Source organism: Palleniella intestinalis, assembly GCF_013166595.1.
In the GTDB taxonomy this organism is placed as follows: Bacteria; Bacteroidota; Bacteroidia; order Bacteroidales; family Bacteroidaceae; genus Prevotella; species Prevotella intestinalis.
Window position 1 is genome coordinate 230,687 of record NZ_JABKKG010000002.1, and the last position, 115,343, is coordinate 346,029.

The window sequence follows — 115,343 nt, forward strand, 5'->3', positions numbered from 1 at the left end:
ATGCCACTGAACCTTGTCAACGGTTTTATTCCTGACCAAATTATTGGTCTGGAAGGCTCTGCCGTGGGCCACCTTACAATCAAGGGAGAACTGGACAGACCGGACATTAACGGCACTGCCGACTTGTCACGTGCACAGCTTGTTTCCGTGCCTTACGGAGTGAAACTCAGGATGGACAGCAAACCTGTAGCCATATCCAACTCAAGCATCAAGTTCAACGACTTCAAATTCTTTGACTCCAACAACCAAGCTCTTACCGTCAACGGCACTTACAATTTTGCCGACTTGAGCCACATGCGTGCTGACATGCGTATCTCGGCAAACAACATCCTTGTCGTTGATGCCAAAGAAACACGCAAATCACTTGCCTATGGAAAAGCATACATCAATTTCCTTTGCACCGTAAAAGGCGAAGTCGATGCTCTCAAAGTGCGTGGCGGACTTGAAGTATTGCCTACAACAGACCTCTATTATATCCTGAACGACTCCCCTATCACCACGGACAACAGACTCAAGGAACTTGTGGACTTTGTGGATTTCTCAGAGAAACAGACTCCGGTGTCCTCTCCACCAACAGTTGATGGTATCTCCATCGACCTCAATGTGAACATATTGGACGGTTCACACATCACTTGCTGGCTTAACCCTAACCACAGCAACTACCTTGACATTATCGGCAACGGCAACTTGCGTTTCCTCTATCAGCAGGATGATATGTCCATGACAGGAAGATACACCATCTCTCAAGGAGAAATGAAATATTCCTTGCCGGTCATACCTCTGAAGACCTTCACCATCTCACAAGACTCCTACATCGAGTTTACCGGTGACATAATGAACCCGAAACTCTCAATCACAGCCATAGAGAATGTACGTGCCAACGTCAGCGCTGCCGAATCAAACAAGACAGTAAACTTCCAGTGTGGAGTTGTACTGTCAAAGACATTGAACGACATGGGACTGCAATTCATCATCTCCGCACCTGAAGACCAGTCGGTGACAGACCAACTCAACATGATGTCCATGGAGGAAAGAGGCAAGATTGCTGTAACAATGCTCACTACAGGAATGTTCCTGACAGGAAACAGCACCTCCAATTTCTCAATGAACTCCGCACTGAGCAACTTCCTGCAGTCACAAATCAACAGCATCGCAGGCAGTGCCATGCGCACACTGGACCTCAGTGTGGGACTTGAGAACACAATTCAAGAGGATGGAACTATGCGTACTGACTATGCTTTCAAGTTTGCGAAACGTTTCTGGAACAACCGTCTCTCAGTCTCATTAGGAGGAAAAATCGCAACAGGCCATGAAGCTGACGGAAAGACAGCCTCCATTTTTGACAATGTGGAAGTGCAGTATCGTCTGCATGAAACCTCTAACCAATATCTGCGCTTGTTCTACAAACATGATGTCTACGACCACTTGGAAGGATATGTTGACCAGTTTGGAGCCGGTTACATGTACAAACGCAAATTCAGCAACCTGTACGAACTCTTCCACCCGTCATCATCCAAAATGCCGGACAACCAAACAAATAGCGGTGTAAAAACAGACTCTATAACAACAAGAAAGGATTCTATCAATGCAAAATAAACAATCATTGACACGCACCATACAGTTTCTGCTTCTGACTCTCTCCATTACAGGATGCTCCACAACATCTTCACTTGAACCGGGTGAGCAACTGTACACAGGAATGAAGCCAACAGAATACATAAAAGACAATACCACCCCTTCATTGACATCCGTCTCACAGAAAGACCATTTCATTGACACAAAGGAAGAAGTGGAAGCAGTGCTCGCATGCGCCCCTAACGGTGCACTGTTCGGCTCTTCCTACTACCGCACACCATTCCCTTGGGGACTGTGGATTTGGAATGCTTTCTCACAAAAGAAAGGGGCTATCCCAAAATGGCTGACCTCCAGTTTCGGAAAAGCACCTGTGCTAATCAGCGATGTCAAACCGGAACTGCGCATGTCAGTGGCAAAGACCGTACTTGAAAACAACGGCTATTTCCGTGGTAACATCCAATATAAGATTCATGAGGGCAAACCTACAACCACACGCCGTGACAGTGTCCTGCGCCCACATAAAGCGAAGGTCAGCTACACTGTTGACATGGGACCGGTATTCACCATTGACAGTATTGCTTACAAAGGCTATACCGAGGAAGAAATGGCACTGTTCAATGACAGCACTACATTCCTTCACAAAGGCGACCCGTTCTCTGTCAATGCACTTGACAATGAACGCGCACGGCTCTACAACATCTTCCGCGACAATGGCTACTATTTCTACAAACCGCAATATGCAAAGTATGCTGCCGACACCATCAAGGTTCCCGGTCATGTGCAGCTTGTAATGCACAAAATAGACTCTCTGCCTATAGAAGCAAACAAGAAATGGTACATCGGAAAGACAAATTTCCATATACGCCGCAATTTTGCAGAACAACTTACAGATTCTATCACACACCGCACCCTAACAATACACTATGCCGGAAAAAAGCCAGCCGTAAGACCAAGAATTGTGCTTAAGGACATTCTGCTGAAACGGCGCCGCCTTTTCTCACAGGCAAACTATGAAGAATCTATGTCGAGATTGTCACAAAAAGGAATTTTCTCTTACGTGAACATCAATTTCACACCAAGGAACATGCCGACAACTGACAGTCTTATGACAACAACCGACTCGGCAAAGACTGATTCATGCTTTCTTGACATGACTGTCGACTGCATCCTTGACAAACCGTATGATATTTCCATGCAGGCCAACTACACCCAGAAGTCCAACGGACGCCTTGGTCCCGGAGCCGGCGTGAGCTTCTCTATGCGCAATGCTTTCCGAGGAGGAGAACTGCTGTCATTCAATGTTTCAGGAAACTATGAGTTCAATGTCGGGAAAAACAATGCCGGTAAGAAAGGAAGCTATAACATCATCACCGACATGACACTCGAACTGCCTCGCCTCCTTCTTCCCAACTGCATGCGTCCGGACATCAACCGTGCCCGGAGAATGAGAGCAGCAAACCGTACCACACCGCTGTCACTCATGCATACATCAGCAAACACAATCCTGCGCATCGCACGCGAGACAATCAACAGGACAGGTTCCTACCGGAGACATGTGCTGTCAGGTGAGCTTACTTATAACTACAAGCCAAACGAGGTGTCACGCCACTCGTTCACACCACTGAGTATCGACTACTCCTATGTAGCCGAAAGTACAGAAGAGTTCTGGGACAAAATGGAGAACTCCGTTGTCGCCCTTATTGCACTGGAAGACAACTTCCTGCCGAAAATGCGTTACTCCTATACCTACACCTCACCTTCCACAAAACGCCATCCAATCTATTTCTCCGGAACAGTGACGGAATGTGGAAATGTTGCTAACGGAATCCTGTCACTCGGGAAACACCACTCATGGAGCGAGGAAGGAAAGACAATGTTCAATGCGCCTGTGGGACAATTCATGAAACTTGACCTTGAGTGGCGCAAACTATGGCGCGTAAGCACAAATGCAAGCCTCATCGCACATGCTGCAGGAGGTTGGATGATTACTTATGGCAATACAAGCTATGCGCCATTCTCAGAACAATACTATGTCGGTGGTGCCAATGACTTGCGCGGCTTCTCAACACGCAGTGTCGGACCGGGCTCTTTCCGCTATAACGACCCAGACAATATCGGTATTGACAACAAAGAGATGAACTACCTGCTGGCAAACGGTGACATGAAACTGAAATTCTCTCTTGAATACCGCCCACGGCTCTTCGGCTCACTTTATGGTGCCGCATTCATTGACGCCGGTAATGTATGGTGTCTTGACAAAAGCCGCAGGGACACAGAAGGAATGGGGTTCAAATTCAAGAACCTCCCTAAAGACCTTGCCGTAGATGCAGGTGTAGGCATACGCTATGACCTTGACTTCTTCATCATACGCCTTGACTGGGCATTCATTGTCCATGCCCCATACGACACCGGCAAAAGCGGATATTTCAATACTCCGAGATTCAGCAAGGCGCAATGTCTTAACTTTGCCATCGGCTACCCATTCTGACCTATACTGCTGTGTAGTTGCAGGAAACACTTACATACAATGACATATACATACAGAAAGAGCAGAATCGGAGTTGTCTCGATTCTGCTCTTTCTGTATATTCTGTTTATTCTGCACAAGACAAAAAACGCGCCTCAGTACATACATATCTGCCATTCTTGTCCACAACAGTGTCAAACAGTACTTTCCCGTCATAGTCAGCAAGGACATTGCGGATATGTTCTGCTGAGCCAATGCCTATCCCGAGGAGCTTGATGAGTGCTTCCTTCTTTGTCCAAAGGACGGTGAACAGCAGGTCGGTCTCAGAAGAAGGACGTGGCACGGATGTGTCCGGAGAGGAATAATGGATATGATGAAACTCATCGTCCGACAGGGTGCGCTCCGCCAGAAAACGCTTGTAACGCCCTACCCTTTCAATGTCTACTCCGACCGGGGCATCATAGACAGCACACGCCACAGCACTATTGCAGTGGGAAAGATTGAAATGCAGTTCCGGATGTCCCTTTATCGACGGCTTCCCATGTTCTCCGATGATAAATTCCAAGTCACATATGCCTGTCATCTCCTGCAGCAGACGGAATGCCATTACCGATTCCCTGCGCCCTGTCAGATGCTTGTAGCGCAAGGCTTCCTGTCGCCACTGTGGCAACAGTGACATCTCGGCAAGAAGAGTTTCCTCGCTTATAGTCTCTATGTTGTCGTTTATTCTCAGCAATGCCTTTGTTTCGCTTTTGCAGGATTAATGTTTCGCAATGGCTTCAAGCTCTGCCTCAACAAGATTTGTCAGTTCGACAAACTGCTGTACAGTCAGTTGCTCAGGGCGTTTTGTCATTATCTCATTGGTAAAGAACTCCTGCCGTGCCTGCAATTCTCCATTGAAAATCTGCTTCAGGGAGACGCGCAGCATCTTCCGGCGCTGATTGAATACCGTCTTCACGACACGCTTAAAGAGCACTTCATCACAGCCAAGGTCGGTAACTCCGTTTCTTGTCATGCGTATGACTGCCGACTTGACCTTTGGCGGTGGGTTGAAAACCGTCTCATCGACAGTGAACAGATACTCCGTGTCATACCATGCCTGAATGAGAACGGAAAGGATGCCATAGGCTTTTGTGCCCGGTTCAGACGCTATACGTAAGGCAACCTCACGCTGTATCATGCCTGTACAGCAAGGTATAAGTTCCTTGTTGTCAAGCATCTTGAAGAATATCTGCGAGGATATGTCATAAGGATAATTGCCTGTCAGCACGAACTGTCCTCCTCCGAACACCTCTTGAAGGTCCATACGAAGGAAGTCGCCGCTGATAATCTGCGGCTGAAAATCGGGCCAACGCTCATTAAGATACGCCACGCTCTCCTTGTCTATCTCCACGACCTTGAAAGGACGCGGCTTCTCTTTCAGGTATTGGGTCATCACTCCCATACCCGGACCTATCTCAAGGACAGGTAAATCGGGACACGCATCAACGGTATCCGCTATGCGGCGCGCTATGCCGAGGTCTGTCAGGAAGTGCTGACCGAGTTGTTTTTTCGCTCTAACTTGCTTCATCAGTTTTCTCTGTAAAAGTCAAATGCCTCAAAGATTTCCTCCTTGGTGGCTGTCTGGTTGATTTCTATTCCTCCTATGTCGGAGAGGAGTGTAAAGTTGATTGTCCCAGCGGTGTTCTTCTTGTCGTGGGTCATAAGTTCAAACAAGGTGTCGTAATCATCACAGGAAATCATCATTTTGCCATAATAGTCATTGATGAACCGTACTGTGCTGCGCATGATGTCCTGTGGAAAACCGGTTTTGACACATGACAACCACAGTTCACAGACCATACCGTAAGCAACTGCATAGCCATGAGGGACAGGGCTGACACTGCCGTTTTGCTTGCCGTCAAGGCGTTTTCCGCAATCCATACCGAAACTTTCAAAAGCATGCCCCACTGTATGTCCGAAATTAAGTGCCTTACGCAGACCGTGCTCCAATGGATCAATCTCCACGATATGTTCCTTCACCTGCACCGATTCCGCTACCATGCGCTGAAGCTGCTGAAGGTCAGGAGCCGCAAGGTCAAAGTCCATAAGCTCTGCCCACATACGCTTCCGTGACTCCGAAGCGTCATCGCCGGAGGTGCATATCAGCCCATGTTTCAGCATCTCTGCATAGCCCGAACGCATCTCAACGTTGCTGAGCGTGTCAAGGAACTGCGTGTCAAGAACAACAACATCGGCAGTGTTGAACACTCCAATCTCATTCTTCAACCCTCCGAAGTTTATGCCTGTCTTGCCTCCTACCGATGCATCGACAAGCGAAAGGAGTGTTGTCGGGATGTTCACGAAATGGATTCCGCGCTTGAAAGTCGAAGCGGCAAAGCCACCAAGGTCAGTCACCATTCCGCCACCGATATTAATCATCATGGAATGGCGTGTCGCCCCACCCTTCTGCAACGCTTCCCAAACTCCGGCGATAGCATCCAGATTTTTGTTGGAATCGCCCGCCTTTATCACAATAAGACCGGCATCTTTCAGGCATTCGAAAGCCTTTACTTTCGGAAGGCACACCTCTGCCGTGGTCGCATCACACAGCAGAAACAGGCGGTCAGGACAAACTGCCTTGATGACATCGTCAAGATGCTGTTCCAAAGATGTCGAAATTATAACCTTTTGTTTCATCATTCACTTGTTTCCTAATAACGTTTATTGCTGTCATTGTTCTACACACGGCATGGACAACGCACATCTCAGAACGGATAACCGACACCGAAATGGAATGCAAAATCGCGCGACAAATCCGGATAGAGGATTGGATAATGCTCACTCCGCTTTGTATATACCGGGTTGACAGCTTTCATTCCGCAGTCAAAACGCAGGATGAAATAGCCGAAATTCAGACGCACACCGAATCCGTAAGCGACAGCGAGCTGCTTGTAGAACTCATTGAACTTGAACTGTCCTCCCGGTTGGTTCTCATACTCACGTATTGTCCAGATGTTGCCAACATCGATAAACGCCGCGCCATACAGTTTCCAGAACAAGAAGGTACGGTACTCCATGTTCAAATCAAGCTTTATGTCACCTGTCTGGTTTATGAAGTCTATGCGCCCGTCACTGCCTCCGTATTTGCCTGGACCGAGACCACGGACAGCCCATCCTCTAACGGAATTGGCTCCACCGGAGAAATATCGTTTCTCGAACGGCAGTATCTTGGAGTTGCCGTATGGGTATGCAATGCCCAATCTGCCATGGAACACAAGTTCGGAACCGGGAGAAAGCTTCATTATATGTGTCGCATCAAAGTCTCCCTTGACATATTGCGCATACGCGATATTGAACAGGGTATATTGCCCGTCATTATTTTTGCCGAAATTCAAAGCACTCGCAAAACCGTTGAGAATGTTTCCCGCCGTCTCAACATTGAGTTTTAACGCGTTTGTTCCGTTATTGTATGACAGTCCGAAGCCTATCTTCATTATGAACAGATCCTCGTAATTATAGCGCAAGATTGCATTACGGTTGTCGTCGGAGTCCAGATAATCCTCCTTGAAAGTCTCTGAAATCCATGGCATATAGACATAGTTCAGGTCTATCATGTCCAGCTTGTAACTGGTATGGTGGTTAGGTTCCGACCATTTGTAGCCCCATGATGTGGAGAACACACGGCGGTGGAACTCAGGGCGGTTCTGCAGGTTATACGCCACACTCAGTTCACTTGTGGACTGTATGTTGCGCTTGAACGAATTGGAGATGAAAGGTGCTATGAACCTTGGAAACTGCACTTTGGATTCCAGTCCGTACTCCACATAGTTCTTGTCATTATAGCCTTCCAGCTGTGTTATTGCCTCATAAGCACCACGAAGCTGCAGGGAGAAGGTCTCCGACCCATGGAAAAGATTCCTGTTAGAATATGTCAGGGACACCGCCGCGCCAAGGTCACCGGCTGTGTTCGTGCCTTCCGGCTGCACCGAGATGGAGTTTGGCTTGCGTGAAGAAAGCTGTATGTCGCAGTCAAGTCCATACTTCACTGGCGCGGACACGTCCGCATCCATCTGCACAATGTCATCTTCCGCAACCTGATTCTCGTCTTCAGCGATTGAATCAGGAAGTGTTTTCAAAGTGTCGTTTACCTCATTAAACCGGATGTTTGTGTAGCGCAGAGCCTGCAAGCGTGAGAAACGCCGGTAAGTTCCTTGCAATGCCGACGCACTGAATGGTTCGCCCTCACGCAATTCCGTACTGATGTCCAGCACACTGTTACGCAAAACGACCTTCTCATCCCCACCACCGGGAAGATAGTTTATCTTGCGTACCGTGTAGCATGGATGCGGTTCTTCCTTCGCATTGTTATTGGCACGGTAAGGAAGGAGAAGCAACGTCAGGTCAACGGTATTCTTTCCTTTGACCGTGTCTGCCTCAAAGCGTATGAATTCCTTATTGAACTTATAATATCCGCGGTCTTGCAGAAACCCGGAAATCAAGGAACGCTCAGCGTTAAGGTCTGCCACACTGAATTGTTTGCCTTGTCTGATTATCCTGTCTTTCACCGGAAGCTCATGCAGCAGTGTGTCTATGCGCGCATCACGGATATCATATTTTATGTCACCCACAATATACGGCTCATTCGGATGAAGGAAATAAATCACCTCACACTTAGGGTTCCTCTTGCCGGCAGTCTTCGGACGCACCACGACAGATGATCTGACATCGGCATGAAGATAACCCTGATTGGCAAGAGCCGTGACAAGATCCTCGCATGTCAGACGTGTCTTCACAGAGTCATAGGCATGATGCAAGCGCTTTCCGTTCTCCAATCCCGGAAGCTGGCGCACATAGTTACGCATCATCTGCGTGTCTATATTGGGATTATCAGTAACAACACGAACTTTCTTTATCTCCATCTCTCCCTCTGCAAAGCGTTCTTTCGTGGAACAACTTATAAGAAAAACGGAAATAAAGAAAGCCTGCGAAAGTTTGTATATATGTGTCTTTGTCACTTAATTATCGGCACGGGGAAAGTTCGTTCACACAGCCTGCCCCGTTCAACACATTGTTTTACCTTATTTTTTTTATCACCGCCTTTGGGCGGATCTCATACTTCACGCCCTTTACTGCCTGAGGCTTCTTGAACGTGCCGTCAAGCACCAGGACTGTCGCCTGCTTTCCTGCCGGAATGGCTTTGACTGCCTCCTCTATGGTAAAGAAGTTGCCGCGTCCTTCCTTTGACACAACATAGTCATAATGACGGACATGTTCCTTCAGCGCAGGGACAGCCTCACCAATGGCGTCAGCAAGGCGATTAGCCACGACACGAGCACCATATATATTATAATGTGTATTGTCCTTCCTGCCTTTAGGTATGCTTGCAACCTCACCGGGCTTAAGCCACATGTGCAGTTTGCGTGAACCTTCCACACCATATTCTGTCTCTATCCAGTGCGTTATGCGGTTGGCATCGACAAAAGGCACATTGAGTCGCTTGGCTACAAGATAAGGAGCAGCGGTATAATCACCATCCTCTGTATAATGTGTTGCCACAAGATACTCGGTGTTAACCTCTTCCTCACTGTACTTAACGTCACGCAACGCCTCATCATCTGCCGCACCTTTCTTCTCCGCAGCCGACAATTCCGCTGTCTTTTCAGCATCATTCTTCTTCAGACGTGCATCAAAGAAGAGTCTGCGCTCCACACAGTTGAAAAGGACAGGTATGCCGCCCTTCTCACGTGTCTCACGGACATAATGCTCAAGATTAGCGTCAAACGATGTCCCCGGTTTGGCAAAGCGTTTCGACTTGCCCGGGATGTCATGCTTCTCGTCATTATGTCCAAACTGTATGAACACATAATCGCCCGGCTTTATCTTGTCCATGACCTTCTGCCACAAGCCTTCATCCCTGAAAGAACGTGAGGAACGGCCGTTGCGTGCATGGTTGTCGACGACAATGTCCTCAGAGAAGCATCCCTGAAGCATCATGCCCCAGCCACGCTCCGGAGAACCTTTTGATATGTCTTTCTCCGCTGCCGTGGAGTCACCGATAATGAACACTGTCGTCTGACGCTTTGACGAAGAGACGAGCACAATTAGACACACTGCAAAGAGTATGCTGCAAATGAATTTTATCTTTCTCATTTTATTTATCTTTTTCAAGCTATAACGTTATCTTACAAGCCTTTACCACAACGACCCGAGAATAAGGTTCAAGACTCGCACCACGATCAGCATTTGCCTGAAATTGCAGCAATGAGTTCCTCAGTAGTTACGAGTGACTGCTCGCCTGTTGTCATATTCTTCAATGTCAGCTTGCCTTCCGCTATCTCATTCTCACCGGCAAGGGCTACGAAAGGTATATGCTTGGCGTTGGCATACGACATCTGCTTCTTCATCTTCACACTGTCAGGGAACACCTCCGTGCGGATTCCCGCCTTCCTTGCCGCAGCAGCGACAGGCAGACAGTAAGCAGTCTCCTTCTCTCCGAAGTTGATGAACAGCAACTGTGTGGCATTGACAGCCTCCTTTGGATAGAGGTCCAACTGGTTGAGGACATCATAAATGCGGTCTGCACCGAATGAGATGCCCACACCGGACAAGCCCGGCATGCCGAAGATTCCTGTCAGGTTGTCATAACGACCGCCACCGGTGATAGAGCCAATCTGCACATCAAGCGCCTTCACCTCAAAGATTGCGCCGGTGTAGTAGTTAAGTCCGCGTGCAAGAGTGAGGTCAAGCTGTATCTCGTTGTTAAGCGAACCTTTCAGGCTGTCAAGGATAAACTGCGTCTCCTCAACGCCTTTCAGTCCTGTCTCGCTTGTCGCAAGCACCTCGCGGATGACATTGAGCTTGTCGTCATTAGTGCCCTCGAGCTTGATTATCGGCTGCAGTTTCTCTATCGCCTCCTCGGAGATGCCGTCCTTGCGCAACTCCTCATTGACAGCGTCAAGACCTATTTTATCGAGTTTGTCGATAGCGACAGTGATGTCTACAATCTTCTCCGCCTCACCAATCACCTCGGCAATGCCGGTCAGAATCTTACGGTTGTTGATTTTAATCTGCACACGGACACCGAACTTTGTGAACACAGTGTCTACTATCTGCATAAGCTCCACCTCATTGAGTAATGAGTCAGAGCCCACGACATCGGCATCACACTGGTAGAACTCACGGTAGCGTCCCTTCTGAGGACGGTCGGCACGCCACACCGGCTGTATCTGATAGCGCTTGAAAGGCATCTGAAGTTCCTCACGGTGCTGCACGACATAGCGTGCAAAAGGCACTGTAAGGTCGTAGCGGAGTCCCTTCTCGCAGAACTTTGCCGCCAGTCTCAGCGTGCTTGTCCCTGCCACTTCCTCAGCGGTCATGCCATGGAGGAAATCGCCGGAATTGAGAATCTTGAAAAGGAGTTTGTCGCCTTCCTCGCCATATTTGCCCATAAGCGTGGACAGATTCTCCATGGCAGGAGTCTCTATCTGCTGAAAGCCATAGAGCGCATAGACATCCTTTATAGTATTGAATATGTAGTTGCGCTTCGCCATTTCCATTGGTCCGAAATCGCGAGTGCCCTTTGGTATACTTGGTTTCTGTGCCATAATCTTACTTTAGCTTCTTCAAGATTACTTGCGGACAATAGTCTGGGCACGGTCAGGACCGATGGAGATGACAGTGATAGGTGTCTCCAGCTCTTTCTCAAGGAATGCAATGTAGTCCTTGAACTGCTGAGGGAACTCATCCTCGGATGTGAACTGTGTCATGTCGGTCTGCCATCCCGGAAGCTCTGTGTAAACAGGCTCGATGCCCTTCTCTATGTTATAAGGGAAGTCGCGTGTCTCCTCACCGTTCACCTTGTATGCAGTACAAGCCTTGATTGTAGGGAATGTGTCAAGCACATCTGACTTCATCATGATAAGCTGTGTAACACCATTGACCATGATTGAATAACGCAGTGCCACAAGGTCTATCCAACCGCAACGGCGCTCACGTCCTGTCACAGCTCCATACTCATGGCCGATGTCACGCATCTTCTGACCTGTCTCGTCAAAAAGCTCTGTCGGGAACGGTCCTGCGCCTACTCTTGTGCAGTAAGCCTTCATGATTCCGAACACCTCGCCTATCTTGTTAGGGCCGACACCGAGACCTGTGCATGCACCGGCACAGATGGTGTTGGAAGAAGTAACAAACGGATAAGAACCGAAATCGACGTCAAGCATAGTGCCCTGCGCACCTTCCGCAAGGATTGTCTTGCCGGCTTTGAGCGCCTTGCCGACAGTGTGCTCGGAGTCAACGATATTGAACAGTTTGATGTACTCTATACCCTCCATCCACACTTTCTCAGTCTCTGCCAGCTGCGCCTCGTCATACTCGAAGCCTATGGAGTTCAGAATCTGTATGTGGCGTGCCTTGTGGGCAGCGTATTTCTCATCAAAACCGTCAAGAATATCACCCACACGCAGACCATTGCGTGATGTTTTGTCAGTGTATGTAGGACCGATGCCCTTACCGGTAGTGCCGACCTTGTCCTTGCCCTTCAGCGATTCGTAAGCCGCATCGAGAATACGGTGGGTCGGCATGATAAGGTGTGCTTTCTTTGAAATGTAGAGACGCTCCTTCAAGTCATGACCGCTCTTCTCAAGTTCTTTAGCCTCACCCATGAAAAGGTCCGGCGCAAGAACCACGCCATTGCCAATGATGTTGACCTTTCCACCCTGGAAAATGCCGGAAGGAATAGAACGGAGGACATACTTCTGTCCCTCAAACTCCAATGTATGTCCGGCGTTTGGACCACCTTGGAAACGTGCAACAACATCATACTTCGGTGTGAGAACGTCAACGACCTTACCCTTACCTTCATCGCCCCACTGCAAACCGAGCAGGACATCGATTTTTCCTGTATTCATAACTTTATAGTATTGTTTTTTTTACTCCTCTTTCATGACCTTGTACCATTGGTACATAATCCGCTACAAAAGTAACAAAAAAAAACGAGACAAAAGAAAATCAGCCTCGAATATTTATATTTTTTATAGATGTCTTGTAAAATTCATGAGGAATAAAGTGCTTTTCCATGAAAGAGAAAGTGCACATCTGCATGACAAAAACAATAAGGGTTTACAAAGAAACAATAAAGTTTTGACAGGCAATTAACAAGGTTTATAAATAATTACATAACCACCTATTTTCCAAACACTTAACACCATACAAACAAAAGATAACCTTTCGCAACACAAAAGGTAACCTTTTACCATGTAAAGTGATACCTTTCACCACATAAAGTGTTACCTTTCGCAAAACAGACGGTATCCTATGGTTATGAGCGAAAAAATACCTGACAGATGCGGTGCTGCTCGCTATGTTATAAAAAGTTATTTTTTCAGCAACGGCACAAGTATTTACGGATATTATGACTACTTTTGCCGGAAGACAGACGCAAGGGCTGTCAAATGAAAAAATCATACAAACAACGCCCGGCATCCTTGCTGCACGGACACAAAAAGAAAACATCATGACACAAGAAGGAAACCACATGGAACAGAATTTCTGCCAAAGTTGCGGCATGCCGCTTAACGACGGAGTCAAGGGTACGAATGCCGACGGAAGCATTAACGATGACTACTGCATCTATTGCTATAAGGACGGCAAGTTCACACAGGACATGACTATGGAGCAGATGATTGAGCATTGTGCGCAATTCACTGACGAGATGAACAAGCAAACAGGTTGGAATCTTACACAGGAACAGGCGAAAGAGCAGATGCGAAAGTTCTTCCCTAACCTGAAAAGGTGGAAAGAGTAGTCGCTTGTCGGGACAATATGGCAGTGGCATGACACATTGGAAATTGAGATACATACCTATATTATTCTCTCTTTTGCTGCTAATCACAGCATGTGGAAACAGAGAGAACAAGACCACGGTACGCTCTGTTTACTACTGGAACACAGCTTTTAACATCGATTCCGTAAAGGCGGACTTCATCAGGAGTCACAACATCGGGAAGATTTATGTGAGATATTTCGATGTTGTGCAGGATGTGTCCGGAGGTTTTCCTGTGCCTAATGCCACGATACGCATAGACAGCGTGCCGGAAGGGCTTGCGCAGGAGGTTGTGCCTGTTGTGTTTGTCCTGCCCGATGCGCTGGACTGCGACATCCAAAAACTGGGCAAAATGATTCTTACGCGCATCAAGCAAATGAGCGAAACGCACGACATGGGGCGGGTTCGGGAGATACAAATCGACTGCGACTGGACAGTGTCCACCCGTCAGCGGTTCTTTGATTTCATGAAATCTCTGAAGGAAAGGACTGCCGCAGAAGGAATCATCCTTTCGTCAACCATACGCCTTCACCAGCTTGCCACTGCCCCTCCCCCTGCCGACAAGGGAGTGCTTATGGTCTATAACACCGGCGATATGCGCCGCATTGACAAGGAGAAGCCTATCCTTGACATAAAGGATGTGCTGCCGTACCTTAAGCACCTGAAGGACTATCCGCTGCCGCTTGCCACCGCTTATCCCATCTACCGTTGGGAATTGCTGTTCCGCAACGGCAGGTTTGTGGACATTGTGCATGGCCGCAGCGAGCTCCCTATCCTGCAATCGGACACGATTGTGGTGCGCCAACCTTCTATGGACGACATCATGGCGTGCCGGAATGCCATAGAGACTTTGCGTCCGGAATGTGCAAACGAGATTATACTCTTTGACTTGAACAACTATAATATAAAGCGTTATGGTTACAAAGACTTTGAAAACATTTATAATAGGTCTGTTGGCTTTTAATGTCTCTCAGGCTTATCCTTGTGCATGGGCGGCACCGGAAAGGTGGTACATGTACAATTTTGGTTCACCCATGTTCAGCAATTATTTTCAGGACGAGAACCAAAAATATTGGAAAGAATACTGCAACCCTGAAGAACCGTTGTATTGGGCTTCCATGGCAGCAATGAAAGAGGCCGCCAATGCGAAGAAAGATGCTCCTATGCTCAGTTACCTAAATGCATTGGAACAATACATGAACGTGTCCGACGAGCTTTCACGTGACAGTTGGGACTACCCGACAGCGGAGCAGCTTGCCAAGCGGAAGCAGACGCTTGGCAACATACTTTCCGCATGCCGACAGCACAAATCCGGACAGCTGGCGGACAGGTGGCTGCTGCTTGAGATGCGTGCCAACATGATGCTGGGGAATTATTCCGAGAATGTTTCCTTGTGGAGGACACGAGGCGAGAAGGCTTCTGCGGGCTATGTCAAGGAGATGATGCGCAATGTCTATGCCAATGCGCTTCTTAACACAGGCAACAAAGTGGATGCTTGGAACATTTATGCCGGACAGAACGACAGTCAAAGTCTGTTGTGGAGTGCAAGGAAATACACTAACCTTGCCGGAATAAAGGAGCTGTACGATCGTTATCCCGACGCACCTGTGCATAAGTTCTTGTTGGAGAAATATGTCAACTCTGTGCAGGATGTTGTCGACATGTACTACGACAATCTGCACCGCAAAATCCGGAATGCGGAGGAAATGGCTTACGGCTCTGTCCTTGGGACGAACTGGGAGGAGGCGTACACTTACTATTGGCACGAAATCAGTGGCAAGGCTTATGCCCCGATTGACAAGGACTACATGAAGGAAATCAACGAGTTCATTGCGTTTTCCGACAGTGTGGCAAACTTGAAAGCCACTGTCAATCCGTGCATGTGGGAGACGGCATCGGCACTTTGCTCCTATTTCTTAGGCAATTACGCACAGGCAAAGGAAAGGATTGGCAACGCCATGGCGATGAAGGCTGACGGTGACACAAAGGATATGGCACGCCGCATACGCATGCTTATTGCGACATCGTCGGACGACATTGCCTCTTCGGAGTTCAAATCGTTCATCACCCAAGAGCTTGCGTGGCTTGACGGCGAGATAGACAACAAGGGTGGAAACTATCTTTCTAATGCTCGCGACCGCATTCTCAACCTCGGACTTGCAAGGAACTATGAGGGGCAGCACAACATGGATATGGCACGCCTTGTCGCATTGTGCCGCAACTATGTGGGAGCTCACAAGGATTATGTCCTAAACTCTATGATGCAGAACATCTATCCGAACAAGTCTGCTGACATTGTGAAACTGTTCCATACTCTTAAGAGTCCCGGAGAGGACCCTCTTGCCCGGTATGTTGCATCGAGAATTGTACTGCCTGACGATTTCAAGAACGACATCCTTGGCACGAAACTCCTTCAGGAGGGGAAATGGGAAGAGGCTCTCCCCTACCTTAAACGTGTCAGTATGCAGTACCTCAACAGTCAGGCAATAGCGTTCTATGCCGCACGGCGCAACTATAAAATCCCTGCATGGAACGGTTTCCAGACTGTCAACGACAACAATTATGAGGAGACCCAGAAACCTGTCTTCCTGCAACGCAACGTGAAAGTGGATTTCTGCAATGACATGATAAGGCTTGCCAACGAGGCGAAGTCTGCCTCACAAAGCCGCAAAGACAAAATAGCCCTTGAAGAGGCGGTGGCATTGTATCAGGCTTCCCGATTCGGACAATGCTGGTATATCTCGCAATATGGCTTCTCACATTATGAGGAACATCCTGTCGCTGCTGACGAACTTGCAGGCAAAGCCATAGCGAGACTGTACAAATTAGAGAAGGCTGCCGACCCGAAAGTGCGTGCAGCAGCATTGTTCGCCTTGGTTTATGCCGCGCCTGACAAATGGAAGACGGAGACATGGGACTGGGGCAGCAGCAAGACAAACGTCCTTATCCACCGCACCTCTGTACAATATGCTGCAATAAACAGACTCAACAATTTCCTGACAGCCCAACCTTCAGCCCGCCTGCCGGAGATTTCACGCTGTGACGTAATCAAGCAGTGGCGCGCATCCCGCAAATAAAAGCTTGTCCCTACAAGAAACAAATCAGGCTCAAAGATACGATGGTCACGTAATTACAAAATGTTTATGAACAATAAGATTGGATATATAAACTTCTGCATTGGCAAATTTGCAGAAAGGTTTCGTATGACACGGCTGATGGCATACCACTATCTGAGTGCGTACAAAGGACTGGAATTCCTTGACAAATGCTACGAAGCAGAGCATCTTCTCTCAGCAGAGGATGCTGTTATGGATTTGAGAAAAGTTTGCAGAAATAACGGAGGGACGATATGATTAAGTTATATCATGGCACAAACATGTGTTTCGACACTATAGACCTGCGTAGTGATGCAGATTGACCGTTATCTTGCGCGGATGATTGACTTGGGCACGTTATTAAAGGAATTGACCTACAGAAAACTGAACCGCCAGTATTTCTTTGGCACAGCAAAAGCACTTGAAAAACTTGAAAGAATATGACGAAGGCAGAATTGAACTTTATGATTGACAGTCGTGTTGAGGCATTGGTCGGCTTCCTTATGGAGGATAAGAACATGAGCCTGCTTGATGCCTTTGACCGAGTGTATAATTCCCGAACATACCGTTTGTTGAGCAATCCGCAGACAGGCTTATATTACCAGAGCGCCGGATATATTTACAGCTACCTTGAAGAAGAGTGTCAATAGAATCAACTTTTATTATAAACAACGAATATTTTTATGAATAACGAAATCCTTTACATCCTCCTGCCTGACTATGCGGCGCACGAGGTAGTGTTTCTTTCTCAGGCAATCGCATCGGATGAGTTTGCACTGAAAGAGAATCCGAAATATATAAATAAGGTGGTCGCCCCAACAATGGAACCTGTAAAGTCCATTGGCGGTTTCCGCACATTGCCTGACTACTCGTTTGAGACCATGCCGGAGGACTATGCCGCATTGGTTCTTATCGGTGGCTTCGGGTGGGCAACTCCTGTTGCAGACAGAGTAGTACCGATAGTAGCGAAGGCTATTGCCGACGGCAAAGTGGTCGGAGCTATATGCAATGCCGCATCATTCATGGCAAAGCATGGCTTCCTCAACGACCTGAAGCACACTGGAAACGGGCTTGAGCAGCTGAAATTGTGGGGTGGCGATAACTATACTAACGCTGCCGGGTACATCAACGCTCAGGCTGTTTCCGACAAAAATATTGTTACAGCCAACGGTTCTGCCACACTTGAGTTTGCAAAGGAACTGCTTCTTTTGCTTGAGAATGACACACCTGAGCGTATTGAGATGTATTATCAATTCAACAAGCAGGGCTTCTGTGAACTGTTCAAATAAAGAAAGTATGTTAAGCAATAGGGTTACACGTAACATTTGGCTGGTGTTATCAATCACATCGGCCTATCCTGTCATTGGTCGTGCTATCGGAATTGCCAATGGCAGTGGAGAATGGTTGATGCTTTGTTCTGCAATAATTATCTGTGCCGCATGCATAAGATTCTATCTCTACTACCGCCGCCAAGTAAAGAAAGGAATCCTTTTCGGCAAGGGAAACCCATGGAGGGATTCTCATTAAGTTAAGATAAAAACGGAGGCTTATATCCACATCAACACACAAAAACATGGCTTGCACAACAGATTACATACAAGAATTATGCGACATCCTTTCTCCACTCGGCGAGGTCAGAAGCCGCAAGATGATGGGTGACTATGTCATTTATGTCAATGAGAAATGTGTCATCACAGCTTGTGACAACATTGCTTTCGTAAAGAAACTCCCATGCATAGCGGAAATGATGAGCGATGCAGAGACTGGCACACCCTACCCCGGCGCAAAGGAAGCATACATCCTTGACACATCCAACCACACAAAAGCATTGGAAGTCATAGCCACACTTTGGGAGAAACTACCATTTCCAAAAAAAAGAAAATAATGCCACAATGCAGAAACTTGCAAAACAATTCCTAACACTCACGCTCTTTGCGCTACTCATCCCTTCCACACTCAGTGCGCAGATAGAATGGAGCGACAGCCTTATGTGGTACCGGTCTGCAAACAAGTCAAAGGCAACGACAGACTACGACGTGTTTTATGTCCTGCCTACATGCGTATTCGCATGGGAGGACGGACAAGGAATCAAGCATTACAATGCTGACCCTATGAACCCTGCACATCGTAAGGCATGGCAGCTTTCAGCCGAACTTGCCGACACGATTTTTGCCACAGAGGCTCGCCTCTACCTGCCATATTACAGACAGGCAACCTTCGGCACACCAAACGAAACGGCATACAGGGCGGCTGCCGACACAGCAAGGGCTGATGTGATAAACGCATTCAAACATTATATGGCACACAACAATGCCGGCCGCCCCTTTGTGCTGGCAGGATTCAGCCAAGGAGCGCGCATGGTCACGGAGCTGCTGAAGGCTATGGACGATGACACATACAGCAAAATGATTGCCGCATACGTAGTAGGCTACGGTATAACGGCAGCTGACACTATGCCTCACCCCGGCCTTTACATGCCCGGCAATCATCGGTTGCAGCACATCCGTATGGCTACTGATGCCGCATCACGTGGCGTGACGGTTTGCTTCAACAGTGTTGCAAAGATTGAGGCTGTCAACAAAGAGTTGTGTGGCATGAACATCGCCTGCATAAACCCTGTATCATGGACTACGGAAAGCCGACCTGCCACACTGCTTGCCGCAGGAGCATCACCAAAGAAGGATGACACTCGCTTTCCATACGGCACGGCTGTAGTGGCACGGTCAAAGGATGTCCCTGTGACTGTCTGTGTCAACAAAGAACTGAAAGTCTTGGTTGTGGATGGGCTTGATACACCTCGCTACACACTGCCTTCACTAAAGGACATGTTCCCGGAAGGCAACCTTCATCTGCAAGAACTGTTCTTCTATGCTGAACACCTGAGGGAGAACGTGAAACTGAGAAGCCGTAGCAAGTGAACCTCTGCCTAACAACAACATCTTCATAAATCAGAATGACTCCGCATAAGGCAAAAGAACAAATACTGATGAAAATTTGCACGGAATCGGGAAAAACTGTAACTTTGCAGTCTTGTTTTTATACAGAGATATGAAGAAACGTTTTGACATTTACAAAGAACATTATGCGGCTTTGGTACGCCTCGGGCTGCCGATAGTCATAGGACAGATTGGAATTATTGTACTTGGCTTTGCCGACACACTGATGATTGGACACCACAGCACGGCTGAACTTGGTGCAGCGTCATTCGTAAACAATGTGTTCACACTTGCCATAATCTTCAGTACCGGATTTTCTTACGGTCTGACACCTATAGTGGGTGCGATGTATGGTACAAAGCAGTACACGTTTGCCGGACAGGCACTGCGCAACAGTCTTGTGGCAAACACACTCGTGGCTTTGCTACTGACAGTGTGCATGGGAATCCTATATTGGAACATTGAGAACCTTGGGCAGCCGGAAGAACTGCTTCCGCTTATCAAACCATACTATCTTGTGCTGCTTGCATCATTGGTGTTCGTGATGCTGTTCAATGGTTTCAAACAGTTCACCGACGGCATAACGGACACAAAGACAGCGATGTGGATACTCCTGAGCGGCAATGTGTTGAACATTATCGGCAATTACATCCTAATCTATGGCAAGTTCGGCTTTCCCGAACTCGGACTTCTCGGTGCCGGCATAAGCACACTGTTTTCCCGAATTGCCATGGTTGTGGTGTTTATCATCATTTTCCTCCGCAGCATACGTTTCAGGCGGTACAAGGTCGGCTTCTTCCGCCTTGGTCTGTCACGTACAGTCTTCGGGCGCTTGAACGGTCTTGGCTGGCCTGTAGCTTTCCAGATGGGCATGGAAACGGCATCATTCAGCCTCAGCGCCATCATGATAGGCTGGCTTGGCACTATTGCTTTGGCTTCCCACCAGGTTATGCTTGCCATTTCGCAGTTCACATTCATGATGTACTACGGCATGGGAGCAGCAGTGGCTGTGCGTGTCAGCAATTTCAATGGACAAGGCGATACGCTCAACGTACGCCGCTCTGCCTTTGCAGGATTCCATTTGATGGTTGCCCTTGGCGTGGTCCTGTCATCCATTGTATTCCTTTTGCGCGACTATCTCGGCGGGTGGTTCACTGAAAGTCCGGAGGTTGCTACAACAGTGACATCACTGATTTTCCCATTCCTTGTCTACCAGTTTGGCGACGGACTGCAGATAGCTTTCGCCAACGCCCTGCGTGGCATATCTGATGTAAAACTCATGATGCTCATAGCGTTCATAGCCTATTTCATTATAAGTCTTCCTATGGGATATTTCTGCGGCTTTGTCATGAATTGGGGTGTCCTGGGCGTTTGGATGGCTTTCCCTTTCGGACTTACAAGTGCCGGGCTTATGCTGTTTGCGCGTTTCAACTATATGACTAAGACAAGATGAAAGAACATATCATAGAAAGATGCTTCGACTACGAGGCATTGACAGCTGTATGGCTTGCGTCTGTAAAGGCAACACATGACTTTTTAACAGCGGAAGACATTGACTTCTACCACGAGAAACTATCGCATGACTATATGCCATGCGTTGAGTTGTATGCCATAAAAAACGCCCGTAGTGAATGGACAGCCTTTATAGGACTAAGTGATAAAATGATTGAAATGTTGTTTGTCCATCCCGACAGCATGGGAAAAGGCTATGGCTCACAGTTACTGCGTTTTGCAGTCGAAGAGAAAGGTTTGCGAAAGGTTGATGTCAACGAGCAGAACCCACGTGCCTTGAAGTTCTATACATCTCACGGATTCACCGTAACAGGGCGTGACGCCACCGACGGCGAGGGCATGGCGTACCCTATTCTTCATCTTGAAAAACCCAATAATCCAACTGCCAAAAACTAAAAAAGCAAATCTACCGCAACCTGCAAGTAATATATGATTAGCATATTGATGTGACACATGACAATGAAAGGTAACGTTTCGCCATGCAAAGTGTTACCTTTTACTTGCCGAATCGTTACCTTTCACATTACAAAGTGTTACCTTTCGCTATGTCAACACGTATTTAACATACGTCAAGTTTTTAATTAAGTAAAACAGCGCATAAACCTTACATATTTTCACAAACACCGTATTTTTACTTACAAAATGCAACGGTGCATACATTTCATGAAGCAATGAAATGCATGCACCGTTTATCTCTACAGTTCCAATCGATATGCCTTACCGGCAATACCGTCATAGACATATTGTTCCACAAACATGAACCCGCACTTTTCTGCCACACGCTGTGACGCAACGTTACACAAATCGGTGGTAATCAGAAGGGAACGGAGACATAAAGTCTCACGGCAAAACCGTACCAATGCCATGAGAGCCTCACTTGTCAGCCCTTTTCCCCAATACTGATGCCCTATCCAATAGCCCACTTCGCGCTCCGAATCCATAACAGAGTGGTGTTCCTCCCCTGACGGCACAAGACCGATACAGCCGACTGGCTCACCGCTCTCCTTGAGAACTATGGCGAAATTGTGAGGGTTTGGCATGAAAAATCGCTCTATGACCTCACGGCTCATAGCAACAGAAGTATGGGTGGGCCATAATGCAAGCTCACTAACCCTGCTGTCGGAAGCATATTTGTACAGTGCTTCCGCATCATCCGTCTGCCATGGACGCAAAAAAATGCGGTCGGTTTGCAGAGTCATCATCATATTATTCTTTCTCAATCAATGGATATTTCAAGCCCATCATACGCAAACACGAACCCTTCCGGCAAGCGTGCATTTGCCTCATCATGCAGCCCTATGTCATGGGTGGTGTGGGTGAAATATACCTTTTGCGCACCAATCTTGCGTGCAAAAGAGATTGCTTCGTCAACAAGCATGTGGGCGGGATGGTCGTCGGTGAAGCGCAAAGCATTGACCACAAGTGTCTCAACGCCTTCCAAATACTTGTACTCCGTGTCGGCAATGGTCTTCATGTCAGTGATGTACGCCAATTTCTCCCCTATCCTGTATCCGAGAATAGGCAGCTTTTTATGCATCACCTCTATAGGGACGATTGTCGTCTTGCCCACTTTCAGTTCCTGATGAGGCTCTATGACACGGAGGTCAAGGCGCGGAACGCCGGGATAAAGATGCTCACCGAAGCAGTAAGGCATGGTCTGCGTTATCGCCTTCGCCGTATCATCATTGGCATAAACATGGATGTCTCCAAACTCATAAAAGAATGGCCGAATATCGTCAAGCCCTCCAACGTGGTCATAATGCCTATGAGTCAGGAGTATGGCATCTATCCTCTGAAAAGGCAACTTCAACGCCTGATGATAGAAATCCGGACCGCAGTCTATCAAGATACGCGCATCCTCCGTCTCCACCAATGCCGATGTACGCAGCCGCTTGTCCTTAGGATTGCCGCTCATGCAGACTTTGCAACGACAGCCTATCACAGGAACACCGCACGATGTGCCTGTCCCAAGAAATGTCAATATCATAGGAAATTAACCTCCGGATAAATGTCTATGCCAAATTTTTCCGCCACACTGCGCCTTATGGCATCACTCAGAGCCACAATGTCAGCACCTGTGGCACCGCCTTTGTTGACAAGCACAAGGGCTTGCTTTGAATGAACGGCAGCCTTGCATCCTGCACCGTCGGCAGGAGTTCCGTCACATGAGAGTCCGCGACCTTTCCACCCACACTGTTCTATGAGCCATCCGGCAGGAATCTTTTCATGGTTTTCATCAATGTGATAATGAGGCATTGAGGGATAATCCGACAAAAGACTGAGGAACTTTTCCTTAGAGACAACGGGATTCATGAAGAAAGAGCCTGCATTTCCCTCCACTTTCGGGTCAGGAAGTTTTGCGTTCCTTATGTCTATAATAACCTTTCGCACATCCTTTGCGTCAGGATTTGTTATCCCACGCTTGTCAAGTTCAGCGATGATATTGCCATATTCCAAGTGAGGAACAAAGTTTTTTGACAGCTTGTATGTAACGTGTGTGATGACATATTTCCCTTTCCACTCCCCTTTGAAGCGACTGTGGCGATAACCATAACGGCATTCCTCATTGGAGAAAACTGCAGTTTCGCCGGTACAAACATCAAGAGCTTCCACCTTATGGATGATGTCCTTTGCCTCACATCCATAAGCTCCGATGTTCTGAACAGCAGATGCACCGACATCACCGGGAATGATGGACAAGTTCTCTGCACCATAATAGCCATGCTCAACACTATATGCCACCACATCATCGAAGCATTCGCCGGAGCCGCAGCGTAAGAGCACTGAGTCGCTGTCCTCACATTCCATGACCTCAATGCCTTTGATGTTTGAGCGCAACACTGTCCCTTCAAAACGCTTTGTGAGCAGAAGGTTGCTGCCTCCTCCCATGACAAGGAGCGGAGAGTCCGCCGGGATCAGAGAAATAATTAAGGAACGCAACTCGCCAACAGTGTCAAACTGCACAAAGCGGCGGCAATCCTCACTGATACCGAAAGTATTGTTATTTAGAAGATTATAATCTTTTATATCTGTCATCTGTAATGTCTGATTGAAAGTGCAACGCCCAACATGTCCTTTTCCAAGGACCTATCCTTATGTGGGCAGGCTTATGTGGTAAGTTTGACAAGCATGTAGCTGTCTTTTGTTTTTTTGAAAGTCAGCTCTGTCTCAAATCCGTTTGCTATGCCACGAACAACAAGTATGCGCTGATCTCCGCGTTTTGGAAGGTTACCATAAATGAGGTTGTAGATCATCTCACGCGGAAGTTCCGGCGCAAACATAGACCATTGCTCCGGCATAATGGAGCCATCCATGCGCGAAAAGTCATCATCAGGGTCCGGACCTGAGAACTCCACACTCTCAGCAAGTGCATTATGGCGGAAAGTTGAGTCATTGACAAACTTGTCATAAAACAAATAGAAATCACCGTTATTGTTGTCAGCCATATCCTCTGTCTTCAGTTTCTGAAGCCGCCATAGTCCATCCACACGGTCAAAGACATACTGCTTCACGTATCTTTCCGTGAGAAAGACTTTCTCCAGCACCACATGTGCCACCTTCGTGTCCTGTGCTTTGCGGAGTTCCTTGATATTGCCGACAACCATGGTGTAGAAACCTTGGCGCATAAAGAAATGGTCCATCCTCCACTGACGCCTGTCAACGGAAGAGACAGTACCATAGACCTCGTGGCGCAAAGGGAATGAAATCCTCTCCTGCTGCAACTTCTTGTTGGCAGCAAAATTGAATATAAAGTCATCGAACAACTCATCAGCCGCCTTTGGCATTACTGTCTCTTCGATAAGGCTTTCCATGGTATCGGCACTTACAGTGTCCACATACGAAGTATCCACGATACTGTCATGAGCCTCTGTTGTCTTGTGGTTACACCCCGTAATAGTCCAAATCATTGTCACTGCAGACAACAATACGAGAACATAAACGCTTCTTCTCATCTTTTCAGAATTTACTTATATATCAACCAAATTGGGTGCAAATTTACACAAGTCTTATGAGAAAATCAAATTTTTAGATAACTTTATTCACAACACTCCCATTTTTACAAGAAAAATTATTAATTTTGTACCCAAATTAAAAAAACAACATCATAATTATGATACTCGAGAAAATAGAAGCACTGAAAGTTGAGGTGGCAAACATGACTGCCAAGAACGCATCTGAGACTGACGAGCTGTACGTGAAACATTTGAGCAAGAAAGGTGACATCACACTCCTGATGCAGGATTTCCGCAATGTCCCTGCCGACCAGAAGAAAGAAGTCGGCATGAAGATTAATGAATTGAAGCAAATGTGCATAGCGCGCATCAACGAACTGAAAGAACAGACTGCAATACAGGAAAACGGTGACGAGGCAATCGACCTGACACGCACAGCATACCCGATAGAGCTTGGCTCACGCCATCCACTGACCATTGTCAAGAACGAAATCATAGATATTTTCCAGCGCATGGGCTTCACTCTTGCTGACGGTCCTGAGGTAGAGGATGACCTGCACGTGTTCACAAAGATGAACTTTGCAGCAGACCATCCGGCGCGTGACATGCAGGACACATTCTTCGTTGAGCAGTCAAAGCTGAACGATGTTACCAAGAACATACTGCTCCGCTCACACACTTCCTCTGTGCAAGCTCGTGTAATGGATGCCTCACAGCCTCCAATCCGTGTCATCTGCCCTGGACGTGTGTTCAGAAACGAGGCAATCACAGCACGTGCACACTGCTTCTTCCACCAGGTAGAGGGTCTGTACATTGACAAGAATGTATCTTTCACAGACCTGAAACAGGTGATGCTGACATTCGCCCGCGAGATGTTCGGACCGGAGACAAGCATCCGTCTGCGCCCTTCATATTTCCCATTCACCGAGCCTTCGGCAGAGATGGACATCTCCTGCCATATCTGTGGCGGCAAGGGATGCGGATTCTGCAAGCACACAGGCTGGGTGGAGATTCTCGGATGTGGCATGGTTGACCCTAATGTGCTTGAGCTTTGTGGCATAGACTCCACACAGTACTCAGGCTACGCATTCGGCATGGGTGTGGAACGTATTACCAACCTAAAGTATCAGGTAAGCGACTTGCGCATGTTCTCTGAGAACTACACTCCGTTCCTTAAGGAATTCGAGAACGCATACTAATATAAGATATTACAAAAAGCCCGGAACCATACAACATGGTCCGGGCTACAAACAAAAAAACAAGTAACAAAAGATATTTTTTAATGATAACTGTCACAAATCTTGCTATACAATTCGGCAAACGAGTTCTTTATAAGGACGTCAACATAAAATTCACCAATGGTAACATTTATGGTATCATCGGTGCCAACGGTGCAGGAAAATCCACCCTGCTCCGTGCTATCTCAGGTGAACTTGAGCCTAACAAGGGTACTGTCGAAATGGGACCTGGAGAACGTATGTCCATACTGGAACAGGACCACTTCAAATATGACTCTTTCACCGTTATGAACACAGTCCTCATGGGACATCAGCCACTTTGGCAGAACATGCAGGAGAAAGAGGCTCTCTACATGAAGACCGATTTCACAGACGAAGACGGCGTAAAGGTTGCGGAACTTGAAGAGAAATATGCAGAACTCGGTGGCTGGACAGCGGAAAGTGACGCAGCTCAGCTTCTGCAGAACCTTGGCATTGCAGAGCCCCTGCATCAGAAGATGATGTCAGAACTCTCCAACACAGAGAAGGTGCGTGTCATGCTGGCAAAGGCTTTGTTCGGAAATCCTGACAATCTACTCCTTGACGAGCCTACCAATGACCTTGACCTTGACACAGTACAGTGGCTTGAGGAGTATCTTTCAAATGTCGAGCAGACTGTCCTTGTTGTCAGCCACGACCGTCACTTCCTTGACGCTGTGTCCACACAGACCGTGGACATTGACTTTGGCAAGGTGACTGTGTTCTCAGGTAACTACTCTTTCTGGTACGAGTCATCACAGCTGGCTCTCCGCCAGGCTCAGAACCAGAAGGCTAAGGCTGAGGAGAAGAAGAAGGAATTGGAAGAGTTCATCCGCCGATTCTCTGCCAATGTGGCAAAATCCAAGCAGACTACATCACGCAAGAAGATGCTTGAAAAGCTCAATGTTGATGAGATTCAGCCTTCCACACGTAAGTATCCGGGCATTATCTTCACTATGGAGCGTGAGCCGGGCAATCAGATTCTTGAGGTTGAAGGCCTGAAAGCTGTTGAAGAGGACGGAACAGTGCTTTTCGATAATGTCAGCTTCAACATCGAGAAAGGTCAGAAGACAGTATTCCTTTCTCACAATCCAAAGGCGATGACCGCGCTTTTCGAGATTATCAATGGTAACCGTGAAGCACAGGCGGGCACATACAAGTGGGGCGTGACCATCACAACAGCTTATCTGCCACTCGACAATACAGAGTTCTTCCAGACAGAACTGAACCTCGTTGACTGGCTTTCTCAGTTCGGACCGGGCAATGAGGTTGCCATGAAGGCCTTCCTCGGACGCATGCTGTTCAAGCAGGAAGAGGTCGAGAAGCATGTCAATGTGCTTTCCGGAGGTGAGAAGATGCGTTGTATGATAGCACGCATGCAGATGAAGAATGCCAACTGTCTCATCCTCGATACTCCGACAAACCACCTTGACCTTGAGTCTATCCAGGCTTTCAACAACAACCTTGTAACCTTCAAAGGCAATGTGCTTTTTGCGTCACATGACCACGAGTTCATCAACACTGTTGCTGACCGCATCATCGAACTGACACCGAAGGGTACTATTGATAAGCTGATGACCTACGATGACTACATCTATGATGCCGGCATAAAAGAGCAGAAAGCCAAAATGTACGAATAGTATAACGACACCTTATTATATATTTAGGTGCGCAAGAACAATGTTTGGTCTGAACTACAATGGACAAAAACAAGAGCAATATATTCAACAGCCTACGCAAAACTGTCATGAATTGGCACACTATTTGTAGGTCTACAAAGCGGACCAAATACACAACAAACATTATGGAAGAAAAAGAACAGAATATAAACGAGGAGCTTCAGCCTGAGGTTGAAGCTCCTGTGAATGAAGAAAGCACTGCTGAAGAAACAAAAGAAGAGTGCTGTGAAGCAAAGGAAGAGACACAGGAAGAAACTCCTGCCGAGCCAACTCTCGAAGAGCAGATTGAGGGATTGAAGACTCAACTTCTCTACAAACAGGCCGAGTTCGACAATTTCCGCAAACGTACACTTAAAGAGAAGGCAGACTTGATTCTTAACGGAGGAGAAAAGACTGTCAAAGCCATTCTCCCCGTATTGGACGATTTCGAGCGTGCTGTACAGCAGGCGGAGAAGGCTGAAGATGTTGCAGCTGTCAAAGAGGGTATGGAACTTATCTTCAAGAAATTCCTCGACACGCTGAAAAAAATAGGTGTCGAGAAGATGGAAACTCAGGACGCTGATTTCAACACAGACCTTCATGAGGCTGTCGCTCTTGTACCGGGCATGGGTGATGACAAAAAGGGCAAGGTCATTGACTGTGTGCAGACAGGCTACACCCTCAACGAAAAAGTCATCCGTCACGCCAAAGTTGCAGTCGGACAGTAATATTTGATTTTGACATTATGGTGGGTTCAAAACAACAAAATCAGATAATCTGACAAAAAGACACACTATTCTCCTACACGACAGTTTGGCAGACAATGAACAAAAAAACGGACGTGACCCCACCACAGAACAGGTAGAAAACAAACGTAACTCACAGAACACACCACTATGGCAAAAAGAGATTATTATGAAGTGCTTGGCGTTGGAAAACAGGCAAGTGCTGATGAAATAAAGAAAGCTTACAAGAAACTCGCCATAAAATATCACCCTGACCGTCAGGCAGGGAAAAGCGAGACTGAGAAAAAAGACGCAGAAGATAAATTCAAGGAAGCTGCCGAGGCTTACTCTATCCTTTCCGATGAACAGAAGCGCCAGCAATATGACCAGTTCGGATTCAACGGCCCTAACATGGGAGGCGGATTCGGTGGTAGCGGTGGCTTTGACGGCTTCGACATCAACGACATCCTTAACTCTGTCTTTGGCTCCGGATTCAATTTCGGAGGAGGCGGTGGAGGCTTCGAAAGCTTCTTCGGTGGAGGCGGAGGAGGCCGTCGCCAGCAGGTTCACCGTGGCTCTGACCTTCGTCTGAAAGTAAGACTCAACTTGCAGGAGGTGGCATCCGGCGTGACAAAAAAATTCAAAGTGCGCAAGGACTGCACATGCCCGCGCTGCAACGGCTCAGGTGCAGAAGGCAACTCCATGCCGGAAACATGTAACACCTGCCACGGCAGCGGATATGTTCTCCGCTCACAACAGAGCCTCTTCGGCATGATGCAGACACAAAGCCCTTGTCCTGAATGCCAAGGAGAAGGAAAGGTCATCAAGAACAAGTGTACACAATGCCATGGCACCGGTCTTGTCAAGGATGAGGAAATCATAGAAGTACAGATTCCGGCAGGCGTGCAGGACGGTATGGTTGTTACTGTTCCGGGCAAAGGAAATGCAGGCGCACACAATGGTGTAAACGGTGATATTCAGGTGTTCATCACAGAAGAGCAGAACGACACCTTCGTACGTGACGGCAATGACATACGCTACAACCTGCTGCTTGACTTCCCTACCGCCGCTCTCGGTGGAAAAGTGGAAGTGCCAACCATTGACAACAAGAAATTGGCAGTCACCATCGAACCTGGCACACAACCCGGGAAGACACTCCGCCTTCGCGGAAAAGGCCTGCCTGCAGTGCAGGGATATGGCTATGGCACGGGCGATATGGTGCTGAACATCTCTGTCTACGTTCCTAAAACATTGTCAAAGGACGAGAAGAAAGCTCTTGAAAAGATGCAGGACAGTGATAATTTCAAGGCTGACAGCACCACAAAACGCAACGTATTCGAGAAGTTCCGCAGTTTCTTCAATTAATCAACTGCATTTTTGAAACACAAAAAAACAGCGGCAGAAACTTAAGTATTCTGCCATTGGAAACATTTTGACATGAACTATTCTGAAACAATAGATTATCTATACAGTGCAGCCCCGGCCTTCACAAAGGTTGGGGCTGCTGCGTATAAGCCGGGACTTTACACAACAGAAGCACTCGACAAGCACGCAGGACATCCTCACAAAGAGTACCTCACAGTACATGTTGCAGGAACAAACGGCAAAGGTTCTTGCAGCCATACCCTCGCTGCCATACTCCAAACAGCAGGAATGAAAGTTGGCCTCTATACCTCTCCTCATCTCATATCTTTCCGTGAACGTATAAAAGTCAACGGCAAACAAATCAGCGAGGAATACATCGTCAACTGGGTTGAACGCAACAAAGATTTCTTTGAAACACTCTCACCATCATTCTTTGAACTTACAACCGCCATGGCACTGGAATATTTCCGCGACTGTGGCGTAGACATCGCTGTCATAGAGGTTGGACTTGGCGGCAGACTTGACTGCACGAACATCATCACTCCTATACTGTCGGTCATAACAAACATATCTTTCGACCACACACAATTCCTCGGTAACACTCTCGCAGCTATCGCTTCAGAAAAGGCAGGCATAATTAAACCCGGCGTTCCCGTAGTCATTGGTGAGACAACTCCTGAGACACGCCACGTGTTTCAGGAAAAAGCAACTGCCCTAAATGCTCCGATTCACTTCGCAGAGGACAGCAAATTCATGCTTGACGGTGACTTCGAGCTGAAAGGACTGTATCAGGAAAAGAACAGACAGACAATCCTTAACTGCCTGATTCCTCTTGCTCGACAACTGAAAGCGCACGGAATAAACATCAGCAATGCTACCAAGAAAGTGAGATATGCCATGGCTCACGTCTGTGAACTCACAGGACTGATGGGACGCTGGCAAACTCTAAACAGCAAGCCTTTAATAATATGCGACACAGGACATAACGTTGCCGGGTGGGAATATCTCTCAAAACAAATAACAGAGACATTCTCCTCACTTCCGGAAAACGGAAACAAGACACTACGCATCGTGTTCGGTATGGTTGACGATAAAGACATCAATCATGTAATGGAACTGTTGCCAAAAGAAGCAAGATACTATTTCACACAAGCGGAAAATCATCGCGCCGTTCCTGCCAACACTGTTGCCGACATCGCCACAAGACATTTCCTGACCGGAAACACTTACAATTCCGTGCCCAAAGCCTACGAGGCGGCACTGAACGACTGCACTCCTGACGACATGCTCTTCATTGGCGGTTCAAGCTATGTTGTCGCAGACCTTCTCACCTATCTGCATCCTTACTCAAACAACCTCTAAGCCGAGGGGAACAAATCGCACACTAATCATGAAAAACCTCTATGGCCACATAGGAGCATTGCTCGTCACAATCGTATGGGGCACAACCTTCATAAGCAGCAAAGTACTGCTGAACAACGGACTGATGCCGGATGAAATCTTCTTCATGCGCTTCCTCCTTGCATACATCTGCCTTGCGCTCATCTCCCACAAACGACTATGGGCCGACAACCTGAAAGACGAACTGACCCTATGCGGTCTCGGAGTAATGGGCGGTTCACTGTACTTCCTTTTGGAAAACATCGCACTGACAATGTCCACAGCAGCAGAAGTCTGCATCCTTGTGTGTACCTGTCCACTCATCACTGCTTTGCTAATCGCAATGTTCTACAAGGATGAGCGACTCAGCAAGAAGCAGCTGGTCGGCTCCATTGTGGCTTTTGTCGGCATGATTCTTGTCGTACTCAACGGGCAGCTTGTTCTGAAACTCAATCCGTTAGGCGACATTCTCGCCTTTGCCGCCTCCATAGCATGGGCGGTCTACTCACTCCTTATGCGAAGAATAATGAACCACTATGAGCCGGACTTCATCACACGCAAGATATTCTTCTATGGCGTGATGACAATCTTGCCATACATGTGGTACAGTGGCAGTCTCACAGGAAACACCCTCGTTAACGGTTCGCCACTAAATGGGGAGACGATAGCCGTCATCTCCAGCAACATCCTGTTCCTCGGACTTATAGCTTCCTTCCGCGCGTTCCTTCTATGGAATTGGGCAATGCGCCGTCTCAGAGCCGTCAAATGTACGAACTATGTCTATCTCCAACCCATGGTCACCATCATCATCGGTTTCCTTGTCCTTGATGAAGAGATAACCATAATGGGACTATGCGGAATGCTTGTCCTCACAGCCGGTATGATAAGGGCGTTAAGAAAATAAAGCCCGGACAACAGACTATATATATCAGACAAACTATATAAAATGTTCCGCTTCATGCCACAGCAATAAGCCATGGCACAAAGCGGAACATTTTATTTGATGCGTTTATATGTATCTGTATGTTCAAAGCCCCCTACAGCCTCCGGGATTGCACGCTGATACAATCTTAGTGTCGTGTCCGTAAGTTCCATAATTGTTTGATAATCCACGTAATTTCTTTTATTTATATACACAAGATATTTTCCACTTGTCTCCTTGCCAACATTCTTTTCCTCAAACTTTAGAGGAACGGATGTAGATATATAATATCGATCCTCCAACGTCACGGTTTTCCAAATAATCTTATAGGAACATGTACGTATGATTTTGTCTGCGGTAAATTCTATTCTTATCACTTTGTTCTCATCAGATTGGATTTGTTCCCATTTCGTACCAATAAGGTCTTTGACATTAAATGATTGAGCAGAACAAGTCAGACTTCCGAATAATATAAATAGTGTAATTAAAAATGTCCTCATAGCGTTATTCTTTGAGTAAACATGGAAACCAATATAAGCAACAGTATGCAAGTCGTATCAAGAAAGCGTCCCGTTTCATGCCACAGCTATAAGCCATGGCACAAAGCGGAACTGGCATTTTATTTTATGCGTTTATATCTATCCACATACTCTTTGCTACCGACTGCTCTGGGAAGTTTCCTGTGGTGAAAAGCCAGATATGTATCAGTAAATTCAATTATTGTATAGTAATTCCAAAAATCTCTTTTACTGACATGATAAACAAAATATTTACCAGTCATATTTTTGCCTACATTATGTTCTTCAAATTCCGAAGGAATAGTAGCTGATAAATAATAGCTATCCGTTAATACAAATGTGCCACCGCTACTTTTATAAGTGAATGTACGTATAATGTTTGTAGCTGTAAACTCAATCGTTACATCTTTCTCAGGATCTTGATTGCTGATTCGCACCCATTTCGTACCAACAAGGTCTTTGGCATTGAATGATTGAGCGAAGCAGGTCAGACTGCAGAAAATAACACATAGTGTACACAGGAATATTCTCATAACTGTTAGATTTTATGTAAGTAGTTGCACAACACTATTTTATTCGCCTATATTCATAAGTAGCAGTTGGTCCTCCTATAGTGCCTGGAATCTTTTTGTGATGCAAAATAAGAGCTTTGTCCGTAAACTTTGTGATTGTATAATAATACAACATGTTTCTTTTCTTGACATAATATACCAAATACTTGCCTATTGTGTTCTTGCCAACTTTCTGTTCCTCAAAAATAGACGGAATTGTATCTGACAAATAATATTGATTATTCAATGTCACAGTCCTGCCACCAGATTTATAACGGATTGTCAGAGTCATATTTGTTGTCGAGAACTCAAGGGTTTCAGATGCATACTCATCTTCACCTTGGATGTCCTCCCATTGCGTACCTACAAGGTCTTTGGCATTGAATGATTGAGCAGAACAGGTCAGACCCAATAAAAATGCACACATTAAGAACAATGTTTTCATAAATTTTATTTGTTTTTTTTAGGAAATTTAATTATATAATCTTTTAAAAACTCATAGTCATATCGAGTCTCATATTCTCCTGTACCAGGATTAACACATTGGTATGCATCAACCCCTGAAATATCGTCATAGTAGCCAACAACTATCACTTCATGTGTACCACCATTAACCGTTACCAGTACAATATCTCCATTATCTATGCAAGAAACAATATCAGAAATATTAATAATTGCACAATCAAATTGGCATATCCCATTTATAAAGTCAAGAAAATCACTCGGATATATACCTACTTTTTTAATATCTGCATCGAAATGGCTATAGTACCATGTATCAAGCATATACAAGTCCGTATAATATGTACTAAATGTAAAATTTCCGTCCATAAGTAGTTGGCATGTTGCAAGCGCAGATGTTACACAGTTCATATTATGTGTCTGCTTTGGGTATTTTACAGGCAAATCTTTAGCAAACAGTTTTTCATTTGGCAGTGGCTTGTGAGTATCATTTGGGAGAGTTGGTGGAGTTGTAGTTGTATGAGAATTATTATTATTGGGATGATACTCACCTACAGAAGGCTCCGTGTAATCAAAATCATCATATGCATCCAAGTCATCGTTATCATTATCGCTATAACTGTAGTCGAATCCATCTGAATCGCTATCACCGGAATGGTCGTGTCCGAAATGCTCGTATGTGAAGATGCCGTCCTCATCATCGTAGCCCATAGATGTCACATGACCGTTGTCATCAGTAACAAAGAACAAATCATTATCACCATCACCATCTGTGTCAAAGCCGTAAAAGTGCGAGTCATTGTCGTCTGTATCGTAATTATTCGACCAATCATCGTTACCATCATCAGGCCATGAATCATTGTAGTCATCATTATAACCGTCATCATCAGGCCATGAATCATTGTAGTCGTCATTATAGTCACCACTATCAGGCCACGAATAATTGTAGTCGTCATTATAACCGTCATCATCAGACCACGAATCATTGTAGTCATCATTATAGCCACCATCATCAGACCACGAATCATTGCAGCCGTCATCATAATCGTCCCACACGTAATCATCATCGTAGTAATCATCATCCCACCATGAATCATCGTAGTAGTCATCGTAGTCATCATACCAATCGTCCCAGTAATCGTCCCAGCATGCCATTGCATTGGTACTGTACAGCAAAGGTAGTAAAATTAAAAATATTCTTAATAGTTTCATGTGTTAAATTCTATAAATGAATGATGTTTTTCGTCGCATAGCTGTCCTTTGACTTGATTCTCAGTACAAAATGACCGTTTGAAAGGTTTGCATTGAGCCTCAACTCGTTGGTTCCCTTGGACAAAGAATGCACACCACACTCAGCAACTTTCAAGCCCGTAGTACTGAAAATGCTCACTTCTGCCGTGCAATCAACGTCAGAGTCAACCTTCACACTGAAGGAGCTTCCACGCAGAGGTGACGGAGAAATGTCCACAATGCGCAGCTGATTTTGCGTCATGCTTCCCTGACCTTCACGCTGCAGGACAAGAAACATAGGCTTTTTCAGTTCTTTTCTCTTCATGCTATGTCTTACAAGGCGTATGCACAATTTGCCATCCGCCGTTCCGAACTTCGCCTTTTTGGTCAGCCATTTGAAGTTCTCGTGCCCTTCATGCTTAGTAGTGTCTTTCTGAACACTTTCGTCATCGACCGTTGGAGAAAATACAGAGAGGGTCTCACCGTTGCGCATAAACCTGAATGTCGGTGCGAATCCTTCATTCTCAACAACCATAGTAATGTCCTCTTCGTCAATTACCGCAGAATGAGACCAGTCATAGGTGAACGCCTTACCGTGCCAAGTTCCGGCAAGACTGTCAATGGAGACATTGTCAAGGCGGGTTTCGGGTGTATCATGCTTCTTTTTCAGCTTGTTCTTCCATCTCTGTCCTGCAGCCAATTTGCCACGCATAGAGTTACGCTGCTTAATGGAGTCAAGCGTACCGAACTTGGTCAAGTCTACTGTCCAGCCATGCCCGGACTTTACGGCACGGGCGTAATGGTGCTTTGCCTTCTCGTAGTCCGGTGTGCCGCTGATGTCACTTGCATAGTAGGAACCAAGGAGGAAGTCACATCCCGGATGCTTCTTCTCAGAACCTTTCAGCAGATATTTCTCTGCCTTCTTGTAGTTCTGCCCTACTCCAAAACCTTTATAGAGAAGATAGCCTGCTCCATAATAGCCTTGCGGTTCCCCACGCTTGGCAGCTGCATTATAGCATGCGAAAGCCCTTTTAAAATTAACTTTTATTCCATTGCCTTCTCTGTACATTTCGCCTAACTGGCACAGTGCCTTTGCGTCACCTCCAGCCACAGCACGGTGGAACAATGCAAACGCCTTCTTACTGCTTCTTCTCACTCCCTCACCGGAAAGGTACATTTTGCCAAGCTCGCGCATTGCCACTGCGTTTCCGTGATTTGTAAGATACTTATAGATACGTGCAGCCTTTACAGTGTTGACATCCGTATTTATACCGTGCTTGTACCTGTAAGCCGCTTTCAGCATTTTCCTCTGCTTCAATGAGTCCGGTGCAGGCGTCTGTGCCATTAATGCCATGGCGGACATTACCGCCACAATGATTGTTGCTATGATTTTTCTCATGACTACCATCTGATTTTTCCGTTAACTATGCGTCCCTGCCCTTTCTGCTTTTCCCTTATGTTGCTTTCGCGGAGGGATCTCGGCTGAGTGTTCTTCAGTCGGCTGATGTTCTCTTTCTGCTTCCTGATGTTGTATTTGTCGCGGGCATATACGACCTTCTCCGCCATAAGATAGTTGAAGATTTCCGCTTTCTTCTCCGCAAGTTCATCGGCAGTATATTCTCCAGACTCTTCCAACAAGTCTGTCTTGTACTTGGCTTTCGCCTCTACTTCGGCAGCGGATGTGATGCGGATGTATCTGTTGCGCTGCGCTTCCGTGAACGTGTTCATCAGTTTTTCGTTGAACTCTTTCCCTGCCTCATATTTCAGTCTGGACGCTGCGACCGGGTCATTGACTTTGTACAACGCCGAGTCTGTGACAGCATTGTAGGCATCATAAGCCATACGAATGGTTCGCTCCTGTGCTGCCGATAGTTTGACAATCTTGGTAATCTCAATGATTTTGCGGTCAGAACGTTGTACACCGCCTTTTCCGCCGGCATAGGAATGACTGACAGCCATTCCGAATGCAAGAATGAATAATGCTTTTTTCATAGTCCTTAAAATAGTTTCTTGGTATTTTAGTCTTCAAGTTCCGTTTCCTCATCAATTATCAACTGATAGTCATCAAAATCCGATTTTGACAGTTCGCTATTCTGTTCTGATAACAAACTGATATGACTTATATCGATGACATCATCATCTGTGCACATAATGTCGGCACAATCAAGTGGAGCATCAGAGCGCATCATGATATTGTTTTCATAAATACAATGCCTGTCCCGAATCTCGTCATCGTCATTGTTGCCACAGACTGTTCCTGATGAGCCATTCATGTTTGCCATGACATTTGATGAGGCACTTAGGCACATTGCCATTCCAAAGAGTAATGTTTTGTAGTTTTCCATTTTGCTTTCAAATTAGTTTTAAGTTGTAAAAAGTTTGAATTGTGACTACAAAATTAAAGTTAATAAACAGAAAAACAAAATTTTAGCAAATGCCGTGTTGCATCGTGTTTTCTTGTTACTATGCCTATTATCAGGCGATTGCAAAAAGTGCAACGCGTTAAATTACCCTAAAATGCAACGTTGCATTTTTTGCAATCACATGAAACTCGGAAAAAATGTGTATTTTTGCATAAGATAAGCTGCACCTCAGCATACATGAATAAATTCTGTCTGCATTCAGTTTGCATTATCTTTGCATAAGATAAGCTGCACCTCAGCATACATGAATAAATTCTGTCTGCATTCGATTTGCATTATCTTTGCAATTGAAACAAGCTGTACTATGAAAAACAAAACCTACCTCTCACTATTAATCATCATGCACATCCTTTTAACCGGATGTCATCAAGGAGGCATGCAAAAGCGCCTTTCAGAAATAGACCATCTTGTTGACAGGAAACTGAAAGACACTACTGCCTACAACATGCTGAAAAAGATTAACACGGCAGACTTACGGACAAAGGAAGACTCTGCATATTATTATTTGTTAAAGACACAGATATTATATAGGATGTACATGCCAATCAAGTCTGATTCCATGATTAATGTCAGTGTCAAATACTACGAGAATCACAATGATGCAGAAAAACTTGCGCGCTCTTACTATTATAAAGGTGCGGTAATCTATGACTTGGACAACACTGGTGAGGCTGTTGTCAATATCAAAAAATCCGAAACTATTGCACAAGAATTGAATGATCATATTCTTCTACATAAAATATTCCAACGCCTGACATTCATCAACACCAATGCGCAGGAATATGAAAAAGCGATAGAATATGCGAAAAAACAATACGAAGAGGCTAAACATATTGGAAATGAAGAGTATATAGCGAGTGCACTTATTGACATGGGGGTGTCGTATACAAGGCTTAACCACCGTGACAGTGCAAACTATTGCCTTGCAGAGTACCAAAAATTATGGATAAAGTCAACCCAAAAGAACTTGCTTACTACTACACTACCTTGGGCGAGGTCCATAAGGACAGCGACCCGGAGCTGGCAAAAGCTTATTTCATCAAAGCCTTGCAGTACCGCAACCTGCCTAAGACATACAAGTTTCTTGCGGACTTGTACTTGAAGGAGGGTGACAGCAAGAAAGCAAAGGAGTTATGGAAAAAGGCTTCCGAGGCAAAGAGCTATCCGCTGAAGATTGCTGCCCTGACGGCTTTGCAGGAGTTGCAGGAAAAGGAGAACGACTACAAGGAGGCAACAAAGACAGCAAAATGGATTATCGCCTTGAAAGATAGTGCACAGCAGAAAAAGGAAGAGGAGCAAGTTCTTTTGCTGCAATCGAAATACGATTCTGAACTGACAGAATCTCAGAAAGACAGCCATAACCTGCAAATCATTATCATACTTGCAGGCATTGCCATAATGCTTTGTGGCTGTGCCGTGTATTATAGGGTTATGACTCTTAGAAAGCATAAGGAATTGGACGGCAATAATGAAGAGATGGCGAGAAACATGGAGCGCATCAGTGCATTGGAGGAAGCTGAAAAAGAGTCATCCAAAGAAATGGCTATATTAAAGAAAGAGAATGATATACTCAACAACAGACAATCGGAAATGGTTCGCAAAGGAAAATGCTTATATGACAGCGTTATGCATGGAGAGAGCATAAGTCTTTGGGAACGTGACGACTACACATGTTTCCTTGAATACTACCGCAGTTTGGACATGGGTTTTGTCAGAAATCTCGAAAACAATTATGACCGGCTAAGCCTGCGCCAAAAGGTGTTCATGATTCTATGCGACATGAAGGACAGTGACGATGAGATTGCACAGATAATGGGAATCGAAATAACATCCTTGCGGTCAATGAGGACAAGAACCAAGCAAAGGGCAATCGGAGAGAATCTTTCCTTTACGCACAGAGGCTAACCGGCACAGAAAAACTGCGTTTTAGTATAAAGTAATTGCCAATAATTAAAGTAGTCCACAAAATTAATTATTGTCTGTGAAGTCCGGATTTGTATTTTCATGATTTCCTTTTACGGAAGCCTTTCGGTTTCTTTTGCCACCTGATGTTTCATTTGGAGAGAAAAACAATCCACATGAATCTTCTTTATACGCATGAGGCTAACCCATGCGAAAAACTGCATGAGTTTTCTAATGCTTTATTTATCATAATGTGGAAAAACAGGCTTCTTTAAGCGGAAAATCAAGCTTCACACCGTAAAAGATGACCTTGCACGGTGCAAAGGGTAACCTTACAGACTGCCGAAGGTAACCTTTCGCAGTGGAAAAGGTGACACTTTGCACTGTAAAAGAATAGTAATTTCGCACTAAAAGGTAACGAAACGCAGGATTTTTTGCGCACAAAATCGCCCCAAAAGAATACAACACATTGATTATCAACATAATAACCAAACCACGAAATTCCTGCGATTTTCCGAGATTTTCCTTTTTAAAAAATCTACAGGCGATTCTCAGAGGGCAAAAATGCAATGAGTTTTCTTATTCACCCTTCATTTATGGACACAAAAGAACAAACCTTTCCCTTTGTAATAAATGTTAATTTACAAGATTTTTATATAAGATTATTTCACAATTACAAGGATTCTTTATACCTTTGCACCTGAAAAGCAAAGTGCTTTTTAAGGGGTGCCCACTTGTTGGTGGTGCTGAGAACAAACCCTCAAACCTGATCCGGGTAATGCCGGCGTAGGAATAACGATGACCGACTCCATACAGCTCGAGAGAGCGGATGGGCAGGTTTTAATCAACCACAGGTTTCTCTCCCTTTTTTCATCAACTATCATCGGATAAAAAGAAAAGATGAAGAAATTATTCTTTGCCGCCATCGCAGCGTTCGCCACAGAAGGCGTTGCGGTGGCAGAAACCCAGGACACTCTCCGTGTGCAGCAGCTTGGTGAGGTGACCGTGAAAGGCGTGCGCGCCGCAAAGGACGCACCGTTTGCAGTGGCAAACGTAAAGAAGCAGCAGCTTCAGGAATTTTCAAAGACAGGTCAGGAACTGCCGTTCCTATTCGCACGCACACCAGGCGTGCTGGCATGGAGCGAGAACGGTGTGGGAACTGGCACGACCTACATGCGTATCCGTGGAGCGGCAGGCTCGCGAATCAATGTCACGCTTGACGGTGTGGCACTCAATTCGCCCGAGGACCAGTGTGTCTTTTGGGCAAACATGAACAGTTTCGGCTCGCTCCTCGGCAGCGCGCAAATTCAGCGCGGAGTGGGCACTTCGTCCAACGGCGACGGCGCTTTCGGCGGAACCATCTCGCTCATGACTGCTCTTCCGCAGCACAATCCTTCGGCAGAGGTATCCGCTTCCTACGGCTCTTACAACACATGGAACTTTGGAGCACAGCTTTCCACCGGACTGACCGGCATCCGTCTGCCACGCCATTTTCTCGTTCTCGAAGGTGCATACCACCAAACGACCACAGACGGTTATATCCACGGAACGGGCGGAAAGTCAGGCAATTACTATGGAGGACTGACTTTCATCAACCAACGGCAGGACATAAAACTCAGTTACAAGAACATCGGCAGTTTTGAATCTACGGGACAGGCATGGAACGGTGTGACAGCGGGCAACGGTGATTACAGCCTTAACAGCTACGACGGTGTGAAAACGTACAAGGACATGTACAATCTCGGACTTGGAAAATACAACAGCCTTTACGAGAATTTCATCCCTGACTGGGACGGAGGATGGACTGTCGAGCGTTACAAGTTGGCTGACGGCACGCTATGGGACAAGACCACGGACAATTTCTGGTACAACCACAACCTGCTCTCCATGGCATGGCAGATGGACGACAAATGGAGCACTTCCGCCACTGCCCACTACACGCACGGTCACGGCTACTACGATGAATTCCGTTACGACAACAAACTGTCAAAGTTCGGACTTTCAATGACACCAGATGCGACACACAGTTTCGTGAAGCGCACGGACTTTGTGCGCAAGAAGGGCATGACGCAGGACTTCTACGGACTGATTGCCAACATCAATTACAATGACAGCCGGTGGGACATCATCGGCAACATCTCCGCACAACAGTTCACGGGCAATCATTATGGCTACCTCACATACATCGCTGACAATGATGTGCGCGACTATTACATGAACTCCAACGGCGAATACAAGTACTACGATTCGGACGCCGACAAGACAGATGTAAGCGCGTTTGCCAAAGCAACATATCACATCACGCCTGCCTTCGATGCTTTCGCCGATGTGCAGTACCGTCATGTCAAATACACCACAAACGGTGTGAACGACAAGTTCTATGAGAACAGTGACGGTTCTTTCAATAACCAACGGCTTGACATCGATGCAAAATACAATTTCATCAACCCGAAATTCGGTGTCAGCTTCCACAGGAACGGACACAATGCCTACGCCTCATTCGCACGCAGCAACCGCGAACCGGAGCGCAACAACTTCACGGACAACGGCTCCTACCCTGCCCCGGAGGCTGAGTCGCTCAACGATTTCGAGCTTGGCTACGGCTATCAGACTAAGAAATGGTCGGTCAATCTGAACCTTTACTACATGGGTTACAACAACCAGTTCGTGCAAACCGGTGCACAATCGGACATCGGCGAGAACCTTACGACAAACGTGAAGGACTCCTACCGCATGGGCATCGAACTGAGTGCGGGCGTCGCTCCTCTCTCATGGCTCTCCATAGAAGGAAACGCTGCACTGAGCAGGAACAAGATTAAGGATTTCGACGAATATGTCGACAATTGGAATGGTGACCCTGAGCTTGTCCATTACGACAATTCCACCTTGTCCTTCTCACCGTCGGCAATCCTCAACGGCTTCATCGATTTCCATTACAAAGGTTTCCAAGGCGTGTGGCACACAAACTTTATCAGCCGCCAGTACCTTGACAACTCGGAGAACACCGACCGCTCACTGCCTTGCTACTCCGCGACAAACATCAGTCTGAAGTACACTCTCGGGCTGAAGAAACTGAAGGCAGGCATAAAGGAAGCTGTGTTCGGGCTGAACTTCAACAACATCTTCAACCGCCACTATGCGGCAGGAGGCTGGGTTTATTCAGCAGTCGACGGCAACGACTATACGAACGATAACCGCTACTACCAGATTGGCTACATCCCTATGGCAGGATTCACCGTCATGGGCAATGTCACTCTGAGATTCTAATCAATAAGTTGTGGGTTGCAGTTTTTGGGTTATAGGTTAGTATTTCAAAGCATACCGGCCTTCAATCCAAAACCTGCAACCCACAATATTCAACCAAAAACCTATACAAATGACCGAATATTTGGCAAACAACTGGATGGATGTGCTTGGCACGACATTGGGACTGCTGTACCTCTATCTTGAACTAAAAGAGAACATACTGATGTGGATAACAGGCGCGATAATGCCGATTGTCTACACCGTCGTGCTTTACCGCGCAGGACTGTATGCTGACTGTGGCATGGAGTTCTACTATTTTCTTGCCGCTATCTACGGTTTTTACTCTTGGAGAAGACGGAAATCCGGCAACAAAGCCAAAGCGACAGCCATCGCCATAAGCCATACGCCGTTGTCAACTGTCTATGTCCTCATGCCGTTGACAGCAACATTGTGGGCGGCACTGTGGGCGTTTCTGCATTTCTGTACAGACAGTAATGTGCCGGTGCTTGATTCTTTGACTACAGCATTGTCCATAATCGGACTGTGGATGTTGTCCAGGAAATACATTGAGCAATGGTGGGTGTGGCTGGTGGTCGATGCCATCTCTTCCGCATTATATATATATAAAGGTATATACGCGCGTGCACTGCTCTATGCAATCTATACTGTCATCGCCATCTACGGCTACTACGCATGGCGCAGAAGAATGAGAAATGCGGCATAAACCTCGGCAAACATATCGTATATATAATATTTCTACATATTGACTTAACGATAACATTTTATCACAAAAACAATCCATAAAAGAAAGAAAGCCACACAACATCAAATAACAAAGTGCATTAAGGAGTAATATATGTGACAAAGCGTAAGTTTTGTGTACAACAATGAAAATAAAATATTTTGTATTTTTATCTGTTTTTATTTGGTCATTACAATAAAAAACTGTATTTTTGCCATCGAAAACATAATACAAAATCTAACCCTAAAACTATATTACTATGGATGTACAGAAAATCATGCATCAACTGGAGCAGAAGCATCCGGGAGAATTGGAATATTTGCAGGCAGTACGCGAAGTGCTTAATTCTGTAAAGGATGTCTATGACCAGCATCCGGAGTTTGAACACGCAAAAATCATTGAACGCATTGTCGAGCCGGAACGTGTGATAACTTTCCGTGTGCCATGGGTGGACGACAATGGCGAGGTGCATGTCAACCTTGGCTACCGTGTGCAGTTCAACAGTGCCATAGGCCCGTACAAAGGCGGACTGCGATTCCATCCGTCTGTGAATCTCTCAATACTCAAATTCCTTGGTTTCGAGCAGACATTCAAGAACTCTCTTACCACTCTTCCTATGGGTGGCGGCAAGGGCGGAAGTGATTTCTCCATCCGCGGACGCTCTGACAATGAGGTTATGCGTTTCTGCCAGTCGTTCATGACCGAGCTTGTTAAGGTTATCGGTCCTGACGAGGATGTTCCGGCAGGCGACATCGGTGTCGGAGCAAGGGAGATCGGCTATCTCTTCGGCATGTACAAGAAGCTGACCCACAAGTGGAACGGTGTGCTTACAGGCAAAGGACTTGACTGGGGCGGCAGCCGCATACGTCCTGAGGCAACAGGTTTCGGCGCACTCTACTTTGTCAATGAGATGCTGCAAACACACGGCATAGACATTAAGGGCAAGACAGTGGCTATCAGTGGCTTCGGCAATGTGGCATGGGGCGCAGCAAAGAAGGCTACCGAGCTTGGAGCAAAGGTTATTACAATCTCCGGTCCTGACGGTTACATCTACGACCCGGCAGGCATTTGCGGCGAGAAGATTGACTACATGCTTGAGCTTCGTGCCAGCGGAAATGATGTCTGCGCACCTTATGCTGAGGAGTTCCCTGAGGCAACATTCTTCCCCGGCAAGCGTCCATGGGAGCAGAAGTGTGACATCGCACTGCCTTGTGCCACACAGAACGAGGTCAGCGGAGAAGATGCTGACATGCTTTTGGCAAACAAGCCTTTGTGCATAGCAGAGGTGAGCAACATGGGATGTACCGCAGAGGCTGTGGATAAGTTTATTGCAGCAGAAATGCTCTTTGCGCCCGGCAAGGCTGTAAACGCCGGCGGCGTGGCGACATCAGGACTTGAAATGACGCAGAACTCTATGCGTCTGTCATGGACAGAGGCAGAGGTGGACGAGAAGTTGCATTACATCATGCATTCTATCCATGAGCAGTGTGTCAAGTACGGCAAGCAGGAAAACGGCTACATTGACTACGTGAAGGGAGCGAACATTGCGGGCTTCATGAAGGTTGCCAACGCAATGATGGCGCAAGGCGTAGTATAAGATAAAGGCCACAGTAGTGGCAACAACGGTTCAACCATAAAAATCGTAAGGATGAGGAGCTAAATACCGGCTTCTCATCCTCTTTTTATTTGTACAAGAATTAACAAAACCGAGGCGGAGATTCTTATACCCTCTCTATGCGGAATCTCAATGACATGACTGCAAGAAAACAGACAATAGCTGCAACTATCACGTGTCGGGCTCTGCTTCCAAGAGTCTTGTCCCCCAATCACACATTTGGAAGATTATCGGCAATATGGACTTTCCCAATTCCGTCAGACCATACTCCACCCGTGGAGGTACAACAGGAAATACTTCCCGCCTTACTATGCCGTCCTTCTCCAAATCACGCGCCGTTTGTGCAAACATCTTGTTTGACACTCCCGGCATTGCACGTTGCAAATCAGAAGAGCGCAACGTGCCGTCCTTCAGCATGTAAATCATCATGGTCTTCCATTTGCCTCCTATAAGACCCAGAGTCAAATCAAGCGAGCAGAAATATTCCTTCCCGCGAAAAATAATTTTCTCCGTATCCCTTTGGCTATCCATAAAATACTCCTTTTGGTTACTATATTACATTTTTGTGCGTACTTGCAAAAGTAATTATTTTTCCGTAACTTTGCAAGCAAATCAATCGAAAATATATGAATATAGTAATCATCAACGGAAGTCCGAGAAAGGACGGTAACACGGCTCTGATGTGCCAAGCATTCGCCGACGGAGCCATATCACAAAGGCATGATGCCACAGTTGAGACCGTGAATCTGTATGAAGCGGAGTTCAAAGGCTGCAGAAGTTGCTTCGCCTGCAAGCTGAAGGACGCGCCATCCTATGGGAAATGCGCTGTGAAGGATAATCTTTCACCGATATTGGAGAAAGCGCTGAAGGCTGACATCCTTGTGCTGGCTTCGCCAATCTATCTTATGGATGTGTCGGGAGTCTGCAAATCATTCCTCGAAAGACTGCTCTTTCCGTTGGCTTCCTATGAAGCCGGGTACAAATCACTTGCCACAAACAGGATGCTGACCGTCACTATCTACACTATGAATGTTCCGAAAGAAATGTGTCCGGAACAAGTTCTTGCAAATGCGGAACATTTCATTGGGCATGTGTTCCGCAAACCTCGCAGAGTATGCGCCTACAACACTTACCAGTTCAGGGACTATTCGAAATACAAAGTGGAAGTTTTTGATGAACGGCAGAAAAGGCGGTACCATGACGAGATGTTCCCTCTCGAACTGAAAGAAGCATTTGACTTGGGAAGGGAGCTGGCATTGGCTGCAGAAGCAGAAAAGTCTGACTGCCGGCACAGAAGTTGTGACGAGAATCCGTAAAGGTATACAACAAATTGCAAGAAACAGAACCAAAAATATCCATAGACAGTAAGCACATTACAGTCTATGGATATTTTGTTTGCCTTGGGAACATGGACAAAGCACATAAAATCATTTTGCCGTGCTTTCCTTGATTTCCTTTTTTATCTTGTCAATAAGCTGGACAAGCTGTTTGTCAGTAACAAGAGCCTTCTTGACCTTCTTGCAGGAGTGAGCCACTGTGGAATGGTCTCTGCCGCCGACAAGTCTGCCGATACGGGTTGCAGGCATGTTGGTAAGCGTCTGTGCAAGATACATCACTATCTGGCGCGCCTCTGTGATGTCCTTCTTCCTTGACTTGCTGTTGATGTCCTGCGATGTGACATTGCAGACAAGGCATACACTATCAATAATATTGTCCAATGTCACCTGGGTGTCATCCACAAAAGAGACAATGCGCTTTATTACTTTCTCTGTCAAAGGCATGTCAATCTCCGTATTGCCTGCAATACTGTACACCATCAGTGAATTGATTATTCCCTGCAAATCCCTGACACTGCCGGTGACCGTTGTGGCAATGTATTCTATCACCTCATCGGAGAAAAGACCTGCAAGTCCGTCATGGGCGATCTTGTTCTTCAATATGTCAACGCACAGTTGCTTGTTAGGACGCATCAGTTCGCAAGTAGCACCACAGACAAAACGTGTTATGAGTCGCTCATGCATGCCTCTCAATTGCGCCGGCGAACGGTCAGAAGCCAGAATTATCCTCTTGCCTCTTCGGAACAAGTAGTCAAAGATATGGAAGAACGTATCCTGAGTTTTCTCCTGCGAAGCCCACTCCTGTATGTCATCCACGATGAGCATATCCAAGGTTTGGTAGAAAGCAATGAAATCATTCACCGTATTCTCAGTAACGGCTGTGGTGTACTGCTGGCGGAACGTGCGTGCAGAAACGTACAGCACACGGAGGTTAGGATAAAGCTCCTTCGCACGCAATCCTATCGCCGTGACAAGGTGAGTCTTGCCACAACCTGACGGACCGAAGATGAAGAAGGGGTTGAATTTGGAACTCCTTGGATGCTCCGCTATGTTCAGACCGACAGAACGCGACAATTTGTTCGATTCGCCCTCTATGAAATTCTTGAAATTAAGGCTTGGCGCAAGCTGAGGATCCACCTCGGGAAGCTTTGACTGTTTCTGCGATGCATTAGCACGCGGAGCAACCATCTCTGGGTCAGAAGCCTCAACGACAGTCTCGTTAGCCTCCTTGACAACAACAATACGGTAGTTCAGCTTCACACCTTTGCCATAAGCAGCGATAAGCGCCTTGGCAAAAACGCGAAGATGATTCTTCTCGATATGGTCTATATATGCTCGTCCCGGGACACGCAAAAGCAACTGGTGGGTTTGCGTGTCAAACGATTCAAAGGTTACAGGACGGAACCATTTGTTATACTCTTCCTCCTTACCTTCTGCTGACAAGTCAGCCAGAATACGCTGCTGCGTATCTTCCCAAAGTAGTTTATAATCTGCCACTATTATACCTTAAATTAAGCACACTCCACCCTTTGTCGGATCGGGTGGCAAGAGAGAAAACACATTATTTATCCTTCTTTCCGAATACAGAGAAATGAACATAACGCTTAGGATGAGCCTTCAGGTCAATCATCAGAGAGTCAGCGTCACGTATAGTGGCATTCAAATTATCATAGAGAGAAGAGTCATTCAGCAGTTTTCCTATTGTTCCGGAATTGGAATTCAGTTTGTTTGTAAGCTCCTCACAGTTTTTCAGCGTTGCATCTACACTTGCCATTGTGGACGCTACATCCAGTTTCGCAAGGTTTCCTGTAAGCTGTTCCGTGTTTGCCATTGTCTTGTCAGCCTTCTGCAACAGTCCCGGCACCTGTCTGTTCATCTGTGCAAGCATTCTGTTGAGCTCTGCTGTTGAGGTGCTGAGATTAGCTGTCGTGGTCTCAGTATTACGGAGGATTGCCACAACAGCAGGGTCAGCGAGAAGCGTATTGACACTTGTCATGATGGAATCCAGCTTCGGCACTATGGTTTCCAGATAAGGCACAAGGTCAGCAACCTTGTTCATCACGCCGTCTGCTGCACGTCCCATGATAGTGCCTCCCGGCTCTATACTCTTTGAAGAAGAAGCAAGGACAAGGTTCATCTTCAGGTTTCCCATAAGGTCAGCATCAACTTCCGCAATGGTTCCTTCAGGAATGCGCATGCGCTTGTCCACATCTATCGTGACAGTAATGCCCTTCGCCATATTTGAAAAGTCTACAGTCACGTCACGTACAACACCGACCTGCAAACCATTGGCATACACCGGATTGGACTGTGTAAGACCATTAGCGTCAGCAATCTGCACCTTGTATGAATAATCGTCAGAGAACAACATGACACCTTTGAGGAAATTCATTCCCACAAAGAGGACTACTATTCCGGCAAGAACAGCCAGAGCGATGCGCACTTCTTTGGTAAAATATTTGTTCATATCGCAATTTCTAAGTTTATTTTCCTAATTAATTATCTGACACGCTGTCCGTTCCGGAACTTTATGACAAAGGCGTCAGGGAACTTCTCCGCTATGTCGCGTTTGAGCTTTACCGCCTCTGCCTGCGTCTCACAGCATCCTATGGTATATTTATAGACACCGCCGTCTTTATAATGTTCTGCTCCTGTCACACCTTTGAAAAGGCCTGCACCTTCCTTCAGTACAGTTGTAGCCGTCATGAACTGCACCTTGTACACCAGCTTGTCAGAACTTTGCTCCTGCTTGTCATGAGACTCCGGCATGGACTTTTCCACTGTCTCTTTCGCCTTTGCCTCTTCATCGTCCGCCTGCGTCTTGCTCTTTGCCGGAGCGGAAGTTTTCTTTGACGGCACGACGGTAGGCAGTGCTATCTGGCTTTCAGCATCGGGCTTGTATGGAGTGACGACAGAATTCTTGTCCATATACTTCACAAAACCGACATATATGCCATACCCCATCTTGTCGATCATCGCCTCGTCGTTCAGCAAGCGTTCCTCATCGGGAGTGGAGATAAAGCCAAGCTCCACAAGGCATGCCGGCATCGAAGTGCGGCGCAGCACATGGAAATTATCCTGCTTGACACCTTTGTTAGGGCGGTTTGCCGATGCGCACAGGCTTTTCTGTATAGACTTTGAAAGCTCCACGCTTTTTGCCATGTTCTCATCGTGGATGTATTCAAACATTATTGCCGACTCGTCAGACTTCGAGTCATAGCCCTCATAACGTTCCTCGTAGCCCTCCTCATAGGTTATCACCGAGTTCTCGCGCATGGCAGCCGAGAGTTTCTCTTCCGAACGGCGCAAAGTCATGGAATAAGTCTCAACCCCTCGTCCTATATGCCCCTTTGGGAGGGAGTTTGTATGTATGGAAACGAACACATCAGCATGGTTCTTGTTGGCAATGTCCGCACGCTCATAGAGTTGGAGGAAAGAGTCCTTTTTCCTCGTATATATGACTTTCACGTTTGGGCAGTTCCTTTCAACATACCTTCCGAAGCATAGAGCAACTTTCAGGTTTATGTCCTTCTCCTTGGAGAAAGAGCCAACAGCGCCGGCATCTCTGCCACCGTGACCGGGGTCAATCACCAGAACATATTTCTTCCCTGCCGCCATTGATGCAACGGCAACAAGCAGGAATAATGCTATATGGAATATTCTTTGTCTCAAGATAAGTCTAATACCACAGAATTTCTTAACAGTAAAACGCTATGACATCAGCGTCATATTTCGCGCATTCACATTTCATTTTTCACGTCCTTCATCACAATATGCACTCCAGCACCGTCACAATCACACTGCATCGGCGGGGCAACCTTGGTGATTCTCAGGTCTATAGATGTGCATTTCGGGAACATTTCCTGTATCCTTGCCGTTATTCTGCCGGCAACATGCTCCAGAAGTGCAGAAGGAATGTTCATCTGTTCCTTGACAATGCCTGCAAGGGCAGCATAGTTCAGCGTGTCCTCGACATCGTCTGTCGCAACGGCATGCAGCCACGGGTAGCCTACCTTTATATTAATAAGGTAGTCATTCCCCACCCTGCGCTCTTGTTCCAGCACGCCATGAAAAGCATGCATGCGAAGGTTGTCTATATGTATGTATGTCTCTGTACCCACAACCAGCAACAAACCTATTCATCAGTAGAGATATACTTCTTCAGCGCACGCTCCACTCCTGATGCCCAGTTGTTGATGCTGTCGGTGTTCATCTCCATGGACGAGACGAGCTTCACGACATGCTTTATCGGCATACCATAACGGAGAACGCCGGAAATCAGCTTGGCATAGTTCCAGTATTCCGGATTGAACTTCTCGGAAAGCCCCTCCACAGTGGTCTTGTAGCCACGCTTGTTCTCAAACTGGAAGTCATACCTTTTGGTGCCGTCAGCATTTGTGCACTTTATTATCTTTCCTTTCTCGACGCTTTTCGGGAGTGCTATGCCTTCCTCATCATCTTGCAGACCGGTGAAAATCTCGTAAGGATGTCCGTCAAGAAGCCCTACGAAAGCCACCCATTTCTCTTTGTTGTTTTGGAAACGGACGACATCGCACTCAAGGATTTCCGGGCGCACCTCCACGACAAATTTTCCGCCTTGCACTGTATTGTTCTCCATTGTTCGGTAGACTGTTGTAGTTGATAGATGCAAAGTTAATAATTTTAATCAAGAATCAAGAATCAGGATTATAATTATTATGATTTCTTTACATACCACCACTACCACGCTTCATTGGTCCGGCGTGGCAGTTGCCTGTGAACCAGGTCAGCTAAAGATAATCGTCTTGTTGTGGCAAGTGAGGATTTTGCGCTCTATGTGCTTCTTCACGGCACGCGAGAGGACAATCTTCTCAAGGTCTTTTCCTTTCAGGACAAGGGTCTCTGGAGTGTCCTTGTGGGTGATGCGCACGACATCCTGCTCGATGATAGGTCCTGCGTCAAGCTCCGAAGTGACATAGTGGCTTGTCGCACCGATAATCTTCACACCTCGCTGGTATGCCTGATGATAAGGCTTTGCACCGACAAATGCCGGCAGGAACGAATGGTGGATGTTGATGATTTTGTTAGGATACTGCTGTATCATCTCTTCGGAGATAATCTGCATGTAGCGTGCAAGGACAATAAACGTTATGCCCTTTTCCCTCATCAGCTCCATTTCCTCGCGCTCAACCTCCTGCTTGTTGGACCAGTCTTTTTTGATTGACCAAACGTAATACGGAATGTCAAACTGCTCGGCGACATACCTCAAATCCTCATGGTTGGAGACAATGCACGGAATCTCAACGTCAAGCTCCCCTGCCTTGTAGCGTGCGAGGAGGTCATAAAGGCAGTGTGACATCTTGCTTACGAACAAAGCCATGCGCGGTTTCTCGTAGTTGAAATATATCTGGAACTGCATGTTGTAGCGTTGTCCATAGAGGGTATCGATATATTCCGACAGTTTTTCTGCAGGGATGGCAAACTTCTCAAGTTCCCACTCCACACGCATGAAGAACCGTCCGTCTATTTTGTCGACATATTGGTCAAGATAGACGATGTTGCCATTGTTGTCGGTGATGAACTTTGTTATCTCTGTAATGATGCCCAGCTTGTCAGGGCAGTGCAGTAATAGAATAGCTGTCTGTTGCATTTGTCACTCCTTTTTACCGTTAAACTTATATCTTAATTTCATTAATCAAACTACTTTTTATTTCCAACGGACAGACCTGAAAAACACAGGCTGTCACTCCGTTCTGCAAAAGGTAACGGTTTACCTTGTAAAAGGTTACCTTTCACCTCACGAAAGGTAACACTTTGCATGGCAAAAGGTAACCTTTTGTTTACCAATGTGCCAAATATAAGATAACAAACTGTGTATCAACAATTTGTTATCTTATATTTTCCATTAATTATCCATATAACCTTTTGTCAGGAGGTCATAGCTTATCGCCTCAAGTTCGCTCAGGGAGAGTTTCTGCAAAGCATGCTCTATGTTGCGGAGCAGCTCCTCACGGCGATATTCTTCGTTCAGTCTTTCAAAGTTCATTTGCGTCGTTTGAAGTAAAGTGCCATTATTGCCAAAAGGCAGAGTACAAGGATTCCGAAGGCTGTGTATGCCACTGTCTCCGTTGTCTTGACAGTCTGCGGGTGGAAATCCAACACAATCTTGTGCTTTCCTGCCTTGACATTAACGGCGCGGAGCACATAGTTCACTCTGCCAAGCTCCACATCCCGGCCATCGACTGTGCATGTCCAGCCTGGGTAATATATCTCGGAGAAGACTATCACACCGCCCTTTGACGACTCGGCATCATACTCCAAGTGGTTCGGAGCGTACTTTGTCAGCGTTACAACGGCAGCAGAATCCTGCTTCACCGACTGAGAAAGCTGTACCTCAAACTTCTTGTCCGCAACGGCTTGCCTGCTCAAATCTATCTTTGCCATACCGTCAAGCTCCTCGTTGGCGTTATTGACGAAGAGCACGTTGTCTACATACCATGCATTGCCAAAGGCATTCGGATTCTGCACAGGCATAGTCTCCCCACCCTGAAGTGGCAGGATGAAATACTTCGTGTTCAGCATATTGAGCACCGGACAGACATCCTTGCCGAACATCGACATATCGCCCTGAGCCTCAACAATGGCTGACATCGTCTTCTGCATTTCAGGAGAGATATACTTCTCGATAAGCTCCTGATAGCGGCGCAGCTTTGCCGCATGATATCCGCCAATAGACTTATGGTAGTAGCTTGTCTCGTTCTCGTTGAACGTGTTTGACGCAAGGTTCAGCACACGGTAGTCCAAAGACTTGTCTTTCAGTATCTCCATGTCAGTCCGGGTCATAGGCTGCGGAGCTGTTCGCTGCTCATCATTGACGAACATGGCGTCATTCAGATAGCGTTTGTCCACCTGCCACATGTCGAAGAGACAAAGGAGAGCCATTGCTGTGACGGCATAGACAGGCTTCAGTTTGCGCATGCGCATAGCCACAAGCAGGGCTGCACCGGCTGCAATGACCCAGAATGAACGCCAACAGTCGGCTGCGAACACAGCCTGACGCATCTCGCGCAGGTTGGAAAGCAGCGGATTGAGCTGTTCCTGTGGAATCTGTCCAAGCATTCTCAGCTCATTCTGTGAGACGAAATCTGTAAAAAAGAGTGTCGGCATAAGGGCGAAAAGTGCGCAGATGCCTGCTGTCAGAGCGAAACTTATGCCTATCTTTTTCAGCATTTCGTCCTTGCCCTTCTCCGGTTTCGGAGCCTCGATGACCTTCGCCAGTGCCATGATGGCAAGGAGAGGCATGGTGAACTCTGCAATGACGAGTATCGATGCCACCGTGCGGAACTTTGCATACATCGGGACATAGTCAATGAAGAAATCCGTCAACGGCATGAAATTCTTGCCCCAAGAAAGCAGTATGGAGAGCACTGTGGCAGCAAGGAGCGCCCATTTCATAGGGCCTTTCACAATCATCAGTCCGAGAACGAAGAGCATAACCACGAATGCGCCGACATAAACAGGACCGGAAGTGCCGGGCTGCTCGCCCCAATACTGTCCCATCTGCTGGTAGATGCCGACAAAATCGTTATTGGCATGAGCCATGGCTGTCTCATTGGAAGCTATCGCGTCCATGGAAGAGCCGCCCTTTGTGTTAGGCACAAGCAGCGTCCATGTCTCACTTATGCCGTAGCTCCACTGCGTTATGTAGTCGCGGTCAAGACCCGAAGATGTCTGATTTGCAGAGTTTTCCTTCACAAGTTCGCTCTTTCCGCGCATGGATTCGTTCTGGTATTCCCATGTGTGGTAGAGGTTTGACGCATTCATCAGTATGCCCACAAGAGCCGCACAGACACATGTCGCCGACGCTTTCGCAAAGCGCAGCAGCTGTTTTTCCTTTATGGCCTCGACAAGATAGGCTATGACCATGAAGAAGATGATGAAGCAATAGTAATAAGTCATCTGCACATGGTTTGCCAAAACCTCCATGGCTGCGAAGACAGCGGTGACGAGGAAGCCCACCAAGTACTTGCCTTTGTAGGACAAGGCCACACCGCCAATCATCGGAGGGAGGTAGGCCAGTGCCATCACTTTCCATATATGGCCTGCTGCAATGATAATCAGGAAATAGCTTGAGAACGCCCATATCACCGAGCCAAGTGCCGCAAGATACCATTTGAAGTCAAAGGCACGGAGCATGATGTAGAACCCGAAGAGGTAGGCAAACAAGTACCAGACATTCTCCGGAAGCCAAAGGTGGAATGCGTCGGTAACCGTGTTCAGCGGTTTCTGACTGTCATAGGAAGGCGCAGACTGATAAGTAGGCATTCCGGAGAACACGGAGTTTGTCCAACGGGACACCTCCCCGGTCTTCTCACGATAGTTTGAAACCTCCATTCCTGCACCGCGTCCTGCGGAGGAGTCATGGCGATAGAGTATCCTGCCTTCTGTGTCGGCAGGGAAAAAATATGCAAACGCTATGACGACAAACGCCAGCACTACAAGGATGTCCGGCAAATGCCGCTTGAATAACTGTGTCATTTTTCTATTATATTAATACAATTTTGTTGCAAAATTACAAAATATTTCGGAATTATTTGTAACTTTGCATAAAATATTACTTAACCCCCAGAAAGAAAATGTTGCAAATACGCTGTACGAACAACAATCAGACAAAGAGTTTCACCGAAGGCAGCTCCCTTCTGGATATATTCCCGGAGTTCGGGCTTGACTTCAAACATCCTGTGGTCTCAGCCAAAGTCAACAACACATCGCAAGGACTGAAGTTCAGGTTGTGGCAGAACCGTGACGTGGAATTTGTGGATGTATGCAACCCCAGCGGCATGCGTGCCTACATCCGCTCACTGTGTTTCGTGCTCTACAAAGCCGCACAGGATGTGTTCCCGGGCTGCAAACTCTTCATCGAGCATCCTATCTCACGAGGCTATTACTGCAATTTCGTAAGGAATTTCAAGAATATCACGGCAAAAAGCCCTGAGAATAAGCGCGGACTTACTGTCGAGGAGGTTGAGAGAGTGCGCCAAAGGATGCAGGAAATCATAAGCCTTGATATGCCGTTCCGACGCAACGAAGCTCCTACGGAAGAGGCTATCCGCATATTCAAGGAGCGCGGATTCACCGACAAGGTGAGGCTTCTGGAGACTTCGGAGAAGGTGTACACCGACTATTACACTCTTGGCGACACGGTGGACTATTACTATGGGGCATTGGTTCCGTCGGCAGGCTATCTGAAAGTCTTCGGGCTTGAACAGTACGGCGAGGGCATGCTGCTGCGCGTTCCTGACAAGAATAATCCGGAACAACTGGCGGAGATGATACCGCAGCCTATGACTTTCGATGTCTATAAGGAGCAGGTGAAGTGGAATGTCATTATGCGCCTCTCCAATGCCGGTGACGTAAACAAGGCTTGCCAAAACGGAAGAGCACCGGAACTGATACAGGTTTCGGAGGCGTTGCAGGAGAAAAAGATTGTCAAGATTGCAGAGGAGATAGAACAGAGGTACAGGGAGCAGGACCTGAAGGTTGTGCTTATCACAGGCCCGTCAAGCTCGGGAAAGACAACATTCTGCAAGCGTCTGTCCATACAACTCCTTGCTTGCGGACTGCGACCAATATCTTTCTCTACGGACGACTACTTTGTCAACCGTGTGGACACTCCGCTTCTGCCTAACGGGCAGTATGACTTTGACAACTTCGAGGCTGTCGACCACAAGCTCCTTGGTGAGCATCTTGTGCAGCTTCTTGAAGGAAAGGAGGTGGAAGTGCCGGAATACAATTTCACTACCGGTATGCGTGAATGGAACGGAAAGAAGCTGCGCATAAAGGACAAGCATATCCTTATCATCGAGGGAATACACGCGCTGAACCCGCGCCTGACAGAGAACATTCCGGAAAGCAACAAATACAAAATCTACACTTCCGCACTTACCAATGTTTCTCTTGACGACCACAACTGGATTCCTACACGTGACAACCGCCTGTTGAGACGTATCATCCGCGATTACAACAAGGGGGCGTTCTCGGCACGTGAGACTATAAAGCAGTGGCCTAATGTCTGTGCAGCCGAGGAAAAGTGGATTTTCCCTTATCAGGAGAATGCCGACGTGATGTTCAACTCAGCATTGAGCATAGAGTTCGCCATACTTCGCAACCATGCCGAGCCTATTCTGCGTTCCGTTCCGAAGAACTGTCCGGAGTATGCCGAGGCGCACAGGCTGCTGAAATTCATCCATTATTTCACTCCGGTGTCAGACAAGGAGATTCCTCCGACATCAATCATGCGTGAGTTTGTCGGTGGTTCGTCATTCAAGTATTGACATTTTCAAATTTCCGCATAAACACTTGTATAACAACAGAATAACACATGAAACACAACATAGAGACATTTATCGGCTGCGATGCCGAATACGAGGATGCGAAAGTGGTGCTCTTCGGTGCGCCTTTCGACAGCACAACGAGTTACAGACCCGGCGCACGGTTCGGCTCTGCTGCAATGAGGCATGAGAGTTACGGCATAGAAACCTACTCTCCTTATCTTGACCGCGACCTTGTTGACCTTAATGACAAAGGAGAATATGACGGCATTGCTGTCTTTGACTCCGGCGATTTGGAGCTTCCGATGGGTTCGGCAGAGATGGCTCTTGACGCTATCTCCCGGCATACTGCCGAAATTCTTGAGGACGGAAAGGTACCATTGATGCTCGGTGGAGAGCATCTTGTGACCCTCGGTGCTTTCCGTGAGGTGGCAAAACGCTATCCAAATGTGCACATAATACACTTTGACGCTCATGCCGACCTTCGCAATGATTATCTCGGAGTGCAGTTGTCGCACGCTTGTGTCATACGCCGCTGCCATGACATCATTGGCGACGGCAGGATTCATCAGTTCGGAATACGCTCGGGAGAACGTGCGGAATGGCAGTTTGCACGTGCCGGACACACTGACCTTCATCCGTTCTCTCTCAAAGACATTGACACCATTGTCCATGGCAATGACGGCGAGAACGGTTGCAATGACAAAGGAACAGCATTGCCAAAAGGCACGCCTGTCTATTTCACCATTGACCTTGATGTGCTCGACTCGTCAGTATTCCCCGGCACAGGCACACCGGAAGCGAGCGGCGTGACATTCGATGAACTCCGCAAAGCTATCTACGAAATATGCTCAAACTGCAACATTGTCGGTGCAGACATCAACGAACTTGCCCCGAATCTTGACACCTCAGGCATATCGACTGCCGTAGCCTGCAAAGTGCTTAGAGAGTTCCTGCTGAGCATGAAGCAATAAAAAACAAACGAAAAAGTCTGCCACCATTTCTTATCTCACTATACATGAAACAAGAAACGGTGGCAGACTCATTTCTCATCTTTGTCTCTTCCCGAATGTTTCCTTATTGGTTTTGTTGCAAAACCTTATTGATTTCACTGCAAAACCAATAAGGAAATCATTGCTTGTCAAATCCTGTCAAGCACAAGGCGGATAAGGTCATCAATCTTGTTCTTGTACTGAGTGTTCATCTCTTTGGCATAGCGGTTGGCGATAACCATGCAGCATGTCATGGCACGATGACCGAAAAGAGAGGCCAAACCTGCAAGCGCCGATGACTCCATCTCAAAGTTGCAGACCTTCAAATCACCATAACGGAAAGACTCAACCTTCTCATTCTGATTCGGGTCCTGTATGCCCAAACGTATCTGACGGCCTTGCGGACCATAGAAACCGCCACAGGCGATGGTGATGCCACGCACCATGTCCTCGCCGGCTATCTGCTCTATGAGTTCCGGACAAGCAGTGGCAACGTATGGAGCGCCCTTCTTTGCACACCAATCCATGTGCTTCACGAACGCCTCTTCAAGTTCAAGATCGCAGACTTCGTCACGCCCAGCATAGTAATTGAGCAGTCCGTCAAAGCCGATGCTTTTAGATGAAGCGACAAAAGTGCCGATAGGTGTCTCAGGCTGCAAACCGCCACAAGTGCCGATACGCACAAGAGTCAGCTGTCGGAACTTCTCATTCTCCATGCGTGTCGTGAAATCTATGTTCGCCAAAGCGTCAAGCTCGGTCACAACAATGTCAATGTTATCACAACCGATACCTGTGGACTGTGCCGTAATCCGCTTGCCTTTGTATGTGCCTGTGATAGTGCGGAACTCACGGCTTGCCACTTCTGCCTCTATAGAATCAAAGTGTGCGGCAACCGTTGCCACACGTCCCGGGTCACCGACCAATATTACTTTGTCGGCAAGATTCTCAGGTTTCAGATGAAGATGAAAAGCACTGCCGTCAGCATTGATAGGCAGTTCTGAAGGAGGAAAGTGTTTCATAGTAATGTCTTTTTAATTGTTCTGTATTTTATTTGCCACAAGCCACATCTTCTGATATGGCATCTGACCATCGAATTATTTCCAATCATTGATGTTGCAACGCCTCTCCAGTCTTGCTTCCAGTTTGTCATCAAGGTCTGCAAAGAGGTCAAGACCTGTAAGAGCCTCTATGTTGTCGACTGCTGTGCATGCATGGCGGTAAGGCTGCTTCTTGGAATTGTTCGCATAATAGAATGCGATTGCCTTCTCATGTCCTTTCCGCAAAGAAAGCACAGCCTTGAAGAAACCGTCAGGAACTTCCACGACATGGCTCACACCAATGCGCTCATGCTTGCGGTTCTTGTACACCGGACCGCAGACAATGTAAATCTTCCCCTCCGTCTTCGCCCACTGGCGACAGGCTTTCTCCAGACTTGCCCACGAGCCGGAGTTCAACGCCGGGTCCTGTGGACACATGTTCGACATGTAGAAGCATTCCTTCATTGCCTGCGCATTCCATTTGTTGTCGGCAGCCGGACACATGTGGCCACGGTCATAACCTGACTCCTTGTAGTCATAATATTCCACACGATAGGCACGAGGAATCATTGGGTCGGCAAGAAATTTGCTTGCCCTTGGCACAGGGCCGTCGGTATGATTCGCCGTCAAAGTCCAAGCCACCCAATTCGGAGTGTTGCGCGATTTGTTGTAACTCAGCGTATATGCTTTATGCTTGACAATCATTTCAGAACCTTTTGACAAAGGCTTCGGCAAAAGAATCGCCAAGATAGCAACAAGAATGGTCAGTATATGCATAGTATGATGGTTTTCTTATACATTATTGTATATAGTGACTGTACAGACAGCAATCATGCACCGACAGTTAAATGCTAAACGCTGAATAATGCACATTATTGTCAGTTTTCTGCCATTTTCTTTGGAAGATTAGGATTATTTTAGTAATTTTGTTACAAAGTTGTACAAACCGAGCGTAATCGGAGCTTGCTCAGAATGGACAAAGTGCTGTTCAACTTATCAAAAGTTGTACAAACCGAGCGCAGTCGGAGCTTGCTCAGAATTGCCGAGGTGCAGTTCAACTTATCAAAAGTTGTACAAACCGAGCGCAATTATCACCTAAGAAACATAAGAAAAAGATACAATCGAATGGCAAAACTCAATGTCAACATCGGCAAACTGGAACTAAAGAATCCGGTCATGACTGCCAGCGGCACATTCGGCTACGGCCTCGAATTTGCCGACCTTGTGCCCCTCGAAGAGATTGGAGGCATAATCGTCAAAGGCACAACCCTCAAACCACGACAGGGCAACGACTATCCCCGTATGGCGGAGACGGCACAGGGTATGCTCAACTGTGTAGGACTTCAGAACAAAGGCGTGGACTACTTCTGCGAGCATATCTATCCGGAAATAAAGGACATCGACACACAGATGATTGTCAATGTCAGCGGTTCATCACCTGAAGACTATGCCGAGTGCGCCGCACGTGTGGGAGAACTCGAGAACATCCGTTCCATAGAGCTTAACATCTCCTGCCCTAACGTCAAGGACGGCGGCATGGCTTTCGGTGTGACCTGTGAGGGTGCGGCAAGCGTTGTGAAGGCTGTGAGGAAGGCCTACGGCAAGACTCTCATCGTAAAACTCTCGCCAAACGTCACAAGCATCGTTGACATTGCCAAGGCTGTCGAAGCGGAAGGAGCGGACAGCGTGTCACTCATCAACACACTGATGGGCACAAGCATAGACATCGAAAAGAGGAAATTCAATCTTTCCATAGGCACAGGAGGACTCTCCGGCCCATGCGTGAAGCCAGTGGCACTCAGGATGGTCTACCAAGTTAGCAAGGCTGTCAGCATCCCGGTAGTAGGACTTGGTGGCATATCCACTGCAGAGGACGCCATAGAGTTCCTTATGGCAGGTGCTACGGCAATAGAAATCGGCACGGCAAACTTCCTCGACCCTGCCGTGACAAAGAAGGTAAAGGACGGAATAAACCTGTGGCTTGACAACCACGGAATAAAGGACATTCACGAAATAATAGGAGTGCTATGAAACAGAAACACTTGTTAGACCTTACAGTGAAATGCGTTGAACGCATCAACGAGAAATATATCCTCATCAAACTTACCGACAATGCCCCACTCCCCGATATGGCTCCGGGGCAGTTTGTGGAGATACGTGTCGACGGCTCAAAGACAACTTTCCTGCGCCGTCCTATCTCTATCCATTATGTTGACTATGAGAAGAACGAGCTTTGGCTTCTCATCGCACTTGTCGGTGACGGCACACACGCGCTTGCAAAACTGAAAGAGGGCGACATGCTTAACATACTTCTCCCACTCGGCAACGGCTTTACCGTAGCTCCTGACTGTGAGGAAAACGCAAAAAAAGACTATTCCGTGCTTCTTGTCGGTGGCGGTGTAGGTGTCGCTCCGTTGCTCTATGCCGGTGAAGTGATAAGGAAGAACGGTGGCACACCTGTCTTCCTGCTTGGCGCACGCTCAAAGTCTGACCTTCTCAAACTGGACAATTTCCGCGCCATCGGTGAGGTTCTTGTCACAACAGAGGACGGTTCGGAGGGCGAAAAAGGTTTTGTGACAAACCATTCCGTATGGAACACTCACAATTTCAGCCAGATAAGTGTCTGCGGCCCGAAACCGATGATGGTTGCCGTGGCAAAACTTGCGAGGGAGAAAGGTGTCTATTGCGAGGTCTCCCTTGAGAACAAAATGGCATGCGGCGTAGGAGCTTGCCTCTGCTGTGTGGAAGACACTCAGGAGGGAAATGTCTGCGTATGCAAGGACGGCCCTGTCTTCAGCATCGACAAGCTGAAATGGTAAGCAGCGTAAAATCTATTGGCATAAAATCCAAAAGACAACAAATGACAAAATGAAGTGTTACCTTTGGCATTATAAAAGGTAACGCTTCACTTGATGAAAGGTAACCCTTGGCAATGTCAAGTGTTACCTTTTGTTTTATCAACCGTTTTTTAACATACGTTATTGTTTTAGTTTACAAAAACACCTGCATATCTGACAATTTGCAAGCATTTGGCTTGTTTTCACTTACACACAAACAAAATAGGTAAGTGTGTAAAAAAAATCGGTTGATTAGCATAAAACTACAACCAACCGATTGTGCGGCAAAAGACAACTGCCATTAGCGGTCTTCATTGTTTGAGTGAGGAAAACTTCTTCCTTTTGCTTCCCATTTCTTTCTTAACGATTTCATTTTGTTTTGCCATTGAGAGATTTCAGAGGGGGAGGCATTTCTATTTCCTGCGAAAGCAGCTGCAAGCATACTGTCGTATTTACTATATGTTGATTTATCTGAATTATATGCACGTTGTTCCGACATATTATATTTGGTATTTCCTCCAGACGATTTGGAATTCCTGCTATTCCCGCCCTCTATAGCATTATTGGAAGAATATGATAACGAACTACTTCCGGATGAATCTGAAATTTGTTGTAATTGATTGGATAAATTGGCAAAGGCTGCAGACCAATCTTCCCAAGAACCTAAAGCCTTTTTCCAAGCTGCGTTCCATTCAGATTTAGACTGTTGTACATATGAGGCATATTCTCGAGATGAAGATATAAAAGAAATTTCGTCTCTACTGACATTTTCCGTAGTCCAATTACCGTCAGTTTCTAAATAAATACAGATACCATCACAGACGCCGTCTTTAAATTTTGAAATTAACAAATCTCCATTTTGAAAGAATATGGCACCAAAGCCATTCGGCAAATCAGAAGAAAATTCACCTATATAGTAAAATTTTTCAGTTTTAGCATCCGATAAGTATTTTATTGGAGAAACTACACTGTCTCCATAGTTATCAATGGGAACATCATCTAAAAATTTACCAATATAGATGGCCTCGCCAGCTGAATTATAGCAAATACCATTTCCGTTCTTAATTCCATTTTTGAATCGACCAACGTAGACAGTTGCATTGGGGCAATTGGATATATTCTCCTCAGGGGAGGCTATAAACATTCCTGTGCCATTAAATACTTTATCTTTGAAATCTCCGATATAAATACTTTCATCTTTTCCTTGATAAAGTCCAGAACCTGAAATCTTGCCCTTAATTTTTTGCGCAACAAAAATCCCTTTACCGTTTTTTTCAGTAACATGCGTCGTAGTCGCAGAAATTGGAATTGGGTAGTTATAAATCTGTGCCTGCAGAAGTAAGCACAGATTTACAAGTATTGACAGTATAGTAATTCTCATATGTTAAATGTTAAATTTTACATCACCTAAATCTTGCCATTTCTGCATCCATTTTGAAGCTTTTTTCTTTAACCTCTTTTATTTGCATATCGTGGATGCCTTTGCTAGTAAGTTCCAAATAGTATGTTTCACCATAAATAGTATGTTTCACCATCGGCAACGTTAAATGTTACACCACCTAAATCTTGCCATTTCTGCATCCATTTAGAAGCTGTTTTTTCTTTAACCTCTTTTATTTGCATATCGTGGATGCCTTTGTTAGTAAGTTCCAAATAGTATGTTTCACCATCGGCAACGTCAAGTGAAATTTCTCCTTTGTAAGTGTTTACGTTACCGTTACTAGGCACGGTGAACAGTAATGTTCCGGTAAGAAGGATTTTGCCTTCCCCGTCTAACACTATTTTATGGTAACAACCATTACGCTTTTCCATTGTTCCACCTGGTACGTTCATCGTCTTAGTGATGGAACCGTTAAGTTTACATACCTCTGTACCATTGATAGTAATTGAGGTGTCAGTGTTATACATGCTCTTTAAGAACACGTAGACATTACTTTCGGCTAAAACACTGGCAATCGCTGTCATAAGGACTGCAACTAAGGAAATAATTCTTTTCATTTGCATTACTTTTTGGTGGTCTTGTAGCCCGGTCGACCGTTATAAATTAAAAAGGCGTGGGCTGCTATGCCACGCCTATGAATGAAGGTGGTCGGATTACCTTTGAAAGTAGATGTGGAAATAACAGCTCCACGCCATACGACGTGGAGACAGTTACGACCTCTCTTGCTTTCTTGAGTAAGTTTCCGACGCTTCTCATTCACAAGCAGAAGACATAACGCCTCGTGTATTAATATGTTATAAAATGGACGAATCCATTTCGATTGCAAAGTTAATAAAAAAATATGAATATCAAAAAAATATCCCACATATTTAATTTTATTTTTGTTCACCCTATCTTTCGCATCTTTATTGCTGCTACATAAAAACAAAAAACTTTAACTGATTTAATTTAAACCTAAAACATGAGAATGCTATTGAAAAGTTTCACTATCTTTGTGGTCTGAAACAAAAAAACAGAACTATATGAGCGCATTATTTTCAGTACTTATTATCCCTGTCATAGGAACGACAATCGGAGCCGCATTTGTCTACACGATAAAGGACACAATACCACCACTCACGAAAAAAGCATTCATGGGCTTCACAGCCGGCGTGATGATAGCCGCTGCTGTCTGGTCACTGCTCATTCCTGCCATGAACATGTCGGGAGGGGAAGGCGTGAGCCGCACCATGCCTGCCATTTTGGGCTTTACGGCAGGAGTGGCATTCCTTCTGGTGATGGACAGTATCATACCGCATCAGCACGGAAACGATTCATCATACGAAGGACTGAATTGCGACATGTCACGCACATGGAAACTTGTGCTTGCCATTATCCTCCATAACATTCCGGAGGGAATGGCTATCGGTGTGGCGTTTGCAGCCGTAGCGGAAGGCAGTGCCTGCATGCCGGTGGCAGGAGCACTTGCACTGGCTGTCGGCATTGCCATACAGAATGTGCCGGAGGGAGCTATCGTGTCACTCCCGTTGCGTGACGCAGGCAACACCAAAAACCGCGCTTTCATCATCGGAGTACTTAGCGGTGTGGTTCAGCCGGCAGCGGCACTGCTCACGATATGGCTTGCCTCCGCTGTTGTTCCGCTTATGCCTTTCCTGCTTGCGTTTGCAGCAGGAGCAATGCTCTATGTCGTGGTAGAGGAGCTTATCCCTACGGCATCGCAAGGCTCCCACTCCAATCTCGGCTCTATCGGGTTCACCGCCGGCTTCCTGCTGATGATTATCCTTGACGCAGCATTGAACTAATCCATGCGACTGTTGGAAAAAATGTGATACAAAAGTAATAATATTTTTTCAACCTGCAATAGTTTGACATATTCTGTCGTGCCATGAGTAGTCCAAATACCATTCTGCATCTATCCACATAAATAAACAGCACCTTTATAGACCGGCTATAAAGGTGCTGTTTATTTATGGAACACTCTGAGGCAAATAATAGACAGTACTCCAATCAGCTGCCATAAAAAAACAGAGCATGTCCCTTAAACATAAGAGACATGCTCATTAAAAAGAGCGGCAAACGAGGCTCGAACTCGCGACCCTCAGCTTGGGAAGCTGATGCTCTGCCAACTGAGCTACTGCCGCAAATGCGTTGCAAAGGTAATAATAAATTTCCATTCGCACAATATTTTCCGCACATTTTTTGCAGCCAAAAAGCATCGGAAGAGCTTTTTTGCTGCCACAAATCCCAACAAGACAGCAAACAGACCACAAAAAGAATGACGGGATGCCATTCCTCACGGAACAGCAACCCGTCGGGTTACTGCGTATCAGAATATTCAACTTACGTAACCCAAAGCAAAGATGTTACCCCGAATCGGCAATCAGACCATAAGCAGCTGTTTCATGGCTAAGCCGGCATAATGCCTGATTGCCGATTGGGGATTATGGTTCGTTTGGCATGATAACTATCACCGGGGAGCCGCACAATTCTCCTCAAACCAGTCTACGAACGCGCGGTTGCACAAGCGTATGCCACCCGGAGTAGGATAGTTGCCGGTGAAATACCAGTCGCCGCCATGTTCCGTACATGCCGCATGAAGTCCTTCAAGGCTTTGGAAGACAAGCTCAATCGGTGTGGAGACATCCTCCGTGCGCAGCAGCCTGACCATCTCCTCGTTAAGCTCGTCCACGGTGAATGCGGCATAAAGTTCCTTGACAGGCAGCGACTGCTCCCCTGCAGGCTTCTCAAGTTCTTTCATGCACTGCGTGTAAACATCCTCGATGAGCTGCTTCATGCCACGCCTTTCCAGCAAGGAGACGCAGGCACGGAAAGCGATGAACTCCTCCATTCGTGCCATGTCTATGCCGTAGAAGTCGGGATAGCGTATCTGTGGCGAACTGCTGACAATGACAATCTTCTTCGGATGCAGACGGTCAAGGATTTTTATGATGCTCTCTCGCAAGGTCGTCCCCCTCACAATCGAGTCATCAATGACCACGAGATTGTCCTCGTAAGGACGCACTATGCCATAAGTGACATCATAGACATGGGCAGCGAGGTCGTTGCGCAGAGTGCCTCCGGTGATGAATGTGCGCAGCTTTATGTCCTTCCACGCTATCTTCTCGAAGCGGACATCGTGCCCCTGCTTCATGAATCCGTGGAGCATGCCGTAGTAAGCCACTTCGGCTGTGTTGGGGATGAAGGAAAAGACCGTATTGTCCACGTCACCACCCAAGGCTTCTGTTATGGCAGGCACAAGTTGCTCGCCAAGACAACGGCGCTCACGGTAGATGTCCCTGTCGTTCCCACGGCTGAAATATATCCTTTCAAAACTGCATGGTGCGAGGTGTTTCGGCTGTATTATTTCCGAGACAGCAATCTCGCCGTTGCGCCTTATCGACAGTGCATTGCCCGGAAGAAGCTCCTTCAAGCTCTCCGCATCAAGGTTGAATGTCGTCTGAAGCACCGGACGTTCGGATGCCACCGCCACAAGTTCGTCGTCATGATAGTAGAACGCAGGGCGGATGCCCCACGGGTCACGCATAACAAAGAGTTCTCCGGAACCTGTCAGTCCGCAGACAACATAGCCTCCGTCGAAGTCCTTCATCGTCGTCTCCAAGACATTCCCGATTTCCATGTGCGCATCGATGTAGTCCGTTATCCCTATTCCCTCCAGTCCTTCCGCCTTCGCTGCCGAGAAATTGCGCTCCACCTCACGGTCAAGCCGGTGTCCCATAAGCTCAAGCATTATATACGAGTCACTGTATATGCGTGGGAACTGCCCTTGCGCCGTGAGTTTGCGGAAGATTTCGTCAATGTTCGTCATGTTGAAATTTCCGCACAGGCAAAGATTCTTCGCGCGCCAATTGTTGCGGCGCAGGAAAGGATGTACGAATGTCAGCCCACTCTTTCCTGTGGTCGAATAGCGCAGATGCCCCATCAGCAGTTCACCGGCAAACGATTCGTCAACACGTGAGAATATCTCCGTTATGGCGTCCTTGCCCTGTGCCTTCTCACGGAACATGTACTCCTTCCCCGGAACAGCGTCAAGGTGGACAGAGGCAATGCCTGCCCCCTCCTGACCGCGGTTGTGCTGCTTCTCCATCATCAGGTAGAGCTTTCCCAGACCATAAGCCCTTGTCCCATACTTCTTTTCGTAGTATTCCAGCGGCTTCAGAAGGCGCACCATTGCTATGCCGCACTCGTGTTTCAGTTGTTCCATTTCTTGTAATTATCCTTTATCATAGTCAAAGGTAACCTTTCACCCTGCCAAAGGTAACCTTTTACAAGGCAAAGTGTAACCTTTCACATGGCGAAAGGTTACCTTTTGTTTGGCTTGAGGAAATCCCCTGTTTTCCTATCTCCCTATTGCCGTTTTTATGAAGTCCATAAACAGCGGATGAGGATTAAGCACGGTGCTTTGGTATTCAGGGTGGAATTGTGTCCCGACAAACCAACGCAGCTCAGGAATCTCGACAATCTCGACAAGGGAAGTCTCCGGATTCTTGCCTGCACATTTCATTCCAGCCTCCTCGAAACGGCACAGATAGTCATTGTTGAACTCATAGCGGTGGCGGTGGCGCTCACGGATAAGTCGCTCTCCGTAGATGGCTTCCATGCGCGACCCTGCCTCCAGCTCGCAGTCATAAGCACCGAGGCGCATAGTGCCGCCAAGGTTTGCTATGTCCTTCTGGCCGGCCATAAGGTCAATGACAGCATGCTTCGTCTTCGCCATCTCCGTACTGTCGGCGTCCTTCAGCCCAAGGACGTCACGCGCAAACTCGATGACCATCATCTGCATTCCAAGGCATATCCCGAAGCACGGGACATCATTCTCACGGGCATATCTGACGGCAGCCACCTTGCCTTCCGTCCCTCGCTGCCCGAATCCCGGACAAATCACCAGCCCGTCCTGCCGCTCCAGCAATGCCATGTCGAGATGTTCCGAGTCGATGAATGTTATCTCCACCTTCCTGTTATTGTATGTGGCAGCATGCGAAAGACTCTCGCAGATGCTCTTGTATGCGTCCTGCAAAGCATATTTTCCCACAAGTCCGATGCGCACAGCCTCCTTTGCACGCTTGCGAAGTTCGATGAAGCGGTTCCATGGTCCAAGCTCCGGAGTCTCGCCGACAGGTATTCCCATTTTCCTGAGAATAGCAGCGTCAAGCCCCTGCCGCTGCATGCTGACAGGGACTTCGTAGATACTCGGCATGTCCTCGCTTTGTATCACGCACTCCAAAGCGACATTGCAGAAGCCCGCAACCTTCCGGCGCAGGTTGTCATCAAGATGCAGTTCTGTGCGCAGGATAAGGATGTCCGGCTGTATCCCAACGCTCTGCAGTTCTTTCACACTGTGCTGTGTCGGCTTTGTCTTCAGCTCTCCGGCGGCTTTGAGATAAGGGACATAAGTAAGATGAACCGTCACCGCATCCCTGCCAAGCTCCCATTTCAGTTGTCGGATGGACTCCAGGAACGGTGCGGACTCTATGTCGCCTATCGTTCCGCCTATCTCTGTGATGATGAAGTCATAGCCGTCCTTCTCCAAATATTTCATCCTGCGCTTTATCTCGTCCGTGATATGCGGCACCACCTGTATCGTCCTGCCAAGGTAATCGCCACGGCGCTCCGCCTCGATGACCGATTGGTAGATTCGCCCGGTTGTCTGCGAGTTATGGCGTGTAGTGGTGATTCCCGTGAAACGCTCGTAATGCCCGAGGTCAAGGTCTGTCTCCATGCCGTCGGAAGTGACATAGCATTCGCCATGCTCGTAAGGGTTCAGCGTGCCCGGGTCTATGTTTATGTACGGGTCAAACTTCTGTATCGTAATCCTGAAGCCACGCGCCTGCAGCAACTTTCCTATGGAGGCAGAGATTATTCCCTTGCCCAACGACGAGACGACACCACCCGTCACAAAAATATATTTGCTCATATTTTATGTTATTGTTTGTTCTTTTCACGTATATGCTCCTCATACTCGGCAAGCTCGCGCTCACCGATATGCGCCAGTCCGTAATGCTCATCGTGCTGCGAAAGGTCAAGGCCTACCCTTTCACTCTCAAGGGAGACGCGCATCGGAATCAGACGGTCGATAAGCCAATAGCCGAAATAGCTCATGCCGAATGTGTAGACGAAGACAATCACTATCGCCAGAAGATGGTAAAGGAATACCACAAAGCCGTCCCATGTGCCTGCCACCAGCCCTTCCCGGATAAAGATGCCTGTAAGCACCGTGCCGAAGATACCGCCTGTTCCGTGGGTAGGGAAAACATCAAGTGCATCGTCTATGCTGGACTGTGCACGCCAATATACTGCTGTGTTGCAGATAAGTGTGATGACAAATGAGATGAAAATGCTCTGCCCTACCGTTACATAGCCGGCAGAAGGTGTTATTGCCACAAGACCGACCACGCAGCCCACCGCCGCTCCCATTGCCGAAGGCTTGCGCCCACGGAGACAGTCGAAGAATATCCATGTCATCATCGCTGTGGCAGAAGCTGTGTTTGTGTTAAGGAAAGCCTTCACCGCCAGCCCGTCAGCATGCAGCGAACTGCCGGCGTTGAACCCAAACCAGCCCAGCCAAAGCATTGCCGCGCCAAGAAGGACGAAAGGGATGTTTGCCGGTTCCTCTTTCTGCGTGCTGCGCTGACGGCGACCGAGGAATATTGCTCCCGCCAAGGCTGCCACACCGCTTGAGGCATGCACGACAATGCCGCCGGCAAAGTCAACCACGCCCCATTTCAGGAACAGCCCGTCGGGATGCCATGTCATGTGAGCCAAAGGGCAGTAGATGAGGAAAAAGAAGAACACCATGAACCACATGTATCCTGAGAACCTTACGCGCTCTGCAAAAGAACCGGTGATAAGCGAAGGGGTGATAATGGCGAACTTCATCTGGAAAAGGGCGTAGAGAGCCAATGGGATTGTCGCGCCGCCCAAGACCTTGCCTGTCGGTGTGACATAGGTGTCTGCACCGACATTTTGGAACATAAGGAACGACAAGGGATTGCCTATGACTCCTCCAATGTCGTCACCGAAACAGAGCGAGAAGCCTACCGCCACCCAAAGGACCGAGATGAGTCCCATGGCAATGAAGCTCTGGAGCATGGTGGAGATGACATTTTTCGCCCCAACCATTCCTCCATAGAAGAATGACAGTCCGGGAGTCATCATCAGCACGAATATCGTGGCGGTTATGAGCCATGACACATCCGCTCCGTTTATCTTTGACCAATCAGCCTCGAATGTCGGTTCTGAAGCAAACAGTCCTGCGAAAGCGATGACGGTGATAACGGTCATCAGCACTATCCAACGTCTCTTGACAACAATCTTTTCCATACCTTAAACGTGTTTATGTGGGTTCTACAATGGATTAATCACTTTGATTTCAGGTATTCATCAACCAGCAATGCCGCTTGCTTGCCGCTCGCCATGGCACGCACAACAAGGGAAGCTCCGGAAGCGGCATCACCACAGATGAAGACATTCTCCGGATACTGATGATGCTCCGGTTTGAGGAATCCCATGGCAAGGAGCACAAGCTCAGCCTTGATAACCTCCGGCTCGCCTTTTTCGACCATAAGCGGACGCCCGCCTTCCGGATTCGGCTGCCAGTCTATCTCCTGCACCCTGACACCGGTGACGCATCCTTCCTCGCCAATGAACTCCAACGTGTTGATGTTCCAACGCCGCAGGCAACCCTCCTCATGGCTTGATGTTGTCTTGAAGGTGCGCGGAAAATCAGGCCAAGGATTCTTCGGGTCATCAGGTCCATCGACAGGGCGAGGCATAATCTCTATTTGCGTCACGCTCAGTGCCCCTTGTCGGTGGGATGTCCCTATGCAGTCGGAACCAGTGTCGCCACCACCGATGACAAGGACATTCTTCCCTGCCGCCGTGACACGCTCTTCCTTTGTGAACTCCGTTCCTGCCAGGACACGGTTCTGCTGTGCAAGCATCTCGAGGGCGAAATGCACACCTTTGAGTTCGCGTCCGGGAACATTCAGGTCACGTGCCTGCGGAGTCCCTGTTGCAAGGATGACAGCGTCAAGCTCCCCGGCAACGGCTTCCGGAGCAACCTCCTCATTGTAGCGGAACTCTATCCCCTCCTGCTCCAAGAGCTTTATGCGGCGGTCGATAATCTCCTTGTTCAGCTTGAAGTTCGGAATGCCATAACGCAACAGTCCGCCTGCCGCCTCATTCTTCTCAAAAACCGTCACTGCATACCCCATAAGGTTCAGGTCATGGGCAGCTGCAAGTCCGGCAGGACCGCCACCTATGACCGCCACACGCTTGCCGTTGCGTTCAGACCGGCGCACATCGATGAAGCCCTCCTGAAAAGCCATCTCTGTGATTGCCGCCTCGTTCTCGCGATTGGTTGCCGGCTGATGGTCGTAGAGATTGAGCACGCAGGCTTTCTCACAAAGGGCAGGACAGATGCGTCCTGTGAACTCCGGGAAAGGGTTTGTACTGCTGAGCAAACGGTAAGCAAGTTCCCAGTCGCCTTTGCTCAAGGCATCATTCCATTCTGGTGCCTTGTTTCCCAAAGGGCATGCCCAATGGCAGAAAGGCACACCGCAGTCCATGCAGCGCGATGCCTGACGACGGCGGTCTCCGGTGTTGAGTGTCTGCTCTACTTCTCCGAAATCGTGTATTCTGTCATGTATCGGACGGTAACCTGCTTCTTGGCGAGGCACATCCAAAAATGCTGTCTGTTTCCCCATATTTTCTTTTTTTTTTTAGAACTCTTACATGCACAATAAACATAGAGGGTCTTCTGTATCGTGCCGGATTCAATAGTCGCGCTGCATGTCCGCAATCTTCTTCTGCAGCTTTCGCATCTGCTCTTCCTGCAGCACCCTCTTGTACTCGATAGGGACAACCTGAATGAAGTCCTCCACGTAGTGCTGCCAATCGTCAAGCATTGTGCGAGCAAGCTTTGAGCCGGTGTAAAGATAGTGCTGGCGGATGAGTTCGTGAAGTTCCTTGCGATAGCTTGTCTCCTCAACAAGATTGATTTCCACCATGTCCATATTGCAGAAATAATCAAACGTGTGATGCTTGTCCCAGACATACGCGACGCCGCCCGACATGCCTGCTGCGAAATTTCTGCCTGTCTCGCCAAGGACTACGATGCGACCGCCTGTCATATACTCGCAGCAATGGTCGCCGGCACCTTCTATCACGGCAATCGCACCGGAGTTGCGCACTCCGAAACGCTCACCCACCTTGCCATTGACGTAAAGTTCACCGGAAGTCGCGCCGTAAAGCCCTGTGTTGCCTGCTATGATGTTATCCTCAGCGGCAAAGTCAGAACGGACAGGAGGAAGAATGGCAATGCGGCCACCGGAGAGTCCTTTGGCAAAATAGTCATTAGCCTCGCCTTCGAGCTTGAATGACACACCGTTAACAAGGAACGCGCCAAACGATTGTCCCGCCGAACCTTTGAACTTTACGTTGATTGTCGCCTTCGGCAGCCCTGCACCTCCATATCGCCTGGCAATGTTTCCGGAGAGCATTGTCCCGACAGCGCGGTCGGTGTTCTTGATTACATAGTCAAGATTGACTTCCTCCCGGCGTTCTATCGCCGGAGTGGCAGCGTCAATCATCTGTCGGTCAAGCACTGTCTGCTGCATGCCGAGAGGAATGTTCCAGCCATCAGACTTCCTGTAACTCAGCACACCCTCCTCTTTATGAAGCAGTCTGCTCAGGTCAAGCACAGAAGGCTTCGTCTCTATCAAATCGGAACGCCCGACAATCTCCTGCAGGCTGCGGAAACCCATGGCTGCAAGATGTTCGCGCACCTCCTCTGCCAAGAATGTGAAATAGTTGACCAAATGGTCGGCCTTGCCAAGGAAATGCTTACGGAGACGTGGGTCTTGCGTTGCCACACCCATTGGGCATGTGTTGAGGTTGCATTTGCGCATCATCACGCATCCAAGTACGATAAGCGCCGTTGTGCCGAAGCCAAACTCATCAGCACCAAGCAATGCCATAAGGATGATGTCGCGACCTGTCTTCAACTGACCGTCAACCTGCAGACGGGTTCCGCCGCGAAGACCGTTGCGGACAAGTGTCTGTTGTGTTTCCGCTAGACCTATCTCCGGGGAAATGCCGGCAAACCGCATTGAAGACGCCGGACTTGCTCCCGTTCCTCCCTCCGCACCGCTGATGACTATGAGGTCAGCTTTCGCCTTTGCCACGCCGGCGGCAATTGTGCCTACACCGCTCTCTGCAACAAGTTTCACGGAGACAGCGGCAGTAGGATTGACGTTCTTCAAGTCAAAAATGAGCTGTGCCAAATCTTCTATCGAATAAATGTCGTGGTGAGGCGGAGGAGAGATCAGTGAAATGCCGGGAATGGAATGGCGTGTCCCGGCAATGGTCTCGTTGACCTTGAATCCAGGCAACTGTCCGCCCTCACCCGGTTTTGCACCCTGCGACACTTTTATCTGCAATTCCTCTGCATTCACGAGGTACTCTGTCGTCACTCCGAAACGTCCGGAAGCAATCTGTTTTGTCTTGCTTGACAGGCTCACACCGTCAATGTTTGTATGGAAGCGTTCCGCATCCTCACCTCCCTCACCTGTATTGCTTCTTGCGCCCAAACGGTTCATAGCGAGACAGATGGCTTCATGGGCTTCCTTGGATAAAGCTCCAAAGGACATTGCACCTGCCACAAAATGCTTGACGATTTCTGAGGCAGGCTCCACTTCGTCAATACTTATAGGATTGCGCTTCACGTCAAGGAAATCACGGATGAATATCGGCTGCTGCTTTTCATCGACAAGGCTTGAGAACTCCTTGAACTTCTTATAGTCTCCTCGACGGCATGCCAACTGCAATGTGGCGATAGTCTCAGGATTCCATGCATGAAGTATGCCGTCTTTCCTCCAATGGAACTGTCCGTCATTCTTAAGGAACTCGGCATCGTCGTCATTCTGTCTCTCGCTGAAATAGACTGCATCATTGGCAATCTTCTCCAAACCGACACCGCCGACAGTGCTTGTCTCTGTCCCGAAATAAGAGCGCAACAGGCTCTCACTCAATCCTATGCTCTCGAATATTTTTGCGCCACGATAGCTTCGGATTGTAGAGATTCCCATCTTCGCCATTATCTTGAAGAGACCTTTTTTCACGGCTTTGATGTAGTTTGACTCGGCTGTAGAGTAGTCCTCCTGTATCTTTCCTTTCTTTACAAGGTCATCCAATATAGCGAAAACCATGTAAGGGCACAGAGCGGAAGCTCCATAGCCGAGCAACAAGGCAGCATGCATTGTCTCGCGAATCTCGCCACTCTCAACAATCAAAGCCGTCTGCACGCGCTTCCCTACAGAAATCAGATAATGGTGGACAGCAGAGACCGCCAGCAAAGACGGAATGAAAGGACCGTCCTCGCCCCTATCTGTCAGGATGATATAGTTATAGCCTTCATCTACCGCTCGTTCCGCATCTTTGCACAAGCGGTCGATTGCCTCGCGAATATCATCATCAAACCGCAATGAGAGTTTGAGTGTGTTGAATCCCTTGTAGCGTATGTTGCACAGGATGTCCAATTGTGTATTGTTCAAGATAGGATGAGGCAGGCGCACCATTTTGCTGTTGGATTCGTCAGGACTGAGTATGCCCGAGCCGACACGTCCGATATATTCCGCCAATGACATCACAAGGTTCTCACGGATAGAGTCTATCGCCGGATTTGTCACTTGTGCAAACTGCTGCCTGAAATAGTTGAAGAACACTTGCGGACGGCTTGACAGGACTGCCAACGGAGTGTCATTGCCCATGGATGCTGTCGGCTCCTGCCCATTGACAGCCATTGGTATAATCGTTGAGGAAATGTCCTCCTCACCATATCCGAAGAGCTTTTCCTTACGCAGCAAATCAGGCACGGCATTGTCCACATGGCGGCCGCTCTTCAATTTCTCCAACTGTATGCAGTTGGTGGACAGCCACTGATGATACGGATGTTCAGAAGCCAGCTGTTGCTTGATTTCCCCATCATAGTATATCTTTCCTTCCTGAGTATCGACAAGAAGTATCTTTCCCGGCTGCAAACGCCCTTTCCCCGCCACTTCCGAAGGGTCAAAATCCATCACGCCGACTTCCGAGGCGACAACCATCATACCGCTTTTTGTCAGCGTATAGCGTGCAGGGCGCAGACCGTTCCTGTCAAGCATACCGCCTGCAAAGCGTCCGTCACTGAACAGGAGTGCGGCAGGCCCGTCCCACGGTTCCATTAATATGGAATGGTACTCATAAAAGGCTTTCAAATCTTCGGAGATAGGGTTCTTGTCATTGAAGCTCTCCGGCACAAGCACACTCATGGCGTGTGGCAGTGACAGTCCTGACATGAGAAAGAATTCCAGGACATTGTCAAGAGAAGCAGAGTCACTCATGCCCTCTTGCACTATTGGCGAAATGTCACGGACATCACCTAACGCCTCGCTTGACAACACACTTTCACGCGCCTTCATCCAGCCACGGTTGCCACGTATGGTGTTAATCTCTCCATTGTGTGCCAACAGGCGGAAAGGCTGAGCCAGCGACCAAGTAGGGAAAGTGTTTGTACTGAAACGGGAATGCACCAATGCCAGTCCACTCGTAAGATACGGATTAGAGAGGTCAGGATAGTACTGGCGGACCAGCATTGATGACAGCATTCCCTTATAAATAATGTTTGTGTTGCTCAACGAACAAATGTAGAAATCCTTATTATTCACACGTCTTTCTATACGCTTCCTTATTATGTATAAGGTACGTGGGAAAATGTCCACCTTGTCATCCTGCACACCTGTGACAAACAGCTGCTTTATGTCCGGCTCGCTTGTCAATGCACGCTCGCCAAGACATTCCGTGTTAGTCGGAACAGAACGCAGATGCATAAGCTGCAATCCTTCACGCTCCACCTCTTCAATAATGATGCTCAGTATCTCTTGCTGCGCACCACTCTCTTTCGGAAGGAACACCATTCCTGTGCCATATTTCCCTTTCTCCGGCACGGGGATGCCTTGCAGAAGAACAAACTCGTGCGGAATCTGAATCATAATGCCGGCTCCGTCACCGTCCTTACCGATTTCCGCACCACGATGACGCATATTTTCCAAAATACGAAGCGCATCGTCAACCAACTGATGGCTCTTGCCACCATTGATGTTCACAACCATACCTACTCCGCAAGCGTCATGCTCATACCGGCTTTGATATAGCCCTCTGTTCTTACATTCTACCATATCACCTTTGCTTTATCTGTCATTTCGGATGCAAAGTTATTAATTTTGCAAGCATTTTGTCGACACTTTGCATATTTTTCTATTAACAGAAATGGCTGATGTTATAAATCACAACTTTTCAATAAGACTAACATTGCAAACCAAAACTTATTACAACGAATATCTTACGATTTATCACTTTCATCAAACAACCAAGTAAATCTTAAAAGTTTTTTCTTCTCATTTATTACAAAATATGCTACCTTTGCATCCGGAATAAAAACAATTGGTAAGTAAATCCAAACAAACACCGCACAGAATGACACATGAAATAGGTTTCACAAAGATGCATGGGATTGGCAATGACTATATTTATGTTGATTCTACATTATATAATATAGGGAATCCCGAGAAAGCGGCAATCGCATGGAGTGACCGCCACAAGGGTATCGGCTCTGACGGATTAGTGCTGATCGGGAAAGCCGGCACTCCTGAAGCCGACTTCACTATGCGTATATTCAATGCCGATGGTTCCGAAGCCATGATGTGTGGCAACGCTTCACGCTGCATAGGCAAATATCTCTTTGAGAAAGGCCTGACGGAAAAGACAAGCATCAGACTGCTTACCGCAGCAGGCATAAAGGTGCTTGACCTTGCAGTAAACGACGGAGTTGTCGAGAGTGTCACTGTAGATATGGGCGAACCTGTCCTTGACAATGAAATGCAATTTGCCAATACAGAGGCTCATGGCAAGGAGGCTACATTGAAAATCGGCGAAAAAAACATCTGCGGAACATTTGTGTCTATGGGCAATCCGCATTTCGTAATCTTCACGGACGACCTTACAACCGCCTGCATCGAGCATTACGGTCCACAACTCGAACATGACAAGATGTTCCCGGAAAGGGCAAACATAGAGTTTGCCAAGATACAAGACGATGGAAGCATACGCATGCGAGTATGGGAAAGAGGCAGTGGCATCACAATGGCTTGCGGTACAGGAGCCTGCGCCACAGCTGTAGCTGCATGCCTCACAGGGAGAACCGGGAGGACGGCAACAATATCCATGGACGGCGGAGAGCTCCGGATATGCTGGAACAAGGAAGACAACCATGTCTATATGACCGGCGGTGCAGAATTTGTTTTTGAAGGACACATTCATTTTTGATACAGGAAAAAGATATATGGCATTAGTAAACGAGCATTTCCTAAAACTCCCGAACAACTATTTGTTCGCAGACATTGCCAAGAAGGTTAATGTCTTCAAAGCCACGCACAAAGGGGCGGAAGTCATATCATTGGGCATTGGCGATGTCACCCAACCTCTCTGCCCGGCTGTCATCGAGGCTTTGCATAAGGCAACAGACGAGATGGCGACACGGCAAGGTTTTCGCGGATATGGCCCTGAACAGGGATATGATTTCCTGCGGGAAGCTATCCTGAAGAACGATTTTCTTCCGCGTGGCATTCACCTTGACATTGATGAGGTCTTCATTAACGACGGTGCGAAGAGCGATACCGGCAACATACAGGAGCTCATCCGCTGGGATAACACTGTCGCTGTGACAGACCCTATATATCCAGTGTACATAGACTCCAATGCAATGATAGGAAGAGCAGGCGTCAAAGGAGAGGACGGACGGTGGTCAAACATTTACTACATGCCTTGCAATGCCGAAAACAATTTCGTGCCTGCATTGCCGGAAAGGCGCGTCGATGTCATATATCTCTGCTACCCTAACAACCCTACCGGCACTGTATTGACCAAAGGAGAACTGCGCAAGTGGGTGAACTACGCTTTGAAGAATGAGGCGATAATCTTCTTTGACGCTGCTTATGAGGCATATATACAAAACCCTTCCATCCCACACAGCATCTACGAGATAAAGGGTGCGCGCAAATGTGCCATAGAGTTCCACAGCTATTCCAAAACAGCAGGATTCACAGGAGTGCGCTGCGGATATACCATCGTGCCAAAAGAACTCACAGCTGCCACTCTCGACGGAAGGCGCATCCCTCTTAATCCGCTGTGGAACAGACGGCAATGCACAAAGTTCAACGGCACAAGCTACCTTTCACAACGTGCCGCAGAGGCCATCTACACTCCGGAAGGAAAACGGCAGGTGCGCCAGACAATAGACTATTACATGGAAAACGCCCACAAAATGCTGGCAACCTTCAAAGACATGGGCTTTGATGTCCAAGGCGGAGAGAACGCTCCATACATCTGGATGCGTGTCCCGGAAAGGTCCGACTCATGGCGATTCTTTGAGGAACTGCTTTACGGAGCGCATGTGGTATGCACACCCGGAGTCGGCTTCGGACCGTCAGGCGAGGGATATGTCAGATTCACAGCCTTCGGCTCAAAAGAACAGACAGAGGAGGCTTTGGACAGAATTAGGAAATGGCTGAAATAGAACCATCCGAACAATACAAACAATAGTAGTAACATTATGGCAAATTTAAGATTCCATGCGGTAAAAGAGGCTCTTTCAAGAAAGCCTCTCGAAGTAAAGATTGCTGAGGAAAGACCTTACGAATACTTCGGCAGAAAGGTGTTCAATCGTGAACGAATGTACAAATACCTGCCAAAGCCTATCTACGAAAAGATGATCGACGTGATAGACAACGGGGCACGACTGGAGCGCGAGGTGGCTGACGAGGTGGCCAAAGGCATGGCGCAATGGGCAAAAGAGAATGGGGTGACACACTACACACACTGGTTCCAACCGCTGACAGAAGGGACTGCGGAAAAGCATGATTCCTTCGTAGAACACAATGGCAAAGGAGGCATGGTTGAGGATTTCTCCGGAAAACTTCTCGTACAGCAGGAACCTGACGCCAGCTCTTTCCCCAACGGAGGAATACGAAGCACTTTCGAGGCGCGTGGCTATTCGGCATGGGATCCGACATCTCCTGTGTTCATCATCGATGACACACTGTGCATCCCGACAGTGTTCATCAGCTACAGTGGGGAGGCTCTCGACTACAAGGCTCCACTGCTCCGCGCACTCCATGCTGTGAACGTGGCGGCAACAGAAGTGTGCAGATACTTTGACCCTGAAGTGAAGAAAGTGACATCCAATCTCGGGTGGGAACAGGAATATTTCCTTGTTGACGACAGCCTCTACTCTGCACGCCCTGACCTAATGCTGACAGGACGCACTCTCATGGGACACGACTCTGCCAAGAACCAGCAGATGGACGACCATTATTTCGGAACGATCCCTGACCGTGTGCAGGCTTTCATGAAAGACCTTGAGATACAGGCTCTGGAACTTGGCATTCCGTGCAAGACACGCCATAATGAGGTCGCTCCAAACCAATTTGAGCTTGCTCCTATCTTCGAAGAGACAAATCTTGCGGTGGACCATAATATGCTGCTTATGTCACTCATGAAGAAGGTGGCACGCAAGCATGGCTTCCGCGCACTCCTCCACGAGAAACCTTTCGCCGGCATCAACGGCTCAGGAAAGCATAACAACTGGAGTCTGTCGACCGACACAGGCACACTTCTCCACGCACCGGGGAAAACACCAGAACAGAATCTCCGCTTCGCAGTGTTCATCGTTGAGACACTCATGGGTGTCTACCGCCATAACGGACTGCTGAAAGCGTCAATAATGTCTGCAACCAACGCTCACCGCCTTGGAGCAAACGAAGCACCTCCTGCCATCGTCAGCTCATTCCTCGGCACACAGGTGTCGGAATTCCTTGACCACATAGAGCGTGCTGACTCCGACCAGTTGTCATTGGCAGGGAAACAGGGCATGAAGATGGACATCCCTGAGATTCCGGAACTGCTTATCGACCAGACTGACCGCAACCGCACATCTCCATTCGCCTTCACCGGCAACCGTTTCGAGTTCCGCGCCGTTGGCTCAGAGGCTAACTGTGCATCGGCAATGATTGCACTCAACTCTGCTGTGGCTGAAGCACTTGTGTCGTTCAAGAAACGTGTTGACGCACGCATTGATGAGATTGCCGATGACCCGAAATTCGCGGAAGGCACAGGACATACCGCCAAGTTCCACGCTATCATCGACATCCTGCGCCAAGACATCACAGCCTGCAAGCCCATCCGTTTCAACGGCAACGGCTATTCCGATGAATGGGTCGAGGAAGCCGGACGCCGCGGACTTGACACAGAGAAATCATGCCCACGAATCTTCGAGAACTATCTCAACAAGGAAAGTGTGGAAATGTTTGAAAGCCTTGGGGTCATGACACGCAAAGAGCTTGAGGCACGCAACGAAGTGAAATGGGAAACTTACACAAAGAAGATACAGATTGAGGCACGTGTGCTTGGCGACCTGACAATGAACCACATCATCCCTGTCGCCACACGCTACCAAAGCCAGCTCCTCGTGAATGTAGAGAATATGAATTCAGTGTTCCCTATCGACAAGGCTGAGCGTCTCTCCGCACGCAACGTGAAAATCATCGAGGAAATCGCTGAACGCACCTCAACCATAGAACGCCAGGTGGAAGAGCTTGTCAACGCACGCAAAGTGGCTAACAAGATTGCCGATGAGCACGCAAAAGCGATTGCTTACCACGACACGGTGGCACCGAAGATGGAGGAGATACGCTACCAGATTGACAAACTCGAATTCATCGTCGACGATGCATGCTGGCCGCTCCCGAAATACCGCGAACTGCTGTTCATAAGATAACAGTATTGCAAAACACGGAGCAAAACAATTCCAATCAACCAAACAGAGGCTATCGCTTTTTGTCGATAGCCTCTGTTTGGTGTTTCTTTCAATCATACCTCACAGTGTCCACTCGTGGCTATAATTGATAATGCACAAAATTACCTCATATACCACTTAATTTGCAAACTTCCTTGACTGCAAGCAACATCCGTCAATCTTCCAAAGTGTAGGTTACGGTTGTCACCACACGCACTTTCTTTATGTAAGGAGTGTTTTGGTCACGGTCCTCTATGGAGAACTGTCCCTGCCCTGCTGTATGGATTTTGCCTATGGAGCTGTTGCTGTTCTCCGCAAACTGCTCTGCCGTAAGGCGCGCATTCTTTATGGCTTCCTGCATCATCTTAGGCTTCATCTGCTGGAATGCCACATATTCGTACTGCACAGCATTCTGGTAGCCGCCATCGACGATTGCCACACCTTGCTTCAGGAGTTCGCCCTGACGCGCCATGATGCCACGCACAAGTTTCACATTGTTTGATGTCACAGTGATAACGGATGTGACATTGTAACGATAGCCGTTCAAGTTCGTACGGTACTGGTCGGCATTAAGGTCTATGACGACAGGGGCATTGACACTTATCTCGCTGTCCTTCACACCGTTTTGCTTCAGGAATGCCGTGACTTTGTTTGTCGTGGCATTGATACGGCTGTAGAGTTCAGGCAGGTCGTTGCCCAGCTCCTTTGTCGGGATAGGCCATGTCACCTTGTCCGCCGCCACCTCTTTCTCGGCAAGCCCCTTGACTGTAACCGTCCTGTCTTTCTCAGCATAATTGTCGATACCCGCCTTGATTGAAAGGCCTAACACGACGATACTCACTGCGAGTATTGCCGACTGAATGATTCTTTCGTTCTTGCACATAACGTTTCCTTTTTGGGTTAACTGCGGTAAAGGTAATATTATTTGCGCAATAAAATCAATCATCGGCTGATATTTTATTGTTTTTTCAGAATTTACTGTAATTATTGTAACTACTCTGCGGACATTTTTCCCTGCCACAGCACCGTGAAACAGTGCTTAAAACAAAAGTTCTAACTCCACTGAATATTTACTAATTATTTCCTTGTTCAGTAATGAATGTCACCTGTCATAACATCCTCCTCTTCATCGTCTATCTGCGTATCATAGATTTCTGAAGGAAAGGTTATCTCATCCTCCGGGTCTTCAAGATATTCGTCGAGATTGTCATTGAAGACATCGGCTTCGCTTGTACCGCCGGACAGTGCCTTATATACTCTATCCGAAGCCTCCGCATCATACTCCTTGTTCTCCGGCGCAGGAAAGGGCGATTGATCCGGCATGGAGGTATGGGGAACTGCATCCTTATCACGGTTTCCTTCACATGCTTTCAGGTTCGTCACATACAGATAAGCACAATATAAGCCCAAAATGACACACAAAGCATACACAATTTTGTCTTCCGGTCTGTTTTTCATTCCGTTGTCGCTCATAGTCTTATAGAATCAAAGATAATCAATGCCCCAAGGGGTGGCATTCTGCAAAACAAAAAGCCGGCGGCAGGAGATTTCAAAGGCATACATATAAAACAACAAACAGGATAGGCTGTAAAGTCTATCCTGTTTGTTGTGACTCCTGCAGGATTCAAACCTGCAACCTTCTGATCCGTAGTCAGATGCTCTATTCAGTTGAGCTAAGGAGCCATCGCTTTGGCTTTGATTCTCTTTGCTTTTGTGACTCCTGCAGGATTCAAACCTGCAACCTTCTGATCCGTAGTCAGATGCTCTATTCAGTTGAGCTAAGGAGCCATAACCAAGCATTGTTTCTCAAATGCGGATGCAAAGGTACTGACTTTTTCTGAATCTCGCAAGTATTAATGGGTATTTTCTGAACTTTCCCATGAATAGTTTGATTTACATCAAAACAAATACAATAAAAAACATCCCCGCCGGCATTATAAGTGCCGACGGGGACATTAAGATTCTTATCAGACCGAAGTCTGCATCTGCATGGATTTAGCCAATCCACTTGATGTATGCGAAATCGCAACGGTGTGGGAGCATGTCGTTCTTAGGGTACATACGAACTGCTGTCTTGTAAGCACCAGCCTGTGAAGGTGTGTAGTGAGCCTCGAATGTGTAGAGGTTGCCTTCTACCTTTGTCACCTCGAATGGTATGATGCGCTTGATTTCGCGGTCAGTGTCAGACATGTCGTTGTTCAGGACAACAAGCTCTACGCCCACTGCATCATTGAGTCCCTGCTCGTCGATGACGAACTTGAGATTGAATTCCTTGCCTGTAGCAACACCCTCGTTGAGGTTTGATTCGGTGGAAACAACACAGATGCTGTCCCAACGCTGTGCCACGGTCTCCTTCCATGATGCGAGTTCCTTGGCAACCTTGTTGTCGTCCTTTGAGAGCTCGGCGAAACGCTGTGCCTGCTTTGTGTAGAAGCGGTCATAGTAGTCGTCAAGCTGACGCTTCATTGTGTAGTGAGGAGCGATTGTAGCGATAGAGTTCTTGACAACCTGCATCCAGCCTGCAGAGATGCCCTTCTCGTCCTTGTTGTAGTAGAGAGGTACAATCTCGTTCTCAAGCATGTTATAGATTGTTGCAGCGTCAAGCTGATCCTGATAGCCCTGGTTCTGGTATGTGCGCTTCTCAGGAAGAGCCCATCCTGCACCCTCGCGGTAGCCTTCCACCCACCATCCGTCAAGGACGGAGAGGTTGACAACACCGTTCATCTCAGCCTTCTCGCCTGATGTTCCGGATGCCTCGAGAGGACGTGTAGGAGTGTTCATCCAGATGTCGCATCCTGAAACAAGGCGGCGTGCGAGCTGCTGGTCGTAGTCCTCGAGGAAGATAATCTTGCCGAGGAACTCAGGACGCTGTGAAATCTCGTAGATGCGCTTGATAAGTCCCTGACCGCCACCGTCAGCCGGGTGAGCCTTTCCTGCGAAGAGGAATGTCACAGGGTGCTCCGGATTGTTGACAATCTTAGAGAGACGCTCAAGGTCTGTGAACAGGAGGTGAGCACGCTTGTAGGTTGCGAAGCGGCGGCAGAAACCGATTGTCAGACCGTTAGGGTTGATTTTGTTGAGGAGTGAGACAACGCGTGCAGGGTCGCCCTGATTGCGGAGCCATACGTCCTTGAACTTAATCTTGATGTAGTCAGCGAGCTTGTTCTTCAGCTCCATACGTGTTGCCCAGAGTTCCTCGTCAGGGCAGTTGTAGATGCCGTGCCAGATAGACTCGTTGGACTGGTCACAGAGATGGTTCTTGTCGAAGTACTTAGCGTAAATCTTGCGCATCTCTGTAGCACACCATGTAGGGAAGTGCACACCGTTGGTAACGTAGCCGATGTGGTTCTCCTCAGGCCAGTAGCCTGCCCATGTAGGAGCGAACATCTTCTGTGACACCCATCCGTGGAGCTTTGACACACCGTTTGACTCCTGGCATGTGTTGAGTGCGAATGTTGACATTGAGAACTTCTCATTGTGGTCGTCAGGATTTGTGCGTCCCATGCCGATGAATTCGTCCCAAGAAATGCCAAGCTGCTGTGGGTAGCCGCTCATGTACTTGCCGAAGAGGTCCTTGTCAAAATAGTCGTGGCCTGCAGGAACCGGAGTGTGGCATGTGTAGAGACCTGAAGCGCGCACAAGCTCTATTGCCTGGTTGAATGTGAGTCCCTCGTGGATATAGTCGATAAGGCGCTGGAGGTTGCAGAGTGCTGCATGTCCCTCGTTGCAGTGGTAGATGTCCTTCTTGATGCCGAGCTTCTTCAGTGTCAGCATACCGCCGATACCGAGGAGTATCTCCTGCTTCAGACGGTTCTCCCAGTCGCCACCGTAGAGTGCGTGAGTGATAGGGCGGTCGAACTCTGAGTTCATCTCATTGTCAGTGTCAAGGAGATAGAGTTTCACACGTCCTACGTTTGCTGTCCACACAGAAGCGTGAACCATGTAGTTCATGTAAGGAACGTCGACAATGAGAGGCTCACCTGTTGCAGGGTCGAGAGTGCGCACTACAGGGAGAGAGTTGAAGTTCTGTGCATCGTAGTTTGCAATCTGGTCACCCTCCATAGAGATTGACTGCTTGAAATAGCCGTAACGATAAAGGAAACCGACAGCGCACATGTCAACGTTAGAGTCGGAAGCCTCCTTGACATAGTCACCGGCAAGCATACCGAGACCGCCGGAGTAAATCTTGAGTACCTGTGAGATGCCATACTCCATGCAGAAATAAGCAACAGAAGGGCGGCTGCTGTCAACAGGCTGTGCCATATACTCTTGGAAGAGTTTGTTGACATTCTGCACCTTCTTCATGATTTCCTTATCCTTGGCACATTCTTCCTTACGCTCATAAGGGAGTTTCTCAAGGAGGGCTACAGGGTTCTCGCCTACCTTCTCAAAGAGGTCGCGGTCAAGTGCGCGCCACAAGTCGCGAGCCTCATAGTTCCATGACCACCAGAGATTGTGTGCAATCTCGTCAAGACATTCAAGCTCCTGAGGGAGTGTTGACTTGATAGCCAGCTCCTTCCATATCGGGGCATTTACATAATTGGTTTTGATTTTCATTGTTTGGTGTATTTGTTTTATCTTTTGTTAGCTTTGGTTAACGCTATGTCGTATGCAGTGCGATAGTATTCAATGAACTTACCCCAAAGTGCCTTCTTGGAAAGTTTGTCAGCGTTTGCTCTGACTTTCCGCACCTGAGCGGTAGACATTTTGGAGAACTTCACAACAGTTTCCTTTATCGCATCCGCAGTTTCGGAGTAATTGTAATCCGTGCGGTGTATTGTCTTCACTCCATCTTCAATTTCCGAATAAGCCCCCTTTATGGTGTTTGCCCACACACCGAAGCCTGCAAGGTCTGTGGTGATACATGGAATCTTGAAAGCTATCGATTCCAATGGAGTATAACCCCATGGTTCATAATAAGAAGGATATACAGACAAGTCCTTACCTATGATGAGGTCATAATAAGGAATATTGAGTATGCCATCATTGCCGTCAAGATAGCATGGCACGAATATCATAATAACCTTATTCTCCGGACTGTTCCACATGTTCAGATACTTCAGATTATTCATGATACTGTCACGATTCATCTCATGCAGCCAATGGGTTATTATCGGGAGTTCCAGCGGAGTGTCAAATGTTTCACCCGACACATAACGCTTCTGCAAATCCTCACGCGGACTGCCGAGCCATGTAGGAACCTCGATAAGGGCTATGACATCCTTTTTGAGTCGCTTGTCACGAAGCAGACGGCTCATTGCCTCAAGGAACACATCAATACCTTTATTGCGGAACTCGTATCGCCCGCTTGTACCTATAATAAGAGTGTCATCATTGAACTTACGTCCTACAAGACAGTTTGCAAGGCGGAGCATCTTCTTGCGTGCTTCCTTGCGCTTCCTGGTGAATTCAGCCCCTTTCGGCACGAAGTCATTCTCAAAGCCATTAGGTAGCACAACATCGACAGGCTTGCCTATGAGCTCATGGCATTCCGTGGCAGTGATGTCGGACACCGTCGTGAAAGCATCGGCATTGAATGCTGTCTGCTTCTCGATGGAATGCTTTGACTGAATGTTAAGTTCCTCAGCCATCTGGTCACCATTGTAGCACCAGAGATAGTCATAAAGAGGCTTGTCATTACCGGCTATGGAGCGGCCGATGGATGTCGCATGTGTCGTCCATACTGTGCCCACCTTCGGAAGTTTGTCCTTAACATATAGCATACCGAGACCTGTCATCCATTCATTGGCATGATAGATGACTTTCTGTGGTGCAAGATTAAGGTAGTAATATAGGTTCTCTACTACAAGACCTGCTGCATACGAGAACATGGAAGCCTCGTCATAATCTCCATAAGCATGGAGCGAGTCTACCTGATATTTCTCCCAAAGTGTAGCGTATATTTCATTTTTCCGCTCAAAATACGGCTTGAAATCAACAAGAACCGCAATAGGTTTTCCGGGGATATCCCAACGTCCCACTTTTACTTTCAGTCCTTCTGCATTAGCCTTCTTCTCCCAATTCTCAAGGAGCGAGCTGTCAGGTATGAAATACGGAGACTGCTTTTCTCCCCAGCAGTCCGGTCCGATAAAGATAAGACGGTCACGTATAATGTCAGTCAGTGTTTTAGCGCGTGTGGAAAGCACTGTATATATGCCTCCAACCTTATTGCAAACTTCCCAGCTTGACTCAAATATATAATCCGGGAACAACAGTTGTTTTTCCATTATTTTGATATGAACTTGTATTCTCTACTAATATTTTTTCAATGCAAAGATAATGAAAAAATCCTTAAATGCAAACATTTCCATGTGGTTTTTGGATAATTCTTTCAGTATTCCAAGCGAAAATTGACATACATTAATGTTTGGCAACAGTTTTTTCCTACACTCAAACAATGAGTTTTATGAAAAAAACAGTATAACAAAAATCACAAAGAATTCATAAAGACATGGCAATCAATGTTTTCCCTGTTTTCGCTTGTTGTGGTCAAAATAGTATTGCCCTTTCTTTCCGGTGAATTTCCAGAAAGAGATAGCCTTCTCAGGGCAATAATGATAGCAAGCCATGCATGTCAGGCACTTCCCTGTATGAAGCCATTCGGGTCTGCCGCCGGTCATCGCCATGTTGCCTACCGGACAATGGCTCTTGCACTTGCCACAGCCTATGCACTTGCCGGCATCGACCTTGAAACGCTTGTCTGTCACAAGAAACCTGTAAAAGAATTTGCCAAGGACACGGCTATAGAAACGAGGCATAGAGCCTTTGTGGACAAGCATGCGGACAGAACGGTTCTCTGCCACTATATCCGCAAACTCAAGGACTGTGCTGCGCGCGTTCATCTTCTTCTCTGCCTCACGCACGTCCGTATCGACATCCATAAACGGCAGACCGACATAAGATTCCGGCATGATGACAGAACAAGCGGAACGCACCTGCAGACCTTTGGCTGCAAGAGCCGTCTCCAGCTGTTCCCCATACTCACCGCAGCTGTCGCCGCAGGTGATAAGGAAATAGCAATAATGTGAAAGCGTTCCATTGTGCGCCCTCCCCTCATCAGCGGCCGGCACAACAAGATTCAACTTGGCAATAAAGTCCCGCACCAATGGCTGAAGACGCCAGCCATGGACAGGCAGACAGAAGCCTATCCTTTCTCCGGCACGGAGACGATAAGAGCAGTCACCATTAATGGCATCGGGAATTGAGACAACTTTGTCATTGGTCATCTGCGCCAGCAAATCTGCCGCCCAGCGTGTGTTTCCTGTGCAAGAGAGTGTGAATATCATTTGTGTATGGTGTTTATGATATGCCGACAGTTATTTTTTCGAACCGTCAGCATAGTCCTTCTGTGTGAATGTGAGATGCAGCAGCATCTTTCCCGGCGTTTGCTGCGAACGGCAGACATACTCAAAGGAAAAGCCTGCATCCTTATATGCCTTAAGACCGGCATTGGAACGCACCATCCTCAGCATGTTATCCGAAATCTCACTGCCGTTCTCAGAAATAAGTTCCGCATTGTCCAGCTTTCCGGTAAATGTCATGTAGGTGGAATAGGTTCTTGTTCCACTGTGGTACACAATACTGTCAGTGACGACATCATTCTGAGGAGGCGTGGGACAATATTTCAATGTATATTCCCTTGCCTCTCGCTCTGCACGTTCCTCTATATTTTCCTGACAAGAGGAAAGGAACATACATGACACAACAAATATAATACCTGATATTCTCATAACCTGTCAATCCCGGCCGGCCTCACCCGTCACCGGCAAACAAACATTACAACATCTGCTTCAGTGCTTGTGCGAACTGGTCAGGACAGCTTGTGGTCTTCATTCCACAAGTGATTCCTTCAAGTCGCTTGATGACATCTTCTGCCTTCATGCCGCGTACAAGTGAAGTGATGCCCTTCGTGTTGCCATTGCAGCCACCCATAAACTCAACATTGTCAACTATTCCATCGTCAGTGAGAGTGACATTTATAAACTTGGCACAGGTTCCTTGTGTCTGAAATGATAATGTTTTCATATTCTCCTTTATATGATTGCGTTTCGTGCGGCATGTCAGAAAACTCACATCACCACACTTTATTTTTCTACAAAGTCCTGACGTTTGCATAAGTGTTTCATGCAAACGCCAAGACCTGCGGTGGAATTATGTAATCTAAACAACGTGGAGCTATGACGCTCCATTCGCCGTTTCCTACTTCATATTTGTGTACACAGTCTGCACATCGTCAAACTCTTCGAGTCGCTCAACCATCTTCTCGATAACCTCGCGCTGCTCGTCAGTGACTTCCTTAAGGTCGTTAGGAATGTAAGTGAACTCGCCACCCACTCCCTCAAAGCCCTTGTCCTCAAGGAATTTCTGAATCATGGCATAAGACTTAGGGTCACCGTAGATAGTGATTGTGTCCTCGTTGGTATCCTCATTGAACTCCTCATCAAACTCGTCATCGACGTTGAAGTCAATAAGTTCGAGGATAAGCTCGTCCATGTCAAGACCTTCTGGCTTCTTGAATGTGAACACACACTTGTGGTCGAACAGGAAGCTGAGTGAGCCTGTTGTGCCAAGGTTGCCTGAGAACTTGTTGAAGATTGAACGCACGTCAGCCACAGTACGTGTGGTGTTGTCGGTCAGTGTGTCAACAAACACAGCGATTCCGTGAGGGCCGTATCCCTCGTAAGTAACCTCCTTGTAGTCAGACTGGTCCTTGCCCATAGCGTTCTTGATAGCACGCTCGATGTTGTCCTTCGGCATGTTCTCACGCTTGCAGACAGCGATGATGGAACGGAGTGTAGGGTTTGTCTCCGGCTCCGGACCGCCGGCCTTCACTGCGATTGCAATCTGTTTGCCCAGACGTGTGAAAGTCTTTGCCATGTGGCCCCAACGCTTCATCTTGGCGGCCTTGCGATATTCAAATGCTCTTCCCATTTTTTATTTTATGTTTTTATGTTTGTTTCTTCTTTGCTTGTTTTGCTAAGCAGACAAATGCCTGCAAATAAAGCACCGCAAAGCGGTGGCTCTTTGTTAACCCCGTATGCCGCTTATCGGCATGCGGGGTATATAAGGAGTAGGCAATCTGCACCGTAAAACGGTGCCTCACACTGATTCACTCTCTACCTTCCATGAGGCACCGTCTTACGGTGCTATGGAATAGCTTTTGTTGCTATCCTCGCATGCCGCTTCACGGCATACTAGGTTAACAAAGAGCCACCGCTTTGCGGTGCTCAGTGCATGGACGCCCCAACTCTGATTGGAAAACACCAATTATCTCAGTTCTGCACCAAGCTGCTTCTTCAGGTTAGTGATGAGCTTGTTCATGATTGCATCGATAGCCTTGTCATTGAGTGTCTTCTCCGCATCCTGAAGGATGAAGTTTACGGCATAGGATTTCTTTCCCTCCGGCAACTTGTCGCCCTCATAAACATCAAAGAGCTCGACGGACTTAAGAAGTTTCTTCTCTGTGTTGCGTGCTATGCTGACAATCTGCGCAAACTCAATGTTGGAATCGATGAGAAGTGAGAGGTCACGGCTCACAGCAGGGAACTTTGAGATTTCCTGATAATGCACGGAATGCTTCTTGACAGCCTTGCAGAGCTGTGTCCAGTTTATCTGGGCGAAGTAGACTTCGTTCTGTATCTCGAACTTCTTCTGTATCTTCTTGCTTACGATACCCATCTCGCAGAGCACCTTTCCGCCACGTGTCATGACTTTCAGAGCGGCAGAGAAAAGGTCGGAATTGGAGCGTTCGATGACAGTCATCTGAGGAGTGAGTCCCACACGTGCAAAGATGTTGTCGACGGTCGCACGGAGATGATAGAACGACATCTTCTCATCCTTGTGCGCCCATGAGCCTTCAATGCTCTTGCCTGTCATCCACAGACCGAGGTAGTTCTCTTCCTTATAGGCTCTCATCGGATTCTCGTCATCCTGCTTGTCCTTGGAATGCTCGTAGAGGTTGCCCACCTCGAAGAAGCGAAGGTTAGGATATTTGCGGTTGGCATTGCGCACAATGGCTTCAAGACCTCCAAAAAGGAGTGTGCCACGCATGACATTGAGGTCGGAGGACAATGGGTTCATGATGTTGACAAGTGACTCGGCAGGCACACTTTCAAGACCGTCATAGTATGCGCTCTTTGTCAGTGAGTTGCAGAGAATCTCACGGAATCCCGCACCGACAAGCTGTTCTGCCACAAGGTTCTGCATCTTCAGCTTCTTGTCCTCCTCACCCTTGATGACAAGCGAGGACTTCAACTGTGTAGGAATCTCCACATTATTATATCCGTATATGCGCAGGATGTCCTCCACAACATCGCAAGGGCGCTGGACATCGACACGGTAGGCAGGTACGGAAAGTTCCAGTCCTTCGGCATCCTCCGCATCGATTGCCATTTCAAGTGATGTCACAATAGACTTTATTGTGTCATTGCCGATTTTCTTGCCGATAAGGTTATCGACATAATCGTACTTCAATGACACCTTTGCAGGTGCGATAGGATTAGGATATTCGTCACAGATTTCCATGGAGACCTTGCCGCCGGCAAGCTCTTTGCAAAGTATTGCAGCCTGCTTCAGTGCATAGATTGTTCCTTCCGGGTCTATACCGCGCTCGAAACGGAACGATGCATCTGTGGAAAGACCGTGACGGCGTGCAGACTTGCGAATCCATGTCGGGTGGAAATATGCTGACTCCAAGACAACATTTTTTGTCGTCTCGTAAGTTCCGGAGCCTTTTCCTCCGAACACTCCGGCGATGCACATCGGCTCTTCCTCATTGCAGATGGCGAGGTCATGCTCACCGAGAGTGTGCTCCTCACCGTCAAGAGTGACGAACTTCTTGCCTTCGTTGTTGTCCTTGACAATGATATGGTTGCCTGTCACCATGTCGGCGTCAAAGCAGTGGAGCGGCTGGCCATAGGCCATCATCACATAGTTTGTGATGTCCACAATGTTGTTTATCGGACGCAGACCGATGATTGTGAGCTTGTTTTTAAGCCATTCAGGAGATTCCTTCACCTCACATCCTGTGAGTGAGACGCACGCATAACGGCGGCAAGCCTCTGTGTTCTCTATCGTGACTTTCACAGGAAGGCTCTCATCCTCCACCTTGAAAGCGTCGCATGAAGGACGGTGGAGGGTTGACGGCTTGCCATTGTTCACAAGCCATGCGTTAAGGTCGCGGGCAACACCATAATGGGAGAGCGCATCAGCACGGTTGGCAGTGATGTCCACTTCTATGAGCCAGTCGCTCTCAAGATTGTAGTACTCTGCAGCAGGCATGCCGACAATGGTGTCCTCAGGCAGTACAATGATACCGTCGTGGCTTTTTCCCACACCGATTTCGTCCTCGGCACAAATCATGCCGTTGGACTCCACACCGCGCAGTTTTGATTTCTTGATGACAAACTCTTTGTCGCCGTCATAGAGCACGCAGCCCAAATCAGCGACAATGACCTTCTGGCCGGCAGCGACATTAGGCGCACCGCAGACAATCTGCTGTGCCACAGGATTGCCGTCGGCATCCTTCTTGCCGAGGTCGACAGTAGTAACATGGAGATGATCGGAGTTAGGATGCTCCTCGCAAGTGAGAACCTCGCCGACATAAAGTCCTTTCAATCCACCCTTGACACTCTGTACTTCCTCAAGGGCACCAACTTCAAGACCAATGGATGTAAGGGCAACGCAGACTTCCTCGGCAGTGAGGTCGAAATCCACATACTCCTTAAGCCATTTATAAGAAATATTCATATTTTCAGAAACGTTTTTGAAATTTTGTCTGCAAAATTACTATTTTTTCACGATATAAACAAATAATTTCCACATATTTGTACACGAATCCCAGGTATTTTTCTTACTTATGCAGATGATTCCACAGAGTTTTAATGCACAGACAAAATGAACAGACAAACCATCCTTACCTACATCCTTTCAGTAATCGTGTTCGGCATCTGCTTCTCCGTATTCGGCCTCATCTTTGAGGAAAGCATCGACATTGAAGAAATCGCATTCAAGGCAATATTTGTACCGGCACTGATGAAACTTCTGCAAATGGGCGAACGGTACTATCTCAGCGATAAGCGCAAAGGCCGGTGATGCTCTAACATCATGTTGACTCATGTTTCGTCATGTTTAATCATGATGCATCATGTCTCATCAAGACAATTACCCTAACCAACAACAACTTACCCCCTTACTACCATGGCTGTCGACATCAAGTTTTCCCAATCCTATTTCTGGCTCAACTCATGGGTACTCGCCAACATCATCCAACTTGGAACGCAGAGTTTCTGTGACAGGTTCGTGGACTACCGCATAGACCCGTGCCGCCGGCTGTATGACCAAATGGTGCTGGCAGCACGTTGCGGAGTGGCAAACATAGCGGAAGGTACGGCACGCCACACCACTTCCATAGAGACGGAAATGCGACTGCTTGATGTCGCACGCGCAAGTATCGATGAGGTGCAGGGCGACTTTTTCAATTTCCTTTTAAGGAGAAAGGCGGAAATATGGACCATCGGCGAGCCAAACCGTGAGGCTCTGTGGCGCATGGAGCTTGACAGACCAAACTACTCCAACAGTCTGCTTCACGATGCGGCACAGCATATCCTTGCACAAAAAGCAAAGTACGACCCGTGGATAGAGAACTCCTCGCCCGAGGTTGCCGCCAACGCCATGCTTATCCTTTGCGTCAGACTGAACAAAATGCTGCAACGCCAATTGGAAGTGCAACTGAGTCTTTTCAGGCAAGAGGGTGGCTTCACCGAGAACATGACAAAGGAACGGCTTGAGGCTCGCAAGGAACAATCGAGAACGGAAGGTGCGCCCAACTGCCCCATCTGCGGGCACACCATGGTCAGACGCATGATAAAGAAAGGGACAAAGCAGGGACAAGAGTTCTGGGGCTGCGCAAATTATCCGAAATGCGAAGGGACAAGGCAGATTGCAAAAAAGCAGTGACACTAACGGCCATCAAGCTGCATTACGCTTTTTCAGGTTGCGGCATGTTTTTTCAAGTTGCATCATGATTAGTCAAACAACATCATGATTAATCATGTTTCATCATGATGTAACCTGAAAAAATCATGTCACAACTTGGAAAAATCCACCATGCCATGCCCGACTCACAGCAGCCCACCATGCAATTCACATCCCTTCACCCTTGTTAAAAGTAGGAAATATTTTGACAACTGCAATCATTGTTTTTCGCCCCACTAACGCCGGAAAAACATAAAACAAACACAGAAAAACTCATTTTTTGCCACTTTTCCATCCCATTACTATCGAATGACACTGCCATTCGATACCTTTCATCTCACTATTCAATAGCTTTTGCATCGTCATTCAATAGCTTTTATCCACCAAAACAATACCTTTTGCCGCCTTTTTATTGCCAAAAAAGGCAACAAAAGGCGTACTCTAAAATCCAAAACACTGACACTCAAGCCATTATACACAAACCAAAAATCCCTGCAAAATTTCCAACATTATCCTGCCATTTTCCGCAGAAATGTTAAAAACGCCACACAACACAACTATCACACCGTACAATTTATTGGCACAAAATGCCAATAGCGCAAGCTCACGAGGCTACTGCAAACTATTTCACAATGCTTGAAATTAGAATCTATTTCCTTTCGCTAACTGAAACATTCTTTGTCACTTTGTAGGCAGAAAAACGACTATCTGAAATAAATTATGACAAACGAACAACTGTGAGGGGAATTCAAGAACCTCATCTGGAAGACAGCCACAGACCTTGTCCATGGCGGAAAGGTTAGTCCTGTACAGTTCATGGACTTCATGCTTGGCTCACTGTTTTACCGTTTTATCTCCGAAAACCTTACCGCACATTGCAACCGCCTGATGCGCGAAGCCGGTGTGGAGGATGCGGACTATGCGGCAATGGCTGATGAGGATGCGGAAGTGGCTCGCAACGAAATGGTAAATGCCAAAGGTTTCTTCATACAGCCAAGCCAGCTTTTCATCAACGTGGCTGACAATGCCAAAAACGACAAGGAACTGAACACTACCCTTGCCAACATTTTCAAATCCATAGAAGACAGCGCCATAGGCACAGCAAGCGAGGATGATGTCAAGGGACTGTTCGCCAACTTCAACACCAATGACCCGGGATTGGGAGGGACTGTCGCAGAGCGGTGCCGGCTGCTTACCGACCTTTTGGAGTCCGTCCGTGACCTGAATTTCTCGGAATACGAGAAGTCCGGTATTGATGTGTTCGGCACATGTTACGAGCACCTTATTAAAATGTACGCCCTGAACAGCGGAACGAAAGGCGGCGAGTTCTACACTCCTGCCGAGGTCAGTTACCTTCTGGCAAAAATCGCTGTGGCACAGCGCAAAAGCGTGAACAAGGTCTATGACCCGGCGTGTGGCTCAGGTTCACTGTTACTTAATTTCAAGATGGTGCTTGGAGCGGAGAACGTTAAGGAAGGTTTCTTCGGGCAGGAGATTATCCTGAAGACTTATAACCTTTGCCGCATGAACATGTTCCTGCATAACGTGAACTACGACCATTTCGACATACAGCAGGGCGACACACTAATGAATCCTCTGCATGGCAACGAAGAGCCTTTCGATGCCATTGTCTCCAATCCACCCTACTCCATCCCATGGGCGGGCAACTCTGACGCGACATTGATTAACGCCCCGCGCTTCTCCCCTGCCGGTGTTCTCGCTCCGAAAAGCAAGGCTGACATGGCTTTCGTGATGCACATCCTCTCATGGCTTTCCACCGAAGGCACTGCAGCCATCGTCGAGTTCCCGGGCGTGCTTTACCGTGGCGGCGCGGAACAGAAGATACGCGAATATCTCGTAAAGAACAATTACGTTGACACCATCATCCAGTTGGCACCGAACATGTTCTTCGGAGCGACAATCGCCACTTGCATCATCGTGCTGAAAAAGAACAAAAGCGACAACCGTGTGCTGTTCATCGATGCCTCTCAGGAATTTGAGCACGAGGGCAATAAGAACCGTCTTTCCGATGCCAACATCGAGAAAATCTACACCACTCACATCAATAAGGAGGAAATCCCACACTTCTCTTCCATCGTCACCATCGGCGATATAGCAGAGAAGAAATACAATCTTTCCGTCTCCACTTATGTCGAGCCGGAGGACACAACTGTGGAGATTGATATCAACGAACTTAATGACCGCATCGCAAAGATTGTGGCACACGAGAACGAACTAAGGGCAAAAATTGATGACATAATAGCAGAATTGAAAGGAGAAATGGCATGACAAAGAAACAGGCTATACAGATATTTGAAGAGCGTAAAGTACGCACCGTATGGGATGAACAAACAGAAGAATGGTATTTCTCTGTTGTAGATGTGGTTGCTGTCCTTACAGACAGCGATTACCAAACCGCACGTAAATATTGGAAAGTATTGAAAAGCCGCCTGAAGAAAGAAGGAAGTGAAGTGGTAACAAATTGTTACCAGTTGAAACTAAAAGCTCCGGACGGTAAAATGCGGCTTACTGATGTTGTTGATGCTCAACAACTTTTCCGCATTGTTCAATCCATACCATCGCCCAAGGCTGAGCCATTCAAGATGTGGATGGCTGAAGTTGCCAAGCAACGTATCGACCAAATGCAAGACCCTGAACTATCCATAGAGCAAGCCATCTACGATTACCGAAGACTTGGCTATTCCGAGAATTGGATAAACCAGCGTATCCGTTCTATTGAGGTGCGCAAATCACTCACCGATGAATGGAAGCGTGGCGGTGTAGAAGAAGGAGTACAGTTTGCTTCTCTTACAGACATTATCACAAAACAATGGAGCGGCAAAACCACAAAAGAGTACAAGTTACATAAAGGACTGAGAAAGGAGAACCTTCGCGACAATATGACAAACATTGAGTTGGCACTTAATACTCTTGCCGAAGCATCTGCCACAGAACTTTCAAAGGAAAAGTCTCCACGTGGATTTAACGAGAATGCACACATAGCACGACAAGGCGGTAATGTTGCAAAAGCCGCCCGCAACACATTGGAGGCACAACTCGGAAAATCTGTAATCTCTTCGTCTAAAGCCACAGACCACATTTTGCCTATAAATGAAATAGATGACATAAACCCAACAGAACCTGAAGAAGACAACAAATGAAAACATTACAACAACTAATAAAAGAACTCTGCCCAAATGGAGTGGAATACAAGAAATTGGGTGAGGTCATTAAAATAAAAAATGGAAGAGATTACAAACATCTTGATGAAGGTAATTTTCCTGTATATGGAAGTGGAGGAATAATGAAATATGTCAACTCATACATTCATGATAAGCCTTCTGTATTACTGCCACGTAAAGGTTCACTAAAGAATATATTTTATGTGGACAAACCATTTTGGACAGTAGATACCATTTATTGGACAGAAATCTATGATAATATGAATCCTAAATTCCTCTATTATTTCTTATCTACCAAGAATTTTGAAAAAATGGATCTATCAAAAGGAGCAGCAGTCCCAAGTATGACTCAGAAACAGTATATTGACATTGAAATCCCAGTCCCACCTCTCCCTGTGCAGGAAAAGATTGTTGAGATTCTTGACACTTTCACCGCGCTTACAGCAAAGCTGCAAGCGGAGCTACAAGCGCGACAACAGCAGTATGAATATTATCGCAACCACCTCCTATCGTTCGGTGGCTACGACAATATTCAGGATAATGATGACACGCCTGTCTCTACAGGCGTGCAGAACTGTCATAGGGGGGGGGTATAAGTACTACAGAATGAGTGAGATAGGAAGTTTTACCAGAGGCAATGGACTTCAGAAAAAAGATTTTTCAAAAGAAGGGGTTGGATGTATTCATTACGGTCAAATATACACTCGCCTTGGTACATTTGCAACAAAAACGCTAACAAAAGTTCCTGCATCATTAGCTAAGAAATTAGTAAAAGTTCAAAAAGGAGATATTGTTATAACCAATACAAGTGAAAATATCGAAGATGTCTGCAAGTCCGTTGCTTGGCTTGGAAATGAAGAAATTGTCATTGGAGGTCACGCATGTGTATTTAGACATAATCAAAATCCCAAATATATTGCATATTGGATGCAAACAGCAGATTTTGCAAAACAAAAAAGAAAAGCAGCTCAAGGTGTTAAGGTTATTGATGTGAAAATTTCTGATTTAGAAGATTTTAAAATCCCTATCCCACCTCTCGCCGAGCAGCAGCGCATCGTTGACATCCTTGACCGTTTTGAGGCTTTGACAACCGACTTGCGGAACGGCTTGCCTGCCGAATTGGAAGCAAGGCAGCAACAATACGAGTATTACCGAAACAAGTTACTCACTTTCGAGAGGGCAACAGCATAACCTAACAATCATGAGCAACATCAGCATCACATCTACTGCTGCCTATATGGCACTTGACAGTTGGATATTGTCAAACATCATCCAACTGAGTACATTTGATTTCTGCCGTAAGTTCCTTAACAGGACGAACGACCCGTGCGGACGTATGTTTGACCAAATGACACAAGCAGCACGCTCCATCCAAGCAAACATTGCCGAGGGAACATCACGCGGACAGACATCGACCGAGACGGAGATGAAGCTGCTTGATGTGGCTCGTGCAAGCACTTCGGAACTGGCTTCCGACTACATGTTCATCCTCATGTCACAGGGCGAAAGCTCATGGACTGACGACAATGCTGACGCCATTGCCGTGCGCAGCACTATGCTTGACCGTCCGGCGTATGGAAAGAACTTTGTGCACGATGCCATGGAGCACATCATCGCCCAGCGTAAGAAATTCAACAGGTGGACAATGAGCAACGATGTGTCCATTGCAGCCAATGCACTGCTGATTCTATGCTCACGGGAGATTTCTATGCTTACCCACCAGATACAGAGCCGTTTTGAGAAGTTCAAGCAGGAAGGAGGCTTTACCGAGAACCTGACCAAAGCCCGTTATGCAGCCCTTGCCTCGCAGAAAGAAGATGCTCCCAAATGCCCGAAATGCGGCGCCACAATGATTGAGCGTGTCATAAAGCGCGGAAGCAAACAGGGCGAACGGTTCTGGGGCTGCACAAAATACCCCGCTTGCGACGGGACTGTCAACATCAAGAAGAAATAATGACGCGAATCATTCGGATTATCCGAGTCATTCGAATGAATCGATTGAACCGAATAATTCGAGTGATTCGAGTAATTCGAGCAAACCGAATAAATCGACTAATCCCCCCCAAAAAAAACAAAACCCCAACATGGAAAACTACAACATACTGTCCGAGAATCCGCTATCAACCGTTGTGGCTCAATACGAGAAACCACAGATTGTCTCCGAAAGCTACCAAAGCGAGAGCGACCTTGAACGTTCCTTCATCGCCCAACTGCAGCGTCAGGGCTATGAGCACCTCCCTATCCATAACAGCAACGAGCTTGAGAGCAACCTCCGCCTTCAGTTGGAACGGCTCAACCGAATCACCTTCACCGACGGAGAGTGGCAGCGTTTCTTCAAACAAGAGATTGCAGCGGAAGGCAAAGGCATGATTGACAAGGCGCGTACCATTCAGATTGACCACCGCAAAGCATTCACCCTTGACGATGGCACACAGCGCAACATCATTCTCATTGACAAGGACGACATACACAACAACTCCACACAGGTCATCAACCAGTATGAGGCAAACGACGGAAGCCGCCCTAACCGCTATGATGTGACCGTACTTGTGAACGGTCTGCCTCTTGTCCATATTGAACTGAAACGCCGCGGCGTGTCGATAAAGGAAGCGTTCAACCAGATCAACCGCTACGGCAAGGAATCATTTTGGAGCGGCAATGCCTTATATGAATATGTGCAACTGTTTGTCATCAGCAACGGCACTTACACAAAATATTACAGCAACACCACACGTGACGGTCACCTTAAGGAGATTGCGCCGGGCAAGAGAAACGGCAAGCAGCAGACCTCCCACAGCTTTGAGTTTACAAGCTACTGGGCAGACCGGCGCAACACAGTACTGAATGATTTGGAGGATTTCACAGCAACATTCTTCTCACGCCATACACTGCTGAACATACTGACACGCTATTGCATCCTCACAGAACAGAATCTTCTGCTCGTCATGCGTCCCTACCAAATTGCTGCCACAGAGCAGTTGCTGAACCAAGTGGCAAAAGCGCATAACGCAAAACTCTATGGCACGAAAAACGCCTGTGGATACATCTGGCACACGACTGGCTCAGGAAAGACTCTGACCTCGTTCAAATCGGCACAACTCGCCACAGAACTGGAATACATCGACAAAGTCATCTTCGTTGTTGACCGCAAGGACCTTGACTATCAGACGATGAAGGAATACGACCGTTTCCAGAAAGGCGCAGCCAATGGCAACACTTCCACGAAAGTACTGGAGCAACAGCTCAGCGACTCCAAAGCTCGAATCATAATCACCACCATACAAAAGTTGGCGACATTGGTCAAGAAGCGTCCGCAGCATGAAATCTACAACAAGGAAGTGGTGATAATCTTTGATGAATGCCACCGCTCACAGTTTGGTGACATGCACAATGCTATTGTCAGGAAATTCAAAAAATATTATATGTTCGGTTTTACCGGCACACCTATCTTTGATGAGAACATGCTTGCAGGAAAGAAAGGTTTGGAGCGCACCACAGAGGATCGTTTCGGCCGCCGGCTGCACACATACACCATTGTCGATGCCATCCGCGACAAGAATGTGCTGCCGTTCCGTGTGAGCTATGTCCGGACTGTTGCTGAGAAGGATGACATCACTGACGAGAAAGTGTGGAGCATAGATCGGGAGAAAGTGTTCAGCAACCCTAAGCGCATATCGAATGTCTCCACATATATTCTTGAACATTTCGCACAGCAGACCATGCGCACAGAGGCATATTCCTTCAACCGCCTGACGAATGTGGAGGATGTTGTGAAGAATTCCAACAAGCATGAAGCCAAAGAAATGCGCCGTAAAGAGAGATTGTATGGTTTCAACTCCATTTTTGCAGTGCAGAGTATCGGAATGGCAAAACTTTATTATGACGAGTTGAAGCGACAAATCGCCGAATTGCCGGAGAACCGACGTATAAAGATTGCGACAATATTCAGCTTCGGTGTTAATGACGACGCTGATGGAAGCGAGAACAATGACAGTACGGACGGACTTGAGGAGGTTGACCGTGATTTCCTTGAGCGTGCTATCGATGACTATAACAAAATGTTCAACACAAGTTATGACACCTCTACCGAGAAGTTCCCGAACTATTACAAGGATGTCAGCCAGCGAATGAAGAACCGTGAGATAGATTTGCTCATCGTTGTCAATATGTTCCTAACCGGTTTTGATGCTACAACACTTAACACACTGTGGGTAGACAAGAACCTGCGCTACCACGGACTGCTGCAAGGATACAGCCGTACCAACCGCATCCTGAATTCTGTAAAGACATGGGGAAACATCATCTGTTTCCGTAACCTTGAAGATGCGACAAACAAGGCACTCGCACTCTTTGGCGACTCAGAAGCTCATTCCACAACCATATTGCGTCCGTTTGATGACTATTACAACGGCTATGAAGACAATGACGGCAAGTGGGTTAAAGGATATGTGGAACTTGCAGATAAATTGTTGGCGCGCTTTGAACCGGGTGTGCCACCACTTACAGAGAAGGATGAGAAAGATTTCATCCGTCTGTTCAATTCCATCCTGCGATTCCGGAATCTGCTAAGATGCTTTGATGAGTTCAGCGGCAAGGAACTTATCTCGGAACGTAACATGCAGGATTTCACAAGCACATATAACGACTTGCACGATAAATACTCAAACCGTGATAAGCATGATGCAGCAGACATCACTGACGACATCGAGTTTGAAATGGAGTTGGTCAAGAAGGTAGAGGTTAACATCGACTATATTCTGTACCTTGTGAATCTCTATAAAGAAAGTCATTGCCAAGACTCTGAAATACGTGTGAAAATCACCAAGGCGGTAGGTGCAAGTCCTGACCTGCGCGACAAGAAAGAGCTGATTGAGAATTTCATCGACAGCATCACGCCGGACAGTGATGTGGACACCATGTGGAATGAGTACATCAACCGCATGAAGCGTGAGGAGTTTGCAGTACTTATCCAAGAAGAGAAACTGAAGCCTGCTCTTGCCTTAAAGTTCATAGAAGGATGTTTCTCAAAAGGATATGTTGCTGAAGGTGGAACCGAAATCTATGAAATCCTTCCACCGACGAATCCATTCGACCGTAAGGCAAACCGTCAAGGCATATTCCAACGTGTATTGGAAAAACTCAAAGTTTTCTTCAACAAATATTTTGAGGTGGCAAATGGGGAATTTTAATGCATTCTCATCGATGATACCCCCATTCATACCCCATTAGCATTTGGAATCGCTTGTAAAATGTTGTACCTTTGCACTTGCAATCGAAAATCCTCACAATAAGGATTAGAGGTTGCAAGTGTTCTTTGACGTGTTTACCATACATATTAAGAAATATTCACAAGAATACAAGCCGGGGTTGGAGAAAGAGAATCGGTCACATATCACTGTGGATAAAGAAAGTTCACTCGCAGTGATATGTGACCGATTAAATACTGTCAGAAAGGATTATACCTTTATATTATATAGAGAGTTCCTCAAGTACTTTGATAAGCTTCTTGTCGAAAGGCTTATCAGAGCGGATTGCTTCAGACAATGGCACATAGACAACCTCATTGTTACGGACACCAACCATAATGTTGCGCTGTCCCTGCATTATGGCCTCTATGGCACCAACACCTGTACGTGAGGCAAGTATGCGGTCGCGCGCTGTCGGTGTGCCGCCACGCTGGAGATGGCCGAGGATGGAGACACGCACATCATAGTCAGGAAACTCGTTCTTCACACGGTCAGCATAGTACATCGCACCGCATTTAGGTGACTCAGAGACAATGACGATGCATGATTTCTTTGACTTGCGTATTCCTCGTTTCATGAACTCCGCCAACTGGTCAACATCGGTAGATTCCTCCGGGATGATTGCCGCCTCTGCACCACATGCAATGGCAGAGTTCTGCGCAAGGAAGCCGGCGTCACGTCCCATTACCTCAACAAAGAAGATGCGTTCATGGCTCTGCGCAGTGTCACGGATGCGGTCGACACACTCCATGATTGTGTTCATCGTTGTATCGTAGCCGATTGTGTTATCAGTGCCATAAAGGTCATTATCAATTGTGCCGGGAAGACCTATGCAGCAGATGTCAAATTTGCGCGCGAACTCCATGGCACCTGTAAGCGAACCGTTGCCTCCAATCACAACGAGGGCATCAATACCTTCCTTGACAAGTGTCTCATAAGCTCGCTGCTGCCCCTCATCTGTCGGGAAATCCTTTGAACGGGCAGTCTTCAGAATCGTACCTCCCATTCCTATGATTCCCGAGACATTCTCTGTAGTGAAAGGCTTTATTTCTCCATTAATAAGTCCTTCGTAACCGCGGTATATAGCTTTTATGTTAAAGCCATTAGAGATTCCCGCACGTGTCACGGCACGTATGGCAGCGTTCATACCCGGGGCATCGCCACCTGATGTCATGATACCAATAGTCTTAATCTTTGCCATAATTATTTGTTTTTGGGGTTATTTATTCATCATTATATCAAAAATAGAGAGCCTCAGCAATAAGGACAAGAAGTCCGAGGAGTGCACCGAGAAGCATCTTTGGTGCAAAATGCTTGAAATACCATCCGACTGTCGTTGTATTCATCGAGAAGAGCGCAAGGCCTGACAATGAGCCGATACCAAAAATCGTGCCGCCAACGGCTGTGGCATAGGCAATAAGTATCCAATATTCACCATTTGTCATAAATTCCGCCGTACCACCTATAGGATGCAGGGACAAGAATGCCGCTGCCGTGGCAAACGAATCCAAAGCAAGACTGACAACAGCTGCCATCAATGGCGCAAGGAACAGGCTCCATGTATCACCGAGAGTTTCAAGACATAGTTTTCCAAGCCACAGACTTGCTCCGGTCTCCACCAGCACACCCATCATCAGCATTACACCCATGATGAAGAGCATCATCTGGAGCATACCGTTGTGCATTGTCCGTGGGGAATTACGCTGACTCATACGACTGTTGACAATAAGTTTATGGTTGAATGTCTCATTTACTATGGAAAGCAAAGCAAGGACACATAGTGCACCAACGAAAGGAGACAACTTGGTTATGTCGCGGAAAGTGGGAATGAACCATAGTCCACCAATACCGAAGAAGAACATGGCTACACGCTGCCATACTGTCAGGCGTGTATCGTCACCTCTATATGGAAGAGAGAAACGCTCAAGCTCCACACGTTCTGGCAATTTCAACGACATAAGGAAGGTTGGGACTGCCCATGCCACAAGGCACGGCAACGCCATCCATGCAGAGAAATGGCTTGGAGTAACGGCACCCATATTCCATAACAGCAGCCCGTTAGGGTCTCCAATGACAGTCAACGCTCCGCCAATGTTGGCACTCAGCACAATGACAGGTCCGAAGATTGTCCGCTGTCGTCTGTTTGGAAGCATCTTATGCATCATGACAAGCATCATTGTCGTGACCGTAAGATTGTCCATGTTGGCACTCAGCAGGAATGTCAGCACTGCTACAGACCACAACAATCGTTTGCTGTTGCGCGTCTTTATCCAATGAGGGAGGAAATCAAAACAGCCATTAGTATCCAATATCTCAATGATGGTCATCGTAGACATCAGGAAAAGAACAATCTCGGAAGCCTTTCCCACATATTTTATGAATATATTGGATGCTATATATTCTTTCACAGCGACACTGTTGGCTGTTGCACCACGCAGGAAAGACATATAGTCCGTTGGGTGCTGCGCCATGACAAAGTCTGAACCGAAACAGATGTACAAAACCCAACCTACCGTACCGGCAAAGACTGCCAAGGCGGCTTTGTTGACAGAAGTCTTGGGAGTAGCGGCAATCAATATGAATGCCAGCAGAATAAATATGGCTATAACTATTGTCATTGTCTTGTCGGTTATATATGGTATGAACCTGTAAATATGATGTCTCTAATTGTCCTCAGTGTCCTTATACACTCACAGTAGCCTTAATATGTGGCCATGGATCATAGTCAGTGAGTTCAAAATCCTCATAACGGAATGAGAAGATGTCCTTTACATCAGGATTAATCATCATCTTGGGCAATGCGCGTGGAGTACGCGTAAGTTGCAGTTCCGCTTGTTCAAGATGATTCAGATAGAGATGAGTGTCGCCTGTAGTATGGATAAAATCTCCGCACTGCAGCCCGGTGACTTGCGCCATCATCTGAAGCAAGAGGGCATAGCTGGCAATATTGAACGGAACGCCAAGGAATGTGTCAGCAGAACGCTGATACAACTGCAGTGACAGTTTATCATCAGCAACATAGAACTGGAACAGGCAATGGCATGGCGGAAGAGCCATCTGCTCTATCTCTGCCGGATTCCAAGCACTGACAAGCATACGGCGAGAGTCCGGATAATGGAGAATCATATCCACAACCTGACGTATCTGGTCTATAGTCCCTCCACAATAGTCCGGCCAAGAACGCCACTGATGTCCATAAACGGGACCAAGCTCACCATTCTCGTCTGCCCATTCATTCCATATACGCACTCCGTTTTCTTGTAGGTATTTTATGTTCGTACTGCCACTGAGAAACCACAGCAGTTCATGGATTATGCTCTTCAAATGTAGCTTTTTAGTCGTGAGAAGAGGAAATCCCTCACTCATGTCAAAGCGCATCTGATTGCCGAAGATGGACTTTGTTCCTGTTCCGGTACGGTCTGTTTTCACCACACCTTCCTTCATAATCCTGTCAAGCAGGTCAAGATATTGTTTCATTTTTTACGTTTTGCGTTCTTTGTGCGTACAATGTCAAAGAGGTATGTTCCCTTGAACACTATACTATTATGATTGGAGCGTGAGAAATGGTCTTGCTTCGAATCGCCATAAATATTTCCAAGACCGTAGTAGTAACGGGCCTCCAAAGCTATATGTCCCACCTTTTTCATGGAAAGTTCCATACCAAGGCCTGCCGTTATGCCGAAGTCAAACTTTTTCTCAACAGGCATCGCATACTGTGCACATTCCGGACTGACCCTCTCAGGGTCTGTCTTCAAAGCATCCTCATATTCGAAATTTGTCGTGGCTTCTTCCGAAAGCATAAACCCGAACTGAGGGCCCATGTTCAGAAAAAACTTTGCACCTTTTTCCTCTCTTCCCCACCCCAAATGGGCAAGCAAGGGAATCTGGAAATAAGATATTCTACGCTGATAAGCTGCCGCTTCTCCTGTGTGAGCGCCGGTCTGCAATATACACGGAAGACCATCTATGCTCTCTATACGTTCCTTCCAACCAAGCTCTGCATAATTCAATTCAATCTGTATGGCACAGATAGTGTTGAAATATTTCTCACACGTGTAACGAGCAGTGACACCGAAATTTATGCCTCCAAGCATATCCTGCGGTATGCTGTTTTCAAAAGCGATTTTATTAAGCTGGTAACCGCCATTGAATCCAATGACAAAGTCATTACGATAGTCTCCTACCTGTGCTTTTGCATCAGGAGCAAACAACATGGAACCCAGTGCCGTGAATGCTACAACACTAAAGAGCCGTCTGTATGTTCTCACAAGAATCCTCATCACTCCACCCATGTTTTAGAAATGAATAAGCATGAATGCAGTATTCTTATAACCACCCTTACTAACACGTTCAAAAATCAAAGGTGTCTGCACCGGTGTATAGTTACGCTGGGAAGAAGTACCATGAAATTCCTTTCCATATTTTTTGTAACCTTTCACAAAAAACATCAGATGGTCATAACCTGTAATGGCAAAACGAGGAATAGCACTCTGCATCGGTGTCTTGAAATAGTCAAGATACTCCTTCTCCAGACGCTTCACTCCGGATGATGCAGTGTCAAGGTTGTATACAGAAGGAACATAGGCGTCATATTTATGGAACTTATTCTGCAATGTCTTTGTGTACATAAACCACTCATTGTAACCGAACATTGATATTAGCATACCGGGGGTTGCCTGTGAAAGAATATCGAGTTTTTCTATAGCCTTGGCAGTCTCAGCATAACGTCCGGTGTTCAATACTACCACGTTCCGCATGCTTCCGGAAAATGCCTTTGCAAACATTTCCGGAGAACTATTCAGATTGGTTATGCTGTATGCTATTTTCTTTTCCTCAAGGCGTTTGCGCAATCCGAAAGTAAATGCGCCTTTCTTGGATGTGACATCATTGCAATCGATAAACACAGGATGGGCATTGGCAAACTGCACCATAAACTGGTCTATGGACCTTGATGTTATGTCCGCCTGTGTCTGATAGACCTGATGTATCTGTGGGCAAGTCTGCACATCATCACCGGTAATGGAGAACGGAATAACCATGGCAATGTTCTTCTCCATACAGAAATCCGCCAACTGCCGAACTTGTGATGTGTAAAGAGGTCCGAACACCACATTACATTTCGCCGCATTTGTAGCAGAAAGAGTATTGCCTATGTTATCTTCTTCCGCCACATTCCAAGCATTGATTGTCAGATTGTACCCTTCCTTCCTCAAGTCTTTGGCAGCAAGGAGCATACCACGGTAATACTCCACCATACGCTTGCCATCACCATTGATGTCATGCAGCGGAAGCATCACCCCTACATTAATCATTGAGGAACTGACGGGCGTTTTGGTGGCAGACTTAGTGACAGTTGTTGCCGGCTGTGTTACAGACAACTGAGGATTATGTTCCGGAATATTCACCGACATGCCTTTCTTCAATACAAAATCCGGCTCACGCATAAAAGGATTGGCATTTCTCAGTTCGTCAATCGTAACCCCATACTCTTTAGCTATGCCAAATACAGTCTCCTTTTTCTTCACCTTATGGACAGAAAGGATTTTTTGGGCAGATAATGACATTCCGCCAAAAAGGAACATGACCAAAACAAATATTGTTGTGTAAAATGCGTGTTTCATATCTTACATCCTAAAATTAAAGATTACGGACTATACTATACTTGCGTTCTTGTATGTTTCTGCAGGGACACTCTCGTAAAGATATTGCAAAACAACTCCATTAAAATGCAAAAAGCGTCAAGACCTGATTAGCAGTGCCCTACTTATGTTAATTTGACCGCAAAATTAGTTATTTTTCTTTGATTAACAAAGTTTTTTTACTACTTTTGCACAAAATTCGCAATTAAAAATACATGTATTCCTATGAGATATTTGTTCTTGGCTGTAATGCTTGCAACGGCACACTCTCTTTTCGGGCAGTCTGTGGTGCCTTCCATAATGCCTTCTGTCGAATACACTACCCCTGACGGTCAAATTGATAGCACGCCCCAGAAAGAGAATGCCTCTGCTCCTGTCAGTGCATCATTCCGCGCCAATCCTACAGACGCAGATGATTGGGACGCGCACTATGAATGGCGGTTCACAAAAGAGGGAGAAGAAGAGCCATATCTCACACGTTACGATGAAAATACAGATGTGGTTTTCACAGACTTCGGCAAAGTGTCCATTGTATGCTACGTTCAATTTGTCCATAAAGAGGACAAAAACAACATCGTCCTGATAAGGGACAACTATTGGGGAGTGGAGCAAATGCCGTTCTCTATCAATGTTTCCTCATCCAAACTTGAGATGCCAAACGCTTTCTCACCTAACGGTGATGGAATAAATGATATATACAAGCCGAAAAGCGGCTACTTATCCATCGTTGAATTCCATGCCACAATATACAACCGTTGGGGACAAAAGATTTTCTCCTGGGATGACCCGTCCACAGGATGGGATGGCACTCATAATGGCAAACCCGTAAAAGACGGAGTCTACTACTGCATAGTCAAGGCACGCGGTGCCGACGGCAACACATTCAACTACAAACGCGATGTCAACCTGCTGCGCGGATATGACACAACCTCAACCACAACAAACCCATGATTGAAGTATTTGGAGCAAGGGTACACAACCTTAAAAACATAGACGTACAGATACCGAGAAACTCACTCACCGTAATAACAGGACTCTCCGGTTCCGGAAAGTCTTCATTGGCTTTCGACACAATCTTCGCAGAAGGGCAGCGACGGTACATCGAGACTTTCTCCGCTTATGCACGCAATTTCCTTGGCAACATGGAACGCCCTGATGTTGACAAAATTACCGGACTCTCACCGGTAATCTCCATTGAGCAAAAGACAACAAACAAGAATCCGCGTTCCACAGTCGGCACACAGACCGAGATTTACGATTTCCTGCGTCTGCTGTTTGCACGTGCAGGAGAAGCGTATTCATGGATGACCGGTGAGAAAATGGTCCGCTATACGGAGGAGAAGGTCATCAGCATGATACTCGAACGCTATGCGGGAAAAAAGATTTATGTCCTTGCCCCACTTATCAGGAACAGGAAGGGCCATTACCGCGAACTTTTCGACCAAATGCGCAGAAAAGGCTATCTCTATGTACGTGTCGACGGGAAAGTGCTTGAACTGGAGGAAGGCATGCGTGTTGACAGATACAAAAACCACGACATAGAGGTGGTCGTTGACAAACTTGCCGTAAAAAACGGTTCTGAGGAACGACTAAAAAACACTGTTGCCAATGCCATGAGACAAGGCGACGGGCTGGTGATGATTCTTGACAAAGACACCGAAGAGACAAAGTTCTTCTCAAAACGCCTCATGTGTCCGACTTCCGGTATAGCATACAAAGACCCTGCCCCTAACATATTTTCCTTCAACTCTCCTGAAGGTGCGTGTCCGCGTTGCAAAGGTCTCGGCTACATAAATGAAATAGATGTTGACAAAATAATCCCTGACAAGAAAATGTCCATTTACAGTGGAGGCATAACGGCACTGGGGAAATACAAGGCGCAACTCATCTTCTGGCAGATAGAATCCATACTTTCCGATTATGGATGCACACTGAAGACTCCTATAAAAGACATTCCGGAAGAAGCTATGAGCGAAATCTTATACGGACGGCTTGAGGATGTCCGTGTGTCAAAGGACCTTGTCAAGACTTCTTCTGACTATTTTACAGACTACCAAGGAGTTATTAAGTACATTCGTTCCATAATGGATGACAACGACAGCGCTGCCGGACAGAAATGGGCTGACCAATTCCTTGACACTTGCACGTGTCCTACTTGTCAGGGACAACGACTTGACAAGGAGGCTCTGTCTTACCGTATATGGGAAAAAAACATTGCGGAACTCGCTTCAATGGACATTGTCAGCTTAAAGGATTGGCTCACCGAAGCAGAGAAACATCTTTCCGACTGGCAAAAGAAAATAGCAACCGAAATTCTCAAAGAAATACATACACGACTGAATTTCCTCCTTGATGTAGGATTGGATTACTTGTCTCTCAACCGCCAGTCTGCAACATTGTCCGGTGGAGAATCACAACGCATCCGTCTTGCAACACAGATTGGCTCGCAACTCGTCAATGTGCTTTACATTCTTGATGAGCCGTCCATAGGATTGCACCAACGTGACAACGAGCGGCTTATACGCTCTCTGAAAGAATTACGCGACCTTGGCAACACCGTCATTGTCGTAGAACACGACCGTGACATGATGCTTGCCGCAGACTGGATTATAGACATCGGTCCGAAAGCAGGAAGGAAAGGTGGTGAAGTGGTATTCCAAGGTACTCCTGCCGACATGATGAAGACCAACACCATCACTGCACATTATCTTTCAGGAGAACGGAAGATTGAGTTACCTACCGAGATTCTTCCTGACGGTGAGAAACATATTCTTCGCCGACAGACAAACAGCGGCTGCATAAAGATAAAAGGTGCGCACGGAAATAATCTCAAAGGCGTGACAGTAGAATTCCCTCTCGGAGTACTGACTGTTGTCACGGGTGTGTCCGGTTCTGGAAAATCCACACTGATAAATGAGACTCTGCAACCGATTCTGTCACAGCATTTCTATCACTCGCACAAGCGCCCTATGCCTTATGACAAGGTGGAGGGACTGGAACTTATAGACAAGGTGGTCACCGTCGACCAAAGCCCTATCGGACGCACTCCACGTTCCAATCCGGCAACCTACACAGGTGTCTTCTCTGACATACGCAACCTGTTCATACAACTTCCTGAATCAAAAATCAGAGGTTATAAACCCGGACGTTTCTCATTCAATGTCAAAGGAGGACGCTGTGAGACTTGTAGCGGCAACGGTTACAAAAGCATCGAAATGAACTTCCTGCCTGATGTGCTCGTACCATGCGAGACATGCCACGGAAACCGTTACAACCGTGAGACATTGGAAGTGCGCTACAAAGGAAAATCCATTGCCAACGTGCTTGACATGACTGTGAACCAGGCGGTGGAGTTCTTCGAGAACGTACCAAATATCCTTCAAAAGATAAAGACAATACAGGATGTCGGTCTTGGATACATCAAGTTAGGCCAATCGTCCACTACCCTCTCAGGCGGTGAAAGCCAGCGCATCAAACTTGCAACAGAACTCGCAAAAAGAGATACAGGCAAAACTCTATACATCTTTGACGAACCGACTACGGGACTTCATTTTGAGGATATACGCATTCTCATGGGAGTTCTGCAGAAACTTGTCGACAAAGGCAACACCGTGATTGTCATTGAGCACAACCTTGATGTCATAAAGCTTGCTGACTGGATTATTGACATGGGACCGGAAGGTGGCGCAAAGGGCGGCACACTGCTATCCTGCGGCACTCCGGAAAAAGTTGCGAAGGTGCAGAAAGGATTCACCCCGCGATTCCTTAAAGAAGAACTGGAGCGGTAATACATAAGTTAGTCCGCAAACCCAAACTTATCAAAGACTATAAAACAATGAAAGAGATACTTGATTTCTTCACCGAACTGGCAAAGAACAATGAGAAAGCATGGTTCGACGCACACAAATCTGAATATAAGGCTGTCAAAGCGAAATTCGATGCCTTTGCGTTGGAATTCATGAAAGGAGTGGAGGAGTTTGACCCTCGCGTGCAGGGACTCGGAGTCAATGACATAACATATCGCATCTACCGTGACTTGCGTTTCACACAGGACAAAAGTCCATATAAGACATGGCACGGTGTCTATGTCTGTCCAAGAGGCAAGAAATCAGGAATGTCCGGCTACTATATTCATTTTGAACCTGCCACTGACACGTATTTCCTCTGTGCCGGACTCTATAATCCGGAAAAGGATGTCGTGAAAAGCATTCGTGAGGAGATTATGTGCAATGGTGACAAAGTGATGGAAGCCTTATCCTTATGCGAGGATTTCCAACTGCCATGGGACAAGGCTCTTAAAAAGATTCCGGCAGGATTCAGCCCTACGGACAAGTACAGTGACTACTACCGACTGAGAAGCTTTGAAATCTACAAGCCTGTCAGAAAGCGCGATGTACTGAAAAAGGATTTCCTGAAGAACGCTCTTGAGGATTTCAGAAGGACTTACGAATACAACGAAATCCTCAACCGATGCTACGACTACGCAAAGGACTGATGCACTGCTCAAACAGCGCAACAAGCATACCGCAGCAAAGCATACTTTGACAACACCCCATTTTTCTCACCCCTAAACCTAAATACCTATGAGACAGCATGTCCTCACCCTGTTATTTCTCCTCCTGCCCTCATTCCTTTTTGCGCAGGAGGAGAGCGATACATTCCAAGATGTCTACAATTCGCTGTCTGACATGGATGATTTCGATGAGGAAGGATGGACAGAGGCGTATGACAACCTTACCGCCATGGCACAAATGCCACAGAACATCAATGCTGCAACCTACGAAGATTTGCTGGCAGTCCCATTGCTTACAGAGGAACAGGCTGTCGCCATAATATATTATCGTGACCTTTACGGTGACCTCCGTTCTATCTCAGAACTGTCACTCATCACTGCTCTCGACCCTCCACGATGCAAAATTCTCTCATCCATATTCTATGCCGAACCAATACCCAATAATGCAAAAGGCATACTGAAATATCCGAAAAGCAGTCTGCTGATGACTCTTGCCGTCCCGACTTATGAGCGGAAGGGGTTCAAAGAGGGGAAATATCTTGGCGACAAACTGAGCCATAGCATAAGATACCAACTGAAAACGAAACGTCTGCAGATAGGCCTGACAGCATCCAAAGACGCCGGAGAACAGTTTTTCTGTGGCGAGAACCGAAAAGGCTGGGACTTTTACACTGGGTTCGCACGCCTGAAAGAGACCGGAATAATGAAAGACTTGATTGTCGGACATTATCAGGTTTCTATAGGAATGGGACTTGTCATGAACAATGGCTACCGCCTTTCAAAGACTTCATTGCTGCTTACACAGCCGTCTTCCAAAACCTCCCTGCGCGGACATACATCAAAAATGGAGAGCAATTACTTGCAAGGAGTCGCCTCAACCATAGCACTATGGCATAGGAATGCGACAAAGAACATTTCTCTTACCCCATTCCTGTCATGGAAATATCTTGATGCAACGATGTCCAACACAGAGCCTCCAACAATTTCCACAATCAGCTCCAACGGCTACCACCGCACAAAGGAAGAACTCATGCGACGGTATGCCACGACACAGATGGTAGCCGGTGCTTCGCTCGTGTACACATCATTGCCCTTTCGCATCGGCTTGAACATTGTGCACACTCATCTCAGCGACTCGCTCGCACCGTCTAAAAAACAGATGTACCGCCGCTATTATCCTGAAGGAGAGAATTTTACTGACGGCTCACTCTTCTACTCTTTCATAAGCCCGAAACTGCAAATCTCCGGTGAGACTGCATTTGGAAAGGCTGCAAAATACAATAAAAAGGAGAAGGACGGCATAGCCATTGCAACAGCAAATGCCATCAGGTGGAATTTCCACCAACAGTGGTCGGCATTCGCTTTGCAAAGGTTTTACAGTTACCGGCATACATCCTTGCTCGGAAGGAGCTTCGGCGATGTCAGCAACTGCCAGAATGAGAATGGCATCTATGCAGGCATGATGACAACAGCATTGCGCCACCTTACCCTTTCCGCATACATCGACGGCTCTTATCATCCTTGGATAAGGTACGGATATGACAACAGCTCATGCTCATGGGACACATATCTCTCAGCTGCCTATGAACATAAGAACCTTTCCGCAACAATGAAGTACCGCTACCGCGAACAGGCTGTATCCGAAACCGGTTCTATCCTTCCGCAATTCAGAAGCAAAATCAATGGCACAGCACAACATACATTGCGGTCTACCGTCAAATATACCTTCGGGCGGTTTCAATCCTCCTCGCAGCTTCAAGGGACATTCCTCCCGACATCCGACGACTGGGGCTATCTACTTTCTGAAGGCTTCGGCTACCAAGCCACAAGGTGGTCATTATGGTTGTCCGTCACATACTTCAAGACTTCTGATTATCTCTCTCGCCTTTACATGACAGACAAGAGCATAACCTATGGCGCAACCTCCAGCATGCTATACGGTCAAGGGCTTCGCACAAACCTGCTCGCAAAAACAATAATCATCAAAGGCCTGCAAGCCTCAGTACGCTGCAACATCCTGAACTATTTCGACCGTGACAAAATCTCCTCCTCTTACCAACAGATAGACTCTTCCTCGCAAACTGACCTTTATTTCCAACTAAACTGGACATTCTAATTCCGCCGCCCGTTATCATTTACCAGCAGAACAATATAATAATCTTATACAACATAACCAATAAGGTTTTGCCATGGAATCAATAAGGTTTCACTACATAATCAATAAGGTGTTAAATTATACAACGACCGGCTTCTGATTTCTTTAAAAGCAAATATGGTAAATACATCAAAGAACACTTGTAATCTATCCTCCCGTTCTCAGAATTTCGATTGCAAGTGCAAAGGTACAACATTTCACAAGCGATTCCAAATTTTATAGGGGTACAAATGGGGATACACATGGGGGGACATCCATATATTTAATACCTACTGAACTCACAAAATTACATCCAATTAGAAAAAGGCATCACAGTCCTATATTACGACTGTGATACCAATATGTTTATGCCAAACATCCGACTACCATGTTACAATCTTATCCACAATAGCTTGCTGCTCTGTTGAAGTACGACGCAAATAGATGCGTGTTGTCT

General features: G+C 47.1%; 92 protein-coding genes, 3 tRNA genes, 3 pseudogenes and 1 riboswitch (2 of these 99 running past the window's edge). Of the genes and pseudogenes, 44 read left to right on the top strand and 54 right to left on the bottom strand.

Annotated elements, in window-relative coordinates; genetic code table 11:
• Positions 1–1,596 carry the 3' end of a translocation/assembly module TamB domain-containing protein gene (locus tag HPS57_RS03455; RefSeq protein WP_172180164.1) on the top strand. It extends 2,928 nt beyond the left edge of the window, so only the last 1,596 of its 4,524 coding nucleotides appear in the window; its start codon lies beyond the left edge, outside the window; the stop codon is at positions 1,594–1,596.
• Positions 1,586–4,063 carry a translocation and assembly module lipoprotein TamL gene (gene tamL, locus HPS57_RS03460; protein ID WP_172180166.1) on the top strand — a complete coding sequence of 826 codons (2,478 nt, stop codon included), beginning with the start codon at positions 1,586–1,588 and terminating at the stop codon, positions 4,061–4,063. Before HPS57_RS03455 ends, tamL (HPS57_RS03460) begins: the two co-directional genes overlap by 11 nt.
• A gap of 106 nt (positions 4,064–4,169) precedes the next feature.
• On the opposite strand, the gene HPS57_RS03465 is transcribed toward tamL (HPS57_RS03460), so the two are convergent.
• The 7 genes from HPS57_RS03465 to HPS57_RS03495 form a co-directional block, all read right to left on the bottom strand.
• Positions 4,170–4,778, bottom strand: coding sequence for a 4'-phosphopantetheinyl transferase family protein (locus HPS57_RS03465; RefSeq protein ID WP_172180168.1), 609 nt, complete (start codon positions 4,776–4,778; stop codon positions 4,170–4,172).
• A 24-nt stretch (positions 4,779–4,802) separates the two neighbouring features.
• Positions 4,803–5,612: a 16S rRNA (adenine(1518)-N(6)/adenine(1519)-N(6))-dimethyltransferase RsmA gene (gene rsmA, locus HPS57_RS03470; protein ID WP_172180170.1), complete on the bottom strand. Its 810-nt coding sequence runs from the start codon at positions 5,610–5,612 to the stop codon at positions 4,803–4,805.
• The gene (locus tag HPS57_RS03475) at positions 5,612–6,721 is read right to left on the bottom strand and encodes a 3-dehydroquinate synthase (RefSeq protein ID WP_172180635.1); all 1,110 of its coding nucleotides are present in this window, start codon (positions 6,719–6,721) and stop codon (positions 5,612–5,614) included. Before HPS57_RS03475 ends, rsmA begins: the two co-directional genes overlap by 1 nt.
• Before the next feature lie 68 nt (positions 6,722–6,789).
• On the bottom strand, positions 6,790–8,943 hold the full coding sequence (tamL, locus tag HPS57_RS03480) for a translocation and assembly module lipoprotein TamL (protein WP_172180172.1): 2,154 nt from the start codon (positions 8,941–8,943) through the stop codon (positions 6,790–6,792).
• A 154-nt stretch (positions 8,944–9,097) separates the two neighbouring features.
• Positions 9,098–10,174 (bottom strand): rhamnogalacturonan acetylesterase, encoded by a 1,077-nt coding sequence (locus tag HPS57_RS03485; RefSeq protein WP_172180174.1) that lies wholly within the window; start codon positions 10,172–10,174, stop codon positions 9,098–9,100.
• An 86-nt stretch (positions 10,175–10,260) separates the two neighbouring features.
• The gene (gene hisS, locus HPS57_RS03490) at positions 10,261–11,628 is read right to left on the bottom strand and encodes a histidine--tRNA ligase (RefSeq protein ID WP_172180176.1); all 1,368 of its coding nucleotides are present in this window, start codon (positions 11,626–11,628) and stop codon (positions 10,261–10,263) included.
• A gap of 24 nt (positions 11,629–11,652) precedes the next feature.
• On the bottom strand, positions 11,653–12,933 hold the full coding sequence (locus tag HPS57_RS03495) for an adenylosuccinate synthase (protein WP_172180178.1): 1,281 nt from the start codon (positions 12,931–12,933) through the stop codon (positions 11,653–11,655).
• A gap of 626 nt (positions 12,934–13,559) precedes the next feature.
• On the opposite strand from HPS57_RS03495, the pseudogene HPS57_RS03500 reads away from it, so the two are divergent.
• The 11 genes and pseudogenes from HPS57_RS03500 to HPS57_RS03550 all read left to right on the top strand — a co-directional run.
• Positions 13,560–13,826, top strand: a pseudogene (locus HPS57_RS03500) (zinc ribbon domain-containing protein); the annotation flags it as partial.
• A 31-nt stretch (positions 13,827–13,857) separates the two neighbouring features.
• Positions 13,858–14,811, top strand: a complete 954-nt coding sequence (locus HPS57_RS03505; protein WP_172180180.1) for a hypothetical protein — start codon at positions 13,858–13,860, stop codon at positions 14,809–14,811.
• Positions 14,777–16,924, top strand: a complete 2,148-nt coding sequence (locus HPS57_RS03510) for a hypothetical protein (protein ID WP_172180182.1) — start codon at positions 14,777–14,779, stop codon at positions 16,922–16,924. The genes HPS57_RS03505 and HPS57_RS03510 overlap by 35 nt, the downstream gene beginning before the upstream one ends.
• A 66-nt stretch (positions 16,925–16,990) precedes the next feature.
• Positions 16,991–17,200 (top strand): DUF3791 domain-containing protein, encoded by a 210-nt coding sequence (locus HPS57_RS03515; RefSeq protein ID WP_172180185.1) that lies wholly within the window; start codon positions 16,991–16,993, stop codon positions 17,198–17,200.
• 182 nt (positions 17,201–17,382) lie between these two features.
• The gene (locus HPS57_RS03520) at positions 17,383–17,592 is read left to right on the top strand and encodes a hypothetical protein (protein WP_172180188.1); all 210 of its coding nucleotides are present in this window, start codon (positions 17,383–17,385) and stop codon (positions 17,590–17,592) included.
• A 33-nt stretch (positions 17,593–17,625) separates the two neighbouring features.
• Positions 17,626–18,231 carry a DJ-1/PfpI family protein gene (locus HPS57_RS03525; RefSeq protein ID WP_172180190.1) on the top strand — a complete coding sequence of 202 codons (606 nt, stop codon included), beginning with the start codon at positions 17,626–17,628 and terminating at the stop codon, positions 18,229–18,231.
• Between the two features lie 7 nt (positions 18,232–18,238).
• Complete coding sequence (locus HPS57_RS03530) at positions 18,239–18,469, top strand: hypothetical protein (protein WP_172180192.1); 231 nt, start codon at positions 18,239–18,241, stop codon at positions 18,467–18,469.
• 46 nt (positions 18,470–18,515) lie between these two features.
• Positions 18,516–18,827 carry a transcriptional regulator gene (locus tag HPS57_RS03535; protein WP_172180194.1) on the top strand — a complete coding sequence of 104 codons (312 nt, stop codon included), beginning with the start codon at positions 18,516–18,518 and terminating at the stop codon, positions 18,825–18,827.
• 7 nt (positions 18,828–18,834) lie between these two features.
• Positions 18,835–19,860, top strand: a complete 1,026-nt coding sequence (locus tag HPS57_RS03540) for a DUF3089 domain-containing protein (RefSeq protein ID WP_172180196.1) — start codon at positions 18,835–18,837, stop codon at positions 19,858–19,860.
• Positions 19,861–19,990: 130 nt separating this feature from the next.
• A complete protein-coding gene (locus tag HPS57_RS03545) occupies positions 19,991–21,331 on the top strand; it encodes an MATE family efflux transporter (RefSeq protein ID WP_172180199.1) in 1,341 nt (446 codons plus the stop codon).
• Positions 21,328–21,786: a GNAT family N-acetyltransferase gene (locus HPS57_RS03550; protein ID WP_172180201.1), complete on the top strand. Its 459-nt coding sequence runs from the start codon at positions 21,328–21,330 to the stop codon at positions 21,784–21,786. The genes HPS57_RS03545 and HPS57_RS03550 overlap by 4 nt, the downstream gene beginning before the upstream one ends.
• Positions 21,787–22,085: 299 nt before the next feature.
• Here HPS57_RS03550 and HPS57_RS03555 read toward each other — a convergent pair whose 3' ends face one another.
• The 4 genes from HPS57_RS03555 to HPS57_RS03570 all read right to left on the bottom strand — a co-directional run bounded on the left by HPS57_RS03555 (position 22,086) and on the right by HPS57_RS03570 (position 25,343).
• Positions 22,086–22,610, bottom strand: coding sequence for a GNAT family N-acetyltransferase (locus HPS57_RS03555; RefSeq protein ID WP_172180203.1), 525 nt, complete (start codon positions 22,608–22,610; stop codon positions 22,086–22,088).
• Entirely contained in the window at positions 22,607–23,377 is a 771-nt protein-coding gene (locus tag HPS57_RS03560) for an MBL fold metallo-hydrolase (protein ID WP_172180206.1), read from the bottom strand. Before HPS57_RS03560 ends, HPS57_RS03555 begins: the two co-directional genes overlap by 4 nt.
• Positions 23,374–24,426, bottom strand: a complete 1,053-nt coding sequence (murB, locus tag HPS57_RS03565) for a UDP-N-acetylmuramate dehydrogenase (protein WP_172180209.1) — start codon at positions 24,424–24,426, stop codon at positions 23,374–23,376. Before murB ends, HPS57_RS03560 begins: the two co-directional genes overlap by 4 nt.
• Before the next feature lie 71 nt (positions 24,427–24,497).
• On the bottom strand, positions 24,498–25,343 hold the full coding sequence (locus tag HPS57_RS03570) for a DUF4348 domain-containing protein (protein ID WP_172180211.1): 846 nt from the start codon (positions 25,341–25,343) through the stop codon (positions 24,498–24,500).
• 158 nt (positions 25,344–25,501) lie between these two features.
• Here HPS57_RS03570 and pheS point away from each other — a divergent pair, with 158 nt between their 5' ends.
• From pheS to HPS57_RS03600, 6 genes are all read left to right on the top strand, one after another.
• Complete coding sequence (pheS, locus tag HPS57_RS03575; protein ID WP_172180212.1) at positions 25,502–26,542, top strand: phenylalanine--tRNA ligase subunit alpha; 1,041 nt, start codon at positions 25,502–25,504, stop codon at positions 26,540–26,542.
• Positions 26,543–26,625: 83 nt separating this feature from the next.
• On the top strand, positions 26,626–28,239 hold the full coding sequence (locus HPS57_RS03580) for an ABC-F family ATP-binding cassette domain-containing protein (RefSeq protein ID WP_172180214.1): 1,614 nt from the start codon (positions 26,626–26,628) through the stop codon (positions 28,237–28,239).
• A 164-nt stretch (positions 28,240–28,403) separates the two neighbouring features.
• Positions 28,404–28,985: a nucleotide exchange factor GrpE gene (locus HPS57_RS03585; RefSeq protein ID WP_172180217.1), complete on the top strand. Its 582-nt coding sequence runs from the start codon at positions 28,404–28,406 to the stop codon at positions 28,983–28,985.
• 168 nt (positions 28,986–29,153) lie between these two features.
• A complete protein-coding gene (dnaJ, locus tag HPS57_RS03590; protein ID WP_172180220.1) occupies positions 29,154–30,347 on the top strand; it encodes a molecular chaperone DnaJ in 1,194 nt (397 codons plus the stop codon).
• 72 nt (positions 30,348–30,419) lie between these two features.
• The gene (locus HPS57_RS03595; RefSeq protein WP_172180222.1) at positions 30,420–31,709 is read left to right on the top strand and encodes a bifunctional folylpolyglutamate synthase/dihydrofolate synthase; all 1,290 of its coding nucleotides are present in this window, start codon (positions 30,420–30,422) and stop codon (positions 31,707–31,709) included.
• A gap of 28 nt (positions 31,710–31,737) precedes the next feature.
• The gene (locus HPS57_RS03600) at positions 31,738–32,631 is read left to right on the top strand and encodes a DMT family transporter (protein WP_172180224.1); all 894 of its coding nucleotides are present in this window, start codon (positions 31,738–31,740) and stop codon (positions 32,629–32,631) included.
• Positions 32,632–32,723: 92 nt separating this feature from the next.
• Here HPS57_RS03600 and HPS57_RS03605 read toward each other — a convergent pair whose 3' ends face one another.
• From HPS57_RS03605 to HPS57_RS03635, 7 genes are all read right to left on the bottom strand, one after another.
• Entirely contained in the window at positions 32,724–33,149 is a 426-nt protein-coding gene (locus tag HPS57_RS03605) for a hypothetical protein (RefSeq protein ID WP_172180226.1), read from the bottom strand.
• Positions 33,150–33,268: 119 nt separating this feature from the next.
• On the bottom strand, positions 33,269–33,700 hold the full coding sequence (locus tag HPS57_RS03610; protein WP_172180228.1) for a hypothetical protein: 432 nt from the start codon (positions 33,698–33,700) through the stop codon (positions 33,269–33,271).
• Between the two features lie 34 nt (positions 33,701–33,734).
• Positions 33,735–34,163, bottom strand: coding sequence for a hypothetical protein (locus tag HPS57_RS03615; protein ID WP_172180230.1), 429 nt, complete (start codon positions 34,161–34,163; stop codon positions 33,735–33,737).
• 5 nt (positions 34,164–34,168) lie between these two features.
• Entirely contained in the window at positions 34,169–35,392 is a 1,224-nt protein-coding gene (locus tag HPS57_RS14240) for a hypothetical protein (protein ID WP_216653367.1), read from the bottom strand.
• Between the two features lie 10 nt (positions 35,393–35,402).
• Positions 35,403–36,809, bottom strand: a complete 1,407-nt coding sequence (locus tag HPS57_RS03625) for an SEL1-like repeat protein (protein ID WP_172180233.1) — start codon at positions 36,807–36,809, stop codon at positions 35,403–35,405.
• 2 nt (positions 36,810–36,811) lie between these two features.
• On the bottom strand, positions 36,812–37,402 hold the full coding sequence (locus HPS57_RS03630; protein WP_172180235.1) for a hypothetical protein: 591 nt from the start codon (positions 37,400–37,402) through the stop codon (positions 36,812–36,814).
• A 26-nt stretch (positions 37,403–37,428) separates the two neighbouring features.
• A complete protein-coding gene (locus tag HPS57_RS03635) occupies positions 37,429–37,755 on the bottom strand; it encodes a hypothetical protein (protein ID WP_172180237.1) in 327 nt (108 codons plus the stop codon).
• 1,020 nt (positions 37,756–38,775) lie between these two features.
• Here HPS57_RS03635 and HPS57_RS03640 point away from each other — a divergent pair.
• From HPS57_RS03640 to gdhA, 4 genes are all read left to right on the top strand, one after another.
• Positions 38,776–39,738: a tetratricopeptide repeat protein gene (locus tag HPS57_RS03640; protein ID WP_172180239.1), complete on the top strand. Its 963-nt coding sequence runs from the start codon at positions 38,776–38,778 to the stop codon at positions 39,736–39,738.
• Positions 39,739–40,447: 709 nt separating this feature from the next.
• Positions 40,448–40,545, top strand: a riboswitch (TPP riboswitch).
• 90 nt (positions 40,546–40,635) lie between these two features.
• Positions 40,636–43,002 (top strand): TonB-dependent receptor, encoded by a 2,367-nt coding sequence (locus HPS57_RS03645; RefSeq protein WP_172180241.1) that lies wholly within the window; start codon positions 40,636–40,638, stop codon positions 43,000–43,002.
• 109 nt (positions 43,003–43,111) lie between these two features.
• Complete coding sequence (gene pnuC, locus HPS57_RS03650; RefSeq protein ID WP_172180243.1) at positions 43,112–43,705, top strand: nicotinamide riboside transporter PnuC; 594 nt, start codon at positions 43,112–43,114, stop codon at positions 43,703–43,705.
• 277 nt (positions 43,706–43,982) lie between these two features.
• Complete coding sequence (gdhA, locus tag HPS57_RS03655) at positions 43,983–45,320, top strand: NADP-specific glutamate dehydrogenase (protein ID WP_172180245.1); 1,338 nt, start codon at positions 43,983–43,985, stop codon at positions 45,318–45,320.
• A 189-nt stretch (positions 45,321–45,509) separates the two neighbouring features.
• Here the strand turns inward: gdhA and HPS57_RS03660 are convergent, their stop codons facing one another.
• The gene (locus tag HPS57_RS03660; RefSeq protein ID WP_172180247.1) at positions 45,510–45,869 is read right to left on the bottom strand and encodes a winged helix-turn-helix transcriptional regulator; all 360 of its coding nucleotides are present in this window, start codon (positions 45,867–45,869) and stop codon (positions 45,510–45,512) included.
• 95 nt (positions 45,870–45,964) lie between these two features.
• Between HPS57_RS03660 and HPS57_RS03665 the strand changes: the two genes are divergently transcribed.
• Positions 45,965–46,654, top strand: a complete 690-nt coding sequence (locus tag HPS57_RS03665) for a flavodoxin family protein (protein ID WP_172180249.1) — start codon at positions 45,965–45,967, stop codon at positions 46,652–46,654.
• Between the two features lie 111 nt (positions 46,655–46,765).
• Here the strand turns inward: HPS57_RS03665 and dnaA are convergent, their stop codons facing one another.
• The 8 genes and pseudogenes from dnaA to HPS57_RS03705 all read right to left on the bottom strand — a co-directional run bounded on the left by dnaA (position 46,766) and on the right by HPS57_RS03705 (position 55,192).
• The gene (gene dnaA / locus HPS57_RS03670) at positions 46,766–48,175 is read right to left on the bottom strand and encodes a chromosomal replication initiator protein DnaA (RefSeq protein WP_172180641.1); all 1,410 of its coding nucleotides are present in this window, start codon (positions 48,173–48,175) and stop codon (positions 46,766–46,768) included.
• A gap of 61 nt (positions 48,176–48,236) precedes the next feature.
• Positions 48,237–49,142: an MlaD family protein gene (locus HPS57_RS03675; RefSeq protein WP_172180251.1), complete on the bottom strand. Its 906-nt coding sequence runs from the start codon at positions 49,140–49,142 to the stop codon at positions 48,237–48,239.
• 32 nt (positions 49,143–49,174) lie between these two features.
• Positions 49,175–50,293, bottom strand: coding sequence for an N-acetylmuramoyl-L-alanine amidase family protein (locus tag HPS57_RS03680; protein ID WP_440131437.1), 1,119 nt, complete (start codon positions 50,291–50,293; stop codon positions 49,175–49,177).
• 122 nt (positions 50,294–50,415) lie between these two features.
• On the bottom strand, positions 50,416–50,796 hold the full coding sequence (gene folB, locus HPS57_RS03685) for a dihydroneopterin aldolase (RefSeq protein ID WP_369811438.1): 381 nt from the start codon (positions 50,794–50,796) through the stop codon (positions 50,416–50,418).
• Between the two features lie 26 nt (positions 50,797–50,822).
• Positions 50,823–51,260 (bottom strand): annotated as a pseudogene (locus HPS57_RS03690) (adenosylcobalamin-dependent ribonucleoside-diphosphate reductase); the annotation flags it as partial.
• Positions 51,261–51,440: 180 nt separating this feature from the next.
• Entirely contained in the window at positions 51,441–52,304 is an 864-nt protein-coding gene (gene purU, locus HPS57_RS03695) for a formyltetrahydrofolate deformylase (protein WP_172180255.1), read from the bottom strand.
• 255 nt (positions 52,305–52,559) lie between these two features.
• Complete coding sequence (locus tag HPS57_RS03700; protein WP_168354681.1) at positions 52,560–52,700, bottom strand: hypothetical protein; 141 nt, start codon at positions 52,698–52,700, stop codon at positions 52,560–52,562.
• Positions 52,697–55,192 (bottom strand): YfhO family protein, encoded by a 2,496-nt coding sequence (locus HPS57_RS03705; RefSeq protein WP_172180257.1) that lies wholly within the window; start codon positions 55,190–55,192, stop codon positions 52,697–52,699. Before HPS57_RS03705 ends, HPS57_RS03700 begins: the two co-directional genes overlap by 4 nt.
• Positions 55,193–55,290: 98 nt before the next feature.
• Here HPS57_RS03705 and HPS57_RS03710 point away from each other — a divergent pair, with 98 nt between their 5' ends.
• Positions 55,291–56,988 carry a nucleoside kinase gene (locus HPS57_RS03710; RefSeq protein WP_172180259.1) on the top strand — a complete coding sequence of 566 codons (1,698 nt, stop codon included), beginning with the start codon at positions 55,291–55,293 and terminating at the stop codon, positions 56,986–56,988.
• A gap of 47 nt (positions 56,989–57,035) precedes the next feature.
• Positions 57,036–57,959 (top strand): agmatinase, encoded by a 924-nt coding sequence (gene speB, locus HPS57_RS03715; protein WP_172180261.1) that lies wholly within the window; start codon positions 57,036–57,038, stop codon positions 57,957–57,959.
• Positions 57,960–58,126: 167 nt separating this feature from the next.
• Here speB and HPS57_RS03720 read toward each other — a convergent pair whose 3' ends face one another.
• Both HPS57_RS03720 and HPS57_RS03725 read right to left on the bottom strand, forming a co-directional pair.
• Entirely contained in the window at positions 58,127–58,996 is an 870-nt protein-coding gene (locus tag HPS57_RS03720; protein WP_172180263.1) for a nucleoside phosphorylase, read from the bottom strand.
• A 75-nt stretch (positions 58,997–59,071) separates the two neighbouring features.
• On the bottom strand, positions 59,072–59,791 hold the full coding sequence (locus HPS57_RS03725; RefSeq protein WP_172180265.1) for a DNA/RNA non-specific endonuclease: 720 nt from the start codon (positions 59,789–59,791) through the stop codon (positions 59,072–59,074).
• A 348-nt stretch (positions 59,792–60,139) separates the two neighbouring features.
• On the opposite strand from HPS57_RS03725, the gene HPS57_RS03730 reads away from it, so the two are divergent.
• Positions 60,140–61,045 (top strand): dihydroorotate dehydrogenase, encoded by a 906-nt coding sequence (locus tag HPS57_RS03730; RefSeq protein ID WP_172180268.1) that lies wholly within the window; start codon positions 60,140–60,142, stop codon positions 61,043–61,045.
• Positions 61,042–61,833 carry a dihydroorotate dehydrogenase electron transfer subunit gene (locus HPS57_RS03735; protein WP_172180270.1) on the top strand — a complete coding sequence of 264 codons (792 nt, stop codon included), beginning with the start codon at positions 61,042–61,044 and terminating at the stop codon, positions 61,831–61,833. The genes HPS57_RS03730 and HPS57_RS03735 overlap by 4 nt, the downstream gene beginning before the upstream one ends.
• 319 nt (positions 61,834–62,152) lie before the next feature.
• Here the strand turns inward: HPS57_RS03735 and HPS57_RS03740 are convergent, their stop codons facing one another.
• Complete coding sequence (locus HPS57_RS03740; RefSeq protein WP_172180272.1) at positions 62,153–63,232, bottom strand: MORN repeat-containing protein; 1,080 nt, start codon at positions 63,230–63,232, stop codon at positions 62,153–62,155.
• 128 nt (positions 63,233–63,360) lie between these two features.
• Positions 63,361–63,849 carry a hypothetical protein gene (locus tag HPS57_RS03745; RefSeq protein ID WP_172180274.1) on the bottom strand — a complete coding sequence of 163 codons (489 nt, stop codon included), beginning with the start codon at positions 63,847–63,849 and terminating at the stop codon, positions 63,361–63,363.
• A 465-nt stretch (positions 63,850–64,314) separates the two neighbouring features.
• Here HPS57_RS03745 and HPS57_RS03750 point away from each other — a divergent pair, with 465 nt between their 5' ends.
• Positions 64,315–65,094 carry a ZIP family metal transporter gene (locus HPS57_RS03750; RefSeq protein ID WP_172180276.1) on the top strand — a complete coding sequence of 260 codons (780 nt, stop codon included), beginning with the start codon at positions 64,315–64,317 and terminating at the stop codon, positions 65,092–65,094.
• A gap of 266 nt (positions 65,095–65,360) precedes the next feature.
• Here HPS57_RS03750 and HPS57_RS03755 read toward each other — a convergent pair.
• From HPS57_RS03755 to gltB, 6 genes are all read right to left on the bottom strand, one after another.
• Positions 65,361–65,433, bottom strand: a tRNA-Gly gene (locus HPS57_RS03755).
• Between the two features lie 326 nt (positions 65,434–65,759).
• A complete protein-coding gene (locus HPS57_RS03760; protein ID WP_172180278.1) occupies positions 65,760–67,514 on the bottom strand; it encodes an amidophosphoribosyltransferase in 1,755 nt (584 codons plus the stop codon).
• 135 nt (positions 67,515–67,649) lie between these two features.
• Positions 67,650–69,224: a CTP synthase gene (pyrG, locus tag HPS57_RS03765; RefSeq protein ID WP_172180280.1), complete on the bottom strand. Its 1,575-nt coding sequence runs from the start codon at positions 69,222–69,224 to the stop codon at positions 67,650–67,652.
• An 8-nt stretch (positions 69,225–69,232) separates the two neighbouring features.
• A complete protein-coding gene (locus HPS57_RS03770; protein WP_216653368.1) occupies positions 69,233–70,630 on the bottom strand; it encodes an ammonium transporter in 1,398 nt (465 codons plus the stop codon).
• A gap of 38 nt (positions 70,631–70,668) precedes the next feature.
• Positions 70,669–72,015: a glutamate synthase subunit beta gene (locus tag HPS57_RS03775; protein WP_172180282.1), complete on the bottom strand. Its 1,347-nt coding sequence runs from the start codon at positions 72,013–72,015 to the stop codon at positions 70,669–70,671.
• 69 nt (positions 72,016–72,084) lie between these two features.
• Positions 72,085–76,524 carry a glutamate synthase large subunit gene (gene gltB, locus HPS57_RS03780; protein ID WP_172180284.1) on the bottom strand — a complete coding sequence of 1,480 codons (4,440 nt, stop codon included), beginning with the start codon at positions 76,522–76,524 and terminating at the stop codon, positions 72,085–72,087.
• A 298-nt stretch (positions 76,525–76,822) separates the two neighbouring features.
• Here gltB and dapF point away from each other — a divergent pair, with 298 nt between their 5' ends.
• From dapF to HPS57_RS03795, 3 genes are read left to right on the top strand one after another with little or no spacing between them, the layout of a single operon-like run.
• On the top strand, positions 76,823–77,671 hold the full coding sequence (dapF, locus tag HPS57_RS03785; protein ID WP_172180286.1) for a diaminopimelate epimerase: 849 nt from the start codon (positions 76,823–76,825) through the stop codon (positions 77,669–77,671).
• 16 nt (positions 77,672–77,687) lie between these two features.
• A complete protein-coding gene (locus HPS57_RS03790) occupies positions 77,688–78,920 on the top strand; it encodes an LL-diaminopimelate aminotransferase (protein ID WP_172180288.1) in 1,233 nt (410 codons plus the stop codon).
• A 36-nt stretch (positions 78,921–78,956) separates the two neighbouring features.
• On the top strand, positions 78,957–81,179 hold the full coding sequence (locus HPS57_RS03795; RefSeq protein WP_172180290.1) for a glutamine synthetase III family protein: 2,223 nt from the start codon (positions 78,957–78,959) through the stop codon (positions 81,177–81,179).
• Positions 81,180–81,372: 193 nt separating this feature from the next.
• Here HPS57_RS03795 and HPS57_RS03800 read toward each other — a convergent pair whose 3' ends face one another.
• The 11 genes from HPS57_RS03800 to pheT all read right to left on the bottom strand — a co-directional run bounded on the left by HPS57_RS03800 (position 81,373) and on the right by pheT (position 92,945).
• Complete coding sequence (locus HPS57_RS03800) at positions 81,373–82,080, bottom strand: SIMPL domain-containing protein (RefSeq protein WP_172180292.1); 708 nt, start codon at positions 82,078–82,080, stop codon at positions 81,373–81,375.
• 206 nt (positions 82,081–82,286) lie between these two features.
• Complete coding sequence (locus HPS57_RS03805; RefSeq protein ID WP_172180294.1) at positions 82,287–82,670, bottom strand: hypothetical protein; 384 nt, start codon at positions 82,668–82,670, stop codon at positions 82,287–82,289.
• Positions 82,671–82,806: 136 nt separating this feature from the next.
• Positions 82,807–82,880 (bottom strand) — tRNA-Arg (locus HPS57_RS03810).
• A gap of 31 nt (positions 82,881–82,911) precedes the next feature.
• Positions 82,912–82,985 (bottom strand) — tRNA-Arg (locus tag HPS57_RS03815).
• Positions 82,986–83,192: 207 nt separating this feature from the next.
• Positions 83,193–85,754 (bottom strand): alpha-glucan family phosphorylase, encoded by a 2,562-nt coding sequence (gene glgP / locus HPS57_RS03820; protein WP_172180297.1) that lies wholly within the window; start codon positions 85,752–85,754, stop codon positions 83,193–83,195.
• Positions 85,755–85,771: 17 nt separating this feature from the next.
• Positions 85,772–87,424 (bottom strand): glycogen/starch synthase, encoded by a 1,653-nt coding sequence (locus tag HPS57_RS03825; protein ID WP_172180300.1) that lies wholly within the window; start codon positions 87,422–87,424, stop codon positions 85,772–85,774.
• 231 nt (positions 87,425–87,655) lie between these two features.
• Complete coding sequence (locus tag HPS57_RS03830) at positions 87,656–88,483, bottom strand: EFR1 family ferrodoxin (RefSeq protein ID WP_172180302.1); 828 nt, start codon at positions 88,481–88,483, stop codon at positions 87,656–87,658.
• Between the two features lie 30 nt (positions 88,484–88,513).
• Positions 88,514–88,927, bottom strand: a complete 414-nt coding sequence (locus HPS57_RS03835) for a DUF8479 domain-containing protein (protein ID WP_172180304.1) — start codon at positions 88,925–88,927, stop codon at positions 88,514–88,516.
• Positions 88,928–88,973: 46 nt separating this feature from the next.
• On the bottom strand, positions 88,974–89,222 hold the full coding sequence (locus tag HPS57_RS03840; protein WP_172180307.1) for a TIGR03905 family TSCPD domain-containing protein: 249 nt from the start codon (positions 89,220–89,222) through the stop codon (positions 88,974–88,976).
• Between the two features lie 174 nt (positions 89,223–89,396).
• Positions 89,397–90,128, bottom strand: coding sequence for a YebC/PmpR family DNA-binding transcriptional regulator (locus HPS57_RS03845; RefSeq protein ID WP_135939715.1), 732 nt, complete (start codon positions 90,126–90,128; stop codon positions 89,397–89,399).
• A gap of 336 nt (positions 90,129–90,464) precedes the next feature.
• Positions 90,465–92,945, bottom strand: a complete 2,481-nt coding sequence (gene pheT, locus HPS57_RS03850; protein WP_172180310.1) for a phenylalanine--tRNA ligase subunit beta — start codon at positions 92,943–92,945, stop codon at positions 90,465–90,467.
• 147 nt (positions 92,946–93,092) lie between these two features.
• On the opposite strand from pheT, the gene HPS57_RS03855 reads away from it, so the two are divergent.
• From HPS57_RS03855 to HPS57_RS03890, 8 genes and pseudogenes are all read left to right on the top strand, one after another.
• Positions 93,093–93,290 carry a hypothetical protein gene (locus HPS57_RS03855; RefSeq protein WP_172180313.1) on the top strand — a complete coding sequence of 66 codons (198 nt, stop codon included), beginning with the start codon at positions 93,093–93,095 and terminating at the stop codon, positions 93,288–93,290.
• Positions 93,291–93,395: 105 nt separating this feature from the next.
• Positions 93,396–94,154 (top strand): four helix bundle suffix domain-containing protein, encoded by a 759-nt coding sequence (locus tag HPS57_RS14245; RefSeq protein ID WP_216653369.1) that lies wholly within the window; start codon positions 93,396–93,398, stop codon positions 94,152–94,154.
• A 774-nt stretch (positions 94,155–94,928) separates the two neighbouring features.
• A pseudogene (locus HPS57_RS03865) lies at positions 94,929–96,461 on the top strand (type I restriction-modification system subunit M); the annotation flags it as partial.
• A complete protein-coding gene (locus tag HPS57_RS03870; RefSeq protein ID WP_172180315.1) occupies positions 96,458–97,333 on the top strand; it encodes a BRO-N domain-containing protein in 876 nt (291 codons plus the stop codon). The pseudogene HPS57_RS03865 and the gene HPS57_RS03870, both read left to right, overlap by 4 nt.
• Positions 97,330–97,950, top strand: a complete 621-nt coding sequence (locus tag HPS57_RS03875) for a restriction endonuclease subunit S (protein WP_172180318.1) — start codon at positions 97,330–97,332, stop codon at positions 97,948–97,950. The genes HPS57_RS03870 and HPS57_RS03875 overlap by 4 nt, the downstream gene beginning before the upstream one ends.
• A 10-nt stretch (positions 97,951–97,960) precedes the next feature.
• Entirely contained in the window at positions 97,961–98,545 is a 585-nt protein-coding gene (locus HPS57_RS03880; RefSeq protein ID WP_216653370.1) for a restriction endonuclease subunit S, read from the top strand.
• Positions 98,546–98,555: 10 nt separating this feature from the next.
• Positions 98,556–99,308: a four helix bundle suffix domain-containing protein gene (locus HPS57_RS03885; protein ID WP_172180323.1), complete on the top strand. Its 753-nt coding sequence runs from the start codon at positions 98,556–98,558 to the stop codon at positions 99,306–99,308.
• Positions 99,309–99,438: 130 nt separating this feature from the next.
• Positions 99,439–102,543: a type I restriction endonuclease subunit R gene (locus tag HPS57_RS03890; protein ID WP_172180325.1), complete on the top strand. Its 3,105-nt coding sequence runs from the start codon at positions 99,439–99,441 to the stop codon at positions 102,541–102,543.
• A 280-nt stretch (positions 102,544–102,823) separates the two neighbouring features.
• Here the strand turns inward: HPS57_RS03890 and pfkA are convergent, their stop codons facing one another.
• From pfkA to HPS57_RS03915, 5 genes are all read right to left on the bottom strand, one after another.
• Positions 102,824–103,801, bottom strand: coding sequence for a 6-phosphofructokinase (gene pfkA / locus HPS57_RS03895; RefSeq protein WP_172180328.1), 978 nt, complete (start codon positions 103,799–103,801; stop codon positions 102,824–102,826).
• Between the two features lie 37 nt (positions 103,802–103,838).
• Positions 103,839–105,233 carry an SLC13 family permease gene (locus tag HPS57_RS03900; RefSeq protein WP_369811445.1) on the bottom strand — a complete coding sequence of 465 codons (1,395 nt, stop codon included), beginning with the start codon at positions 105,231–105,233 and terminating at the stop codon, positions 103,839–103,841.
• 49 nt (positions 105,234–105,282) lie between these two features.
• Positions 105,283–106,077, bottom strand: a complete 795-nt coding sequence (locus HPS57_RS03905; protein WP_172180334.1) for a thymidylate synthase — start codon at positions 106,075–106,077, stop codon at positions 105,283–105,285.
• Positions 106,074–106,814, bottom strand: a complete 741-nt coding sequence (locus HPS57_RS03910) for a porin family protein (protein WP_172180655.1) — start codon at positions 106,812–106,814, stop codon at positions 106,074–106,076. Before HPS57_RS03910 ends, HPS57_RS03905 begins: the two co-directional genes overlap by 4 nt.
• An 81-nt stretch (positions 106,815–106,895) precedes the next feature.
• A complete protein-coding gene (locus HPS57_RS03915) occupies positions 106,896–108,221 on the bottom strand; it encodes a LysM peptidoglycan-binding domain-containing protein (protein ID WP_172180336.1) in 1,326 nt (441 codons plus the stop codon).
• A gap of 243 nt (positions 108,222–108,464) precedes the next feature.
• Here HPS57_RS03915 and HPS57_RS03920 point away from each other — a divergent pair, with 243 nt between their 5' ends.
• The 4 genes from HPS57_RS03920 (at position 108,465) to HPS57_RS03935 (ending at position 114,868) form a co-directional block, all read left to right on the top strand.
• Entirely contained in the window at positions 108,465–109,190 is a 726-nt protein-coding gene (locus tag HPS57_RS03920; protein ID WP_172180338.1) for a T9SS type B sorting domain-containing protein, read from the top strand.
• On the top strand, positions 109,187–112,027 hold the full coding sequence (gene uvrA / locus HPS57_RS03925; RefSeq protein ID WP_172180340.1) for an excinuclease ABC subunit UvrA: 2,841 nt from the start codon (positions 109,187–109,189) through the stop codon (positions 112,025–112,027). The genes HPS57_RS03920 and uvrA overlap by 4 nt, the downstream gene beginning before the upstream one ends.
• 47 nt (positions 112,028–112,074) lie before the next feature.
• Positions 112,075–112,734: a DUF2461 domain-containing protein gene (locus HPS57_RS03930; RefSeq protein WP_172180342.1), complete on the top strand. Its 660-nt coding sequence runs from the start codon at positions 112,075–112,077 to the stop codon at positions 112,732–112,734.
• Between the two features lie 88 nt (positions 112,735–112,822).
• Positions 112,823–114,868: a helix-hairpin-helix domain-containing protein gene (locus HPS57_RS03935; RefSeq protein WP_172180344.1), complete on the top strand. Its 2,046-nt coding sequence runs from the start codon at positions 112,823–112,825 to the stop codon at positions 114,866–114,868.
• A gap of 401 nt (positions 114,869–115,269) precedes the next feature.
• On the opposite strand, the gene HPS57_RS03940 is transcribed toward HPS57_RS03935, so the two are convergent.
• A protein-coding gene (locus HPS57_RS03940) for a tyrosine-type recombinase/integrase (RefSeq protein WP_172180346.1) crosses the window boundary here: on the bottom strand, positions 115,270–115,343 show its 3' end. 733 nt of this gene lie beyond the right edge of the window; only the last 74 of its 807 coding nucleotides appear in the window; the start codon falls outside the window, past its right edge — the gene reads right to left on this strand; it ends in the stop codon at positions 115,270–115,272.

What these genes read in the sequence shown, in the direction of transcription:
- tamL (WP_172180166.1), top strand. Translation starts at nt 1,586, where the DNA reads ATGCAAAATAAACAATCATTGACACGCACCATACAGTTTCTGCTTCTG.
- rsmA (WP_172180170.1), bottom strand. Translation starts at nt 5,612, where the DNA reads ATGAAGCAAGTTAGAGCGAAAAAACAACTCGGTCAGCACTTCCTGACA.
- HPS57_RS03475 (WP_172180635.1), bottom strand. Translation starts at nt 6,721, where the DNA reads ATGAAACAAAAGGTTATAATTTCGACATCTTTGGAACAGCATCTTGAC.
- tamL (WP_172180172.1), bottom strand. Translation starts at nt 8,943, where the DNA reads ATGGAGATAAAGAAAGTTCGTGTTGTTACTGATAATCCCAATATAGAC.
- HPS57_RS03485 (WP_172180174.1), bottom strand. Translation starts at nt 10,174, where the DNA reads ATGAGAAAGATAAAATTCATTTGCAGCATACTCTTTGCAGTGTGTCTA.
- hisS (WP_172180176.1), bottom strand. Translation starts at nt 11,628, where the DNA reads ATGGCACAGAAACCAAGTATACCAAAGGGCACTCGCGATTTCGGACCA.
- HPS57_RS03495 (WP_172180178.1), bottom strand. Translation starts at nt 12,933, where the DNA reads ATGAATACAGGAAAAATCGATGTCCTGCTCGGTTTGCAGTGGGGCGAT.
- HPS57_RS03505 (WP_172180180.1), top strand. Translation starts at nt 13,858, where the DNA reads ATGACACATTGGAAATTGAGATACATACCTATATTATTCTCTCTTTTG.
- HPS57_RS03515 (WP_172180185.1), top strand. Translation starts at nt 16,991, where the DNA reads ATGAACAATAAGATTGGATATATAAACTTCTGCATTGGCAAATTTGCA.
- HPS57_RS03520 (WP_172180188.1), top strand. Translation starts at nt 17,383, where the DNA reads ATGACGAAGGCAGAATTGAACTTTATGATTGACAGTCGTGTTGAGGCA.
- HPS57_RS03525 (WP_172180190.1), top strand. Translation starts at nt 17,626, where the DNA reads ATGAATAACGAAATCCTTTACATCCTCCTGCCTGACTATGCGGCGCAC.
- HPS57_RS03530 (WP_172180192.1), top strand. Translation starts at nt 18,239, where the DNA reads ATGTTAAGCAATAGGGTTACACGTAACATTTGGCTGGTGTTATCAATC.
- HPS57_RS03535 (WP_172180194.1), top strand. Translation starts at nt 18,516, where the DNA reads ATGGCTTGCACAACAGATTACATACAAGAATTATGCGACATCCTTTCT.
- HPS57_RS03540 (WP_172180196.1), top strand. Translation starts at nt 18,835, where the DNA reads ATGCAGAAACTTGCAAAACAATTCCTAACACTCACGCTCTTTGCGCTA.
- HPS57_RS03545 (WP_172180199.1), top strand. Translation starts at nt 19,991, where the DNA reads ATGAAGAAACGTTTTGACATTTACAAAGAACATTATGCGGCTTTGGTA.
- HPS57_RS03550 (WP_172180201.1), top strand. Translation starts at nt 21,328, where the DNA reads ATGAAAGAACATATCATAGAAAGATGCTTCGACTACGAGGCATTGACA.
- HPS57_RS03560 (WP_172180206.1), bottom strand. Translation starts at nt 23,377, where the DNA reads ATGATATTGACATTTCTTGGGACAGGCACATCGTGCGGTGTTCCTGTG.
- murB (WP_172180209.1), bottom strand. Translation starts at nt 24,426, where the DNA reads ATGACAGATATAAAAGATTATAATCTTCTAAATAACAATACTTTCGGT.
- HPS57_RS03570 (WP_172180211.1), bottom strand. Translation starts at nt 25,343, where the DNA reads ATGAGAAGAAGCGTTTATGTTCTCGTATTGTTGTCTGCAGTGACAATG.
- pheS (WP_172180212.1), top strand. Translation starts at nt 25,502, where the DNA reads ATGATACTCGAGAAAATAGAAGCACTGAAAGTTGAGGTGGCAAACATG.
- HPS57_RS03580 (WP_172180214.1), top strand. Translation starts at nt 26,626, where the DNA reads ATGATAACTGTCACAAATCTTGCTATACAATTCGGCAAACGAGTTCTT.
- HPS57_RS03585 (WP_172180217.1), top strand. Translation starts at nt 28,404, where the DNA reads ATGGAAGAAAAAGAACAGAATATAAACGAGGAGCTTCAGCCTGAGGTT.
- dnaJ (WP_172180220.1), top strand. Translation starts at nt 29,154, where the DNA reads ATGGCAAAAAGAGATTATTATGAAGTGCTTGGCGTTGGAAAACAGGCA.
- HPS57_RS03595 (WP_172180222.1), top strand. Translation starts at nt 30,420, where the DNA reads ATGAACTATTCTGAAACAATAGATTATCTATACAGTGCAGCCCCGGCC.
- HPS57_RS03600 (WP_172180224.1), top strand. Translation starts at nt 31,738, where the DNA reads ATGAAAAACCTCTATGGCCACATAGGAGCATTGCTCGTCACAATCGTA.
- HPS57_RS03605 (WP_172180226.1), bottom strand. Translation starts at nt 33,149, where the DNA reads ATGAGGACATTTTTAATTACACTATTTATATTATTCGGAAGTCTGACT.
- HPS57_RS03610 (WP_172180228.1), bottom strand. Translation starts at nt 33,700, where the DNA reads ATGAGAATATTCCTGTGTACACTATGTGTTATTTTCTGCAGTCTGACC.
- HPS57_RS03615 (WP_172180230.1), bottom strand. Translation starts at nt 34,163, where the DNA reads ATGAAAACATTGTTCTTAATGTGTGCATTTTTATTGGGTCTGACCTGT.
- HPS57_RS14240 (WP_216653367.1), bottom strand. Translation starts at nt 35,392, where the DNA reads ATGAAACTATTAAGAATATTTTTAATTTTACTACCTTTGCTGTACAGT.
- HPS57_RS03625 (WP_172180233.1), bottom strand. Translation starts at nt 36,809, where the DNA reads ATGAGAAAAATCATAGCAACAATCATTGTGGCGGTAATGTCCGCCATG.
- HPS57_RS03630 (WP_172180235.1), bottom strand. Translation starts at nt 37,402, where the DNA reads ATGAAAAAAGCATTATTCATTCTTGCATTCGGAATGGCTGTCAGTCAT.
- HPS57_RS03635 (WP_172180237.1), bottom strand. Translation starts at nt 37,755, where the DNA reads ATGGAAAACTACAAAACATTACTCTTTGGAATGGCAATGTGCCTAAGT.
- HPS57_RS03640 (WP_172180239.1), top strand. Translation starts at nt 38,776, where the DNA reads ATGGATAAAGTCAACCCAAAAGAACTTGCTTACTACTACACTACCTTG.
- HPS57_RS03645 (WP_172180241.1), top strand. Translation starts at nt 40,636, where the DNA reads ATGAAGAAATTATTCTTTGCCGCCATCGCAGCGTTCGCCACAGAAGGC.
- pnuC (WP_172180243.1), top strand. Translation starts at nt 43,112, where the DNA reads ATGACCGAATATTTGGCAAACAACTGGATGGATGTGCTTGGCACGACA.
- gdhA (WP_172180245.1), top strand. Translation starts at nt 43,983, where the DNA reads ATGGATGTACAGAAAATCATGCATCAACTGGAGCAGAAGCATCCGGGA.
- HPS57_RS03660 (WP_172180247.1), bottom strand. Translation starts at nt 45,869, where the DNA reads ATGGATAGCCAAAGGGATACGGAGAAAATTATTTTTCGCGGGAAGGAA.
- HPS57_RS03665 (WP_172180249.1), top strand. Translation starts at nt 45,965, where the DNA reads ATGAATATAGTAATCATCAACGGAAGTCCGAGAAAGGACGGTAACACG.
- HPS57_RS03675 (WP_172180251.1), bottom strand. Translation starts at nt 49,142, where the DNA reads ATGAACAAATATTTTACCAAAGAAGTGCGCATCGCTCTGGCTGTTCTT.
- HPS57_RS03680 (WP_440131437.1), bottom strand. Translation starts at nt 50,293, where the DNA reads ATGGCGGCAGGGAAGAAATATGTTCTGGTGATTGACCCCGGTCACGGT.
- purU (WP_172180255.1), bottom strand. Translation starts at nt 52,304, where the DNA reads ATGCAACAGACAGCTATTCTATTACTGCACTGCCCTGACAAGCTGGGC.
- HPS57_RS03700 (WP_168354681.1), bottom strand. Translation starts at nt 52,700, where the DNA reads ATGAACTTTGAAAGACTGAACGAAGAATATCGCCGTGAGGAGCTGCTC.
- HPS57_RS03705 (WP_172180257.1), bottom strand. Translation starts at nt 55,192, where the DNA reads ATGACACAGTTATTCAAGCGGCATTTGCCGGACATCCTTGTAGTGCTG.
- HPS57_RS03710 (WP_172180259.1), top strand. Translation starts at nt 55,291, where the DNA reads ATGTTGCAAATACGCTGTACGAACAACAATCAGACAAAGAGTTTCACC.
- speB (WP_172180261.1), top strand. Translation starts at nt 57,036, where the DNA reads ATGAAACACAACATAGAGACATTTATCGGCTGCGATGCCGAATACGAG.
- HPS57_RS03720 (WP_172180263.1), bottom strand. Translation starts at nt 58,996, where the DNA reads ATGAAACACTTTCCTCCTTCAGAACTGCCTATCAATGCTGACGGCAGT.
- HPS57_RS03725 (WP_172180265.1), bottom strand. Translation starts at nt 59,791, where the DNA reads ATGCATATACTGACCATTCTTGTTGCTATCTTGGCGATTCTTTTGCCG.
- HPS57_RS03730 (WP_172180268.1), top strand. Translation starts at nt 60,140, where the DNA reads ATGGCAAAACTCAATGTCAACATCGGCAAACTGGAACTAAAGAATCCG.
- HPS57_RS03735 (WP_172180270.1), top strand. Translation starts at nt 61,042, where the DNA reads ATGAAACAGAAACACTTGTTAGACCTTACAGTGAAATGCGTTGAACGC.
- HPS57_RS03740 (WP_172180272.1), bottom strand. Translation starts at nt 63,232, where the DNA reads ATGAGAATTACTATACTGTCAATACTTGTAAATCTGTGCTTACTTCTG.
- HPS57_RS03745 (WP_172180274.1), bottom strand. Translation starts at nt 63,849, where the DNA reads ATGAAAAGAATTATTTCCTTAGTTGCAGTCCTTATGACAGCGATTGCC.
- HPS57_RS03750 (WP_172180276.1), top strand. Translation starts at nt 64,315, where the DNA reads ATGAGCGCATTATTTTCAGTACTTATTATCCCTGTCATAGGAACGACA.
- HPS57_RS03760 (WP_172180278.1), bottom strand. Translation starts at nt 67,514, where the DNA reads ATGGAACAACTGAAACACGAGTGCGGCATAGCAATGGTGCGCCTTCTG.
- pyrG (WP_172180280.1), bottom strand. Translation starts at nt 69,224, where the DNA reads ATGAGCAAATATATTTTTGTGACGGGTGGTGTCGTCTCGTCGTTGGGC.
- HPS57_RS03770 (WP_216653368.1), bottom strand. Translation starts at nt 70,630, where the DNA reads ATGGAAAAGATTGTTGTCAAGAGACGTTGGATAGTGCTGATGACCGTT.
- HPS57_RS03775 (WP_172180282.1), bottom strand. Translation starts at nt 72,015, where the DNA reads ATGGGGAAACAGACAGCATTTTTGGATGTGCCTCGCCAAGAAGCAGGT.
- gltB (WP_172180284.1), bottom strand. Translation starts at nt 76,524, where the DNA reads ATGGTAGAATGTAAGAACAGAGGGCTATATCAAAGCCGGTATGAGCAT.
- dapF (WP_172180286.1), top strand. Translation starts at nt 76,823, where the DNA reads ATGACACATGAAATAGGTTTCACAAAGATGCATGGGATTGGCAATGAC.
- HPS57_RS03790 (WP_172180288.1), top strand. Translation starts at nt 77,688, where the DNA reads ATGGCATTAGTAAACGAGCATTTCCTAAAACTCCCGAACAACTATTTG.
- HPS57_RS03795 (WP_172180290.1), top strand. Translation starts at nt 78,957, where the DNA reads ATGGCAAATTTAAGATTCCATGCGGTAAAAGAGGCTCTTTCAAGAAAG.
- HPS57_RS03800 (WP_172180292.1), bottom strand. Translation starts at nt 82,080, where the DNA reads ATGTGCAAGAACGAAAGAATCATTCAGTCGGCAATACTCGCAGTGAGT.
- HPS57_RS03805 (WP_172180294.1), bottom strand. Translation starts at nt 82,670, where the DNA reads ATGAGCGACAACGGAATGAAAAACAGACCGGAAGACAAAATTGTGTAT.
- glgP (WP_172180297.1), bottom strand. Translation starts at nt 85,754, where the DNA reads ATGAAAATCAAAACCAATTATGTAAATGCCCCGATATGGAAGGAGCTG.
- HPS57_RS03825 (WP_172180300.1), bottom strand. Translation starts at nt 87,424, where the DNA reads ATGGAAAAACAACTGTTGTTCCCGGATTATATATTTGAGTCAAGCTGG.
- HPS57_RS03830 (WP_172180302.1), bottom strand. Translation starts at nt 88,483, where the DNA reads ATGATATTCACACTCTCTTGCACAGGAAACACACGCTGGGCGGCAGAT.
- HPS57_RS03835 (WP_172180304.1), bottom strand. Translation starts at nt 88,927, where the DNA reads ATGAGAATATCAGGTATTATATTTGTTGTGTCATGTATGTTCCTTTCC.
- HPS57_RS03840 (WP_172180307.1), bottom strand. Translation starts at nt 89,222, where the DNA reads ATGAAAACATTATCATTTCAGACACAAGGAACCTGTGCCAAGTTTATA.
- HPS57_RS03845 (WP_135939715.1), bottom strand. Translation starts at nt 90,128, where the DNA reads ATGGGAAGAGCATTTGAATATCGCAAGGCCGCCAAGATGAAGCGTTGG.
- pheT (WP_172180310.1), bottom strand. Translation starts at nt 92,945, where the DNA reads ATGAATATTTCTTATAAATGGCTTAAGGAGTATGTGGATTTCGACCTC.
- HPS57_RS03855 (WP_172180313.1), top strand. Translation starts at nt 93,093, where the DNA reads ATGAACAGACAAACCATCCTTACCTACATCCTTTCAGTAATCGTGTTC.
- HPS57_RS14245 (WP_216653369.1), top strand. Translation starts at nt 93,396, where the DNA reads ATGGCTGTCGACATCAAGTTTTCCCAATCCTATTTCTGGCTCAACTCA.
- HPS57_RS03870 (WP_172180315.1), top strand. Translation starts at nt 96,458, where the DNA reads ATGACAAAGAAACAGGCTATACAGATATTTGAAGAGCGTAAAGTACGC.
- HPS57_RS03875 (WP_172180318.1), top strand. Translation starts at nt 97,330, where the DNA reads ATGAAAACATTACAACAACTAATAAAAGAACTCTGCCCAAATGGAGTG.
- HPS57_RS03880 (WP_216653370.1), top strand. Translation starts at nt 97,961, where the DNA reads ATGAGTGAGATAGGAAGTTTTACCAGAGGCAATGGACTTCAGAAAAAA.
- HPS57_RS03885 (WP_172180323.1), top strand. Translation starts at nt 98,556, where the DNA reads ATGAGCAACATCAGCATCACATCTACTGCTGCCTATATGGCACTTGAC.
- HPS57_RS03890 (WP_172180325.1), top strand. Translation starts at nt 99,439, where the DNA reads ATGGAAAACTACAACATACTGTCCGAGAATCCGCTATCAACCGTTGTG.
- pfkA (WP_172180328.1), bottom strand. Translation starts at nt 103,801, where the DNA reads ATGGCAAAGATTAAGACTATTGGTATCATGACATCAGGTGGCGATGCC.
- HPS57_RS03905 (WP_172180334.1), bottom strand. Translation starts at nt 106,077, where the DNA reads ATGAAACAATATCTTGACCTGCTTGACAGGATTATGAAGGAAGGTGTG.
- HPS57_RS03910 (WP_172180655.1), bottom strand. Translation starts at nt 106,814, where the DNA reads ATGTTGTTTGCTCCTGATGCAAAAGCACAGGTAGGAGACTATCGTAAT.
- HPS57_RS03915 (WP_172180336.1), bottom strand. Translation starts at nt 108,221, where the DNA reads ATGAAACACGCATTTTACACAACAATATTTGTTTTGGTCATGTTCCTT.
- HPS57_RS03920 (WP_172180338.1), top strand. Translation starts at nt 108,465, where the DNA reads ATGAGATATTTGTTCTTGGCTGTAATGCTTGCAACGGCACACTCTCTT.
- uvrA (WP_172180340.1), top strand. Translation starts at nt 109,187, where the DNA reads ATGATTGAAGTATTTGGAGCAAGGGTACACAACCTTAAAAACATAGAC.
- HPS57_RS03930 (WP_172180342.1), top strand. Translation starts at nt 112,075, where the DNA reads ATGAAAGAGATACTTGATTTCTTCACCGAACTGGCAAAGAACAATGAG.
- HPS57_RS03935 (WP_172180344.1), top strand. Translation starts at nt 112,823, where the DNA reads ATGAGACAGCATGTCCTCACCCTGTTATTTCTCCTCCTGCCCTCATTC.